Annotated in this window: 95 protein-coding genes and 12 pseudogenes (2 of these 107 only partly in view); 55 read left to right on the plus strand and 52 right to left on the minus strand. The window is 69.5% G+C overall.

Annotated elements, in window-relative coordinates:
* A protein-coding gene (locus tag OG293_RS05660) for a phage holin family protein (protein ID WP_405997660.1) crosses the window boundary here: on the minus strand, window positions 1-1,882 show its 5' portion. The gene continues 203 nt to the left of window position 1, outside the view; only the first 1,882 of its 2,085 coding nucleotides appear in the window; it begins with the start codon at window positions 1,880-1,882; its stop codon lies beyond the left edge, outside the window.
* Window positions 1,883-2,106: 224 nt separating this feature from the next.
* Window positions 2,107-2,511, minus strand: a complete 405-nt coding sequence (locus OG293_RS05665; RefSeq protein ID WP_405997661.1) for a hypothetical protein — start codon at window positions 2,509-2,511, stop codon at window positions 2,107-2,109.
* A 279-nt stretch (window positions 2,512-2,790) separates the two neighbouring features.
* Between OG293_RS05665 and OG293_RS05670 the strand changes: the two genes are divergently transcribed.
* A complete protein-coding gene (locus tag OG293_RS05670) occupies window positions 2,791-3,555 on the plus strand; it encodes an MBL fold metallo-hydrolase (RefSeq protein WP_405997662.1) in 765 nt (254 codons plus the stop codon).
* Complete coding sequence (locus OG293_RS05675) at window positions 3,552-4,232, plus strand: DedA family protein (protein ID WP_405997663.1); 681 nt, start codon at window positions 3,552-3,554, stop codon at window positions 4,230-4,232. The genes OG293_RS05670 and OG293_RS05675 overlap by 4 nt, the downstream gene beginning before the upstream one ends.
* Here the strand turns inward: OG293_RS05675 and OG293_RS05680 are convergent.
* Window positions 4,212-5,324 carry an MBL fold metallo-hydrolase gene (locus tag OG293_RS05680; protein ID WP_405997664.1) on the minus strand — a complete coding sequence of 371 codons (1,113 nt, stop codon included), beginning with the start codon at window positions 5,322-5,324 and terminating at the stop codon, window positions 4,212-4,214. The two genes, OG293_RS05675 and OG293_RS05680, sit on opposite strands and share 21 nt — an antisense overlap.
* A 12-nt stretch (window positions 5,325-5,336) precedes the next feature.
* Complete coding sequence (locus tag OG293_RS05685) at window positions 5,337-6,554, minus strand: aminotransferase class I/II-fold pyridoxal phosphate-dependent enzyme (RefSeq protein ID WP_405997665.1); 1,218 nt, start codon at window positions 6,552-6,554, stop codon at window positions 5,337-5,339.
* Window positions 6,555-6,700: 146 nt separating this feature from the next.
* Here OG293_RS05685 and OG293_RS05690 point away from each other — a divergent pair, with 146 nt between their 5' ends.
* The 4 genes from OG293_RS05690 (at window position 6,701) to OG293_RS05705 (ending at window position 10,410) form a co-directional block, all read left to right on the plus strand.
* On the plus strand, window positions 6,701-8,227 hold the full coding sequence (locus OG293_RS05690; protein WP_405997666.1) for a bifunctional phosphatase PAP2/diacylglycerol kinase family protein: 1,527 nt from the start codon (window positions 6,701-6,703) through the stop codon (window positions 8,225-8,227).
* Window positions 8,228-8,325: 98 nt separating this feature from the next.
* On the plus strand, window positions 8,326-8,829 hold the full coding sequence (locus tag OG293_RS05695) for a GNAT family N-acetyltransferase (RefSeq protein ID WP_405997667.1): 504 nt from the start codon (window positions 8,326-8,328) through the stop codon (window positions 8,827-8,829).
* Between the two features lie 293 nt (window positions 8,830-9,122).
* Window positions 9,123-9,932, plus strand: a complete 810-nt coding sequence (locus tag OG293_RS05700) for a class I SAM-dependent methyltransferase (RefSeq protein ID WP_405997668.1) — start codon at window positions 9,123-9,125, stop codon at window positions 9,930-9,932.
* A 124-nt stretch (window positions 9,933-10,056) separates the two neighbouring features.
* On the plus strand, window positions 10,057-10,410 hold the full coding sequence (locus tag OG293_RS05705; protein WP_405997669.1) for a VOC family protein: 354 nt from the start codon (window positions 10,057-10,059) through the stop codon (window positions 10,408-10,410).
* An 11-nt stretch (window positions 10,411-10,421) separates the two neighbouring features.
* Here the strand turns inward: OG293_RS05705 and OG293_RS05710 are convergent, their stop codons facing one another.
* Both OG293_RS05710 and OG293_RS05715 read right to left on the minus strand, forming a co-directional pair.
* Window positions 10,422-12,392, minus strand: coding sequence for a DUF5107 domain-containing protein (locus OG293_RS05710; RefSeq protein WP_405997670.1), 1,971 nt, complete (start codon window positions 12,390-12,392; stop codon window positions 10,422-10,424).
* A gap of 170 nt (window positions 12,393-12,562) precedes the next feature.
* Window positions 12,563-13,132, minus strand: a pseudogene (locus tag OG293_RS05715) (GNAT family N-acetyltransferase).
* A 328-nt stretch (window positions 13,133-13,460) separates the two neighbouring features.
* On the opposite strand from OG293_RS05715, the gene OG293_RS05720 reads away from it, so the two are divergent.
* Window positions 13,461-14,216, plus strand: a complete 756-nt coding sequence (locus OG293_RS05720) for a GntR family transcriptional regulator (protein WP_405997671.1) — start codon at window positions 13,461-13,463, stop codon at window positions 14,214-14,216.
* A gap of 150 nt (window positions 14,217-14,366) precedes the next feature.
* The gene (locus tag OG293_RS05725) at window positions 14,367-15,440 is read left to right on the plus strand and encodes an adenosine deaminase (protein ID WP_405997672.1); all 1,074 of its coding nucleotides are present in this window, start codon (window positions 14,367-14,369) and stop codon (window positions 15,438-15,440) included.
* A gap of 377 nt (window positions 15,441-15,817) precedes the next feature.
* Here the strand turns inward: OG293_RS05725 and OG293_RS05730 are convergent, their stop codons facing one another.
* The 8 genes and pseudogenes from OG293_RS05730 to OG293_RS05765 all read right to left on the minus strand — a co-directional run bounded on the left by OG293_RS05730 (window position 15,818) and on the right by OG293_RS05765 (window position 25,426).
* Window positions 15,818-16,750, minus strand: a complete 933-nt coding sequence (locus OG293_RS05730) for an LD-carboxypeptidase (protein WP_405997673.1) — start codon at window positions 16,748-16,750, stop codon at window positions 15,818-15,820.
* Entirely contained in the window at window positions 16,747-18,786 is a 2,040-nt protein-coding gene (locus tag OG293_RS05735; RefSeq protein WP_405997674.1) for a S9 family peptidase, read from the minus strand. Before OG293_RS05735 ends, OG293_RS05730 begins: the two co-directional genes overlap by 4 nt.
* A gap of 12 nt (window positions 18,787-18,798) precedes the next feature.
* A complete protein-coding gene (locus OG293_RS05740) occupies window positions 18,799-20,133 on the minus strand; it encodes a M20/M25/M40 family metallo-hydrolase (protein ID WP_405997675.1) in 1,335 nt (444 codons plus the stop codon).
* Window positions 20,126-20,959, minus strand: a complete 834-nt coding sequence (locus tag OG293_RS05745; protein ID WP_405997676.1) for a M55 family metallopeptidase — start codon at window positions 20,957-20,959, stop codon at window positions 20,126-20,128. Before OG293_RS05745 ends, OG293_RS05740 begins: the two co-directional genes overlap by 8 nt.
* 173 nt (window positions 20,960-21,132) lie before the next feature.
* A complete protein-coding gene (locus OG293_RS05750) occupies window positions 21,133-21,858 on the minus strand; it encodes a class I SAM-dependent methyltransferase (protein WP_405997677.1) in 726 nt (241 codons plus the stop codon).
* Window positions 21,859-22,066: 208 nt separating this feature from the next.
* Window positions 22,067-22,318 (minus strand): annotated as a pseudogene (locus tag OG293_RS05755) (ATP-binding protein); the annotation flags it as partial.
* A 16-nt stretch (window positions 22,319-22,334) separates the two neighbouring features.
* Entirely contained in the window at window positions 22,335-24,728 is a 2,394-nt protein-coding gene (locus OG293_RS05760; protein ID WP_405997678.1) for an MFS transporter, read from the minus strand.
* A gap of 254 nt (window positions 24,729-24,982) precedes the next feature.
* Window positions 24,983-25,426, minus strand: coding sequence for an SRPBCC family protein (locus OG293_RS05765; protein WP_405997679.1), 444 nt, complete (start codon window positions 25,424-25,426; stop codon window positions 24,983-24,985).
* A gap of 530 nt (window positions 25,427-25,956) precedes the next feature.
* Here OG293_RS05765 and OG293_RS05770 point away from each other — a divergent pair.
* From OG293_RS05770 to OG293_RS05800, 7 genes and pseudogenes are all read left to right on the plus strand, one after another.
* Window positions 25,957-26,820: a hypothetical protein gene (locus tag OG293_RS05770; protein WP_405997680.1), complete on the plus strand. Its 864-nt coding sequence runs from the start codon at window positions 25,957-25,959 to the stop codon at window positions 26,818-26,820.
* The gene (locus tag OG293_RS05775; protein WP_405997681.1) at window positions 26,813-27,889 is read left to right on the plus strand and encodes a polyprenyl synthetase family protein; all 1,077 of its coding nucleotides are present in this window, start codon (window positions 26,813-26,815) and stop codon (window positions 27,887-27,889) included. Before OG293_RS05770 ends, OG293_RS05775 begins: the two co-directional genes overlap by 8 nt.
* Window positions 27,886-29,355: a hypothetical protein gene (locus OG293_RS05780; protein WP_405997682.1), complete on the plus strand. Its 1,470-nt coding sequence runs from the start codon at window positions 27,886-27,888 to the stop codon at window positions 29,353-29,355. The genes OG293_RS05775 and OG293_RS05780 overlap by 4 nt, the downstream gene beginning before the upstream one ends.
* Window positions 29,342-33,124 (plus strand): hypothetical protein, encoded by a 3,783-nt coding sequence (locus OG293_RS05785; protein WP_405997683.1) that lies wholly within the window; start codon window positions 29,342-29,344, stop codon window positions 33,122-33,124. Before OG293_RS05780 ends, OG293_RS05785 begins: the two co-directional genes overlap by 14 nt.
* Window positions 33,121-34,410, plus strand: a complete 1,290-nt coding sequence (locus tag OG293_RS05790; RefSeq protein WP_405997684.1) for a hypothetical protein — start codon at window positions 33,121-33,123, stop codon at window positions 34,408-34,410. Before OG293_RS05785 ends, OG293_RS05790 begins: the two co-directional genes overlap by 4 nt.
* 4 nt (window positions 34,411-34,414) lie before the next feature.
* On the plus strand, window positions 34,415-35,590 hold the full coding sequence (locus OG293_RS05795) for a ComEC/Rec2 family competence protein (RefSeq protein WP_405997685.1): 1,176 nt from the start codon (window positions 34,415-34,417) through the stop codon (window positions 35,588-35,590).
* Window positions 35,591-35,835: 245 nt separating this feature from the next.
* Window positions 35,836-36,060 (plus strand): annotated as a pseudogene (locus OG293_RS05800) (radical SAM protein); the annotation flags it as partial.
* Between the two features lie 426 nt (window positions 36,061-36,486).
* Here the strand turns inward: OG293_RS05800 and OG293_RS05805 are convergent.
* The 4 genes and pseudogenes from OG293_RS05805 to OG293_RS05820 form a co-directional block, all read right to left on the minus strand.
* A complete protein-coding gene (locus tag OG293_RS05805; RefSeq protein WP_403685917.1) occupies window positions 36,487-36,648 on the minus strand; it encodes a hypothetical protein in 162 nt (53 codons plus the stop codon).
* Between the two features lie 87 nt (window positions 36,649-36,735).
* Window positions 36,736-37,116: an SUMF1/EgtB/PvdO family nonheme iron enzyme gene (locus OG293_RS05810; RefSeq protein WP_405997686.1), complete on the minus strand. Its 381-nt coding sequence runs from the start codon at window positions 37,114-37,116 to the stop codon at window positions 36,736-36,738.
* Window positions 37,117-37,807: 691 nt separating this feature from the next.
* On the minus strand, window positions 37,808-39,172 hold the full coding sequence (locus tag OG293_RS05815; protein ID WP_405997687.1) for a DUF1996 domain-containing protein: 1,365 nt from the start codon (window positions 39,170-39,172) through the stop codon (window positions 37,808-37,810).
* A gap of 362 nt (window positions 39,173-39,534) precedes the next feature.
* A pseudogene (locus OG293_RS05820) lies at window positions 39,535-40,170 on the minus strand (transposase); the annotation flags it as partial.
* 37 nt (window positions 40,171-40,207) lie between these two features.
* On the opposite strand from OG293_RS05820, the gene OG293_RS05825 reads away from it, so the two are divergent.
* From OG293_RS05825 to OG293_RS05835, 3 genes and pseudogenes are all read left to right on the plus strand, one after another.
* A complete protein-coding gene (locus OG293_RS05825; RefSeq protein ID WP_405997688.1) occupies window positions 40,208-41,143 on the plus strand; it encodes a transposase in 936 nt (311 codons plus the stop codon).
* Between the two features lie 228 nt (window positions 41,144-41,371).
* A pseudogene (locus OG293_RS05830) lies at window positions 41,372-42,600 on the plus strand (IS110 family transposase).
* 632 nt (window positions 42,601-43,232) lie between these two features.
* Window positions 43,233-44,624: an alpha-L-fucosidase gene (locus OG293_RS05835; protein WP_405997689.1), complete on the plus strand. Its 1,392-nt coding sequence runs from the start codon at window positions 43,233-43,235 to the stop codon at window positions 44,622-44,624.
* 321 nt (window positions 44,625-44,945) lie between these two features.
* Here the strand turns inward: OG293_RS05835 and OG293_RS05840 are convergent, their stop codons facing one another.
* Window positions 44,946-45,569 carry a GntR family transcriptional regulator gene (locus tag OG293_RS05840; RefSeq protein WP_406003511.1) on the minus strand — a complete coding sequence of 208 codons (624 nt, stop codon included), beginning with the start codon at window positions 45,567-45,569 and terminating at the stop codon, window positions 44,946-44,948.
* A gap of 353 nt (window positions 45,570-45,922) precedes the next feature.
* On the opposite strand from OG293_RS05840, the gene OG293_RS05845 reads away from it, so the two are divergent.
* From OG293_RS05845 to OG293_RS05875, 7 genes and pseudogenes are all read left to right on the plus strand, one after another.
* Window positions 45,923-47,011, plus strand: a complete 1,089-nt coding sequence (locus tag OG293_RS05845; protein WP_405997690.1) for a sugar ABC transporter substrate-binding protein — start codon at window positions 45,923-45,925, stop codon at window positions 47,009-47,011.
* A 41-nt stretch (window positions 47,012-47,052) separates the two neighbouring features.
* Window positions 47,053-48,141 carry a mandelate racemase/muconate lactonizing enzyme family protein gene (locus OG293_RS05850; protein WP_405997691.1) on the plus strand — a complete coding sequence of 363 codons (1,089 nt, stop codon included), beginning with the start codon at window positions 47,053-47,055 and terminating at the stop codon, window positions 48,139-48,141.
* On the plus strand, window positions 48,138-49,214 hold the full coding sequence (locus OG293_RS05855; protein ID WP_405997692.1) for an ABC transporter permease: 1,077 nt from the start codon (window positions 48,138-48,140) through the stop codon (window positions 49,212-49,214). Before OG293_RS05850 ends, OG293_RS05855 begins: the two co-directional genes overlap by 4 nt.
* Entirely contained in the window at window positions 49,211-50,284 is a 1,074-nt protein-coding gene (locus OG293_RS05860; protein ID WP_405997693.1) for an ABC transporter permease, read from the plus strand. The genes OG293_RS05855 and OG293_RS05860 overlap by 4 nt, the downstream gene beginning before the upstream one ends.
* Window positions 50,281-51,825, plus strand: coding sequence for a sugar ABC transporter ATP-binding protein (locus OG293_RS05865; RefSeq protein ID WP_405997694.1), 1,545 nt, complete (start codon window positions 50,281-50,283; stop codon window positions 51,823-51,825). The genes OG293_RS05860 and OG293_RS05865 overlap by 4 nt, the downstream gene beginning before the upstream one ends.
* Window positions 51,822-52,145 carry an L-rhamnose mutarotase gene (locus tag OG293_RS05870; protein WP_405997695.1) on the plus strand — a complete coding sequence of 108 codons (324 nt, stop codon included), beginning with the start codon at window positions 51,822-51,824 and terminating at the stop codon, window positions 52,143-52,145. Before OG293_RS05865 ends, OG293_RS05870 begins: the two co-directional genes overlap by 4 nt.
* 103 nt (window positions 52,146-52,248) lie before the next feature.
* Window positions 52,249-52,560: pseudogene (locus OG293_RS05875) on the plus strand (2-hydroxyhepta-2,4-diene-1,7-dioate isomerase); the annotation flags it as partial.
* Between the two features lie 99 nt (window positions 52,561-52,659).
* Here OG293_RS05875 and OG293_RS05880 read toward each other — a convergent pair.
* The 7 genes and pseudogenes from OG293_RS05880 to OG293_RS05910 all read right to left on the minus strand — a co-directional run.
* Window positions 52,660-53,286: pseudogene (locus tag OG293_RS05880) on the minus strand (transposase); the annotation flags it as partial.
* A gap of 69 nt (window positions 53,287-53,355) precedes the next feature.
* A complete protein-coding gene (locus OG293_RS05885; protein ID WP_405997696.1) occupies window positions 53,356-54,075 on the minus strand; it encodes an IS6 family transposase in 720 nt (239 codons plus the stop codon).
* A gap of 338 nt (window positions 54,076-54,413) precedes the next feature.
* The gene (locus OG293_RS05890; protein WP_405997697.1) at window positions 54,414-55,115 is read right to left on the minus strand and encodes a 4-carboxy-4-hydroxy-2-oxoadipate aldolase/oxaloacetate decarboxylase; all 702 of its coding nucleotides are present in this window, start codon (window positions 55,113-55,115) and stop codon (window positions 54,414-54,416) included.
* Between the two features lie 125 nt (window positions 55,116-55,240).
* The gene (locus OG293_RS05895; protein WP_405997698.1) at window positions 55,241-55,903 is read right to left on the minus strand and encodes an RraA family protein; all 663 of its coding nucleotides are present in this window, start codon (window positions 55,901-55,903) and stop codon (window positions 55,241-55,243) included.
* Window positions 55,903-56,928, minus strand: coding sequence for an amidohydrolase family protein (locus OG293_RS05900; protein ID WP_405997699.1), 1,026 nt, complete (start codon window positions 56,926-56,928; stop codon window positions 55,903-55,905). The genes OG293_RS05895 and OG293_RS05900 overlap by 1 nt, the downstream gene beginning before the upstream one ends.
* A 315-nt stretch (window positions 56,929-57,243) precedes the next feature.
* Window positions 57,244-57,930 (minus strand): RraA family protein, encoded by a 687-nt coding sequence (locus OG293_RS05905; RefSeq protein WP_405997700.1) that lies wholly within the window; start codon window positions 57,928-57,930, stop codon window positions 57,244-57,246.
* A 49-nt stretch (window positions 57,931-57,979) separates the two neighbouring features.
* Complete coding sequence (locus OG293_RS05910) at window positions 57,980-58,507, minus strand: MarR family winged helix-turn-helix transcriptional regulator (protein WP_405997701.1); 528 nt, start codon at window positions 58,505-58,507, stop codon at window positions 57,980-57,982.
* A gap of 437 nt (window positions 58,508-58,944) precedes the next feature.
* Here OG293_RS05910 and OG293_RS05915 point away from each other — a divergent pair, with 437 nt between their 5' ends.
* The 6 genes from OG293_RS05915 to OG293_RS05940 all read left to right on the plus strand — a co-directional run bounded on the left by OG293_RS05915 (window position 58,945) and on the right by OG293_RS05940 (window position 66,006).
* Window positions 58,945-60,021, plus strand: coding sequence for a hypothetical protein (locus OG293_RS05915; protein WP_405997702.1), 1,077 nt, complete (start codon window positions 58,945-58,947; stop codon window positions 60,019-60,021).
* Window positions 60,022-60,035: 14 nt separating this feature from the next.
* Complete coding sequence (gene hisC, locus OG293_RS05920; protein WP_405997703.1) at window positions 60,036-61,310, plus strand: histidinol-phosphate transaminase; 1,275 nt, start codon at window positions 60,036-60,038, stop codon at window positions 61,308-61,310.
* Window positions 61,311-61,402: 92 nt separating this feature from the next.
* Window positions 61,403-62,311: a transporter substrate-binding domain-containing protein gene (locus tag OG293_RS05925; RefSeq protein WP_405997704.1), complete on the plus strand. Its 909-nt coding sequence runs from the start codon at window positions 61,403-61,405 to the stop codon at window positions 62,309-62,311.
* A 103-nt stretch (window positions 62,312-62,414) separates the two neighbouring features.
* Window positions 62,415-63,365: an amino acid ABC transporter permease gene (locus OG293_RS05930; protein WP_405997705.1), complete on the plus strand. Its 951-nt coding sequence runs from the start codon at window positions 62,415-62,417 to the stop codon at window positions 63,363-63,365.
* A gap of 52 nt (window positions 63,366-63,417) precedes the next feature.
* Window positions 63,418-64,170, plus strand: coding sequence for an amino acid ABC transporter ATP-binding protein (locus OG293_RS05935; RefSeq protein WP_406003512.1), 753 nt, complete (start codon window positions 63,418-63,420; stop codon window positions 64,168-64,170).
* Between the two features lie 159 nt (window positions 64,171-64,329).
* Window positions 64,330-66,006, plus strand: coding sequence for a thiamine pyrophosphate-dependent enzyme (locus OG293_RS05940; protein ID WP_406003513.1), 1,677 nt, complete (start codon window positions 64,330-64,332; stop codon window positions 66,004-66,006).
* Between the two features lie 175 nt (window positions 66,007-66,181).
* Here OG293_RS05940 and OG293_RS05945 read toward each other — a convergent pair.
* Both OG293_RS05945 and OG293_RS05950 read right to left on the minus strand, forming a co-directional pair.
* Window positions 66,182-66,535, minus strand: a pseudogene (locus OG293_RS05945) (ATP-binding protein); the annotation flags it as partial.
* A 7-nt stretch (window positions 66,536-66,542) separates the two neighbouring features.
* A complete protein-coding gene (locus OG293_RS05950) occupies window positions 66,543-67,253 on the minus strand; it encodes a PAS domain S-box protein (protein ID WP_405997706.1) in 711 nt (236 codons plus the stop codon).
* A 546-nt stretch (window positions 67,254-67,799) separates the two neighbouring features.
* Between OG293_RS05950 and OG293_RS05955 the strand changes: the two genes are divergently transcribed.
* Entirely contained in the window at window positions 67,800-69,230 is a 1,431-nt protein-coding gene (locus OG293_RS05955) for an NAD-dependent succinate-semialdehyde dehydrogenase (protein WP_405997707.1), read from the plus strand.
* A gap of 70 nt (window positions 69,231-69,300) precedes the next feature.
* Window positions 69,301-69,480, plus strand: coding sequence for a hypothetical protein (locus OG293_RS05960; RefSeq protein ID WP_405997708.1), 180 nt, complete (start codon window positions 69,301-69,303; stop codon window positions 69,478-69,480).
* A gap of 273 nt (window positions 69,481-69,753) precedes the next feature.
* Here OG293_RS05960 and OG293_RS05965 read toward each other — a convergent pair whose 3' ends face one another.
* Window positions 69,754-70,029: a winged helix-turn-helix domain-containing protein gene (locus OG293_RS05965; protein WP_405997709.1), complete on the minus strand. Its 276-nt coding sequence runs from the start codon at window positions 70,027-70,029 to the stop codon at window positions 69,754-69,756.
* A 461-nt stretch (window positions 70,030-70,490) separates the two neighbouring features.
* Here OG293_RS05965 and OG293_RS05970 point away from each other — a divergent pair.
* A pseudogene (locus OG293_RS05970) lies at window positions 70,491-70,661 on the plus strand (IS30 family transposase); the annotation flags it as partial.
* Between the two features lie 33 nt (window positions 70,662-70,694).
* Here OG293_RS05970 and dacB read toward each other — a convergent pair.
* The gene (gene dacB, locus OG293_RS05975; protein WP_406003514.1) at window positions 70,695-72,053 is read right to left on the minus strand and encodes a D-alanyl-D-alanine carboxypeptidase/D-alanyl-D-alanine-endopeptidase; all 1,359 of its coding nucleotides are present in this window, start codon (window positions 72,051-72,053) and stop codon (window positions 70,695-70,697) included.
* 1,144 nt (window positions 72,054-73,197) lie between these two features.
* The gene (locus tag OG293_RS05980) at window positions 73,198-73,533 is read right to left on the minus strand and encodes a hypothetical protein (protein ID WP_405997710.1); all 336 of its coding nucleotides are present in this window, start codon (window positions 73,531-73,533) and stop codon (window positions 73,198-73,200) included.
* Window positions 73,534-73,652: 119 nt separating this feature from the next.
* Here OG293_RS05980 and OG293_RS05985 point away from each other — a divergent pair, with 119 nt between their 5' ends.
* From OG293_RS05985 to OG293_RS05995, 3 genes are all read left to right on the plus strand, one after another.
* Window positions 73,653-74,612 carry a radical SAM protein gene (locus tag OG293_RS05985; protein ID WP_405997711.1) on the plus strand — a complete coding sequence of 320 codons (960 nt, stop codon included), beginning with the start codon at window positions 73,653-73,655 and terminating at the stop codon, window positions 74,610-74,612.
* A 76-nt stretch (window positions 74,613-74,688) separates the two neighbouring features.
* The gene (locus OG293_RS05990) at window positions 74,689-75,096 is read left to right on the plus strand and encodes a RidA family protein (RefSeq protein WP_405997712.1); all 408 of its coding nucleotides are present in this window, start codon (window positions 74,689-74,691) and stop codon (window positions 75,094-75,096) included.
* A gap of 5 nt (window positions 75,097-75,101) precedes the next feature.
* Window positions 75,102-75,653: a GNAT family N-acetyltransferase gene (locus OG293_RS05995; RefSeq protein WP_405997713.1), complete on the plus strand. Its 552-nt coding sequence runs from the start codon at window positions 75,102-75,104 to the stop codon at window positions 75,651-75,653.
* Between the two features lie 112 nt (window positions 75,654-75,765).
* Here the strand turns inward: OG293_RS05995 and OG293_RS06000 are convergent, their stop codons facing one another.
* On the minus strand, window positions 75,766-76,350 hold the full coding sequence (locus OG293_RS06000) for an adenylosuccinate lyase (RefSeq protein ID WP_405997714.1): 585 nt from the start codon (window positions 76,348-76,350) through the stop codon (window positions 75,766-75,768).
* A gap of 348 nt (window positions 76,351-76,698) precedes the next feature.
* On the opposite strand from OG293_RS06000, the gene OG293_RS06005 reads away from it, so the two are divergent.
* The 11 genes and pseudogenes from OG293_RS06005 to OG293_RS06055 all read left to right on the plus strand — a co-directional run.
* Complete coding sequence (locus OG293_RS06005) at window positions 76,699-78,483, plus strand: 3-hydroxyacyl-CoA dehydrogenase family protein (RefSeq protein WP_405997715.1); 1,785 nt, start codon at window positions 76,699-76,701, stop codon at window positions 78,481-78,483.
* Between the two features lie 103 nt (window positions 78,484-78,586).
* Complete coding sequence (locus OG293_RS06010) at window positions 78,587-79,426, plus strand: TetR family transcriptional regulator (protein WP_406003515.1); 840 nt, start codon at window positions 78,587-78,589, stop codon at window positions 79,424-79,426.
* A gap of 771 nt (window positions 79,427-80,197) precedes the next feature.
* Window positions 80,198-81,535: a crotonyl-CoA carboxylase/reductase gene (gene ccrA, locus OG293_RS06015; RefSeq protein WP_405997716.1), complete on the plus strand. Its 1,338-nt coding sequence runs from the start codon at window positions 80,198-80,200 to the stop codon at window positions 81,533-81,535.
* A gap of 14 nt (window positions 81,536-81,549) precedes the next feature.
* Window positions 81,550-83,595: a protein meaA gene (locus OG293_RS06020; RefSeq protein WP_405997717.1), complete on the plus strand. Its 2,046-nt coding sequence runs from the start codon at window positions 81,550-81,552 to the stop codon at window positions 83,593-83,595.
* Window positions 83,592-84,557 carry an HpcH/HpaI aldolase/citrate lyase family protein gene (locus OG293_RS06025; protein ID WP_405997718.1) on the plus strand — a complete coding sequence of 322 codons (966 nt, stop codon included), beginning with the start codon at window positions 83,592-83,594 and terminating at the stop codon, window positions 84,555-84,557. The genes OG293_RS06020 and OG293_RS06025 overlap by 4 nt, the downstream gene beginning before the upstream one ends.
* Window positions 84,558-84,559: 2 nt before the next feature.
* Window positions 84,560-85,072 (plus strand): MaoC family dehydratase, encoded by a 513-nt coding sequence (locus OG293_RS06030; protein WP_405997719.1) that lies wholly within the window; start codon window positions 84,560-84,562, stop codon window positions 85,070-85,072.
* Window positions 85,073-85,074: 2 nt separating this feature from the next.
* Window positions 85,075-86,280 carry an acyl-CoA dehydrogenase family protein gene (locus OG293_RS06035; RefSeq protein ID WP_405997720.1) on the plus strand — a complete coding sequence of 402 codons (1,206 nt, stop codon included), beginning with the start codon at window positions 85,075-85,077 and terminating at the stop codon, window positions 86,278-86,280.
* Between the two features lie 170 nt (window positions 86,281-86,450).
* The gene (locus OG293_RS06040) at window positions 86,451-87,107 is read left to right on the plus strand and encodes a phosphatidylserine decarboxylase (protein WP_405997721.1); all 657 of its coding nucleotides are present in this window, start codon (window positions 86,451-86,453) and stop codon (window positions 87,105-87,107) included.
* Window positions 87,100-87,963 (plus strand): CDP-diacylglycerol--serine O-phosphatidyltransferase, encoded by an 864-nt coding sequence (gene pssA / locus OG293_RS06045; RefSeq protein WP_406003516.1) that lies wholly within the window; start codon window positions 87,100-87,102, stop codon window positions 87,961-87,963. Before OG293_RS06040 ends, pssA begins: the two co-directional genes overlap by 8 nt.
* A gap of 134 nt (window positions 87,964-88,097) precedes the next feature.
* A pseudogene (locus tag OG293_RS06050) lies at window positions 88,098-88,307 on the plus strand (IS5/IS1182 family transposase); the annotation flags it as partial.
* 8 nt (window positions 88,308-88,315) lie between these two features.
* A pseudogene (locus OG293_RS06055) lies at window positions 88,316-88,435 on the plus strand (helix-turn-helix domain-containing protein); the annotation flags it as partial.
* A 120-nt stretch (window positions 88,436-88,555) separates the two neighbouring features.
* Here the strand turns inward: OG293_RS06055 and OG293_RS06060 are convergent.
* Complete coding sequence (locus OG293_RS06060) at window positions 88,556-89,689, minus strand: glycerate kinase (RefSeq protein WP_405997722.1); 1,134 nt, start codon at window positions 89,687-89,689, stop codon at window positions 88,556-88,558.
* Between the two features lie 174 nt (window positions 89,690-89,863).
* Here OG293_RS06060 and OG293_RS06065 point away from each other — a divergent pair, with 174 nt between their 5' ends.
* The 4 genes from OG293_RS06065 to OG293_RS06080 all read left to right on the plus strand — a co-directional run bounded on the left by OG293_RS06065 (window position 89,864) and on the right by OG293_RS06080 (window position 92,575).
* Window positions 89,864-90,934: an ADP-ribosylglycohydrolase family protein gene (locus OG293_RS06065; protein ID WP_405997723.1), complete on the plus strand. Its 1,071-nt coding sequence runs from the start codon at window positions 89,864-89,866 to the stop codon at window positions 90,932-90,934.
* A 46-nt stretch (window positions 90,935-90,980) separates the two neighbouring features.
* Window positions 90,981-91,256, plus strand: coding sequence for a hypothetical protein (locus tag OG293_RS06070; protein ID WP_405997724.1), 276 nt, complete (start codon window positions 90,981-90,983; stop codon window positions 91,254-91,256).
* Window positions 91,257-91,281: 25 nt separating this feature from the next.
* Window positions 91,282-91,773, plus strand: a complete 492-nt coding sequence (locus OG293_RS06075; RefSeq protein WP_405997725.1) for an NUDIX domain-containing protein — start codon at window positions 91,282-91,284, stop codon at window positions 91,771-91,773.
* A gap of 82 nt (window positions 91,774-91,855) precedes the next feature.
* Window positions 91,856-92,575, plus strand: a complete 720-nt coding sequence (locus OG293_RS06080; protein WP_405997726.1) for an SIR2 family NAD-dependent protein deacylase — start codon at window positions 91,856-91,858, stop codon at window positions 92,573-92,575.
* 35 nt (window positions 92,576-92,610) lie between these two features.
* On the opposite strand, the gene OG293_RS06085 is transcribed toward OG293_RS06080, so the two are convergent.
* The 4 genes from OG293_RS06085 to OG293_RS06100 form a co-directional block, all read right to left on the minus strand.
* Complete coding sequence (locus OG293_RS06085; RefSeq protein ID WP_405997727.1) at window positions 92,611-93,105, minus strand: methylated-DNA--[protein]-cysteine S-methyltransferase; 495 nt, start codon at window positions 93,103-93,105, stop codon at window positions 92,611-92,613.
* An 11-nt stretch (window positions 93,106-93,116) separates the two neighbouring features.
* Window positions 93,117-94,592: a DNA-3-methyladenine glycosylase 2 family protein gene (locus OG293_RS06090; protein WP_405997728.1), complete on the minus strand. Its 1,476-nt coding sequence runs from the start codon at window positions 94,590-94,592 to the stop codon at window positions 93,117-93,119.
* 49 nt (window positions 94,593-94,641) lie between these two features.
* Entirely contained in the window at window positions 94,642-95,163 is a 522-nt protein-coding gene (locus OG293_RS06095) for an O-acetyl-ADP-ribose deacetylase (protein WP_405997729.1), read from the minus strand.
* 173 nt (window positions 95,164-95,336) lie between these two features.
* Window positions 95,337-96,761 (minus strand): phytoene desaturase family protein, encoded by a 1,425-nt coding sequence (locus OG293_RS06100; protein ID WP_405997730.1) that lies wholly within the window; start codon window positions 96,759-96,761, stop codon window positions 95,337-95,339.
* Window positions 96,762-96,847: 86 nt separating this feature from the next.
* Between OG293_RS06100 and OG293_RS06105 the strand changes: the two genes are divergently transcribed.
* Entirely contained in the window at window positions 96,848-97,642 is a 795-nt protein-coding gene (locus OG293_RS06105; protein ID WP_405997731.1) for a nucleotidyltransferase domain-containing protein, read from the plus strand.
* 20 nt (window positions 97,643-97,662) lie between these two features.
* Here the strand turns inward: OG293_RS06105 and OG293_RS06110 are convergent, their stop codons facing one another.
* The 6 genes and pseudogenes from OG293_RS06110 to OG293_RS06135 form a co-directional block, all read right to left on the minus strand.
* On the minus strand, window positions 97,663-98,487 hold the full coding sequence (locus OG293_RS06110) for an inositol monophosphatase family protein (RefSeq protein WP_405997732.1): 825 nt from the start codon (window positions 98,485-98,487) through the stop codon (window positions 97,663-97,665).
* Between the two features lie 41 nt (window positions 98,488-98,528).
* Window positions 98,529-98,713: pseudogene (locus tag OG293_RS06115) on the minus strand (gamma-glutamyltransferase family protein); the annotation flags it as partial.
* 257 nt (window positions 98,714-98,970) lie between these two features.
* Window positions 98,971-99,738 (minus strand): hypothetical protein, encoded by a 768-nt coding sequence (locus OG293_RS06120; RefSeq protein WP_405997733.1) that lies wholly within the window; start codon window positions 99,736-99,738, stop codon window positions 98,971-98,973.
* Window positions 99,735-100,676, minus strand: coding sequence for an AAA family ATPase (locus OG293_RS06125; RefSeq protein WP_405997734.1), 942 nt, complete (start codon window positions 100,674-100,676; stop codon window positions 99,735-99,737). The genes OG293_RS06120 and OG293_RS06125 overlap by 4 nt, the downstream gene beginning before the upstream one ends.
* Window positions 100,673-100,888 (minus strand): hypothetical protein, encoded by a 216-nt coding sequence (locus OG293_RS06130; protein ID WP_405997735.1) that lies wholly within the window; start codon window positions 100,886-100,888, stop codon window positions 100,673-100,675. The genes OG293_RS06125 and OG293_RS06130 overlap by 4 nt, the downstream gene beginning before the upstream one ends.
* Before the next feature lie 26 nt (window positions 100,889-100,914).
* Window positions 100,915-101,400 (minus strand): hypothetical protein, encoded by a 486-nt coding sequence (locus tag OG293_RS06135; protein ID WP_405997736.1) that lies wholly within the window; start codon window positions 101,398-101,400, stop codon window positions 100,915-100,917.
* A 1,033-nt stretch (window positions 101,401-102,433) separates the two neighbouring features.
* Here OG293_RS06135 and OG293_RS06140 point away from each other — a divergent pair.
* On the plus strand, window positions 102,434-103,750 hold the full coding sequence (locus OG293_RS06140; protein WP_405997737.1) for an FAD-dependent oxidoreductase: 1,317 nt from the start codon (window positions 102,434-102,436) through the stop codon (window positions 103,748-103,750).
* 42 nt (window positions 103,751-103,792) lie between these two features.
* Here the strand turns inward: OG293_RS06140 and OG293_RS06145 are convergent, their stop codons facing one another.
* Window positions 103,793-104,389 carry a TetR/AcrR family transcriptional regulator gene (locus OG293_RS06145; protein WP_405997738.1) on the minus strand — a complete coding sequence of 199 codons (597 nt, stop codon included), beginning with the start codon at window positions 104,387-104,389 and terminating at the stop codon, window positions 103,793-103,795.
* A gap of 5 nt (window positions 104,390-104,394) precedes the next feature.
* Complete coding sequence (locus OG293_RS06150) at window positions 104,395-105,825, minus strand: amidase (RefSeq protein ID WP_405997739.1); 1,431 nt, start codon at window positions 105,823-105,825, stop codon at window positions 104,395-104,397.
* Between the two features lie 55 nt (window positions 105,826-105,880).
* Here OG293_RS06150 and OG293_RS06155 point away from each other — a divergent pair, with 55 nt between their 5' ends.
* A complete protein-coding gene (locus tag OG293_RS06155) occupies window positions 105,881-106,672 on the plus strand; it encodes an SDR family NAD(P)-dependent oxidoreductase (RefSeq protein ID WP_405997740.1) in 792 nt (263 codons plus the stop codon).
* A gap of 54 nt (window positions 106,673-106,726) precedes the next feature.
* Here the strand turns inward: OG293_RS06155 and OG293_RS06160 are convergent, their stop codons facing one another.
* From OG293_RS06160 to OG293_RS06190, 7 genes are all read right to left on the minus strand, one after another.
* On the minus strand, window positions 106,727-108,250 hold the full coding sequence (locus OG293_RS06160) for an NCS1 family nucleobase:cation symporter-1 (RefSeq protein WP_405997741.1): 1,524 nt from the start codon (window positions 108,248-108,250) through the stop codon (window positions 106,727-106,729).
* A 13-nt stretch (window positions 108,251-108,263) separates the two neighbouring features.
* Entirely contained in the window at window positions 108,264-109,265 is a 1,002-nt protein-coding gene (locus OG293_RS06165) for a TIGR03842 family LLM class F420-dependent oxidoreductase (protein ID WP_405997742.1), read from the minus strand.
* Between the two features lie 11 nt (window positions 109,266-109,276).
* Entirely contained in the window at window positions 109,277-110,683 is a 1,407-nt protein-coding gene (gene hydA / locus OG293_RS06170) for a dihydropyrimidinase (RefSeq protein WP_405997743.1), read from the minus strand.
* Window positions 110,684-110,715: 32 nt separating this feature from the next.
* On the minus strand, window positions 110,716-111,996 hold the full coding sequence (locus OG293_RS06175) for an aspartate aminotransferase family protein (protein WP_405997744.1): 1,281 nt from the start codon (window positions 111,994-111,996) through the stop codon (window positions 110,716-110,718).
* On the minus strand, window positions 111,993-112,835 hold the full coding sequence (locus OG293_RS06180) for a nitrilase-related carbon-nitrogen hydrolase (protein WP_405997745.1): 843 nt from the start codon (window positions 112,833-112,835) through the stop codon (window positions 111,993-111,995). Before OG293_RS06180 ends, OG293_RS06175 begins: the two co-directional genes overlap by 4 nt.
* Before the next feature lie 166 nt (window positions 112,836-113,001).
* The gene (locus OG293_RS06185; RefSeq protein ID WP_405997746.1) at window positions 113,002-114,777 is read right to left on the minus strand and encodes a hypothetical protein; all 1,776 of its coding nucleotides are present in this window, start codon (window positions 114,775-114,777) and stop codon (window positions 113,002-113,004) included.
* Between the two features lie 159 nt (window positions 114,778-114,936).
* A protein-coding gene (locus OG293_RS06190; protein ID WP_405997747.1) for a PPOX class F420-dependent oxidoreductase crosses the window boundary here: on the minus strand, window positions 114,937-115,050 show its final stretch. The gene runs 267 nt beyond the window's last position; only the last 114 of its 381 coding nucleotides appear in the window; the start codon falls outside the window, past its right edge — the gene reads right to left on this strand; the stop codon is at window positions 114,937-114,939.

A 115,050-nucleotide genomic window follows, 5' to 3' on the forward strand; every position in this document is an offset into this window, starting at 1 on the left:
GGGAGCCGATCTGTTCCTCGAACGCGTGCACCGTGCCCGCCTTCGGGTCGTACATCGAGTTGACCATGATGTCGGCGACGTGCGGGAACCCGTCGGTGCGCCGCACCGCCTCGGCCGCGCCCGGCCCGAACGCCGACAGCGGGCCGTGGTCGGACAGCTGGGCGATGGGCACTTCGGCGCCGTCGGGGCCGAGCACCAGGGAGCCGTGCTCCTCGCTGCGGACCAGCAGAAAGCCGATGCCCGGGTGGCTCGCGAGGGTGTGGAGCAGCCCCGGGTGGCGCCGTTCGATCTGTTCGCGGCTGAGGCGGTCCGCACTGTCGGGGAAGGAGATCAGCGCGAGGTTGCCGGAGGCGAGTACGACCGGGTCGGAGCCCGGCTCGGGGCGCTCGTCCTCGCCGTCGGTCCGCTGCCGGTGCAGGGCGCCGCGCAGGGCGTCGCCCGCCGCGTCCCGGGCCTCGGCCCCGCTCCTGGAGCGCCCGGCCCGGCGTGAGACCGGCAGCCCGCAGCCGGCCCGTACGAGGTCCTTCAGGGTGAGGCCATAAGCACTCTCGAAGGTCTCCCCGGGGCTCTGGCCGTGGTCGGAGAGCAGCACGATCCGGTAGGTGCGGGGCGCGTGGTCGGCGACCTTGGCGATCAGTGCGAGGGAACGGTCGAGGCGTCGCAGCACGAGCCGGGCGTCCCTGCTGTGCGGCCCGGAGTGATGCGCCACTTCGTCGAAGGCGACCAGGTCGGCGTAGACCGCGGTGCGCCCGGCCAGCATGTCCCCGATGACCGCGGCGACCACCACGTCCTTCTCGACGACGGTGGCGAAGGCCCGGATGAAGGGGTACAGCCCGCCGCGGCCGGTGCGCGGCGAGTCGCCGCGCAGCCGGGACCGCGTCGACTGGCCGATCTCACGGGCGACTTCGGCGACGAAGGACAGCGCGGTACGCACCGCGTTGGCGGGGTCGGAGAAGTACGCGAAGTAGCCGGCCCTGGAGCGGTTGGCCCGGCCGCGCCGGGCTGCCATGGACAGGACGAGTGCGAGCTGGTCGGCGCCGCCGCTGAAGAGATTGCCGCGGCTGGCTCCGTCGACGGTGAGCAGTCCGCCGTCGCCGGTGCGCGCGATGGCGCGTCGCTGGAGTTCGACGGCGCTCGCGGGCCGGTTGCTGACCATGACCCGGCCGGTGTCCTTCTCGTACCAGCGAAAGGCGGGGACGTCGTGGTTGGAGCCGTGCAGGATGCCGAGCTGACTGGCGCCCGTCTGGCTGGACCAGTCGGTGCGCCACGGGGTGAGCCGGTGGGTCGCTCCGACCCAGCCGGCGACGGTCGGCATCACTCCGTCGTCGGCGGCGCGCCTGAGCACGTCGTGCCCGACGCCGTCGAGCTGCAGAAAGACCGTGCCGGGCGTGCCGCTGCCGGCGCCGTCCTCGCCGCTGCGCCGTCTGCGGCGGTCGGCGAGCCGGGAGAGTCTTCGGCGGTAGGCGTTGTCGTCCCGTACGGCAAGGGCGGTGGAGGTAGCCGAGGCGACGGCGGACATCACGGCGGCGACGACGACCGCGGTCTCCGGGTCGGCCGCGCCGCGCCCGTCGGGGATCAGCCAGAGCGCGATCAGCAGCAGCGAGCCGTTGAGGAAGAACACCAACAGGCCGAGTATCAGGGCCGGTACGAGCAGCAGGGCGCGCACGACGACGGGCCAGACCAGCGCGGTGAGCAGACCGAAGGCGCCGGCGCCCAAGGCGGCGGTGACGGCTGTCCTGGTGACGGAGTCCCCGTCGTCGGACTGGAGCTGGAAGTCGGGCAGCAGCCCGGCGAGCGCCAGCATGGTCAGCGTGGACACGGCCCACACCACGATCACGCGCACAAGGGCTCTGCCGGCCGTACGCCATCGCCCTTCGACCACGCCGCTGTCACCTCACCCTTCGACCACGCCGCTGTCACCTCACCCTTGGACCAGGTCTCCAGCCTTGCACAAGGGCGGGCTTGATCCGTCGGAGCGGCCGAGGGGGGCCGGGCCCGCGTCGCCTTCAGGGGCGGGCATCGGGTCGGCGGGCGCGGGCACGCCAGTGATGGCGGCCGGTACGGGCGCCTCGGGGCGGCCGGTCCGGAGGCGGCGCGCGGACGTCGTCAGCAGCCGTCGTAGCCCGCTGTGGGCATGGAGAGCCTGCGGTGGACATTGGCCTTCATCGCCGCGTCGTACACGGGCTCGTCCAGGTTCGCCGTCTCCAGCCGTACGCCTCTGCGCCCGCACTCCGCTCGGAATCCGGCGACGTGGGTGAGGGCCCCGGCGAGCACGCGCTCGTTGGGGGCGACGAAGAGGTCCACCAGCCCCGCGTCGACATCGGTCCACAGGGCGGTGTGGTCGGGGCGCAGGCGGTAGAAGAGCAGCTGCCGGGTGACGACATGGCCCTGGTCGGCGGCCCAGCGGGCGCACATCGCGTGCTGGCTGCGGGTGTCCACGAGAAAGGGGTCGCGGTCGAGTTCTTCGAGCGGGGTCAGGCTGGCGATGGCCGCCACTCGTAAGCCGTCCACGGAAGGTCCTCCTGCACTCGCCTGTCGTCGGCCGCCGACCCTACTCCGGCGTCCGGGGCCTGTCGTTTGGATCGTGCCCCGCTCGGTCCGGACGATGAGCTCCGCGGAGTGTCCGCGTGGCAGCGGCGTACGCCCCAAGGGCGTCACGGACCGGGCGAGACCTTACGGACACGACCTCACAGAGCGATACGCCGAGGGCCTCTCGGTTGGATCAGCCTGATCCAACCGAAAGAACCTAGGCTCGTACGCGTACGCCGACGAGGTAACGAGGAGGCGCGTGTGGAGGTCACCTGGTGGGGTCACGCCACCTGCACGGTCGAGGACTCCGGCGTCCGGGTGCTGACCGATCCGCTGTTCACGCGCCGGCTCGCGCATCTGCGCCGGCGGCGGGGTGAGCTGCCACCCGCGCGGGCCGCGGTGGCAGAGGCGGTCCTCGTCTCCCATCTGCACTCCGACCATCTGCATCTGCCCTCGCTGGCGCGCCTCGCGCCCGGGACCCGGCTGGTCGTGCCCAGGGCCGCGACGCGGTCCGTGCCGGGGCTGGCACGGCTGGGGCTGCCGGTCACCGAAGTGGCTCCCGGCGACGAGGTGCGGGTCGGTGAGCTGGTGGTGCGGGCCGTGCCCGCGATGCACGACGGGCGGAGGCTGCCGCTCGGGCCGCACCGGTCACCCGCGCTCGGATATGTGATCAGCGGCGAGGCGCGTACGTACTTCGCCGGGGACACGGGGCTCTTCGACGCGATGGCCGACGAGGTCGGACCGGTCGATGTCGCCCTGCTGCCGGTGGGCGGCTGGGGGCCGTACCTGGGCCGCTCGCATCTGGACGCGGGCCGGGCGGCGCAGGCGCTGGCCTCACTCGCGCCGCGCGCGGCCGTGCCGGTGCACTACGGCACGTACTGGCCGATCGGGATGGACCCGATCCGGCCGCACGAGTTCTACGCCCCGGGCGAGGAGTTCGTACGGAAGGCGGCCCGCCTGGCTCCCCAGGTGGCGGTGCACCGGCTGGGCCACGGCGAGCGGATCAGACCGGAGGCGGCCCGGTGATATCCCGGCAGTGGCAGTCGCTCGGGCAGCTGTCGGAGGTGGTGAGGCGGCTGCCGCCGGAGTCGACGCAGCAGGCGGTCGGCTATCCCTCGCTCTTTCTCCTGGTGGCGCTGGGCTCCCTGGTGCCCGTGGTGCCGACGGGGGCCGTGGTGAGCTCGGCGGCGGTGGTGGCCTTCCATCAGACCACTCCACTGTCCCTGCTGTACGTCTTCCTGGTGGCGTCGTTCGCCGCGTTCCTCGGGGATGTGACGCTGTACTGGCTGGGGCAGCGCGGGGTGCGTTCCAGGAACGGCTCGCGGTGGCTCGAAGCGCTGCGCGATCGTGCCGCGCCCGACCGGCTGGAGCAGGCTCAGCGCAGACTGGACGCGCACGGGGTGACGGTGCTGGTGCTCTCCCGGCTGGTGCCGGCCGGGCGGATCCCGGTCATGCTGGCCTGTCTGCTGGCCCGGATGCCGCTGCGGAGGTTCGTGCGGGGGGACGTCCCGGCGTGCCTGGCCTGGGCGGCGACGTATCAGCTGATCGGGATTCTGGGCGGCTCGCTGTTCCCCGAGCCGTGGCAGGGCGTGGTCGCGGCGGTGGCGCTGACAGCGGTGATCAGCTCGGCTCCGGCGCTGTGGCGCAGGGTCCGGCGCGGGTCCCGCTCCGGGCCTGCCGACTCATCCGGTCAGCAGGCGTGAGCCGCCCACCGGCAGATCCCACAGCTGGCGGCGGGGCCTGCCCGTGCGCTCCCAGGCCGCCCGGACGCGGGTGAGCGGCTCAAGGACCGGCTCGGCGGAGAGCACAAAGGTCGCCCAGTGCATCGGGGCCATGTTCCGGGCCCCGAGATCCTCGAAGGCGCGCACCGCCTCGTCCGGGTCGGTGTGCACATCGCTGAGCCACCAGCGCGGTTCGTACGCACCGATCGGCAGCAGGGCCAGGTCGAGACTGGGGTGGCGGCGGCCGATCTCCTCGAACCAGTGGCCATAGCCGGTGTCGCCCGCGAAGTACACGGACTGCCGGTGCTGGTCGGTCAGCACCCAGCCGCCCCAGAGCGAGCGGCAGGTGTCGGTGAGGGTGCGCTTGGACCAGTGGTGGGCCGGGACGAAGTCGAAACGGACGCCGTGCAGCTCCGCTCCCTCCCACCAGTCGAGTTCGGTCACCCCGGTGAACCGGCGGCGCCGGAACCAGCGGCCGAGCCCGGCCGGGACGAACACCGGCGTGTGGCGCGGCAGCCGCCTCAGGGTGGGGGCGTCGAGATGGTCGAAGTGGTTGTGGCTGATGACCACCGCGTCGATGGGCGGCAGATCCTCCCATCGGACGCCGACGGGGGTGATCCGGGCCGGGGTGCCGAAGATCCGGCGGGACCAGACGGGATCGGTGAGGACGGTGAGTCCGCCGATGGCGAGGACCCAACTGGCGTGTCCCGCCCAAGTGACGGCGACCGTCGCGGTGCCGACCACGGGGAGCGGGCCGGGCGCGAAGGGCAGCTGGGGAATGTCGCGCAGCCCGTCGGCACCGGGGCGTACGGCGCCTTCCCTGGCCAGCCGGGCCATGGCGCGTACGCCGGGCAGGGGCGCGGTCAGCCGGTCGGCGAAGGATCCCGGCCAGGTGCGGACCTCACCGAGAGGCCGGGGGCGGGAGACGGGGCGCACGCCGCCTGTCGTGGCTGCGGTCCCCGTGCGGTCCGAATGTCCCGCCGTACGGTCCGGGAGCCCCGCACGGTCCGAATGTCCCGCCGTAGAGTCCGCCGCCTGTCCCGAGTGCTCCGCCCGCTCCGTCTGTTCCGTCATCCGGGGCTCCGTTCAACGCAGTTCGTCGAAGGCCGTTCCAAGAATGCTCAACGCCTCGGCCACATGCGGCAATTCCAGGGGTGCCGGTGAGGTGAGGGATTCCTGCCGCTGCTCGGGAGTCGCTCCCAGCAGCGGGCCGGTGGCCAGCCGCACCCGCAGCGCGCCCAGCTCGTCGCCGAACCGGTGGCCGCCCGGAACAGGTGCCCCGAGCCGGTCGGTCAGATACTCCTCCAGTTCCATGGAGTCGGTCACACCCCGCTCGGCCAGCCGGGAGCGCAGCGGGCCGAGGTCGGCGTACAGGTGTCGGCCCGCCTGCGGCGGCCGGGCCAGGGCGCCGGAGACGAGCACCGCCCGGTGCGCCGCGGCGGCCACACGCGCGTGCAGGGCGGCCGCCCGCTCGGCCCGTTCGGTGACGGACGCCGGTTCATCGAGCGCGTGGGCGGCGGCGGCCGCGATCGGCTCCGCGACAACCGCGCCGAGCGCGGTGAGGATGTCGAGGGTTCTGGCCCGCCGCGTCGCGCTCCGGTCGCCGCCGGGGAAACGGGCGACGGCGACCGGCCAGGAGGCGGGGGTGAGCGCGCCCGACAGATCGCTGATGACCGTGACGTCGTCGGGGTACATCTCGGCGGGGCTCAGCAGCACGGTCTCGTGCGGCCGGTGGAGCGTGTCCCGCCACGTCTCGTCGCTGATGATGTGCAGGCCCTCGCCCACCGCGGCCTCGCACGCCTCGAGCACGGACTCGGGCGGGGCGACGGTGGCTGTGGGGTCGTCGGCCACGGACAGAATCAGCAGACGGGGCATGCCGCCCTCGGCGCGCACTCTGCGTACGGTCTCCAGCAGGGCGTACGGGTCGGGTACGCCACCGCACTCCGCCGGCGTCGGCACATGGTAGGCGGGCCGGCCCAGCAGCCGGGCCTGCGGAGTCCACCAGGCGGGGCAGGGCCGGGGCATCAGCACATCCCCTCGGTACGCCCCGATCAGCCCGAACAGCAGGGGCTGCGGGCCGGACGCTGCGACCACCTCGTCGGGCCGGGAGTGCAGTCCGCGCCGCCACCAGTAGCCGCAGACGGCCTCGCGCAGCCTCGGACCGCCGCCGGGAGGCTCCCCCGCGGCCCGGTCCGAGGCGGAGCCGAGTACATCGGCGAGCTCGGGGAGCACGGGCAGTCCGGGCTCGGGTGCGGGCGGACCGTAGCGGACCGGGCCGCGTCCCTCCGGAGCCGTCCGCCGCATGCCGCCACCTCCGTCCTTCGCGTCCCATGCCCTTTATACGGAGGTTTGCGGGTGTCCGCCGGGCGGGAGCCGCGGCCTGGGCGCTGACGTGGCCGAATGGGTTCCCCCCCTGCGTGGCAGGGCCGACGACGGGGTACCCGCGATCCATGTCCGACGTAGACGCACAAGGGATTCCTCAGCTCCGCGCCACAGTCTCGGAGCTGCTCGGTCAGTGGGACCGGCAGGCTTTTCACTCGGTGGCCGCCCGGCGGTGGCCGGGTGCGGAGCCCGTGCTGCCACGGCTGAGCCGCAGCGCCAACCACGGGCTGCTCTGGCTCGGCGCGGCCGCCGGGATCGCGGCGCTGGGGCACGGCGCCCGCTCGCGACGTGCCGCCGTACGGGGAGTGGCGTCCCTGGCGCTCGCCTCCGCGGCGATCAACACCGTGGGCAAGCACGCGGTGCGCAGGACACGGCCGCTGCTGGACGCGGTGCCGGTGATACGGCAGCTGAAGCGACAGCCGTTCACCACGAGCTTCCCCTCCGGGCACGCCGCTTCGGCTGCGGCCTTCGCGACCGGCGTCGCGCTGGAGTCGAGGGGCTGGGGAGCGGTGGTCGTGCCGCTGGCCGCTTCGGTCGCCTTCTCTCGTGTCTACACGGGCGTCCACTATCCGAGCGATGTTCTGGTGGGCGCGGCACTGGGCGTGGGCGCCGCGCTCGCGGTGCGCGGCATGGTGCCGACCCGCTCACAGCTGCCGCCGCCCGGCCGGCCGCATGTGGACGCGCCCGCGCTGCCCGAGGGCGAGGGCCTGGTCGTCGTGGTCAACCGGCAGGCGGGCTCTGCCGATTCGGCGGCGCTGCTGCGGGCGTCGCTACCGCTCGCCGAGGTCGTGGAATGCGCACCCGATGAGCTGTCGGCCGAGCTGGAGAAGGCGGCGGGGCGGGGCCGGGCGCTGGGTGTGCTGGGCGGCGACGGCACCGTCAACCGGGCCGCCACGGTCGCCGTTGCCCACGCTGTGCCGCTCGCGGTCTTCCCCGGTGGCACGCTCAACCACTTCGCGTACGACCTGGGCATAGAGGAGGTCGAGGACACCTGCCGTGCGGTGCGGGGCGGCGAGGCGGTACGCGTCGATCTGGGGCGCTTCACCCCCGGCCCACGCGGCGGCAAGAGGGACGGCGATCCGTCGGACGAGGCCCCGGCGTACTTCCTCAACACCTTCAGCCTGGGCGTCTACCCGGAGCTGGTGCGCATCCGAGAGCACTGGTCGCCGCGCATCGGCGGCTGGCCGGCCGGGGTGCTCGCGGCGGCGCGGGTGCTGCGCGGCGAGCACCCGCTGGAGGCCGAGGTGCAGGGCCGCCGCCGCCCGATGTGGCTGCTGTTCGCGGGGAACGGCATGTATCAGGCGATGGGCCCGACCCCGGGACACCGCCCGGATCTGGCGGACGGCCTGCTCGATGTGCGGATCGTGCACGGTGGCCGCTGGCCGGGGCTGCGGCTGCTGGCCGCGGCGCTCGCCGGCCCCCTGAGCCGCTCGCCGGTGCACGCGGCGCAGAAGCTGCGGAAGCTGCGGATCTCCGGCCTGACTCCGGGCACGCATCTGGCGTACGACGGCGAAGTGGCGCCCGCGCCACGGGAGTTGGTGGTGGACAAGGAGATCGAGGCGCTCACCGTCTACCGCCCGCAGGCCCTGCTCTGAGGTCGGGGCGACACGGATGCGCGCCGGGCGCGTGCCGTACCCGGGCGTGCGCGGAAATCTGATCGACGGGCTCGGGCGGCGTCCCGCACGATGGGCGCATGCAGATCCGCCGCGCGCAGACCCGTGACGCGCCGGGGATCGCCGCGGTGCACGGACGTTCCCGGCACGCGGCGTTCTCCGGTCTCGTACCGCAGGACCAGCTCGTCGCGCTCGATCCGGCTCGGGAGGCGCTGGCCTGGACGGGCCGGCTGACCGAGCCCCGCAGGCCCGCCGCGGGGGCGCTGGTCGCCGAGTCCGACGAGGGGATCGTCGCCTTCGCCGGTTACGGGCCGGGGCGCACGGCGGGCAGCGCGGAGATCGGCATGTTCTACGCGCTGCCCGAGGTCTGGGGCACCGGTGTCGGGAGAGCCCTGCTGGCCGCGGTCGTCCAGGAACTGACGCGCGCGGGCTGCACCAGGGTGACCCTGTGGGTGCTGGAGGACAACGACCGGGCCCGCCGGTTCTACGAGGCGGCCGGCTGGCGTCAGGACGGCGCCGTGGAGGTCGATACGACCGGCGGCCGTCCGCTGCTCAAGCTGCGCTATCAGCGGCCGATCCGGTGACTGCCGGAAGCACGGTGCACTCCCCGCGCCTCGGCAGGCGCGGCCGTTCGACGAGGCAGCCAGCCGCGAATGCGTCGGGGCCGGCGAGCAGCAGGAGGCCGCCGGTCTCCGGGATCGCTGTGGGTCCGCCGAGGTACCGACTCGAAACGGCGTGCGAGCGGCCACCGCCGTGCGCCGGAACGCTGTTCCCGCGACACCCCTCGCGCGCCGGGCCACATGGCAAGACACGAGTCTTGAAATACGGTACGGCGGCGTAACGTTGCGGTATCTGCTTCCGGAGAAGGGGACCGGCCATGTCGAAGGAGACCGCCGTCTACACCCACGGGCACCACGAGTCCGTGCTGCGCTCGCACCGCTGGCGGACCGCCGCGAACTCGGCGGCATATCTCATCGGTGAACTCCGTCCGGGCATGGCCGTGTTGGACGTGGGCTGCGGTCCGGGCACCATCACCGCCGATCTGGCCGAGCTGGTCGCACCGGGGCAGGTGACGGCGGTCGACGCGGCCGAGGACGTACTGCACCAGGCGCGCGGGACGGCCACCGACCGCGGCCTGGACAACATCCGCTTCGCGGTCGCCGATGTCCACGCGCTGGACTTCCCCGACGACTGCTTCGACGTCGTCCACGCGCACCAGGTGCTCCAGCACGTCGGCGATCCCGTACGGGCGCTGCGCGAGATGCGACGGGTCTGCCGCCCCGGCGGAGTCGTCGCGGCGCGCGACAGCGACTACGGCGCGTTCACCTGGTTCCCCGAGCTCCCCGTGCTCGACACCTGGCTGGGGCTGTACCGGCGCGTGGCCCGCGCGAACGGCGGCGAGCCGGACGCCGGACGCCGACTGCTGTCCTGGGCCCGGGCGGCGGGTTTCACCGACATCACCGCCTCCGCCGCCGCGTGGTGTTTCGCCACACCCGGCGAGCGCGCCTGGTGGAGCGGCCTGTGGGCGGACCGTACGACGGCGTCGGTGTACGCGAAGCTCGCCGTCGACGGCGGCCATACGACGCCCGAGGAGCTGGCGGCGACGGCGGAGGGCTGGCGCGAGTGGGGCGAGAAGGACGACGCCTGGTTCATGGTTCCGCACGGCGAGGTCATCTGCCGGGCGTGAATCGGCTGCGAGGCCGAGGGACAGCAGGGGCGGCGGTGGAGCCGGGGGGTGAACCCGCCGCTCCGTCCGTTCGCGATCGGGCAAGCGGATGCCGTCCCCGGACCTCGCGAACTACGCTCGCCGTATGGAGATCCTCGGAACCACGCTGCGTATCTGCGTCGACGATCTGGAGGCCGCGGCAGCCTTCTACGAAAGACTCACCGGAGCCGCACCGCTGCGCTTCGAGCGCAGCGGTGTCTCGGTCGCGGCGGTCGGCTGCTTCCTGCTGATGAGCGGGCCGGAGTCGGAGCTGGAAGTGCTGCGCAAGGTCACGGCGACGATCGCCGTCAAGGACGTGGAGGCGGCGGGCAGGACGCTCTGCGAGGTCGGCGCGAAGATCCTCGTGGGCCCCGTGCCGACCCCGGTGGGCCGCAATCTGATCGCTGTCCACCCGGACGGGTCGGTCTTCGAGTACGTGGACCGCAAGCCGGTCGCCTGACCTCGCCGGAGTCAGCTCCGTGGACGCATCCGGTAGTCGTACGCCTCGGGCAGCGGCTCGTCGCTGATCCGGGACCACACCTCGTCGAGGATTTCTGCGCCCTCGCGCAGATCGGCCACCTCGAACCCCTCGTCGAACACCGCGCGCGCCTCGTCCGTGCGGCCCTCGGCGACGAGGAGTTGGGCGTCGATCAGGCGGAAGCGGCCACGCTGCCGCACCTCCGGGCGCAGCCGGTCCAGGACCGCGCGGGCCTCGGCGGTGCGGCCGACGGCGAGCAGGGCCCCGATCGCCTCGCGGCCGAGGGCTGCCATGGCCGACGTCCAGCTCTCTCCGTCGTCGCGCCGCTCCTGGCACAGGTCGTCGAATGCCTCGGCGTAGTGTTCGGCGGCGCGGGCCGCGTTGCCGCCCTCCTGGTCCGCGACGGCGAGGCAGCGCAGCAACGGCCAGCGGGACGGGGCGAGTCGCAGGCCGCGCTCCCAGCTGCGGACGGCCTGGGCGAGATCGCCCGCATGCCACTGGGCGACGCCGAGATGGTACTCGGCCAGCGGGTCGGCGGGCGCGGTCTCCAGCATGTCCCGCCAGTGCGGTGCGACGAGCGAGGGGCCCGGCGGGACCACCTTGCGCGGCTCGGGGAAGACACCGGTCTTCAGCAACTGACGCCAGGGCTCCTGCTCTTCGCCGATCGCCGACTGGTCGAAGGGCGTTCCGGGCAGCTTGTGTCCGGCCCGCAGCACCTCCAGCGCGCCCCAGCCCGATCCGGTCGAGATCCGCTCGCCCGGTTCGGTGTCGGCGCAGGGCAGCCAGGCCGCGTAGGCGGCGTCCACGGCCTGGCGGGGCAGGGCGTCGGCGAGCCGGGCCTCGGCCTCGGCGCGGGCAGCTCCCCAGTCGTCGCCGTGCACCGCCGCAGGGTCGGCGGCCAGGGGCCCGTACGACTCCAGCCAGCTGAACTCCCCGCCGCCGTCGAGGCGTACATGCTCCAGCTGGGTGCGTGCGAGCCCGGCCTGGATCTCCGCGTAGCCTCCCGTGCCGGGCTCGGTGAGCCACTGCTGCCAGCGTCGGCCGCCGGGCCCCGAGCCCCAGAGGAAGAGCTTGCGCCCGCTCAGCACATCGGTCGACGTCTGGACGAGTCCCCGGCCGCCGGCGTCGAGCGAGGCGATCCACTTGCGGGCCTCGGCCGGCACTTCGTAGAAGTAGTCGGCGGGGTACTCGCTGCGCAGCGGGTACGTGCGGTCCGCGCCCCGGTGGTGTGGCACGGTCACTCGCCGCAGGCTGCGCTCGTAACCGAAGTGCCAGGCCTCGTCGGCGGGTGCGAGCACGCGCGTGCCGTCGTGTTCGTCGACGGCGATGTTGGACCACCAGTAGACGGCTGCGGCCCGCTCGTGCGGATTGCGTATCCGCACCCCGACATGGAGGAAGTCGGAGTCGTCGGGCAGCCACAGGTCGACCTGGAAGGGCAGGTCGCGCAGGCGCTCCCACTCCCAGAGCCTGACCATCTCGCCGCCGTCGGGGCCGGGGACGACAGCGGCGTGCAGGGGTGCGCAGGACAGGGTGGTGTGGCCGGTGGCGCCGATGTTCCACTCGATGCCGCCGGAGTACCAGGCGCCGTTGAGCGCGAAGTCGGCCGGCTGGAACACCGGGTTGCGGTAGAGCAGTTCACGCCCGGTCGGCTTGTGATGGAGCGAGTGGATCCGGCCGCCGAGGCCCGGCAGCACCGTGGCCCGCAGCCGTTCGTTCTCGATCACGATCGCGTCCAGGTCGGTCTCCGTGCGCTCCCGGCCGTACCCGTCCAGCACCCGCACGGGCAACAGCGTGCGCAGGGGTTCGTAGCCGATCTGCCGTGCCATCTCGCGCGGCATGTGCTGCTTGGCGCGCTCGTCGACCGAGTGCATCTCGTCCAGCGGACGCAGTGCGGGCAGCGGATTGGGCGGCCCGACAGGGGCTGCGGGCAGGGTCAGTACGGTTCGCCGCACGGTGGTGGCCAAGGCAACCTCGCATCCTCTGCGCGGGCTGCCGACGGCTCCTGGTGGCCGACACCCCGCTGACCATGGAACACGGTGTGCTCTGCACTGACCAGGGGCGCCGTGGGTCAGTCTTCGGCAAAGGCGGCGACGATCTGTCGTCGTCTCGGACGCGGCGGACGGTGAGGGACCGCTCAGCCTGCGCTCTCCGTGCGGGCGAGCATCTCGGTGGTGATCGCCCAGCGCTCGTGGTCGCGCCATGCCCCGTCGATGAAGAGGAAGTCGGGCGAGAAGCCTTCGAGGCGGAAGCCCGCGCCGCTCACGAGCCCGATCGACGCCGTGTTGACCGGCTAGATGTTCGCCTCCAGCCGGTGCAGGTCCATGGCGCCGAAGGCGTGCCGCACCAGCAGGCCGAGGCCCTCGCCCATGAGTCCGCGGCCGACGGCGTGCGCGAACGCGCCGTAGCCGATCGCCCCGGAGCGGAAGCCGCCCTCGACGATGTTGTTGATGTTGATGAAGCCCGCGATGGCGCCCGTCTCCCGCTCGCAGACGAGGAATCCCGCCCTGCCCGGGTCTTCGATGAGCTTGCGCGCATAGACGGCGTACGTGGTGGCGGTGACGGGCGGGAAGAGCCAGGGCCGGTGGTGCCCGGTACTCAGGCGTGCGTGCCGGGTGAACTCCTCGCTGTCGTCGTACGCATAGGGACGCAGACCGACGCGGGGGCCCACGGCGAGGTAGATCGTGGCGGTAGAGGAGGCGGGCATCGCGCCAGGCTAACCGGGCCGGACGGTGTTACGCGTGAGGTGCCGGCATGTCAGTGGTGGGTGAGCACCGACTGAGGCTCGTCCTCGACGGTGACCGCCCCGGGAGGCGCGCTGCGACGGCGGCCGTACCGAGGCAACACCCCCAGACCACGCTACCTTGTCTGACAAGTAGACTTCAGAGGGATGGGATCCAAGAGCGAAGCACAACGACTCCTTCCCGCCGCGCATTGCGCATGAACGGAAATTCGCAGTTCATCGGATACGTGGCGGCCATTGCCCCGCTCAAAGACCTCACATAACTTGCTGACAAGTGAGCCGAGGAGGGTCAGTGGCAGTCAGCGGACAGCAGCGAAGGCCGGTCGTCGTCCTGTACGAGCGGATCGCGGACGCCATCCACGAGGGCACCTATCCGCCCGGTTCGACCCTGCCCTCGGAACCACGCTTGGCGGCCGAGCTCGGGGTCAGCAGGCCCGCGCTCCGCGAAGCGCTGCTGCTGCTCCAGGAGGACGGGCTGCTCACGGTGCGCCGGGGAGTCGGCCGTACCGTCAACGACCGCCCGCCCAGACGGGGTTACGAACACATTCAGCCGCTGGAAGAGCTGTTGTCGGCCGGCTCCCCGCTCCGGGTCCGGCCGCTGCTGCGCGCCGTGGAGGAGCCCACCGACTTCACCACCCAGCATCTGCTCGCACCGGCCAGGGCGGAGCTGCGGTTCTGGGAGTCCCTGCTGGTCGGCGAAGGCACGGCGGCCGCCCTCAGCCAGGAGTGGGCGGCGGCCGAGGAGGTCCTGGACCGGACGCATCCGGCCTTCGTCGAGGCACTGCGGGCACACCCCGCCCCCGCTCAGGCGGCGACGTCCATGCTCGCGGTGCTGTCGACGGCCTCCCGAGGGGTGGGGCTGACCGCGCACAGCGGGGTGACGGCGACCCTGCTCGGGCAGCGCCGCGGCGAGCAGCTGGGACGGCCGGCCGACACCCCTGCCGTGCTGGTCACCCAGGTGGTACGGGTCGGCCAGACCCCGATCCTCGCGGCCAAGCACATGCTGCCCACGGGGGCGCCCGCGATGCCCGTGCTCCAGTCGAACTGAGCACGGCGAGGCAGCCGGTCCAGGAGCCGGCGAGGCAGCCGGTCGGGAGCCGGTCCGGGAGCCGGTCCGGGAGGGCCCGCAGGAGGCTGCCGCAAGGATGTCCCGAGGACGGGGACAGCCCCCGACTCGGATGGCGTACACTCCCTGCGCATGCACTTGTCTGACATCTTGCGCGCACCGAAGGCCGTCCTCCACGACCACCTCGACGGCGGCCTGCGCCCCGCCACGATCATCGAGCTGGCCCGGCACTGCGGCTACCACGAGCTGCCCACCGAGGATCCGGCAGCGCTGGCGGTCTGGTTCCGCGACGCGGCCGACTCCGGCTCTCTGGAGCGGTACCTGGAGACCTTCGCCCACACCTGCGCGGTGATGCAGACCCGTGAGGCGCTGGAGCGCATCGCGGCGGAGTGCGCCGAGGACCTGGCCGCGGACGGTGTCGTGTACGCGGAGGTGCGGTACGCCCCCGAGCAGCACCTGGAGCGCGGCCTTACCCTCGACGAGGTGGTCGACGCGGTCAACGCGGGCTTCCGCGAGGGCGAGCGCCGCAGCGGCGGGCGCATCACCGTCCGCGCGCTGCTCACCGGTATGCGCCACACGGACCGCTCCCTGGAGATAGCCGAGCTGACGGTCGCCCACCGTGAGCGCGGAGTCGCGGGCTTCGACATCGCGGGCGGCGAGATCGGCAACCCGCCCGCCCGCCATCTGCCTGCCTTCCAGCATCTGAAGCGGCACAACTGCCACTTCACGATCCACGCGGGCGAGGCAGTCGGCGCCGAGTCCATCCACGAGGCGGTCCAGATCTGCGGCGCCGAGCGGATCGGTCATGGAGTCCGCATCACCGACGACATCGCCGTGCACGACGACGGCTCGGCCGACCTGGGCCACCTGGCCGCGTATGTGCGCGACAACCGGATCGCCCTGGAGGTCTGCCCGACGTCCAACCTCCAGACGGGCGCCGCGAAGGACTACGCGACCCACCCCATCGACCTGCTGCGCCGCCTCGGCTTCCGCGTCACGCTCAACACCGACAACCGTCTGGTCTCCGGCACCACGATGAGCCAGGAGTTCCAGCACATGGCGGACGCCTTCGGCTACGGCCCGGAGGTCTTCGAGCAGTTCACGGTCGCGGCGATCGAGTCGGCGTTCCTGCCGCTGCCGGAGCGCCGCCGCCTGATCGACGAAGTGGTGCGGCCGGGGTACGCGGCGCTGTCGGCGTCCCGCTAGACCGGACCGGGCCGGACCGGACCAGGCGCCGGACCAGGCCGGGGAACCTGCGTTCGGAGAAGCGGTCCGGACAGGCTCCGCAGGAGCCGTCCGGGCAAGGATGTCGTGCGGGGTCTTCCGGGCGAGTAAGGAACGCCGGTCGCCCAGGAGCGGGGTCACCCGGAAACGGGGTCACCCAGGAGCGTCCACGCGGGCGCGGTCACCCGGGCGGGCCACCCGAGAGTAGGCACGGTCACCCGTGCGGGCCACCCGAGAGCAGGCGCGGTCACCCGTGCGGGCCACCCGAGAGCAGGCGCGGTCACCCGTGCGGGTCACGCGAGAGCAGGCGCGGTCACCCGTGCGGGTCACGCGAGAGCAGGCGCGGTCACCCGTGCGGGTCACGCGAGCGCGGGCTCGTCCAGCGTCAGCGTCCTCGCGTCCGCGTCCAGCACGGCACCCACCCCCAGCGGCATCGTCAGCGCCGTCTCGCTGTGCCCGAAGCCCAGCTCCTCCACGACCGGTACGCCCAGCCCGCCCAGCCGGTCGTGGAGCACGCCCCGCACCTCTTCGTACGGACCGCACTCCGCCCAGGAGCCGAGCGCGATGCCCTTCACGCCCTCCAGCCAGCCGGAGCGCAGCAGTTGGGTGAGAATCCTGTCGAGGCGGTAGCCTTCCTCTCCGACGTCCTCGATCAGCAGCAGACCGCCACCGGCCGAGGGACGGGCGTGTGGGGTCCCGAGATCAGCGGCGAGCAGGCTGACGCAGCCGCCGAGTGTGATGCCGCGGGCCCTGCCGGGGACCATGGTGCGGGCCGTGTCCAGGCCCAGGGTCCGTACCGACTCGGGCTCGAAGAGCGTCGCCCGCAGGGAGTCCTGGGTGCGGGCGTCCTTGAGGAACGTCTGCGATGCGGCCATCGGGCCGTGCAGGGTCGACAGACCGGCCCGCACGGCGAATGCCTCGTGCAGCGCCGTCACATCGCTGTACCCGACGAAGATCTTGGGTCCTGCCGCACGGATGGCGCTCCAGTCGAGCAGATCGACCATGCGCTGGGCGCCGTATCCGCCTCGGGCGCAGACGACCGCCGAGACGGACGGATCGCACCAGGCCTCGGTCAGGTCCCGGGCTCGCGCCCTGTCCTCACCCGCGAGATATCCGAACTCCGGGTGCCTGTCGCGGACATGGGGCAGAACGAGAGGGTCGAGGTCCCAGCCGCGCAGGATGTCCAGACCCGCTTCGAGCCGCTCCTCGGGGACGGGTCCGCTGGGCGCGACGACGGCGGCCTTGGCCCCCGGCCTCAGTCGTGCGGGCCGGGTCAGGGGCGTGAGAGTCACTTCTTGAGCTCCAGCAGGGGGATGTCGGGGCGGGTGATGCCGAAGGTCTGGGCGTAGAGGGAGAGTTCGGATTCGAGTGCCCGGACCATGGTCTCGACCCTGCGGAAGCCGTGGCCCTCGCCTTCGAAGGCGAAGTACGCGTGCGGGATGCCCCGGCCCGCCATCTGGGCCAGGAACCGCTCGCACTGACCGGGCGGACAGATGACGTCGTCCAGCCCTTGGAGCAGCAGGAACGGCACGCCGATACGGTCGATGTGCCGCAGCGGGGAGCGCTCGCGATAGCGGCCCGGGACCTCGGCGAACGGGCCGATGAGTGACTCCGGATACCGCGACTCGAAGTCATGGGTCTCGCTGGACGCCCAGCTCTCCGGATCGAGGACGGGATACATGATGGTGCCGCAGGCGTAGACATCGGTGGTGGTGAGCGACGCGGCCGTGGTCCAGCCGCCCGCGCTGCCGCCGCGGACGGCGATCCGCGCCGGGTCCGCGGTGCCCTCGGCGGCCAGGGACTCGGCGACGGCCGCGCAGTCCTCGACGTCGACGACGCCCCACTGCTCACGCAGCCGGTCGCGGTACTGCCTGCCGTACCCGGTGGAGCCGCCGTAGTTGACCTCGGCGACTCCGATGCCGCGCGATGTGAAGTAGGCGATCTCCAGATCGAGCACGAGCGCGGCATGGCCGGTGGGTCCGCCGTGCGCCCACACCACGAAGGGGGGCAGTTCGTCGTCGGGCGCGATCCGGTCCGGGCTGTGGGGCGGGTAGATATGGGCGTGGATCTCGCGGTTGTCCGGGCCGGTGAACGTGCGGATCTGCGGCTCCGGGTAGTAGACGGGATCGACCGGGTCGTCATGGGCCGAGCCGATCACCCGGGTCCGCCCGGTGGCGGTGTCGAGTTCGACGACCTCGTACGCGCTCCGGGGGCTGGCGGCGACCCCGATCACCCGGTCGCCGTGGACGGCGAGCGTGGAGGCCCATTCGGTCCAGGGCCCCGCGGCATCGACCACTTCGCCCGTCTCGGGGTCGAGAATCCCCAGCGCAGTGGCGCCCTTGCCGTGGATGACGGCGATCAGCCCGCTCTGAAGGGGGTGGAACCACTTCAGCCCGATCTTCCACAGAGGTCCGCCGAACTCCTCCCCGCGGCCGGGACACAGTCCGGAGCTCGCCACGATGCCCGGTCCGGCACCAAGTCCGGCGCCCTCTCCCGCACCGGGCGCGAGTACCGCCGGCCGGATGCGCTGCAGTTCCCACCAGTGGCCCACGTCGGAGACGAAGAGCAGCGAGCCGTCCGGAGCCCAGTCGACCTGGCAGACCGACTCGTCCGTGTCTCCGACGACGGGCCGCACCTCCTCGAACGGGCCTTCGTCCGCGACCTCGCCGAGCATCACGACCGTGCCGTCCCAGGGCATCTGCGGATGGTTCCAGGCGATCCAGGCCACCTGCCGGCCGTCCGGCGAGAGCCGTGGCCCGGTGACGAATCGATGCCGGTCGTCGCTGAGCTCCCGTACGGCACCGCGGTCCTCGGCGGCGGAGCCGTCCAGCGGCACGGCGGCGATCACCCGACGTACGGCCGTGGGTGCTTCGCCGGTGAACTCCTCCAGCACGCACCAGACTTCGCCCCGGTCCGTCCGTAGCTGGGGATCGACCCAGCGCAGCCCGCCGCCCACCGCCGACACCGGGGTGAGCGGACGCGGCTCGGCATCGGGCGCGTCCGGCTCGTACAGATACAGCCGCTGGTCGGGGAAGTGCACGAACACGACGAGAGCTCCGCCCCCATCGCGCGGGTCACCGGCCCAGGGGTGACCTCCGTACTCGATGACCCTGCTGCGGACGTCCCACGGGGCGGTGAGCACCGACTCCTCGGTGCCGTCGGCCCTTCGGCGGATCAGGGCGCGTCTGCCGCCCTCGGAGGGACGTGGACTCGTCCACCACACCTCGTCGCCGATCATGCCGAGAAACTCCGGGCGCCCGTCGTGCGTGGCGGCGAGCGCCGCGTCGATCGGCGACGGCCAGGTTCCGTAGGCTCCCGTGGGTACCATTGCCGAATCCCCCTATGCGGACCGCAGATAGTGGTCGAGAACCTTGACGCCGAAATGCAGTGCCTCGACCGGAACGCGCTCGTCGACGCCGTGGAAGAGAGCGGCGTAGTCGAAGCCGACGGGGAGCTTCAGCGGCGAGAAGCCGTAGCCGGTGATGCCCAGGCGGGAGAACTGCTTGGCGTCGGTGCCGCCCGGCATGCAGTACGGCACGACATGCCCTTCCGGGTCGAAGAGTTCCACGGAGGCGCGCATCTTGGCGTACGCCGGGGAGTCGACGGGGGCCTGCAGGGGCACCTCCCGGTGGTGGAACTCCCACGCGACGTCGGGGCCGGTCAGCCGGTCGAGGGTCTCCTGGAACTCGTCCTCGGCTCCGGGCAGCATCCGCCCGTCGATGAACGCGGTGGCGTGCCCCGGGATCACATTGATCTTGTAACCGGCGTCCAGCATCGTCGGGTTGGCGCTGTTGCGCACGGTCGGCTCGACGAGGGCCGCGGACGGACCGAGCTTGGCCATCAGGGTGTCCACGTCGAAGTCGTCCGCGTTCACATCGGTGTCGATGCCGTGCAGCCGGGCGAGCTCGGCCAGTGCCGCCCGCACGGTGGGGGTGAGCCGCACCGGCCACCGATGGTCGCCGATCCGCGCGACGGCCGCGGCGAGACGGCTCACCGCATTGGCGTGGTTCACCTTGGAGCCGTGCCCGGCCGTGCCGTGGGCGGTCAGCTTGAGCCACGCGGTGCCTCGCTCTCCGGCGGCGATCGGGTAGAGCGTCATCCCGGGGCCCGCGTGGAAGGTGAAGGCCCCCGACTCGCTGATCCCCTCCGTGCATCCCTCGAAGAGACCGGGGTGGTGGTCGGCGAGAAAGCCCGAGCCGTCGACGGCGCTGGCCTCCTCGTCGGCGGTGTACGCGATGACGATGTCGCGCCGGGGCCTGATGCCGGCCCTGGCCCACGCACGGACGACGGCGAGGACCATCGCGTCCATGTTCTTCATGTCGACGGCGCCGCGCCCCCACACCACACCGTCGCGGACCTCGCCGGAGAAGGGGTGCACGGTCCAGTCGTCGGGCTCGGCGGGCACCACGTCCAGGTGGCCGTGGACGAGCAGGGCGTCGGCGGAGGGGTCGGTGCCCTCGATCCGGGCGACGACATTGGTGCGCCCCGGGGTTCGCTCCAGCAGGGTCGGCTCCAGGCCGGCATCGGCCAGCCGCTCCGCGGCGTACTCCGCGGCGGGGCGCTCACGGCAGTCGCCGCCGCCCCTGTTGGTGGTGTCGATCCGGATCATCTCGGAGGTGAAGGTCACCACCTCATCGAGCGCCTGTCCGTCGATGTGCGTTGTCACGTCAGCCATACTGCTCCTCCACCGCCGCCGAGACGATCGTCGTGACCGCTTTGAAGGTGCGAATGCCCTCATACATCGTCCCGCTGGTGTAGGCGACACGCCGCTCGCCGCTGCCCGCCACTCCGGGAACCACGGTGGCCGCCGCCGCGAGATGGTCCGCATCGAACTCCAGTTCCACGGAGAACGGGCCGTCCCGCATCGGCTCGTGCCGCCGGGCGAGGGCCGTGGCCTCCTTCGCCGCGGCGCGAATGTCGGACGCGGTGCGGCCCGGGGTGCGGCACACCGCGGCGTACCGCGAGACGTGGTCCTTCACAGCGACCTTGCGGGCGTCGGGCGCATAGCCGTCGGCGTCCACACAGGTCAGATCGTCCCCGGTGACCAGCACCACCGGGACGCCGTACTCGGCGACCACACGGGCATTGAGGAGACCCTCGCTCGCCCGCGCGCCGTTGAGCCAGACACCCGTGACGGAGTTGGCGAGGTAGGTGTGCGCGAGCACACCCTCCGTGCCCGCGCCGGTGTGATAGCCGACGAAGGCGATACCGTCCACGTCACCGTGCTGGACGCCCTCCACCATCGACAGCGACTTGTGCTTGCCGGTGAGCATCTGAACCCGTTCGTCGAGCCGCTCCAGCAACAGATTGCGCATGGTCCAGTGCGCCTCGTTGATGAGTACCTCGTCGGCGCCTCCGTCGAAGAATCCGAGCGCGGCCGCGTTCACGTCGGAGGTGAACATGGCCCGGCAGCGCTCCCATTGGGGGGTGCCTGGCAGCACGTCGGCAGGCCAGGTCACTCCGGTGGCGCCTTCCATGTCGGCGCTGATGAGGATCTTCATGCCTCGAAACCGTACGCGTCGGCCGACCACCCGGCCAGCCCTGTGGATAACTGCCCGCGGGCCAGACCACTGGTCCGTCGCGCGGCGGAACCACTACGCCCGCGCGAGACGCCCGAGCCGACGGCGGCGGCCCAGGAGGAGCATGCCGGCCGCCGTCCCCACCGCCGCTGTCGCTATCCGTTCCGGCCGACGACCAGCCATTTCGAGGGCAGCTCGATGCGGGAACCGTCCGACGCGTACTCCGTTGTCGTCAGCGGCAGTTCACCGCTCGCGATCACATCGAGTCCGGCCGTCGTGAAGAACTCCGCCACATCCGCGTCCGCCACCGCTGCCGGCACGATGCCGTGCCGGAAGACCGGCTGAAGCTTGGGCAGGGGTCCCGAAGGCGCCTGGGCCAGCCGTGCCAGTTTCTGTCCGGCCGCCTCGGCGAGTTCCAGCACGAAACCACGCCCGCGCTCACCCACCAGGGTGGCGATCGTGTCGGCCAGCGACTGCCGGTCCTCGGCGTCGCACTGGTGCAGCACACCACGCATATAGACATTGGCGTCGCCCAGCTCGGCGTGCAGCTGCGCCACCTGGTCCGTGTCCACCGCGTCGATCACCCGGAAGCGCGTGTCGCCGGGCTTGTCCCGCTCACGCGCGAGCTCGATCGCGGCGGCCGACAGATCGAACCCGAGCACCTTCGGGAAACGGTCGGCGAGGAAGAGCGTCTGCGTGCCATTGCCGCAGCCCAGGTCCACCAGGGTCAGCCCGGGGTGGTCCACATGCGGTTCGTACAGCGCGAGATGGAGTCCTGCGGTGAGCGCCGGCTCCGCGTCCCAGAACACCGATCCGGGTTCGCCTGAGGCCTCGCTCCAGAAGCCTTCCCAGGCGTTCTTGTACCGACTCGTCACGCTCATGACCAGCTCCCCAGGGTGTGACACAACGTCATGATCGGTCTATCGCTCCTGGGTTGCGGCGACAAGTTCCGCGGACATACCTTCACGCGGCGTTCGAGCGGGACGCCGGGCTCACACGAACCCCCGACCGGGCAACGTAACCCGACCCACGACAGCCCGGCCACTCAGCCCGGCCACGCGAGCCCCCCACGGTCGCCCGGCCACCCGGTCAGGGCAGCGCCAGCTCGAACCGGACCGTCTTGCCCCCGGCCGTACGGCTGGCGCCCCACTCCCGCGCCAGACTGCTCACCACCCGCACTCCGCGTCCGCGCTCGTCGCCGGGGCACGAGTCGAGCAGGGTCGGCAGCGTGTGGTCCTCGTCCGCCACCTCGCACAGCAACGCCCCGGCCCGGACCAGCCGAAACTCGGCACTGCGGCCGTCGGCATGCCGCACCGCGTTGGTGACGACCTCGCCGACCAGCGAAACTGACGATCGGTCAGTCTTCGTGTCCCAGTTGAAGGTCGCGTTCGCTCCGTCCGCCGCCCGCGACCCGCAGGACCGTCGCCACCGGTGGATAGCCCGCGGCGATCACCGTGTACTCGCCCGAGGACAGGTCGACGAAGCGGAAGGTGCCGTCCGGACCGGTGGTGAGCGTGTCGACCACGTTCCCGGCGACGTCCAGCAGCGTGACGCGCGCCTCCTCGACGGGTCGGCCACCCCCGGCCCGTACGGTGCCCTTCAGCACGGCGCCGCCCGCCAGCTCGATGTCCTGCCGGGTCTCGCGGGACGCCTGCACGCTGACGGGGAGCGCGGCGGGGCGGAAAGCGGGCGCGCTCGCGGCCAGGGTGTACTCCCCGGCCACCAGCTCCGTGATCACATAGCCGCCCTCCCGGCCGCTGCGGGTGGTGGCGACGACATCGCCGCGTACGTCGGTGAGGGTGACCGCGGCGTCCCGCACCGGGGTACCGTCCGCCGTGACGACGGCACCGGCGAGCCGGCCGGCGCCGCCGAGGACCACATCGAGCTCCACGGGGCGTTCGCCGACGGTGACCGTGACCGCCTGCGGCTGGTGTCCGCCGGCCGCCGCGATCATGACGTACGAGCCGGAGCCCGGGACGCTGAGTGCGTACCGCCCGTCCTCGCCGCTCGCGCCGCGTCCGATCTGGCGCCCGTGGACGTCGATGAGCGTCAGGGCGGCCCGCGGGACCGTGCTGCCGTCGTGATGCTGGACGGTGCCGCAGACGGCGACGCCGCTCATGGTGACCCGCGAGGCCCAGGCGGGTGCGCTGCGGGCCTGGGGCACGGACACGGTCTCGGTGGCGGAGGCATTCTGGGACACCAGCGGTTTCTCCTTGAGGAAGAAGGCGATGAGGAGGCCGACCACGAGCACCGGCACGAGGTAGAGGAAGATCCGCGGCATCGCGTCGGCGTACGCCCGGATGTAGCCGTCGCGCAGGGCGGGCGGCAGGGCGTGCACCAGTTGCGGGGTGATGGACTCCGGAGCCGGGAGGTCCGCGCCCGCCGGGACGCGGTCGGTGAGGGCGGCCGTGAGGCGGCCGGCGAACAGGGTGCCGAAGACGACGGCGCCGATGCTGCCGCCGATCTGCCGGAAGTAGTTGTTGGCGCCGGTGGCGGTGCCGAGGTCGGCGGATGGCACCGAGTTCTGCACGGCGAGGATCAGCACCGGCATGACCAGTCCGATGCCGACGCCGAGCACCGCCTGCCAGACGCTGAGATCCAGCCGCGGTGTGTCGCGCTCCAGTCCGGAAAGCAGCCACATCCCGACGGCCGAGAGCGCGCATCCGAGGACCGGATAGATCTTGTAGCGGCCCGTGCGGGTGATGAGCCGGCCCGAGACGATCGAGGCGACGACGATGCCGCCCATCATCGGGAGCATCAGAAGGCCGGACTCGGTGGCGCCGGCTCCGTCGACCATCTGCAGGAAGGCCGGCAGACAGGCGGCAACGCCGAAGAGCGCGACACCGGCGACCGCGCCGACGAGGCACGTGACGGTGAAGACCGAGTCACGGAACAGCCGCAGGGGGATGATCGGTTCGGCGGCGTAGTTCTCGACGACGATGAGGAGCAGGGTCGTTCCGGCGGCCCCGGCCGCCAGTCCCAGGACGACGCGCGAGTCCCAGGCGTACTCCGTACCGCCCCAACTGGTCAGCAGCACCAGGAAGGTCGAGGCCGCGGCGAGGAGGAGTGCGCCGAGGATGTCGAGGCGGCCCCGGGCGGCGGGCTTGGGGAGCTTCAGCGCCAGGCTGATCACGATCAGGCTGAGCAGGCCGAAGGGGACGTTGAGGTAGAAGCACCAGCGCCAGGAGGCGTGGTCGGTGAAGAGACCGCCGACCAGCGGTCCCGCGACGGAGGCGAGCCCGTAGACCGCGCCGATGAGCCCCATGAAGCGGCCTCGCTCCCGGGCCGGGACGATATCGGCGATGACCGCCTGCACGCCGATCATGAGGCCGCCCGCGCCGACGCCCTGGAGGGCGCGGAAGACGATGAATTCGTCCATGCCGCGCGACCAGCCGGCCAGCGCCGAGCCGACGACGAAGACGACGATCGCGAACTGGAAGACGCTCTTGCGGCCGAAGAGATCGCCGAGTTTGCCGTAGAGGGGCATGCACACGGTGGCGGTGAGGAGATGGGCGGTGATCGCCCAGGGCATCCTGTCCAGGCCCTGGAGCTCGCCGACGATCTTCGGGAGGGCGGTGGCGACGATCATCTGCTCCAGCGCGGCAAGGAGCAGCGCGAGCATCAGGCCGCCGAAGACGAGCCGTACACGGCGCGGGCTGAGCGCGGCGCCCTCGGCCTGCCCGCCGGAGACAGCCGGCGGGACCACGGCCGTCATCGCATGCTCGTCCTTCACCAGAGTGATCCCGCCCACGTCACTTCTCCCCATCGTCGCGCCTGCGCGGCGTAATTCATCGCATTGGGCGCCAAGGGGGAGCAAGCGGGACGTTACTGGGGCCGGAGGTGAATCAGGAGGCGCAACTGCCCCTGAAGGGGCGCGCGTCGGGCGCTCATCAGGGGCTTTCCCGCGAGCCGTGGCGCGCGGGGCGCATCACGGCGCCGCGGGGAAAACCACCCGAAACGGTGAGAGTTGCGGCAGGACGAGAGGTCGCGGGACCCCGGTCCGGGCTACTTCTCGACCTCGCCGGCGAGCTTGGCGAGCACGGCGTCGTAGATACGTCCAAGTCCCTTGGGGGCGAAGGTCCTCTCGAAGAAGCCGCCGATGCCGCCCGCGCCGTTCCAGACGGTGGTAACGACGGCCTTGGACCTGCCTTCGCCGGCCGGGGTGACCGTCCAGGTGGTGACCATCGAGGAGTTGCGGTCCTTCTCGACCAACCTGCCGTCAGTCGGCTCGGTCACCTCGAGGAGGCAGTCACGGATGCGCTTGCTGGTCGCCTGGAGTTTCCAGTGGACGAGGGTGCCCTCCCCGTCGCCGCCCTCCCGGACCTCGTACTCACTGAAGTGCTCGGGCAGGAGCTTCGCGCGGGTGTTCTCGTAGTCGGCCAGTGCGTCGAACACCTTCTCCGCGTCCGCCGCGATGATCCGTTCTGTCGTGGCCTCGACCTGCGCCATTCCTGTTCCTCCAGCAGTCGGTTCTTCGGGGTCGGCGCTAGCCAACCATCTCGCGTGCGACCGCCCAAATCCGAGCGGCGTCGCGCGTGAGGCGACATCACGCCGACAAGGTCAGTAGTGGCCCACACATGGTCGTGGAGCGCGCCGCGACTGACGGCCCAGGCGAGGCCCGCGTCAGCGGAAGCGCCGCGCAACCCCGGCAGAATCGGGCCCCGCTTCCGCAGCCCCTCGAGTTCGAGGAGAAGACTGCACCGACCAGGCGACGGTCGAACGAGCGAACCTGGCCCCCTGACACCCCAGCACCCCGGTACGCCGGGAGAGCCTCACGCCGGCGCGGCCGGCAAGTCCGAGTCGGGCGCCTCGGACGCACCCACGCCGCCTCGGAAATGACCGGTCAAGCCCTCCGCCATGCCGACAGAGCAGCTCCGCAAACAGCATGATTCCGCCCAAACAGTGATAGACGTGTTGATCATGAGTGATCACCGTTTCCACCGTCGCCCCTGCATGTGGCCCGCTCTGGGAGGACACCGATGAAGCACGCCGCGCAGGGCGAGCCCGTGACGGTCTCAGAGCCACCGGGCCCTATCACCAGAGCGATCATCTCGGCCCTGTGGAAGCGGACGTTCGACTCGGATCCGGCGAACTCGATGTACCTTCCGCGGATCATCCGCAACGGCTACCCGGAGTGGGGGCTTCCGTCCTACGACCCTGCGGCGCCCGGGGGGACGAGCGCGCCGATCGACATCCCGAACGTTCCCGACGGCGTGGGCGACTCGGCGTGCGCGCGCTACGACCTGCCGTACCCGCCGATCTGTACGACCCCGCCGGCTCTGCAACTGATGAACATCTCGTTCACCAATCTCAGCGTCATGCAGGACGTGAGCCTGAGCTTCTCCGACACGGAGCCGGTCTTCACGGCCGTGGTCAGCGTCGGCACCGTCACCCAGCCGTTCACCCTGGACACCGACGACCCCTCCAAGCCGAACTACCTCTTCCAGATCGGCTGCTGCGAGCCCGTCGCGCCCGACTCGCGCGACTGCGGCGAGCAGCGCTGGACCACCGACGCCAGCGGGAGGTTCGTCGCCCGGGCACACGACGCGATCCTCACCCTCATCGTCCAGTTGAACACGAGCGAGCCCGGGCCCATGACGATCAATGTGCTCGGCGTGGGCCTCACGGTCGACCCCAAGGCGGTCACCATCGACTTCGACGTGGAAGGTGAGCCGCGCTGGGTACAGCAACTCGCCCAGATCGCGGTGAACGAGGGCGTTGGCAACGGCGGTCTGGTGGACGGCATGCGGACGTTCCTCAACCAGCCCGACGTGATCGAGAACATCGAGACGTTCGCCAACGAGGCACTCAAGAACATCCTGGCCGAGATGCCGTATGCCTGAGTCAGTGGTGACGCACCCCTACGACCGGGCGCGCTCGCTGGTGGCGGCGGAGGTCGCGGCCCTCGACGCACGGCTTGAGGACCTCCTTGAGGGACAGCGCACCTACCTGTCCGACGCCGAGCTTGCGTTCCACCGCGGCGGCAAGCGCCTGCGCCCGTTGCTGCTCCTGCTCAGCGCGCACGTCGCCGCACGTACGCCGGTCGACGTGCTGCCCGAGAAGGCCGTGGCGGCAGCGGCGTCGCTCGAGCTCGCGCACGTCGGATCGCTCATCCACGACGACATCGTCGACCGCGCGCCCACTCGCCGCGGCATGCCCACGGTGAGCGCCTCCCGCGGTTACGAACTGGCGCTGGTCATGGGCGACCTGCAGTGGGTGCAGGCCACCCGGACCATGTCGGCCCACGTGGAGACTCGCGAGGACATCGCCCTCATGCGCGACTTCCTCGCCTCGGGTGAGGAGATGTGCCGCGGCCAGCTCGACGAGATGCTGGCGACGCGGCCGGGCGACCGCTCCGAGCTCGTGCGCCGCTACTTCCGGACCGTCGACCGGAAGACCGGGCGGCTCGTCGCCTTCGCGTGCGAAAGCGGCGCCCGCCTGGTCGGCGGCCTGCCTTCGGCGGTGGGCGGCCTGCGACGCTTCGGCGGGTGGCTCGGCCGCGCCTTCCAGGTCGTCGACGACGTGCTGGACGTCGTACGGCCCGAGTCGGCCGCCGGCAAGGAACCGCTCACGGATCTGCGCCAGGGCCGGCTCTCCCTGCCGCTGCTCTACACCCTCGACGACCTGCCGGACGACCACCCGCTCCACGGGATCACCGACGGACGGCAGTTGTCCGAGGACGAGCTGGAGGAGGGCATGCGGGTCGTGCGCCACGGGAACGGCTGGGTCCGCGCCCTCGGGGACGCGCGCGCGATCGTCGTCACCGCCCGGACCGAGCTCTCGCTGCTGCCCGAGGGCCCGCACCGCGACGCGCTCGACGCGCTCGCCGCCCACCTCGTCGACCAGCCGTTCCTGGACTCCTACGGCACCGCCACCGCCTGCTCACCCGAGAAGGGACCACCACGGCCATGACGCTCCTCCCCGGCGCGGGCGACAACACCGACTGCGATCTCGTCGCCCGCCTGTGGCAACTGCTGAGCTCGGACGAGCCGGACAACAAGTGGTACCTCGGCTCGATCATCAAGAACGGGCTGCATGTCCCCGCCCTGGGGATCGACATCCCCCCGTTCCCCGACGTCGCGATCGGTGACATCCCCGAGCAGACCATGTTCGACTGGGCGGCCGAACACCTCGGCATCGCGATGTCCGACACGGTGCTCAGCGGACTGGACACGTTCAGCGGCGGCAACGTGGTGTGCCAGCCGGTGAGCGGCACCGAGACGGACGTCACCCTGACGCTCCAGTTCGCGCGGATCGCTTTCTACGGCGGCTACGACGTCGGCGCGTCGGGTCTCACGGGGTGCGCCCTGGCATACGCGGCGGCGCAGCTCGGCTACCCACCGTCCAGGGCCGGCGACAGTGCCGACCCGCGGCTCGGACTCGCGACGTGGTACCGCGACGACCCGCAGGGCCTGGGGCGAACGGAGAACGGCAAGATCCTCGTCGGAACCTACTACCTGCACGAGGACACGATCGACACGGTGACCACCGCGCCGGCGTCCGAGGTCCCGGCGGCCGGACAGTACCGGCAGGTGCTCTCCCAGCAGAAGCAGAGCGCCGAAGCGGTGACCGCCTCCACCGCCTACTACCAGCAGCAGGAGTCCGGTGAGGATCCGCCCGGACGGCCGCCGGTGATCGGCGACCGCCCGCAGTACGACGGCGGGTTCAAGACGTACACGTACCTCAACATGGCCGTGCAGCAGATGCGCGAGCAGGCGGGCCTGCCACTGGAGCCTGGCAACGAGTTCGCCGACCTGCAGAACGCGATGATGCAGTTCAACGACCAGGTCCTGGCGTACCAAAGGGACAACCCGGGCGAGCACGACACGCGAAGAATCATGGACTACGTGGCCGCGGCCGGTCCGTTGCCGGACGACAGGCGCGCCGATCTCGGACTGCCCGGCATCCCGGTGCACGCGCCCGGCAGCGAGGAGGTCGTCGGCCACGTGCAGCCGTGGCCGATCGACCGCGACCGCGCGCTGCGAGCCCACGCCGCGCGTGCACCGCGCGTGCGGGCCGCCGACGACTGGTTCCACGTCCGTGGAGAATTCACGGACCGCGCCCAGGAGCTCTCGCTGGAGGTGGCCGCCGCGTTCACCGCGACCTCTGACAACAAGCTGGTCGCCCAAGCGAAGTCGATCACGATCAAGATCGGGGCGCTGCAGATCATCCTCGGCAACAAGGGCGGGTTCAACAGCCAGCCGGGCCTGTACGACAAGGTCACCGACTGGATCGCGAACACCCCGAGCTTCCAGGACCTGCTCATCAGCAAGCTGAACGCCGGCCTGAACAGCAGAGCTGTGCTCGGCCACCTCAGCGACGCACTGAACGCCGGTCTGAAGGACCTCGGGCTGCAGGAGCGACATGCCGCCACATGACCTGCAGGAACTGCTCACCGCCGTCCAGGAGTGCGTCACGGGCGGCGGCGAGGGCCGCCGGTTCGCCATGGCACCCGGCTACCTCGGCTCCCCCGCGGTCGCCTCGCTCATCGCCGATTCGTTCCCCCTGACCGACGGCGACTGGGTGCTGCAAGCCCCCAGCGATCCGCGGATCGACGGCTCCGCCGTCGTCCTCATGGGCACCATGGACCTGCTGCTCGGCTTCGCGCCGGCGCGGCTGCGGGTCTCCTTCGACCTCGCCGACGCGGGGCTGCCGAGTCTGCTCGCCGAGTTGGCACCGCTCGACCAGCCGCGCCCCCTCCCGGCGTGGAACCTCGGCAACGCCTTCCCGGTGTGGAGCGAGCAGCGGTCGGTCCTCACACAGCTCGTGTTCGACGCACCGGCCTTCTGGTACAGCTCGATCGAGCGGGCTGCCACGGACGACAGGGCGGCGGTCGCCGTCGGCCTGACGTTCTCCACCGCCGCGCTGAAACTCGAGGGCGTACTCGGCGCGCTCACGCACCTGACCGGTCTGCAGCTGCTCGATCTGGACGGCGCGATCACCGGTCCGGCAACCGCGCCGCTCATGCAGCTCCAGGCTGCTCCGGTCACGCCCATCCCGATCCAGGGCCTCGACCTGCCGCTCGTGTTCACCGCCGTGTCGGCACCGCCGTCCGGGAACGGCAAGATCCAGGTCCCGCCGCCGCCGGTCGAGAGCTACCTGCAGTTCGTCTCCGAGGTGCAGATCGGCAGCGCCCCGTCGATCCCCGTGTCGCTGCGCTTCGCGGGCGTCGGCCCCATGCTGACGTTCAGCGCCGACCTGCGGCAGATCAGCCAGTACGCAATGAGCGACCTGCAGCAGTTCGTCCGGGGCGCGCCGATCAGCACGATGCTCGACGACGTCTTCGAGATCGGCAGCTACGTCGGTCTGCGCGACCTCAGCGTCCATGTCGGCCTCGACCCGACGTCGCTCGCGGCGATCGGGCTCGGTGTCGGCACCACCAAGCCGCTGAGCATCGTGCCGCACTGGGTCGACATCCCGGACGTCCACGTCGACTTCATGGTCGACAGCCCGGCCGACTCTCCGACGGTCACCGCACTGCTGAGCGGCACGTTCGACTTCCTCAGCGGCATCCCGGTGACGATCACCACCGCGTACCCGGAGATGGTCTTCACCGGGAGCCTCCAGCCGGATCAGCCGATTCCATTCGCCCACATCGTCAAAGCATTCGTCCCGAGCGTCACGTCGTTTCCCGTGCTCCACCTGGACCAGCTCTATGTGGCCGCCGACTTCGGGCAGCAGCGGTACGCGTTCCAGCTCGCGATCCTGAGCGGCTGGAAGATCCCCATCGGAATCGCGCGGTTCGAGCTTGAGCAGGCCTCGCTCGCCCTGGGGTACGACGGCGCCGCGGCAGCGGGCGGCTTCAGCGGTGAGATCGCGGCGAACGCCGTGCTCTTCGGACAGGACGACACGGAGATCGCGCGGTTCTTCGCCGACTGGAAACTGCCCGACGCCGACTTCGTGCTGCAGGGCGCCTTCCCCGAGATCGACCTCACGCGGCTGGCGACGGTGCTCACCGGCGGCGGGGTCCCGAACGCCGAGGGGGTTCCGGAGATCGTCCTGCGCGATTCGCTCGTGCGGCTTCGGATGGAGGCGGCGGCCGGCCGACGGCAGCGGCTGACCGGCACCGCGAGCTATCGCTTCGACCTCGCCACGACGGTCGACGTCGAGAACATCGGTCAGGCCGCGCTGGCCTTCGAAGTCCGCCGCGGCACGGACGGACAGACCGGCTTCGCCGCAGGCATGGTGCTCCAGCCCGGGTGGAAGCCCGACCAGCTCTGGAGCGGACTGCGCAGCGTCATGGAGGTACTCGAGGTCCAGGACGCGGGCCTGGTCCTGTCCTCGATCACCGACCAGCAGTTCACCCTGCCGGGCTTCGACCACCTGCCCTACGTGCCCTCGGTGATCCAGCCGGGCGTGACGTTCTTCAGCGCCGTCGAGCTCAAGGGCGACATCTTCTCGATGCTGCGCCCCCTCTTCGACCACGACCTCGAACTGGACCTGTACGCGCGCATCGACCCCTCGAAGATCGTCGACTCGGAGATCAAGGCCTCCCTACCGGGCGACGCGGGCAGGAACGCGGTCAGCTTCACCGGCCTCGAGGTCGAGATGAAGCCCGGGGCAGGCCACTTCTCGATCACCGCCGGCGCTCGGTTCGTGATGTTCGGGGAGTCGCTGACGCTGCGCGGCATCGGCGTCATCAACCTCGGGCCCCCACCGAGCGGGACGTTCGCCATCAGCGTCACCGACTGGGAGCACCCGTTCGGCATCACCGGTCTGACGATCCGCACGTTCGGGCTCAGCGTCACGCTCGACGCGGAGGGCCTGGGCGTCGGCGTACTCGGGGACTTCATCATCGGCGACGACCCCGCGACGCAGTTCGAGTTCTCGGTCGGCGGCGACGTGAGGGACTTCGAGGTGCCGGACGCGTTCGTGTGCGCCCTGGAGTCGGTGTCGCACCGGGCGCTCAAGGTGACCGACCTCATCAAGCAGTACACCTCGATCGACCTGTCGGAGGTACCGCTCCTCGACGGCCTGGCGTTCACCAAGCTCGACTTCTACATCGTCGCCAACCCGACCGGGTGGACCGGACCGGGCGGCTACTATCCGGCCGGGATCGGCATCTACGCGGACCTGACGCTCTACGACTGGCAGCTCACGCTCAGCCTTGAGGTGGACGAGAAGCACGGAATCCTCGCCGACGGCGCTCTGAGCAAGCCGATCGAAATCGCCGACCTCCTGAAAATCTCCGACGCAGACGGGGTGAAGGGGCCCCGGATGCAGATCGACACCAGTGCGCTGACCGGCATCCCCGTACGCAGCCGCATCGACGAGATCATGTTCCGGCGCGCCCGTCCGCTGCCCGACGGCGTGGCGTACGCGGTCATGCCGGTCAACCCGTACGCCGTTCTCACCATCGGGGCGTCCGACAAGGCGTACTTCACGGCGTCGGGCGCGGTGCAAGTGCTCGGCCTGCGGGAGTCGTTCTCCGGATCGGTCACCTCGGACGGCTTCGAGGTCAACTTCAACTCTCAGCTGGCGAACCTGTACCGCGCGCAGTTCACGGCGTCGTTCTCGAAGGGGTCGGGGTTCAAGGGGCACACACAAGGCTCGTTCGACTTCTCACTCGACTTCCCGGACGGCGTGCGGATCGACGGCTGGCCGGTGCTGCCGCCGATCGTCGTCAAGGGGCCGAACGCGTCGCTGGCGATCGACCTCGTACTCACGACGACCGAGGCGAGCGTCGCACTCGACCTCGACCTCCACTGGAGCTCGTTCCACTTCCACCCGACGTTCTCGCTCGACGCCACCCAGGTCAAGGACATGCTCACCGACCTGTGGGGCCACATCGTCACCTGGATCAGGAACAACCCGAAGGTGTTCTTCGCCGACCTGCTGGCCGATGTCGCCAAGTACGTCCAGGCACTGGCCGACGGCCTCATCTGGGCCGGCCAGAGCGCGATCGAGATCGCCCAGGCGCTCTACCACGTATTCCGGATCGCGAACGTGGTGGACATGGCCGGCTACCTCGTCGACACCGGCCGGCTCGGCTTCACGGACATGGTCGACGCCCTCGTGGAGGTGCTTGGGGTGGGCTACGACGAGGCGGTGAACGCCCTTCGGGCCGTCGGCAGGTCCTGTGCCCTGGCCAGCAACGAATCAGTGATCTACAGCGGCGCCGCGCGCCCGGAAGGAGGCGCACGATGACGACGTTCGACGTTGCGGTGGGGCTCGATGAGGCGGCCATGTCGCAGGCCATGGCGGCCGTCTACCACGAGCTGTATCCCGACGTGTTCACCGGGTCACAACGCGTCGAGAGGGCAGGCCTTGAGTTCGACGTCTCGTGGGATGTGACGGCGCCGCCGACCGTGGCACTCGGCCCGCCGCCCGAAGGACGCCGCCTCGTCGCCCAGCACCTCGTCGCGCACCTGGAGCCACCACCGGGCCTCACCGTCGAGCAGCTCATCGACGCCTACGTCACGACACTCGAGCACACGACGTTCCGGGTCGTCGCCAACGACATGACCATGTCCATCCAGGGCGGCGGCGAGCACGCCACCGTCCCGGTGAAGGTCACCCTGTACGTGCAAGTCGACTCGTTCGGCCCGCATCTGACGCTGCGTCCGCTGAAGGCGACCGGGACGACCGGCAACCCCACCGACGACTGGTTCCTCAACAACATCATTCTGCCCGAGGCGGTCAAGGTCGCCCGGGAGTTCCTGCCGGGAATCGACCTGCCGCCATTCACCTTCGCCGGCGTCGGTCTCACCCCACCGGCCGTCGACGTGACAACCGGGCACGTCGTCGTCCTCGCCGCACTGGCGGGCAAACCGGTGCCCACGCCGCCGTTTCCCGAGAACTGGCCGCAGAGCCCGTTCTTCGCGATCATGAGCGACGAGGCCAAGCTGGCGATCGGTCGTGCGGGCGTACGGTCCATGGTCGGCAGGACGTTCGGCGACAGCGGGCGGGTCAACATCGGGATCGGCACCGCCCAGTACGCGGCAACGGCACGGATCGCAGCGATCGACATCCGCCTCGCCGACCAGGGCGCGCCGCAGTTCGCGTTCAACGCGGCGATCAGCGGCAACGTACGGGCCGGCATCACGATCGGGTGCACCACCTTCGGCGTGAACTACACGCTGGTGGCGGCACCGCCGCCGACCGGCAGGATCGGCCTCGAACTGAGCGGCACCCGGGTGAGCGCGAGAACCCAGCACGTCAACACGTTCCTGCTGATCCTCAGCCCCAGTGGCAATCCGTTGGAGTGGTTGCTCTCGGCGCTCACCGCGCCGCTGTTGCAGGCAGTCACGGCGGCGTTCTCCCCGCTCATCACCAAGGCGTTCGAGGGGCTCTCCTTCCCGGTGACGACCCTGCCGAGCGTATCCATCGACACCAGCGGCGTGCGCCTCGTCGTCACGCCGACCGACGTGCACTTCGCGACGTTCGCCGGCCTGACGTCGATCGAGGGCACGGCCCGGATCACCGGAGGCTGACCACATGCCACCCAGCAAGGTCATTCGCACCAGCGGGACAAACCTCGGCCCTGGCGCCAAGCTCACCGTCGACTTCATCGACACCGGCCAGGGCAACGCCGTCCTCGTCACCTACCCGAACGGCAACTTCATGCTCGTCGACTGTGGCTCACAGACGACAAGTACCAAAGGCTGGCCGTTCACGCACGTGCAGAGCTACATCACGAGTGTCACAGGTGGCAGCGCCATCTCCTGCGTGGTCCTCAGCCACGGCGATGACGACCACACCGCTTTCGTCCCGTACATCTCGGAGGCGGCGAGGCCGACCTACGTGCACTACGGCGGCCCGATCAGTGACTACAGCGAGGACGTCAAGGCCTGGATCAAGAAACAGGAGAAGCAGAAGGACCAGTTCGTCTACAGGTACAAGCAGGACTACTGCATGCCGCAGCCGGACGCCGACTTCGCGTCCGAGACGACGTCGGGTGAGGCCTGGGCCATGGTGTTGTCCGCCGGCTACGGCAAGTCGCCGAACAGCAAGAGCATCGTGCTGTTGATCCGCTTCGGCCGGCACGCGGTGGTCCTCCCGGGCGACGCGGACACCACCACCGAGGCATTCATCCTGAGCAAGGTCCCCAAGAAGCTCCTCGCCGGCTGCACCGTCCTCATGCCCGGCCACCACGGCGCCGCAGAGTCGACGGGACGCCCCTGGGCCAAAGCGCTGGACCCCGACATCGACGTGATCTCGGCGAGCGGCACGAATATGGCCTACGCCCACCCCAACTGCGCAAAGATCGAACTGCTGGAGAAGTACTGCCTCGCGGGCGCCGAGCGTCACGACGTGACCTGCTCGGCCGGCAAGGGCTCCCCCTACAAAGTCTGTGCCACCGTCGAGTCGGTGCTGACCACCGCCACCAACGGCGACGTGCGCTTCATCTCCGACGGCACGAACTGGCGGCTCCTGGCCAGTTCGACGTCGGCCGACGAGCTCGCGCAAGAGCAGCCCCACCCGCTGCTGCGCTCGATGGTCGCCCATGCTCCCTGGAACCGGCGCCCGGCCGTCCAGTATCCGGCGGTGCGGCTCGGCCCGGACCCGGGCCTTGGACCACTCGCCGAACCGGCGGTGAGCCGTCGGACCCGGGAACCCGAACGACGAAGGCAACTGCTGACGGGTGCACCGGGTGGGTGGCCACGAGAATAAGCGCAGCCAACACCGCCGGTCCCCGCAGCATCGCCGGCCGCCCGGCGCCCCGGCCGGGGCCGGGGCCGGGGCCGGGGCCGGGGCCGGGGCCGGGGCCGATCACGGTCCGCCGCCAAGGGGGCGCTGGCCAACTATCGAACGACATGGCCAAACCATCGGTCGGCGTCACATCCGGAGAAGAGGGGTTGCGGTGATCAAGGGAACAAGTGTTCTATTCTATGGTCAGTGCCACCGAGGAGGCGTCCATGCGCTGGGACAATCTGGTCGAGAACCCCCGGGCGGCCGGGGACACCGCGCTTTTCGCCACGTCGGCGGTGACCACCCGCACCTTCGACACACCCGAATTCCGAGGCATCACCTTCCATGAGATCCGCGCCCGCTCGATCCTGAACCGGGTTCCGGGTGCCTCGCGGATGCCGTTCGAATGGACCGTCAATCCCTACGGGGGCTGCACGCACGCGTGCGTGTACTTCACTGCATGACCCTATTGAGCCCGGGAGGGCCGATGCTCAGCACTCCGAACGCGGACAAGGCCTGGAAAGGCATGACGAGGTCATTCCCGACCCCGGAGGCGCCAGGCCAGTATGCCGCCCCGAGCAAGGCGGAGAGGACGGCTTACGCCGTGCTGCTGCATGGACCGGCTGCGCGCTCAGGCGGCGCCGACGCGAGTCAGTGGCTGCTGCTGCGCGACCGCACAGCGAAGCGCCTGTAACCGACGCACCAGCAGCAGCCACACTTCAGGAACGCGTCAGTCGCCCAAGACGCCGTCGAGGTAGTCCTGCACCGGCCCGTACAGGCCGCGCGGAACCAGCCTGCGGACAATCGCCCTGCGAGGCCCAGACGACCCCTGTGACTTCCCTGACGCTCACCGGGGCGTTTTCGTGTGTGCGCTCAGGTCAGCGCAGGCCGTCTGTGTCGTCGTGCTCTTCGCCGACTGGGAGTGGCCGACGGTCGTCCCCCGGGTCCTCGCTGTAGATGACCGCGGAGACCGCGCTGTCGTAGGCATCGTTGAGGCCGTTGCCGCTTGTGCCGAGCATGTTCTCCCAGTCGATTCCCATGCCTACGAGCATAGACCGTACTGCTCGAGGATCTCGGCGATGTGGGCGTTGAGCTCGTCGGCCCGAGCGAAGAACCCCGCTTCCTCTTCAGGGCTGATGCGCCGCGCCGGTCGTCGAGCCGGCCATGCTCCTCCACCCAGGCTCCAGCACGGGGCAGGTGTCGCCCACCGCATAGTCGCAGTTGTAGGCGCGGGCGCCGGCGGGGGCCTCCATCGCCTCGGCCCGGGTGGGCAGACGCGAGCCGAGCCAGGCCGCCACGGTCGCCGACCCGACCCACGTGACCCAGAAGGCCGGGTGCGCCTCGTACCCCGGACTGACCTTCCACTGCCGCGTACGCGGGTCGCAGTGCAACCGCCCGCCCCGCTCGTTCGGCATCGGACAGATCAGCAGGTTCGTCCCCAGGCGCGTGTTCGGTAGCCCGGCCGCCTGGAGCATCGTCAGCAGCTCCGCCATCTCTGCGTTGGTCACCAGTTGGTCCCGCCACAGCGCGCCACCCGCCATCGCGCGGTAGGCCGGCGGCGGAACGGGGGCTTGCGGCAAACCTTAAAAGCCCAGGTCAGAGCCATCCCGCGGATGCCGCCGAAAACGCTCCGCCCTCTTTCTCGGAACGCTCAGCGCATCATTGCAGCTCAGAGCTTTGCCGACGGCGAGGTCGGATTCCCCTGACGCGGCCTGGCCACCCGCTACGAGAAGACCGCCACCATCTTCAAAGCCGGCCTCCACATCGCGGGCATCTTCATCTGGTCAGCGAGATGATCCGGGGGAATCGACTTCGGGCCTTTCCGCAGAATCGGCGCGCCGGGCGCTTTAGACGCAGGGGCCGGGCGGCCGAGGGCTCGAGGTGGAGCTGCTCGATCGCCTCGATCACGAACCAGGTGGGGGTGGTCCTCGGGCAGCCAGTCGCGCAGGTCAGGGGGCTGCAGGTCATCCAGGAATCAGAGGTATCGGTAGCATCTGCTTCCCTGACGACACATCAGCCTGCGTCATCAGCGGCGGATGATCGCCAGCTTTCACCTGAGGAACGATGCCGAGGTCACTACCGCGAAGATCGCTGTTGTACCACTCGGCGGGACACCATCTCCACTCATCCGAAGGCGGAGTTGACGCCCGCGCGTCACGACCGTCGGCGGTCGTGACGCGCGGGGTACCCGCAGGTTGATCAGCGGCAGCGGCGACCGGTGTTGATGCAGGCGACGGCCTTCCTCATCAGCGGGAGGGGCATGGCGTTGATGAAGTCACCGTGGTCGGTGATCGGTTTGTGGAACGACTCGGGGAAGCTGTCGACCGCGAAGCGGGTGCTGCCGGCGAGACCGTTGTAGGTGATGCGCTGCACGAGTTGCGGGATCGCTCGGAAGCCTTTGGGGCAGTTGCCCCGGGCGTCGGCAAAGGCGACATGGGACCGGTGGTTGGCGCTGTCGGTGTTCGCACCGTCCCAGCAGCTCTGGAACTTCGAGACCCGTACGACCTTGCTGCCTTGCGGGCAGATCGGGTACTTGTCCTTCAGCTCGACACGGGATTCGAAGCCGGTGCAGGTCCAGCGGGCGTTGGCATTGGCTCCGCCATTGGCGTTGGCCTTTGCGTCACCGGTGATGATGCGCAGGAACCGGGGCATGGCCGTGACCTTGGTGCGGGGGCTTCCGACGAACTGGAGGCTGACGGACGCCGGTGTGAGAATCTTGCCGACATTGCCCTCGGCTCCACCGCCGGGTTGGTCGGCGTCGGACTGCTGGACGCCGTCGAGGTCCCGCAGGACGGGCCAGTAGTACGTCGACCGGTCTCCGTTGGTGCAGGTGGTCCGGCTTGCGGCCAGGGACTCGTTGGTCGTGAATGCGTTGACCCCGAGCGCGCCCACGTAGTCATGGGTGTGATGAGCGCCGTTGTCGACGCCCGGAGCGACGATGACGTTGTCCGAGTTGAACAGCCCCTTCCTGTTCACTCCGCACCGTGACACGAAGCTGCCCGTCGAGGCTTTACGCCCCTTGCCGACCCGCTGCACGTTGGGCGCGACGCTCGTGATGTCGACGAAGTCCTCCGCCGACGGTCCGTCGTCGCCCCCTTGATCATCGCCGTCCGCGTTCCCGCCCGCCTTGACGCTGCTGCTCCCGTGGCCACCTGTCGTGCAGACGGCCAGGCTCTGCAGACCCTCGGGACGATCGGCGCCCGCCCGCTCGATGGCGACCTCGATTCGCTCCAGGGCAGCCGCGCGCTCCGTTCCCAGTGGATGCAGGACGATGCGGACGACCTCCTCCTCTCCGCCCTTTGTCCTGGACATCCTCGCGTTGGCCCGTTCGGTCTGCTGCTTCATCAGGGCGAGTTCCCGGTCCACTTCGCCGCGTGCCTGACCGGGTATCCGCGGCAGCCTTTCGGCAACTGCCGGGCAGGCAACGTTTTCCGACTGCCCGGTGGCACTGCCGGCGTTGGCGATGGCGTTCACCCCCACCAGACCTCCGCCGCCCAGCAGCAGCCCGGCCACCGCCAACAGGGCATTGCGCCGACTGCGTTTCACTTTGTGTCGCTGATCCATGATGGTCCTCACCTCTCGGGCGGTGCAGGCAGCGCCGCCTGCGTTCTCGGCCATCCCCAGAGCGCCCCGAGCTGTTTCCGTGACGGGCCCCCGACCGCGGCTCACACTGGCAGAGCAGACGCCCCATCAACACCGCCGACCATCCGACGTCACAGAACCGTAAGAACACGCCGCAGGCACGCACGGCTCAAGCCGGGGGCGGGCGTCACCCATGCTTCGCCGCGACGTCCCGCCCCCCACCGGCCGCTCGCAGGCGAAGGACGCCACGGCAGTGGCGCGGACGACTGGAACGGCGAGCACGTCTGAGCGATGGCGACTTCGGGGGCGCGAGAGTTGGGCGACGTCGTTTCGCTATCCGCTGGTCAGCGAGCGGGGTGCCGTGTCGGTCGACGATGAGGTGGTGTTTGCCGCTGGGCCGGGCCCGGTCGACCGGCGAAGGTCCGGAGTGAGCTCCCCTTTGAGCGCCCTGACGTGAAAACCGTTGATCGCAGGGTCATCCAGTTCCAGCAGGCCTTCTCTCTACGCAGTTCCGCCAGAAGAACCTCGTGCAGGCGGGGCCACACACCGGCCTCGGTCCAGTCCCGCAGACATGCCCGATCGTGCCCGCCAGAAGTTCCTCTGCGGGCCGGGCACAGCTGTGCCATAGCGCGCAGCTGCCGCCCGACCGGCCGCCGCCAAGGCGTACGCGACCAAGCGCCGTGTCGCGATGAGCGCGGTGAGGGGCAGAGGAGCTGGTACGGGCAGCCGACGACGGTCTTGATCGTCAGGTTCAGGTAGGTCTTCGCCCAGGTCACGAGCTGTCCGGCATAGGCGGAGTCGGCCCAGACGATGGTGATTTCGGGGTGCATCAGCCGCAGCCGGAACAGCACTTCCTTGGCCGCATTGCGGTCGGTCAAGTCGGCCGGGGTGCCCATGACGAACAGCGGCAGGCCCTTGGTGTCCACGACCAGGTGCCGCATGCGGCCGTTGATTTTCTTGCCGTTATCCGGGTGCCGGGATAGCGGCAAGAAGGTGCCGGGCCGTAATCGGCACATCGTGACCGACACGCTCGGCCTGCTCCTGGTCGCCTGCGTCACCGCCGCGAACATCGGCGACCGGGACGCCGCGGCGGGCCGGCTGAGGCGGCTGCGCCGCCTGCACCGCGACATCACCCTCGTCTGGGCCGAGGGCGGCTACACCGGCGGCCTCGTCGGCTGGTGCCGGGACAGGCTCGCTCTGACCCTGGAGATCGTCAAACGCACAGACGACATGGAGGGGTTCGTGGTGCTGCCGAGACGCTGGGTGGCAGAGCGCACGTTCGCGTGGTTGATGAACTCCCGCCGGCTGGCCCGGGATTACGAGACCCTGCCCGCCACCAGCGAGGCGATGATCCGGTGGTCGATGGTCACGCGGATGAGCCGGCGTCTGGCACGGCCACGGCCGCCGGCCCGCACTGAATGCCCCCGACGCCTCCAGGAGGAGCCACCCGCGCTCGGCCAGGCGCCGGGCTTTCGACCGCAACCCATCGACCTTCGCCGGCGTCGCCCCAATGCCCAGCTACACCGCGATCTCCTTGACACGAAGGGGCCCGTGACCCGTGGATCCCTGCTGTTCCAGCACGCCCAGAATCCGCTGATAGTCCGGCGCCAGAACCGTCACCGGCAGCCCTTCCCGCCAGGGCGGCACCGTCGAGCCCGGCACCGGCGCGAGCGACGGCGCCGCTTCCTCCTCCGCCTCGGTCGTGTTCACGGCAGTGGACTCGGCCGAGGAGACTGCCAGGGCCTCGACCAGTTCCTCCCGCGCGATCACCCGCCGGTCCAACTCGATCTCCGCGGAGCCCTCCACCGCACACGGGCAGCCGCCTCCCGCTCCTCCGGCATTCCCAGCACCGACGCCACCGCGCACCCCTCGACCATCAAGCGGACACAAGCCGTCGGCATGCCTCCCTCAACCCGAGCGAGACCATGCCTAATGGGGCTCATCGGTCCGTGAGGGAGACTACGGTCCGTAGTCGCCAGCAGGTGAGCACTCTCCATGCCGGAGCGATTCGAGCTCTGTGGTCAGACCGTGCCCCTGCTGGTCGGCCGGGAGGCCATGACTGCTGATGGGATGGCGTGCCCGCCGGGCGGTTGGGCGTGAGCACTGGATCCATTAGGGCGCGAGCCGTGCCTTCCACTGGCTGCATGCAAGTACCGTGCGAAGGCGAGGAGTTGAGTGCAGTTGCCGTTCATCGGCGATGACTGGGCCGAGGACCACACGACGTCGAGCTGCAGGACGAGACAGGCCGCAAACTGGCCTCCGCCCGGCTGCCCGAGGGCGTCGAGGGCATCGCGAAGCTGCACGCCCTCATCGCCCGGCACGGTGGCGAGGACCTGGAGCCCGGACAGGTGACGGTCGGGATCGAGACCGACCGTGGCCCGTGGGTACAGGCGCTGGTCGCGGCTGGCTACCGCGTCTACGCCGTCAACCCCCGGCAGGCGGCCCGGTTCAAGGAGCGGTACGGCACCTCCGGGGCCAAGAGCGACAATGGCGACGCGCACGCGCTCGCCGACATGGTCCGCATCGACGGCGCCCAGCTACGGCCTGTCGCAGGCGACAGCGACCAGGCCTAGGCCGTCCGCGTGGTCGCCCGCGCCCACCAGACCCTCATCTGGGAGCGCACCCGCACCTTCCAGCGGCTGCGCAACACGCTGCGCGAATACTTCCCCAGCGCGCTGACCACCTACGCCTCCTTGGAGCTGACCAGCACCGACGCCCTGGAACTCCTGGTTAAGGCGCCCACTCCGGAACAGGCGGCAAAGCTGACGAAGTCTCAGATCACCGCGGTCCTTGCCCGACACCGCCGCCACCGGCGGGACCAGCGGGCCGCCGCGATCCAGGCCGCGTTGCGCGAGCCCCAGCTCGGCGTCGCCGCCCCGGCCGCCGCCGCCTACGGCGCGACCGCGACCGCGCACGCCAGGCTGCTGATCGCCCTGAACGAGCAGATAGCCGTCCTCGAAGAGCAGGTGAGCGCGCATTTTCACGCGCACCCGGACGCTGAGATCTACCTGTCGATGCCCGGCGTCGGCGAGATCACCGGCGCCCGGGTGCTGGCCGAGTTCGGGGACGACCCCACCCGTTACACCTCCGCCAAGGCCCGCAAGAACTACGCCGGCACCAGCCCCATCACCCGCGCCTCCGGCAGGACGCACGCCGTCCAGGCCCGCTACGCACGCAACAACCGGCTCGCCGATGCCCTGCAACGTCAGGCGTTCTCCGCCCTGAACGCCTCACCCGGCGCTCGCCGCTACTACGAGAAGCAGCGAGCCCGCGACGCGGGCTACAACCCCGCCCTCCGACAGGTCGGCAACCGCCTCGTCGGCATCCTCCACGGATGCCTCAAGACCCGCACCCTCTACGACGAGGCCACCGCGTGGTCACACCACGCAGCCCTCCCGGTCACCACTTGACACCACAGCCCATGGGATGTCTGACCAGCAGAAATCAAGGGACCACGTTCGGTTGAGATACGGCTTCTGAAGGTTTCGGACTCGTTGAGGACGACTCCTGACCTGGGAATCGTGAGGCGCATTGCACGGACGCGGACCATGGGTGTGACGGAGCACGAACCCGCCTGCCTCGTGCGGGTGGGATGACTGCGAGACTCGCCGCCGCATGGGCAGGCAGCGGCACATCACCCTGGCGTTGCTCGCGCACGCCTACTCGCCGCCGCCACTCCAACAAGGCCGGCATGTCAACGCCTTGCGCTGGTCACCATGCCCCTCCGCCGTACAAGCCGTCGCCCGCCACCGCCACGACCTCGCCAGACTCGTGCACCGCTCGAGTTCGGCGGTCCCGACGAGGGACAGTCTGGCGAGCAGCCGGAACTCCCGTTGCCCAGTCAGACGTGCACGCGCAACTGCCGGAGATCCAATAGAGTTTGACCGAACTCGCGCATCACCACATCCGTGATACGCGCGCCAGATCCCATTAGTAACGTAATTTCCCACCCTGAGAGCCACACCATCCCTGCAGGGGCCTTGACCGCGCACCTCAACTTCCAAATCATATAGGAATCTTCCCCAACGCGAAGGGTGCACTGATGCACTCACGAGCACGTATTGCCGGGGCCATTGCCGCTCTCGGCCTACTGGCTATCGCCTGCCCCTTTCCAGCCGCCCAGGCAGCACCACCGCCGGGCAGTGAGGTGCGCAACCTTGCCTTCGGCGCGCCGGCCACGCAGAGCAGCACCGAGTACGGCAGTGAAGCGGCACGAGCAGTGGACGGCAACCGCAACGGCAACTACAGCGGCAACTCCGTCACGCACACCGCCTCCGAGGTCCAGCCCTACTGGCAGACCGACCTCGGACAGTCCAAGAAGATCAACAAGATCACGGTTTACAACCGCACGGACTGCTGCACGAATCGGCTGTCGAACTTCTGGGTCCTGGCGTCCGACTCCCCCATCACCGCCCGCAGCCTGTCCGACGCAAAGAACCAGTCCGGCGTCACTGCGACGAGGATCGGCACGTTGAACGGCGCTTCCGTCGATGTCCCGCAGACCCGCAACGCCCGTTACCTCCGCATCCAGCTCGAAGGCACCGACTATCTCTCCCTGGCCGAGGTCCAGGTCTTCGGCGACGAAGTCATCTCCCCGTCACCCGCGGCACAACAGTGGGTGAAGAACAGCAATTTCGGCATGTTCCTGCACTACAACATGTCGACGTACACCAACAGCCAATGGGCGGACCCCAACGCTCCCGAGTCGGGCTTCAACCCCACCGCTATGGACGCCAAACAGTGGGCCACGTCCATCAAGAACGCCGGCATGAAGTTCGGCGTGCTGACCGCGAAGCACCACGACGGCTTCGCTCTGTGGGACAGCGCCTACTCCACTCACGACATCGCCGCCTGCCCGTACAAGAACGGCAAGGGCGACATCATCCGTGAGTACGTGAACGCCATGCGCGCGAAGAACCTCAAGGTAGGGCTGTACTTCTCCATCTGGGACCGCCACAACGGCGACAGCCGCGAACTGGTCGAGAACCAGCTCCGCGAACTGCTGACCAAGTACGGCCCGATCGACTACCTGTGGTTCGACGGCTGGGGATGGCAGGTCCCGTACTCCAAGGTGCCGTACCAGCCTGTGCGGGACATGATTCACGAGATCTCCCCCCGCACCGTGGTCGCCAACAACGATCACCGCGGCACGCTGCAGACCTCGGACGTCATCGTTTACGAGGTCCCGGTGCAGGGCATGCCTCCCGCCACCAACGCCCGTCCCACCGACGCGAGCGACACCATGGACACCAACCGCACGTGGTTCAACACCACGTCCACGGGCGCCCCGCGAACCGCCGACGACATCGTGGACAAGGTGGCGAAGGCCAACGCCGGCAACGCCCTGTTCCTGTTGAACGTCGGCCCCGATCGCGCGGGGCGTATCCCGCAGAACTACGTCGAACGGCTGCAGGAGATCGGCTCGGCTCTCTGAACGCTCGTGCGTAGCCCCCTCGGCGTCGGCGGCCCCACCCGCCGACGCCGAGTCGGTGCCGTCACGGCTTCGCCCCCGTTCGGCGACCGCGTGCCGCCCGCCCCGCTGCCGGTTCACACATCTGTGCGGATGCTATGGTCCGACCACAGCACCGGTGCGGCGAGATCGAGCAGCAGACCGCCGACGGAGGCACAACGCAGCAGTGCCGGCGCATCAGCGGGTGAGACTTCGTTGAGGGCCCGCCGGCACCACGTGTGCTTGGGTTCGGGGCCGGCACATGTCCAGCTGAGGATTCCGGTAGGCGCCGGGGAAACCCAGTAATCAGTCCTCGTCAGCTCCGGCAACGCTCGCGAATCTGTCGAGCTGTCGCTGCAGACTGAGGCGCAGATGCTCCTCCATGGCCTCCGCCGCGCGCTGAGGGTCGCGTCTGAGCACCGCACGCAGGATCCGGTGATGCTCCTGGACCGTCGCCGGGCTGCCACCTGCGATGGCGCTCAGACGGAAGAGATGCAGGTGCGAGTGGAGCCGCTCCACCGCTGCGGCCAGCAGCGTGCGACCCGACGCGACCGCGAGCACATCATGGAACTCCTGGTCCAGTGCCGCGAAACGGCCGTAGTCGGCGTAAGTGTCGCCCTTCTCGGGAAGTGCCTGCATCTCGTCGGCCAGTGCCTCCAGCCGGTCGAGCCCGGCCTCCTCGATGCGCTCGGTGGCCAGGGCCACAGCTCGCGGCTCGAGCAACAGCCGCATCTCGAAGAGTTCCTCAACCCCGGCCCGGGTCAGCAGTTCGGTCGCGCGGTAGCCGGAGAGCGATCGCTTGACGACGAGGCCGTCGGCCTCAAGGCGGGCGAGGGCCTCGCGCACCGGTGTCGCCGACACTCCGAGCGTGCGCGAGAGGGCTTCGATGCCAAGACGCGCGCCGGGCTGGATGACATGGTCCATCACCATTGCTTTGACAGCCTCGTAGACGCTGTCGGCCAGTACCTCCCGCTTCGGCAGCGGCAGGGAGCTTCGAGACGTATCGGGGAGCTCGTCCCCGCCCGCCGACACGGAGTTGCGCGACATCAACCGTTCACCCTCCTTTTAAATCCTATGCGATCTTAGCATTTGAACCCTTACGGCGGAGCCCGGCCGCATCTGCCACCCACCCGAACCGGCTCCCACAGGGCCCCCTCCTCGCCGTCCATGCAGGCGCGGAGTGCTCTCGCCGAACTTGATGCCGCTGCGAGTCTTGACGGGGCCGGCATTCATCGCGGACCATCGCGGCTACCAAAATTCTATCTGATTCTGCTGAGGCCCTCATGACTCTTCGTAGATCCCTGCTGTCAGCCACTGCCGCTGTCGTCATCCTCGGTGCCGCCTCGGCAGCCTGCACCGTCAAGAATTCGGACGCCCCCGCAGCCCCCGGCGCGGCTTCCGCCAAGCCTGGCGGCGGGACGTCTGAACTCGCCGACGGCTCCGGAGTCAAGCTCGCGCTGGTGCCCGGCGGCGCCCACCCGTACTTCCAGCCCTGGAAGCAGGCTGGTGCGAACGCGAAGAAGACTCTCGGTCTCGGTGACGTCACCTTCGACGAGACTGCCGAGTGGGACCAGCAGAAGCAGAACAACCTTCTGTCCGCGCTCGCCGCCCGCGGGTACAAAGCCTTCGGCGTGTTCGGTGTATCGCCGACCGACATCAACACCACGTTCGCCGATCTCAAGTCCCAGGGCTTCGCCGTCGCCTCGCTCGCCTCCTGCCCGGCCGGCGACAAGAACGAGGCTGACTTCTGTCTGTCGACGGACGTCAAGCTCGCCGCGTACAAGGCTGCGAAGGCCGCCATCGACTCGATGGGCGGCAAGGGGGCACTCGTCCACCTGACCGGTAACAACGTCGACGCCAACACCCAGTTGCGGATCAACGGTGTCGAGCAGGCGGTGAAGGAGACCGGCGGCAAGGTCACCCTGCTGCAGACCATCACCGACATCGACAAGGACATCCAGACCGCGCAGAAGGCGGTATCCGACCTGATGGCAGCCAAGGGCGCCAAGATCCAGGGAATCGTCTCCACCGCCTACAACCCGGCGGTCGCCGCCGCCGAGGCCGTACGCGAGTCCGGCTCGAAGGCGAAGGTCGTGGCCATCGACGACGACGCCAAGATACTCAGCTCCATCAAGGACGGCTCTGTGAGCGCCACGGTGGTGCAGAACCCGGTCGGCCAGGCCGAGATCGGGGCATGGGCTCTGGCTCTGCTCCAGACCAAGCAGTGCTCGATGAAGACGCCCGGCCAGATCGTCGACTCGGGGTCCTTCGTGGTCACGAAGGAGAACGTCAGCTCCTACGACGCCGCGCGACAGGCCAGGTCGGCAGAGCTGAAGAAGCAGTTCGCCGACAGCTACCTCTCCTGCGGCTGAACACCGCCTCGGATCAGATCTATAGAAGGCCGGCACACCAGATGAGCATCATCACCAGCGCCACGGCCCTGCTGGCCGACATCGCGGTGGAGACGGACCGCACGGACGCGGTGCAGTCGTTCGTCAAACAGGAGACCGTCCTCGTCCGGCTGGTCACGGACGACGGCATCGAGGGCACGGGTTACGCGTACACGATCGGCACCGGAGGCAGCTCCGTACTGGCGCTACTCCGCGATCACCTTCTGCCTCTTCTGCCGGGCAAGGACGCGCGCAACGTCGAGGGACTGTGGCAGGAACTGTTCGGCGTGACCCGGGCGACGACCACCGGAGCCATCACCTCGCTCGCACTCGCAGCGATCGACACGGCGCTGTGGGACCTGCGCTGCAGGCGCACGGACGAGCCGTTGTGGCGGCTGGCGGGGGGCCACCGCCAGGAGGTCCCGGTGTACGACACTGAGGGCGGCTGGCTCCATCTGGCCACCGAGGACCTGGTCAAGTCGGCCCTTGCCGCCAAGGAAGCCCAGTGGTCCGGCGTCAAGATCAAGGTCGGCAAGCCGTACGTCGCCGAGGACGCGGAACGCCTCCGCGCGGTGCGGGAGGCGGTCGGTCCGGCCCTGCACATCATGACGGACGCCAACCAGTCCCAGTCGCTGTCCTCCGCCGTGCAGCTGGCCGCGGCCCTCGAACCCTACGATCCGTACTGGCTCGAGGAGCCCTTGCCCGCGGACGACATCAGCGGCCACGCACGACTCGCCCGCTCGACCAGAATCCCGATCGCCGTCGGCGAGTCGATGTACTCGCCGATGCAGTTCCGCAGCTACCTGGAGACCGGCGCCGCTTCCGTGGTTCAGGTCGACGTGGCCCGTATCGGCGGCATCACTCCATGGCTGAAGGTTGCCCATCTCGCGGAGACCTTCAATGTGAAGGTCTGTCCGCACTTCCTGATGGAGTTGCACGTCAGCCTCGTCGCCGCCGTCAGCAACGGCGCGTACGTCGAATACATCCCCCAGCTGCGCGCCGTCACCCGCACCGAACTCACCCTGCGGGACGGCCGGGCAGTGGCCCCCGACGAGCCGGGCATCGGCATCGACTGGGACATGGACGCCATCGACGACCGGAGGGTGTCATGACGACCGCCGCCACACCGCCCGACAGCACGGCGGACGCAGCGGCCGGAGCGACCCGTCCCGCGCACCGGCTCCCGCTCTGGGTCAACCAGCGCCTGGGCCTGCTGGTCCTCGTTGTCGCTCTCTGTGCCCTCTTCGGCGTCCTGCGGCCGGCCTTCTTCGACGAGCGCCTGGTGCTCTTCCCGCTGCTCCGTGACATCTCGACGCTGACCGTGGTGGCCTTGGCGCAGATGGTCGTGCTGTCCATCGGGCACATGAACCTCGCCGTCGGCCGCATGGCCGCCTTCGGCGCCTTCTTCGCCGGCTTCGGGTACGACCGGCTCGGGCTGCCGCTCCCGCTGGGGCTTCTGCTCTGCCTGGTGGCCGGCTGCGTCATCGGAGCCCTGACCGGCTGGATCATCGCCCGCACAGGAGTGAGTTCCTTTGTTGTGACGTTGGCGATGGACTTCGCGTTGCTCGGCCTCGTCTCTCTCCTCTACTCGGCCCTCACCGAGAACGCCGCCTTCACCACCCGCCCCGCAGGGCTCGCCGAGATGCGCTCCTACTCGCTGGCCGACATCTGCGTGGGCCCGGTATGCGGCTCCCCAGCCGTTCCACAGCTGGCGCAGTTCACCGTGCTCGTCCTGGCCGGCCTCGGCTTCCTCTACGCCCGCACCCGCATGGGGCGTGAACTGCTGCTCACCGGTGCGAACCCGGCCGCCGCCGAACTCTCCGGCATCCCCACCGGACGCCGGATCGTCCTGGCCCACGCCCTCTCAGGACTCCTCGCCGCACTCGCCGGTTTCATGGCCGCTGTCGGCACGGGCACGTTCCGCGCCTCCATCGGCGAGGACTTCATGCTCCCCTCGTTCCTCGGTGCGGTCCTCGGCGGGACCCTGCTCACCGGTGGCGTCGTCTCCGTGATCGGCGCTCTCCTCGGCACCTCCCTGGTCGGCGTCATCCGCAAGGGCCTCGACCTGCTCGGGGTCGGCCTCGAAAGCCTCAATATCTACCTCGGCTGCGTCCTTCTGCTGGCTCTGTCCGCGGACCGGGTACGCACCGTCGTGTCCTATCGCAAGGTGGTGCGCTCCACATGACGATGCTCAGAGACCGAGGAGCCGCGGCCCTGCCGGCGCTGCACCGCTTCTCCCGCTCCACGACGATGACCCTGCTCTGCGTTGTCCTCGCGGGCTACGTGGCACTGGGGATCACCTCGTCCGGATCCTTCTTCGAAGGCCCTTCCGTACGCACCTTCCTGCAGTACCTCGCCACGCCCATACTCATCGGGCTGGCCCAGATGGTGGCCCTGTGCGTCGGGCAGCTCAACCTCGCCGTCGGCGCGCTGGGCGGTTTCAGCGCCTGCCTGATGGGGGTCCTCATGGCAGACAGCGGCGTGCCCGCCGACATCGCCGTCCTGACCGGCGTGCTGGTGGCAACCGCGGTCGGACTGGTCACCGGCCTGTTCATCGTCGCCACCCGTATCAACGGCTTCATCGTCACCCTGGGCATCATGACCATTCTGCTGGGGGCTCAGTACCGGCTCGCCGGAACACGCACCATCGACGGCTATTCGGCCACGCTGCGCGACCTCGGCAGGGCAGCACCGCTGAACGTGCCGCTCGTCTTCGTGACCGCACTCGCGGCAGCGGGACTGCTCGCCGCCTTCATGTACCGCACCGTGGCCGGGCGGCGGCTGCTGGCCTCCGGCGGCAACCCGCTGGCAGCCCGGCTCTCCGGTATCTCTACCGGCCGCCAGATCGTACTCGCCCACACACTGTCGGGACTCCTAGTCGGCATTGCCGCCCTGACCGCCACGGCCTCACTGCCCGGAGTCAACCGCAGCGTCGGCGGCGACTGGCTTCTGCCCAGTTTCGCCGCCCCCATCATCGGCGGAGTGGCACTGACCGGCGGGTCCGTCGCCGTGTTCGGGACCGTGCTCGCCGCCTTCGTCATGCGTCTCATCGACAGCGCACGCGCCCAGCTCTCCCTCGATCCGAGCTGGGTCAACTTCCTCATCGGCGTGGTTGTCCTGGGCACCGTCGTCGGCGGCCGCATCCACACCGGGCGCTTGGAGAAGAAGGGCAAGGCACCCGGCCGCCCTCCCACCGAGCCGGTCAGCGACGAACAGCCGGCCGCCAACGTGCCGAGCGCAGGAGGTGCCCGATGAGCGAAGTCCTGCTGGAGTGCGACGGCATCGTCAAGCTCTTCCCCGGCGTACGCGCTCTCGACGGCGTGGCCCTGCGCCTCACCGCCGGATCGGTCCACGCACTGCTGGGCGAGAACGGCGCGGGCAAGTCCACCCTCATCAAGGTCCTCACCGGTGTTCACGCCCCCGACGGTGGCCGGCTCACCTGGTGCGGCAAGGAGATCCAGCTGCGTTCCCCGCTGGAGGCCACCCGGACCGGCATCGGCGTCGTCCACCAGGAACGCAATCTCATCCCGGGCTTCTCCGTGGCGGAGAACATCACCCTGCAGAACCCGCCCTCGCGGCGCGGCCTGGTCGACCGGGAAGCAATGACCGCCCCGGCCCAGCGCTGCCTGGCAGAACTCGGGCTCGACATCGACCCGCACCGTCCGGTCCAGGAACTGTCGGTGGCGCAGCAGCAGTTGGTGGAGATCGCGAAGGCGCTCTACACCGAGAGCCGGGTCCTGCTCCTGGACGAGCCGACGGCATCCCTCTCCCCCCAGGAGGCAGAGCGTCTCTTCGACGTCGTCCGGCGGCTCGCCGAACGCGGCACGTGCGTGGTGTTCGTCAGCCACAAGCTGGAGGAGGTCTTCGCCATCTGTGACACCGTCACCGTCTTGCGGGACGGCCGGTCAGTGCTGGAGTCCGCACCGTTGGCGGCACACACCCAGGATGACGTGGTAACCCTGATGGTCGGTCGCGCCCACTCGGTGACCGAGATGAGCCAACGCACCGTGGACGTCTCGGCACCTGCGGCACTCTCGCTGGTGGGACTCTCCACAGCCGCCGGCCACCGGGACATCTCACTGGACGTACGCCCCGGGGAGATCCTCGGCCTCTACGGCCTGGTTGGCGCGGGCCGCAGCGAACTGGTCAAGGCCGTCCTCGGGCTCGACCGCGTCACCGGCGGCGAGATCCGCGTGCATGGGAAGACGGCCAGGATCAGCTCCCCGCGCCAGGCCCTCCATGAGTACGGCATCGGCTATCTCACGGAGAACCGCAAGGAGGAAGGCGTCTTCCTGGAGCAGCCCATCCTCCGCAACATCACCGTGACGGTGTGGAAGAAGCTCGCCCGTGCACTGGGATTCGTCTCCGCCCGGCAGGAGCGGGATGTCGCCGAGGATCTGGTGAAGCGCCTGGGTATCCGTATCTCCGGCCTCCAGCAGAACGCCGGCGAGCTGTCAGGCGGCAACCAGCAGAAGGTGAGTCTGGCCAAGTGGCTCGCCGCCGACACGCGGCTGCTCATCGTCGACGAGCCCACCGTCGGCGTGGACGTCCGCACCAAGCACGCCTTCCACGAACTCATCTGGGAGCTGGCCCGCGGCGGCCTGCCGATCCTGCTGATCAGCAGCGACCTGGCCGAGATGATCACTCTGGCGGACCGCGTCCTCGTCATGGCGGGCCACCGCGTCCGCGGTGAGGTCGGCAACGACCACGACTACGAGCGGATGAGCGGCCGGATCATCCGCATCATCCATGAACGGACAGTGCCAGCCGTGTCCACTGGAGTCGATACTGCATGAGGCGCGTGGCACAGGTCATCCACGTCCGTCCCGAGAAGCTGGACGAGTACCGGGAACTGCACCGGCACGTGCCCGAACCGGTACTGGACCGGCTGCAGCGTTCCCACATCACCAACTACTCGATCCATCTGCTCGGCGACCGGCTGTTCAGTTACTTCGAATACCACGGCGACGACCTCGAAGCGGACCGCGCGCTGATGGCCGCCGATCCGGCCACTCAGGCCTGGTGGAACCTCACGGCCCCCTGCCAGGAGCCAGTTGACGAAGCAGCGCCGGGCGAGTGGTGGGCCGACATGGAGCAGGTCTTCCTCATGGAGTGATCCCCCAGGACGGCCCCACCGCTTGGGCTCCCCGAGTTTCCCCCTCTCCTCCCCCTGAATCAGTCCCGCGGTACGCCCGTACCGCGGCCGCAAGGAGAACCAGATGAAACTGCTGCGCCTCGGCGCCCCGGGCGCCGAGCGTCCAGCCGTTCTCGCCGATGACGGACGCGTTCACGATCTGACCGGCCTGACGCACGACATCGACGGCCCGTTCCTGGCCGACGGCGGTATAGACCGGGTTCGGACGGCCCTCGGTGCGGGCACGCTGCCGATCCTGGATACCGCAGGCATGCGCATCGGAGCGCCCGTGGCCCGGCCCGGCAAGGTGGTGTGCATCGGCCTCAACTACCGTGACCATGCCGAGGAAACGGGAGCAGCCGTGCCCGAACGCCCGGTGGTGTTCATGAAGGACCCGGCAGGGTCTGTACGGTCAACGGCCCTGTCTCACTTTCGGTGGTGAGGGAGTGTCTAATCAACGGCCCTGTCTCACATTCGGTGGTGACGGAGCGTGCCGCTATCCGAGGAGGACGCGGTGGCGAAGAAGGGTGAAGCCTGCTCGTCCGTGCATCTGGCGCGCGATCCGCTTGGTCTTGGTGTTGACGCCCTCGGTGGGGCCGTTGCTGTACGGAAGTGTGAGGGCGGCGTTTACGGCGTCGCGGTCTCGTTCTAGACCTCGGGCGAAGGCATACAGGTGGGGCAGGTCGGCGCCGCGGACCTGGACGATCCAACGTGAGAGCGCATCGGCATTGTCGGCGTGAGGTGCAAGGAGCGGGGCGAATTCCCTGATAGGGGCCGCCAGTTGGATCATCTCGGGGCAGGCGGCGGTGAGCTTGGCCAGGAGCTCGTGTTGCTCGGCTTTGAGGTTGTCGGGCCTGGTCAGCAGCATCCGGGCGAGCCGGCGCGGGGAGATATGGCTGCGGTCGGCGTCCGCGCGGCCTTGGTTGATGTACTTGTGCAGGAGGTTCAGGCAGCCCGTGAAGCCCAGGGCTTTGATCTCTTCGAAGAGGTGCAGGACGGGGACGCCAGGGTCCTCGGCCCGGCGTTTTCGCAGGTGCTTGCGGTAGGGGTCGACCAGGCTGGCACGGTACTTGGGGACGCGGAGCATCCGCTCGGGCCGGTCCGCACGGGCGTAGCGTTTGACGGGGCGCTGTCACGTTGACGGGTGCGTGATCGTCTGACGGTGTGGCGGGGCCGGGTTTCGGACTCGGGGTCAGGCCGGGGTGGGTCGGACGGCCACGCCGGTGATGTGGTCCCAGAGCGTGAAGCGGAGGGTCATTTCGAAGCGGTGCCGAGTGGCGGTCAGAAGATGGCGGCGGGGTCGGAAATGGGGCGAGATGCCGCTGAAGGCGGACAGGAACCGCTGCGCTCCGCCAGCGGAGCGGAAGCCCTTCATGGCCTGTTCGCGCTGTCTCGTCGGTTGGTGGCTGTTCTCCGCGCGGTTGTTCAGACCCTTGTGCGAGCGGTGTTCCACCGAGGGCATGACCTCGCGGTGGGCGGCGGCGTAGGAACGGAGCTTGTCGGTGACGATCACTCTTGGCACCGCGCCGGTCGTCTTCATCAGCCTACGGAAGAAGCGCCTTGCGGCGGCCTTGTCCCGGCGGCCTTGGACGAGGATGTCGAGCACGTTGCCGTCCTGGTCGACTGCTCGCCACAGGTACTGCCGCTCGCCGTTGATCTTGATGAAGACTTCGTCCATGTGCCACCTGTCGCCGGGTCGGGGCCGACGGCGGCGCAGTGCGTCGGCGTAGGCCTGGCCGAACTTCAGGCACCAGCGGCGCACGGTCTCGTACGAGACCATCACCCCGCGCTGGAGCATCAGCTCCTCGACCTCACGGAAGCTGAGCGGGAACCGGAAGTACAGCCACACGCAGTGCGAGATCACCTCGACCGGGTAGCGGTGGCCCTTGTACGACGGCGATACAGCCCCCACGGCAGGCCCTCCGAGCCACGACCAACCCGAAGATCATCTCATCCACCGGTCAACGTGACAGCACCGGCGGCGAAGTTCGAGGCGCTGTTTCCCCTTGATGTTGGATACCTGGAGACTGGGACGTGAGGTTCCAGAGGAAGTAGTGCCGGGTGGGAACCGACACAGTGGTGGAGGAGACCCTCAGCAGCGGAGTCCGGGTCAGCGACCAGGACGTCACGGTGAGCATGGCCACGCCGGGGCGCGAACGCAACCCCTGCACCTACCTGGCGTTCCTCGGGCTCGCCATAGCCCTGTGCTGCCATGAACGCGTCGTCCACCTCACCACATGGGACACGGTCTTATCCAGGTATCGGCGGGGCCTGCGAGTATTCGACTCCCAGCTCGTCGATAAGCTCGCGCAGTCCATAAAGGTCCAGGCCCAGGGCTCCGCTCGCGAAGGCGCGCTTGATGTCGACCTCTTTTCGCAGGCGTATTTCGCACTGATCGATCACATGCTGAGCCTGCGCGCGTGGAACACAGGCAACGCCATCGTCGTCGGCGACGATCACATCGCCGGGCCGGATCATCACCGACCCGATGACGATGGGAGTGTTGACCGAGCCCGGCGTCGCCTTGACGGTACCTTGCGCCGAAACAGCGCTCGACCAGGCCGGGAACCCCAGTTCCTTCAGTTCGGCGACATCCCGGATACCGGTGTCGGTCACCAACGCCCGTACCCCGCGTTGTGTGAGGGATGTCGCGAAGACATCACCGAAGTACCCATCGGTGCACGGTGAGGTCGGTGACACCACGAGGATGTCTCCTGCGGTGGTCTGCTCGACGGCCGCGTGGGCCATGAGGTTGTCACCGGGAGCGACCGAGACGGTCACAGCGTTGCCTGCCACCCTGGCCCCGGCCCATATCGGCCGAAGCCTCGGGCCGAGGTATCCGGAACGGCCCATGGCCTCGTGCACGGTCGCCGTTCCGAACGACGCCAGCCTGTCCACAAGGTCCATCGGCGTTCGCGCTGTCCCGACGAAGATCACGTTTCGTGACGGCATGTTTCTCCTCTTTACACGGTGGTGGCGCCTGCTCTAATGCGCGTCGGTGGGTGACCAGGCCGACCGCACCCGGTCCGGTTCAGCGGGGTGAAGAGCTAGCGGGTGAACGCCCGCACCGCCACGTCTCAGCTCCCCGACGCCAGCCGTTGCAGAGTGTGGTAACCGAACGTGGCCCGTGCGTCCCGCAGCGACCCGCTCTTGAGAGCGGCGGCGAGAATATCGGCCTCGCGCTGCGCAATCCGATGTGCCAGTGCGAGGACCTCGTCGATGCGCCCCTGGGGTACGACGACCACACCGTCGTCGTCTCCGATGACCAGGTCTCCCTGTCTGACCTGGACATCACCGAGGTTCACTGTCCCGCCGATCTCGGCAACCTCCACACGGTCCTTGCCGGTGCGCATGAACCGACCACTGCTGAAGATGGGGTAGCCGGTCGTCAGCGCCCGGTGAGTGTCACGACAGACGCCGTTGACAGCTGTGCCGGCTATCCCCCGCTGGATCGAGACGGCGGTGAGAATATCCCCCCATACGGTGCAATCGGTGCGCCCAGCGTTGTCCAGGACCACCACCGCTCCGGCCGGAATGTCGTCGATGTAGTCGCCGACGGTCCCGGGCGGGTATCCGGCACTGACGTATCTCACGGTGTACGCCGGGCCGAACATGCGCTGCCCGTTGGCGAGCGGACTGATGCCGTGGGCGCTGCCGGGCAGGCCGAGCCGGTCGAGTGCGTCCGAGATCGTCGAAGTACCTTCCACCGCGGGCGTGGCGGATGCCTTGTCAGCGGCCATCACGGGTGGACCTTCGCCAGTGGCGGGCAGACCCGGGCCGGATTGTGATGCACGATCTGCCGACGGTCGTGATCGCTGAGCCAGTCGAAGTCGCGGAGGACGGGCAGCAGGTCATCGGAGGTACGGCCGGTTTCCGGTCGCACCGCGCCGCCGGAGCCGGGCGCCTCCACACCGAAGCACATTTGGCTGACGCCGCGTTGTTTGATGGCCGCCTCGAGGAAATGCAGGTCGTAGCCGCATGTGTCGTAGAACAGGTTGTTCGATAGGTCTCGCTGAGGGAGGTGGAAGTCGGTGGCGATAAAGCGGTTGAGGGCCCCGCCGCAGTGACACACGATGATCTTCAGTTCGGGGAACAGGTCGAACACGGGCCCGTGGCCGAGGAACTGAGTCGAGAGGTACTGCTCGGTGACGAAGCCGAGCTGATAGTTGTGTGGCACGACGCCGTACCGGGGGTCCGCGGAATTGCTGCCGTGCACGATGATCGGCAGGCCAAGCTCCTCGCACTTCTCGTACAACGGGTACCAGTACGGCTCGTGCATCCCCGGCGTGGTGCGGCGACCGTCCGGGTCGGGAGTGACATACGCAGCGACGAACCCGTATTCGCCAACACAGCGCTGCAGCTCCTCCAGACAGTGCTTGGTGTCGGGCGCGTCGGCGACCTGCGGCAGCTGGGCAGCACCGAGGAACCGGTCAGGGAAGAAGCTGCACTGCTGAGCAATCATGTCGTTGACATACCGAGCCCACGCCGGAATCAGATGCGGCTGCATCCAACCCAGAACCATGTAAGGCCGTGGTCCCAGAATCTGGACGTCGATCCCCCGCTCGTCAATGTAGGCCACGTGCTCGGCGGCGGCCTCACGGAACTGCTCCGTGCTGACCATGGACTTGCGAGGCAGGCCACGCCCCCCGGACAGCGGGCTTGCCAACGCGCTATTGGTCGCGAGCATGCTCAACAACAGCTCATTGGCTTGGGTTGGAACGGTCACGTGCGCGTGGACATCAAGCACTTTCAGATCGTCATACATGGCGTGACGCTCTCCGCTCTTCGGGCTGACAGATCAACCGACGAAATACATCGTTGCATCTGCTTTGATGATTTGTCAACGAACTTACGACCGCCGTCAGCCGCATCTCCCTCGCGGCGTGCCGGGAAGCTCACGGCGTCCGGCGCGGGGGTACCCTCCCAGCGGCAGCTGGGGGCGCATCGCACGGCGGAGGATCGTCCTCGAACTGGGCGCACTCGGGCGACTCCGCCAGAACACCACGGTCCCTGCCCGTGGCCATGGCTCATCACCCGGTCGGCAGACGACCCAGCACCCCTGGAGACTTCGGGCTGGCGCTCACTGGGGACGAAGCATGTGTTCATACGAGGCACCGAGAACAGCGGCGACCGGCTCTCCACCACGCAGCCGATCCTGCATGACCTTCTCGCGCCGGGCGATCTTCTCCGCCGATTCGATGACCCGCTCCGCGTGGCCGGCCGGCACGACAACGACGCCGCTGCCGTCGGCGACCACAATGTCGCCGGACTCAACGGTCACTCCGCCCAACTGGACGGGCTCGCCGCAGGCTTGTTCGTGTACCCGACCGCGGGCCGTGCGCGTCGCGGCGGCTCGCGCGAAGGCGGGAAAGCCGAGCAGGCGGGCCTCGTCGACGTCTCGGCATGCCCCATCCATCACCACCCCTGCGACGCCGCGAATCGATGCGGCCATCGACAGCAAGCCGCCCCAAGCACCCATCGAGCTGCGGCCGCCGTTGTCGACAACGATGACGCTGCCACGCTGGGACCGTTCGACAGCCTGGGCGCCCAGGTGCACCGGCGGCGCGTCCGCAGGGGCCTCTCCCGGGGCCAACTTGGTCGTCACCGCACGACCGGCGGCCTTCGCCCCCTGCCACATGGGCGTCAGGCCTTCCGCAACGCCGGCCAGGCCGAGACTGTCCATGGCATCCGAAATACAGCAGACGTCCAAGTCTGTGATGCGAAGGACCAATGGGTCCCCGAATTGACCGGTGTCGGTATGGCTCATCCACGTCTCCTTTGGTGCGTCCCCGCATGGCGAATTGCTGGATCCGCGGTCATCGGTCCGTGCGTGCCTCACGGATCACCCGGCGCCGCTCGGCGGCCGTGGGCTCCGCAGACTTCGCGTTCACTTCGGACAGCGAGGTGATAAGGACCTCGATGGCTGAGGTCATCGCCTGATACTGCGCGGGGGTCAGCTCTGCCTTGAGGGCGCGCTCCTGTTCCTGGCGCAGCGGGCGAATCTCCTCGAACAATCGTTCCCCAGTGGTGGTGGCATACAGCAACGGAGCACGGCGATCCTGGTCCGTCGTCGTGCGCGAGACCAAGCCCTGCTTCTCCAACTGGGCGACAGCGCGACTGACCTGGGCCTTGTCGACGAAGGTGCTGGCCGCGATCGCCCGCACGGTGGCACCCGGGTGCAGGACGATTTGGCCGAACACCTTGTATTCCGCGACACCCAGGCCGAACTGGTCGCCGATTTGGGTCGCCAGGCGGCGGTCGAGGAGCTTGGCCAGGATGCTGATGCGGAACGACATCAACGACTCGAACAACTCCACATCGCCTTCTTCTGCGGCTTTACCCATGAGTCCTCCTCGAAGGACGCGGAGTCGCGGCGTCCACGCGTTGAGCGACGCACACGCCCTGCCACGGTGCATCGACAGAACCCTATAAGGGCGTGTCACGCGACCGCCCCGAGACCGCGGCGGGCTCCCCCATGCCCCCCCAAGGCCTCGCCAACGCCGGTGCGGGTCTGTGTCGGTGCGGCTGCGGCGATGGCGCCGTCCCGTCAGGTCCGGATACCCGAATGAGACAGGTGAGCCCCCAGGAAGATCGGCTTCAGGAGGCCCGGCCGCCGGCCGCGCCGAGTTGATCAACGGTTCACCACTCCCGCATGCCTCACGGTCGGTTCCTGCTCACAGAAAGCATACCGCATGTCGTTGACAATGCAACGTTGATACTGACACCATCGTGCCTGATATCGCCGCCCAGCAACGGCGTACATGCACGGGAGGAGCCTGCTATGGCGCAGATTGTTCTCGGGATCGGGACGTCCCACTCTCCGGTCCTGTCGATCCCCGGCGAGCTGTGGGAGTCCTACGCGGAGAACGACCGCAACATCAGGGAACTGGTCTTCCCTCCGGAGGGGATCGCTCTGGATTACGACAGGGCGGTCGCAGCGCACGTTCCCGCCGCCATCAAGGAACGTCGAGGCAACGAAGACAGCTACAAGGAGCAGTTCAAGCGGTGCAACGCCGCACTCGATACGCTTCGCGACAGCCTCCGTGCGGCCCGCCCCGACATAACGATCATCATCAGCGACGACCAGGACGAGTGGTTCTTCGACAGCAATATGCCGGCGCTCTCGGTCTACTGGGGAGAGACCGCACCGCTCGTGCCCCGGCCCATCCGGCCTGACGCGCCGCCGGTCGTGCCCCCGTGGGCCCGCGGCTACGGAGACATTCCGCTCGACGTCCCCGTGCCGGCGGCATTCGGCCGACACCTCATCGAGTTCCTCATGGACAACGAGTTCGATATCTCTCATATGACCTACGCCGAAGACAGCTACAGCGGAAAGGTTGCCCGTCGGTTTCCGACGCCCGATGGCGAACTGGACTTCGTGCTGGAAACCGAACCGCATGCGCAAGGGCTTCCGCACGGGTTCTCGTTCATTGTGAAGAGGTTGTTCGAGAACAAGCCCGGTCCGATTCTTCCGGTGTTCCAGAACACCTGCTATCCGCCCAATCACGTGCGTCCCTGGCGTTCCTACGACTTGGGCCGCAAGATTGCTGAGGCGGTCCAGGCATGGGACGAAGACATACGTGTGGCGTTGATCGCGTCGGGTGGGTTGAGTCATTTCGTCGTTGATGAGGACCTGGACCGCACGGTCATCGAGGCGCTGCGCACGAAGGACGAGCAGACCTTGCGCAATCTTCCTCGCCATCGTCTGCTCTCGGGAACGTCCGAGACACTGAATTGGGTCGCGGTCGGTGGTGCCCTGGCCGCGAGCCGACTGCAGGCCGAACTCATCGACTACGTCCCCGTCTACCGGAGCGAAGCGGGCACCGGTGGCGGTTGGACCTTCATGCTCTGGCGTTGAAAAGGCGCGCGATCGTGTCAGACGACAGCCGACAGGACATCCCGGCGGACCGCGACGGCCACGCCCCGGGATTCAACAGGTGCGCCGACCCCGCCGCGTCGCTGCCGGGCACCGCGACGTCCATGACCGCCGACGGCTTCGCCACCGAGGCATCCCCACTTCCTGTACTGGCTGAACGCGCGAGCGCCTTGCTCGCCACGCTGCCGCGATACACCCCGGGCATGCGCCCCGTCACGGACTGGGACGGTGCGGGACCGGTGGTTCGCCTGGCCAGCAACGAGATGGCCTTCGAACCGCTGCCTGGCGTCCTCGAAGCGCTCCAGTCGCCCGAGGCGATCATCCGGTACCCCGACAACACCGCGACTGCCGTCCGCGAGCGCATCGCACAGCATCTCGGAGTGGACAAGCCGTGGGTGACGGTCGGCAACGGTTCGGTCGGCATCGTCCGGCAGATGGTCGACCTCGTCGTCGGCGACGGCGACGAGATCCTCATGGGGGCACCATCGTTCGATGCCTACGCGAGCGTGGCCCACATCGCGGGAGCGAGGACGGTCCGGGTGCCATTGTCCGTCGCCAGTCTCGATCTCGGCGCGATGCTCCGCAAAGTCGGCGACCGCACTCGTATCGTGTTCGTCTGCACTCCGAACAATCCCACCGGCGGTGTCGTCACGCACAAGGCGTTGACCCAGTTCCTCAAGGCATTGCCGGACCATGTCCTGGCCGTCATCGACGAGGCGTATTTCGAGTTCGTTGACGACCCTGAGGCAGCTGACGGCGTCCGCTTCGCACGCGAGTACGAGAATGTCATCTGCCTGCGAACGTTCTCGAAGGCATACGGGCTGGCGGGGCTTCGCCTTGGTTACTGCGTTGCCCATCCGTCGTTGATCGAGGCGCTGCTCGCGGTGCAACCGGCCTTCGCGGTCAACGCAGTCGCGCAGCGAGCCGCCGCTGTTTCACTTGACCAGAACGAACACATGGCCGACCGGGTCACAGCCGTCAGGGCCGAACGCGCACGCCTGCGCGAGCAACTCGTCGATCTCGGAATACCAGTTCCGCCTTCGCAGGGGAACTTCCTCTGGCTGCCTGTGGGCACCCTCGTCGCCACCCTGGTCTCCGAGCTGGCGACCGCCGGCATTCTGGTCCGCGCCTACGGAGACGTAGGCGTTCGCGTCACCATCGGGACTCCCGAAGAGAACGACCTCTTCTTGGCCGTGCTGACCCGCCTCATTGACCGGCGCCGTGCCCACGGCGCACCCGAAATCACACTCGAAACAGAACACCGAGCGTGATCGAGATGTCTTGTCGCCCCTTCAAGAGCGGCTGAGGAAGCCCAACCAGCGAAAGGCACAACATGATTGCGAAGAGCCGTACCAAGTCGGCCGTGAACAGACCTGTGGCTCTGGCCGTGGCCGGGCTCGTCGTCGTCTCCGCCGCTGCTTGCGGCAGCAGCGACGAGGACTCCACCACCGCCGGAGGAGCGACCGGCACCACAGCCGTCGACAAGTCCGCCCCGCTGTATTCGATGCTTCCGGCGAGCATCCGGAAGGCGGGGAGGATCATCGTCGCCGCTCCGCTCAGCGCTCCCCCCTTTGTCTACCTGGACGGTGACTCCCTCAAGGGGCTGGCTCCTTCTCTTTCGACTCAGCTCGAGTCACTGTTCGGCGTGAAGTTCAAGTGGGTCGACACACCGTTCCCAGCGCTGATGCCCGGCATGAAGGCCAACAAGTTCGACATGTTGTGGGGAGTCCTCACCGACACCAAGGAGCGCGAGAAGTCTCTGAACTTCATCGATTACCAGCGCGACGGCGCGGTATTCCAGGTGAAGGCCGGCAACCCCCAGAAGATTTCGGGCATGAGCAGTCTGTGCGGTAAGGCCGTTTCCTCTCTCAGCGGCTCTCAGCAGACCGACCTGCTCAAGTCCGAGGCGGCAAAGTGTACTGAGTCGGGGAAGAAGCCGATGGACATCAGGCTCTACGGCAGTTCCTCCGACGCGCAGCTGGCTCTGAGCAGCGGGAGGGTGCAGGTCTACTTCAACTCCCAAGGCGCCGCGATGCACGCCGCGAATACCGCCAAGAATAAGTTCGCCGTCGCCGGACCGGTGTATCAGAAGCAGTTGCTCGGGGCGGCGTTCTCCAAGGACGACGAGGGCACCAAGCTGAGCAAGGCATTTCAGGCCGGCGTCCTAAAGCTGATGGAGAGCGGGCGATACAAGAAGGTCTTCGAGGACGCACGCCTCGAAGAGCTTGCCATCTCCAGAGATCAGGTCAAGCTCAACGGCGGCCTGTCATGACCCGTGCGACGCATTCGGCTGCGCCGCCGGCCGGATGCGTCGCACCACCCGTCAGAAGCGGTGTCCCGCAGGGAATCCTTACTGGAAGGCTGCAGGTGACGCGATGCTGCGACCGAAACACCACGCCCTGACGGCCAACACGCCGTCCTCACGCAAGAAGGTATCTGCCGACATGAGCCAGCCGGGCACTGAGGCTCAGCGCTCCCCTGAACGGGCCGGGAACGAGGCTGTGCCCGGCCCGCGAGCCCGGCCGGTACGGCACTTCGGCCAATGGATCGTCGCGGCAGTCGTGGCCTATTATTTCGCGGGGTTGCTGTATTCGCTCTACGAGAACAAGAACATCGACCACTCGGTCATCGGTGACTACTTGGTCCAATCCGCGATCATGGACAGCCTGTTCACCACCCTCAAGATCAGCATCGTCTCCGCTCTTCTGGGGTGTGTACTCGGCGTGGTCATCGCCGTGTGCAGACTGTCGGGCAACCGCATTCTGGCGTACGTGAGCTGGCTCTATATATGGTTCTTCCGCGGCTCGCCCTTGCTCGTCCAGCTGTTGATCTGGGGCAACTTCGCCCTTCTCTTCAAACACGTCGGCCTGGGTCTGCCGTTCACGGATGTCACGTTCTTCAGCTTCGACACAAACACCGTCATCACACCGTTCGTGGCGGCGGTGCTCGGTCTCGGCCTCAACGAGGGCGCTTATATGGCCGAGGTCGTGCGTGGAGGAATTCTCGCGGTCGGCCCCGGCCAGGTCGAGGCAGCCAAAGCTCTCGGGATGGGCAGTCTGCAGACGACGAGGCGCATCGTCCTTCCACAGGCCCTTCGGGTTATCATCCCCCCGACCGGGAACCAGTTCATCAACCTGATCAAGGCGAGCTCCCTGGTGTCGGTCATCGCGGGCGGCGATCTACTGACCAGCGCCCAGACCATCTCCTCCCTGAATCTCAAGACGATCGAACTACTTACCGTAGCGACATTCTGGTACCTCGTGATCGTCACAGCCGCAAGCATCGGACAGTACTTCCTCGAACGGAGAGTGGGCCGTGGCCGTTGAGAGCTCCACACTGAGTGAGTCACAGACGGCGCCGATGTCGAACGCGGAACCTTTGGTGGTGGCGCGGGACGTCCACAAGAGCTTCGGGCACGTCGAAGTCCTGAAGGGCATCAGTCTTTCTGTCGATCCCGGCGAGGTCCTCTGCCTGCTCGGCCCGTCCGGCTCCGGCAAAAGCACGTTCCTCCGCTGCATCAACCACCTGGAAAAGATCGACCGGGGCCAGGTGCACGTCGACGGCCAGATGGTCGGCTATCGCCAGCGCGGTGGACACCTCCACGAGCTCAAGGAACGCGACATATGTCGCCAGCGTGCGGATATCGGCATGGTCTTCCAGAGCTTCAACCTCTTCTCCCATATGACCGTGCTGGAGAACATCATCGAGGCGCCGATCCGGGTGAAAGGGGAGACGAAGAAGCAGGCGGTGGAGCACGCACACGCACTGCTGGATGACGTCGGTCTTGGTTACCGCGCTCACGCCTACCCAAGTCGTCTCTCCGGCGGGCAGCAGCAACGCGCGGCGATTGCGCGCGCTCTGGCCATGCGCCCGAAACTGATGCTGTTCGACGAACCCACCTCCGCGCTCGACCCGGAACTCGTCGGAGACGTGCTGGGTGTCATGCGACGCTTGGCGCAGTCGGGAATGACGATGATCATCGTGACCCACGAGATCGGCTTCGCCCGCGAGGTCGCCGACACGGTGGTGTTCATGGACGCCGGTGTGGTCGTCGAGTCCGGTGAACCGAAGCAAGTGATCAACTCCCCCAGCCACGCTCGGACCCAGAGCTTCCTGTCGAAGGTCCTCTGAGCCCATGTCTCCCACCGGACAAGCTTCCTCGCCAGGGTGTGAGCGGTACGCGCTGGGGCGGCCGGCCGTCGCGTCGCGCCCACCTCGCGGCGCCCAGTGCGGCACGCACGGTGCGGCACAGCGGGCAGTCACCACTGATGGAGTCGGCGGATGGTGAACATGACTGGCGGGGAGGCGCTCGCGGCGCAGCTGATCGTCGAAGGTGTGCACGATGTGTTCGGCGTTCCGGGCGTGCAGTTGGACTACGCCCTCGACGGGCTGGCGCGGCACCCGGACAAGATCCGCTTCTTCAACACCAGACACGAGCAGGGCGCCGCCTACATGGCTGACGGCTACGCCCGCGCCACCGGTGACGTCGGAGTGTGCATGGTCGTTCCCGGCCCCGGCGTTCTCAACGCCGGAGCCGGGCTGGCCACGGCGTTTGCCTGCTCCTCGCGTGTCCTGTGCATAGCCGGCCAGCTACCGTCCTGGGCCATCGAACGTCACCTTGGGCTGTTGCACGAGGTGCCTGGGCAAAGCCAGATCTTGGCATCGGTGACGAAATGGTCGACCATGGCTCGCACGCCCGAACAGATCCCGGCCGCTGTTCGGGCGGCGTTCCGCGAACTTCGCTCCGGGCGCCCGAGGCCCGTCGCCGTCGAAATTCCTCCCGACGTCCTCCAAGCCACATGCGATGTCGAGTTGATCGAACCGGACCCGGACGAGGCGGGACGCACCCCCGCGGATACGGAACAGTTGGGCCTGGTCGCCGAGGCGCTCCGCGGTGCCGCTCGCCCCGTCATCTATGCCGGCGGCGGCGTGGTGAGCGCCGTCGCCTCCGCGGAACTGCGACAACTCGCCGAGCGCCTTGACTCGCCCGTCGTCTTGAGCCGTGGCGGGCGAGGAGCGCTGTCCGACAGACACAGACTCGCCTTGTCGAGCGTCGCCGGCCGACGAGTGATTCCGCATGCCGACGTCGTGCTCGTCGTCGGCAGCCGCTTTACCACCACCATGGGCGCCGTTGTACCCACCTTGCCTACCACCACCCTGCTCGGCATGAACGTCGACGTGAACGACCTCGGGCCTCCCCGCCCCTACGCACACACAGTCGTGTGCGACGCTCAGCTCGGTCTGTCTGCCCTCGCCGACCTCATCGGCCCGAGACGGCGCGACCCGGCAGGCGCTGACGAGCTGAACGCGGCCCGCCTCTGGGCCCAGGCCCAATGCGAGGCTGTCGTACCGCAAAACGCCTGGCTCCGGAGTCTGCGAGCCGCCATCCCTGATGACGGGCTGTTGGTCAACGAGCTGACTCAGGTGGGCTACCTCGCCAACGTCGCCTATCCCGTGTTCACCGAGCGCGCCTACATTGCGCCCGGATACCAAGGAACCCTGGGGTACGGGTTCCCGACAGCACTCGGTGCCAAGGCGGCTCACCCCCATCGACCGGTCGTCTCGATCACTGGTGACGGCGGATTCGGATGGTGCATGTCCGAGCTGTCCACGGCCAGAAAATACGGCCTGGGCGTCGTCACCGTCATCTTCAACGACGCGGCCTTCGGAAACGTTCGCCGAACCCAACACGATACATTCGCCAACAGATACATCGGATCCGACCTTGTCAATCCCGACTTCGTCGCTCTCGGCCACGCATTCGGTGTCCACGCCACGCGCGTGAGCACCCCCGCCGCGCTCCAAGCGGAGCTCAGCAACGCGATCGCTGTCGACCAGCCGGCACTCATCGAGGTCACTGTGGGCGAAATGCCCAGCGCATGGCACCTCATCATGGAAGTCGGTGAGATCCCCCCCTCCCGGACGGTCTGTGGTGAAACACCCGGTGTTCCGGATTGTCCTTCCTAGGTGGACAGGATTCCACCTCCGTACCAGCACGAACGGACCGATAGCCGAGTCCGAGGACCCGGCACCGAGCCCGACCGCGCCGCCGTTGAGGGAGCCCACTGATCAGACCGAACCTCGCTTGACCCCGGTTCGGCCGGACCAGCAGCAGCGGGTTCCGAACGGCGCAGGAAAGCCATTACGCATGGTCCGGCGTCGCGTGTGTCAGGGCCTGTTCGGCCCAGATGGTCTTGCCCCGCGCGGTGTACCGGGTTCCCCATGCCTGCGTGAGCTGAGCGACGAGAAACAGCCCACGACCGCCCTCATCGGTAGTCCGGGCCCGCCGCAGGTGTGGAGAGGTACTGCTGCCGTCGGACACTTCGCAGATCAGCGCCCGGTCCTTGATGAGACGCAACCGTACGGGCGGTGCCCCATAACGGATGGCGTTCGTGACGAGTTCGCTGACCACCAGTTCGGTGGTGAACTGGAACTCCACCAGCTCCCACGCGGCCAACTGCCCGGCGACTGCCGCGCGAACCTCATTGACGAGCGCCAGCCGCTCACGTGCCCGAACCCGGTCGGTGACATCCAGGACCACCTTCCCCACCGCGAACGTCTCGCCCGCCGCGTTCCGCAACGGAAACGCGCACGGGGTCCGACGGGGTGGTTCCACGGACCTCATCCGTGCGCGGTCGCCCGAACTCCAGCACCTGGCGCTGCCGCTGTTCGACGGCCCGGCGATCGAGCCCGGGAAGCGACTCATTCGTGGTCCGGCCCAGGCGCTGGTCGTCCGCCAGGCCCGACATCCGCCGCAGCTCCGCGTTCTGCACGACGCAGCGCTGCTCGGAGTCGTAGACGCCGACGGCAATGGGGGCATCCTGCAGCAGCGAGTCGATGAGCGCGTGGCGGTAGTCCTCCCCCGGCTCTCCGTCCGGTTCAGCCCACAGGAGCCACTGCATCCCGCTCTCGGGGATCAGAGGGGTTGCCGACACCACCATCGGCAGCAGACCGCCGTCACGATGACGCAGGACCACCCGCCGCGCTTGGCAACCCGCGGCAAGCTGCTTCAGCACCGTGGAGTCCGGCGCGGGCGAGGCGAGCAGGCAAGCCGCCGGAGTTCGCAGTACCTCGTGTGCCGCGTACCCCAGCAGATGCTCAGCGCGAGGGCTCCAGGCCACCAGCAATCCTCCCGTATCCACCACTGCCGTGGCCACGGTTTTCGGACCGCGCGCTACGGCCGCCGGGTCCGGGGAGACATGCTTCTCGCACATGGAACCGCCGCTCCGGTAGGTCAGCCGGTGCCCGTCCACTCAGGGACCGGCCGTTCCCGCTTCTCCGGTCCCCCGTCACGAAAGGGTGACTGAGCAGGTCAGGCGTCTGCCGACCGGTGAGAGGCGAGGCGGATCCGAGGCCCGGCCGGCCCAAGCCGGACGCGCCATGGTCCGCCCAACGGCACACGCGGGTAAGCCGCACCGCTTCGCGAGCGGCACGACGGCGGCGGTCGGCGACGACTGCGCCGAGGTCGGCTCGTCGCATACCGACGCGCACAGCTTCCCTCCGAGCTCCGCACCGCGGGGTGCGCGGTATGGGAAAGCGCCCAGGCCGCCTCGACGATCCCTTACCGACATCAGCACGCCCATTTCGTTGACATTTCATCGTTGTGAGTGTCATACTCTAGGCGATCTTGCGGCGGTCGGCAGTAGAACGAAGGGATGACCTCGCTTCCGTGCCCGCGGCTAACATTCGTCAGCCCGCGGCAGACATGAAGCGGCGCAGCCGCGAACACGCCCAGCGGACCCACAGGGAAGTAGGCTCAGGTGGACTATCAGGACCTATGGCTGTACATCGCCGGCCGTCGCGTCTACGCGGGCGAGCGCGAGACCCTCGAGGTACTCAATCCTGCCACCGGCTCTGTCCTGGCTGGGGTGCCCATCGCCACCAGTGATGACCTCGATGAGGCACTGCAGGCGGCATCCGACGCGTTTCCATCATGGCGACGGACCCCGGTCGACGCCCGCGCGACGGTCTTGAAGCGTGCGGCAGATCTGTTGCGGGGGCGCGCGAGCGACATCGGCCGGTTGATAACGCTGGAGCAGGGCAAGCCGCTGGCCGAGTCGATGGACGAAGTCCAGCAGTCGGCGACCATTCTCGAATGGTTCGCAGAGGAGGCTCGGCGCGCCTACGGACGTGTTGTACCTTCCCGCGTGGCCGGTCGGCGAGATCTGGTGCTGCGTCAACCTGTCGGACCAGTAGCGGCTTTCACACCGTGGAACTTTCCCATGACCATCGCCGCCCGCAAGGTCGGGGCGATACTAGCGGTCGGCTGTACTTGTGTTCTCAAGCCGGCGGAAGAGACACCTGCCGCCGCGCTGGCGCTGACGCAGGCGCTGATCGATGCCGGACTGCCCGATGGCGCCCTGTCCGTCGTGTTCGGCGTCCCGGATCACATTTCCGCGCACCTTGTCAGGTCCGAGGTCATCCGTAAGGCGACATTCACGGGATCCACGTCAGTGGGTCGGCAGATCGCTTCTCTCGCCGCCGAGGGAGTGAAGCCGGTAACCATGGAGCTGGGCGGGCACGCTCCGGTCCTGGTCTTCGAAGACGCCGATCTCGACAAGCTGATCGCTTCGGGGGTGGCCGCCAAGTATCGCAACGCCGGCCAGACATGTATCAATCCGACCCGCTTCTACGTACAGGAAGGCGTGTACGACAAGGTCGTCCGCCGTTTCGCCGAAGGCGCAGCGACGGTGAAGGTCGGCGACGGCCTGGACAGGACTGTCCAGATGGGGCCCCTCGCCAACGCTCGGCGCGCCGCGGCCATCACATCCCTCGTAGAGGACGCGGTCGGCCGCGGGGCGAAAGTGCGGGCCGGCGGCCAATCCATCGCGGGCACGGGCAACTTCTGGGAGCCGACGGTCCTACAGGATGTCGACCCGATGTCACGGGCGATGCTCGAAGAGCCGTTCGGCCCACTGGCGCTCTTCAGCCCCTTCGACACAGTCGAGAATGCGATAGAGGCGGCCAACCGACTCCCCTTCGGATTGGGCGCCTATGCCTTCACGACCGCCTTGGACACGGCCCACAGATTGGCCGAAGATGTCGAAACAGGCATGCTCGCGATCAATCATTTCAAGCTCGCGGGGCCGGAGACGCCCTTCGGCGGCGTGAAACTGAGTGGTTACGGATCTGAGGGCGGTACCGAAGGGTTGGCCGAGTTTCTGCAGTTCAAGCTGGTCAGCGAGGGCTGACAAGCGTCGTAGCGGAACCGGGCGGGCGGGGCGCCGTGCCCCCGCGCACACCAAGCCGGAGGAAATGGCCATGGACAGCGTGCCGGCCATGCCGGAGCCGCGCGCCGGCGACCGCTTCACCCTGCGTCCGTGGACGCTGAACGCCGGTGACCTCGCCCTGGTCCAGGAATCCGCGAGCAGCGTGTGGGCCTGGGAACGGAGAAATGCACGCCAGGTCTGCTTGGGATGCACGCTGCGGCGCGGGCGGTAGACCAGAACGGCGCAGCACACGCCGGATCATGGCAGCAGCCACTCGATGACCAAGCCGACTCCCGCACGATCAGGTCGCGGTAGTCCTGCCAGGTGAAACCCCTGGGCTCGCCCTTGCGTCCTCGATGGACGCGGAAACTGTAGACCAGCCGTGAACGCTCCCCGTTCTTGAAGCACGTCATTCCGGCCATGAAGACACGTCCGGAACCCCGGCCCCGCACCCGGACCACTGGCGTCCGGCCGACCCGGCCCCAGGTCCTGGCCCGTGGCGGCCTCAGCGACAGACTGGCCTCGTCCTCGCAGACGATCCAGGCCCCGCGGACCGCCGCCGTGCTTTTACCCGCGGCCACACCTCCTTCTTCCACAACTCGACCGCCTCGTCGTCCCGCTCGACCGCCCTACGGGCCGGCTGCTGCCACGACCAGCCATGGCGCTTCAGCAGCCGCCATGTCCCCTCCACCGTGCAACCGACGTGGAACAACCGCCCGATCAACGTCTTCACGCGCCAGCGTCCACCGCTGGTCCGCCCACCCGTGAGCGAGCGGACCACGCTCCAACTCCCGCTCAAGACATGCCATTTGCGCCTCGCTCAGCCTTGGGCGCCCAGGCGAACCCTTCAGCGGACACCGCCTTGACCATGCTCCCGCCACTCACGGCGCCAGAGCGTGTCCAGCGCCGCCTTCGGCTACCTGAGCTTCTACACATGGCAGCAGGTCGGCCGATGGTTGCGCCGCAAACACCGCCGGTCCGGCTGGAAGGGCCTGCGCCGCCGCTATTACAAGGGCGGTGTGTGGTGGCCGGCCTCGGAGGAACGATCACTGTTCAATCCGGCGAAGGCAGGCACGACGCGCTACCGATACCGGGGACAACGATCCCAACTCCCTGGCCAGCCACGGGATGAGGACCCGCGGAAGCCCATGACAGGGCGGCCAGCTCTTCGGACAAGTCGCTTCCCGGACCCGCCAGAAGCGAGCCTACGCCACCACCCCAGGCGGCTTGACAAACACAGAGGCACCCAAGGGCACCGACCTGTCGGTCCACACCCGCGGGCACCTCGACGCCGTGGCCGCCGAACTCAACGGCCGACCAGGCAAAGCGCTCGGCTGGGAAACCTCAGCCGAGCGCCTGCATACACTCCTCACGACCGCCGGACACCGATCAAGTGTTGCAACGACCCCTTGAATTCGGTTCCGCACCCGGGGCGCATGTGCGCGTTTATGTCCAGCAGCCGTTCACGGTTGCGGCGAGGCCGTCCATCGCGTCCTTGATGGCGTTGCCGTTGGCCGTGGAGCCGTTCTCCACGAAGGAGAAGACCTTCCACCGGCCGTCCTTGCCCTGGGTCAGGCCGCTCAGTGCGGTGGCGCCGGTGAGGGTGCCGGTCTTGGCGTGGACCTTGCCGACCGCACAACTCGAGTTCGCGTCGTCGAAGCGGCCCCACTCCGGGCCGAGAGTGCTGCCTGCCTCACCGGCGACCGGGAGGCCGTCGCGGATCGAGCGGAGACGGTGTTCGTAGCGCTTCTCCGTCAGCAGGTCGAGGATCTCCGCAAGCGTCCGGGCCGGGATGCGGTTGGCACGGGAGAGGCCGCTCCCGTCATACATCTCGAAGTTCTCCAGCGACACTCCGTAGCGCCGGCTCAGCACGTCGCGTACAACCGCCGTGCCGCCCTCGAAGGTGGCGGGCTGCCCGGCGCGCAGCGCGGTCATCCGCAGCAGGGTCTCGGCGGCGTTGTTGTCGCTAACCTTGATCATGTGGTGGACGATGTCCGACAGCTTGGCAGACTTGTGGCGGGCCACCGGTACGTCCGTGACCTCCTCCGTCCGGCGGGTGACGTCGCCGTCCACGGTGATGCCATGGGTGGCGAGTTGCTTGGCGAAGACCTGCCCTGCGTCGATGGAGGTGTCGGTGACGGCGTGTCCGTCGACGACGAGGGCGCGGACCGGGGCGACGGAGTCGAGGTAGTAGCCGTCGTTCCAACCTGGGGCCAGGGTCGGTTCGGGGAAGAGGCTGTCGTCCACGGCGACCTTCACACTGGTCCGGCCCGCGGCCTTCAGCCCGGCTACCGCGTCCTTCGTCATTTCGGCGAGGTCGGCGCTGGTCAGGGTCCTGTCGCCGCCGCCGACGAGAGTGAGGGTGCCATCGCCGTATACGGCCTTCGTCTGGAACCGGTGGTTCGGGCCGAGCACGGTCAGGGCGGCGGTCGCGGTGGCGAGCTTGGTGTTGGACGCCGGCATGAGCGCGGTGGCGCCGTTGTGGTCCCAAACGGTGCCGTCCGACTTCGCGTCCAGCACCACACCGCTGACGTTGCCGCCCAGTCGCTCGTCGACGACGCGGGTGTTGAGGTTCGCGGCGATCGCCTGGTCGGCGGAGTTGAGGCTCTCGTTCGTGTCCGGGGTTGCTTCGGGAGTCGTCGCTGTGGTCTTCTCGTCGGCGGCGAAGGCCGAGGGGGCGGCAAGGACCGCCGACGTGACGGGTACGGCCATGGCAAGGACCAGGGCACGGCGGGCGCCCGGGCCGAACTGCTTCGGCTTACGGTGCCGGTGGCGGGCGCCCGGGGTGAAGGTGGGCGGGGGCATGACTTCGGTTCTGTCGTTCAAGGGGTGCCTCCGTGGGGTACGCCGGCGGGAGAAAAGGCCGACGTGGTGGCGAGTGGGAATGGCCCTATGACGAGAAACGTCCGGACACCGCACAAGTCAACGCATCAATCCCACGGCCCACAAAGGTGACTCACAAGTAAGAGACACAGCTCACAAGTTCCCGCACATCGGTCAGCGCGCCTCAAAGAGCACGAACGGCCTGCTGCGGCACTGCATTCGACTTGGCCCGTAGGGCGATCGAACGCAACGGCGATCGAACGCGACGACGATGCAGTGGAGTTGTGGAAGACGGAGGTGTGGTCAGTTCAGCCAGCTGCGCGATGACAGTGCTGGGGTTGCGCGCACAACGACCGCAGGACGTCTCGTCATGAGGAGCGGGGCGCCCGGCCACGTATGCGGAGAATGCCCTGACGATTTCCTGACGTCCGCTCGTTATGGTCGGCGCCATGCAACGCACATGCAGCGTTCCGCCCCTCGTCTGTGGCATCTCCCTATGAGGTCTGTCCGGGCCAGCTTCTCGGGACCACACTCAGGTCCGAGGATCTGGACCGTGCCTGCGCCGCACCGACCCAGTGGCCCCGTGCCGCGGCGTCCAGGCCCTGCCCAGCGACCACACCCCCACCCACACCTCCACGTTCGTCACCCGGGCCGCAGCCGTGCGCCTGACCCGCACCTGCGACGCCTCAACGGAAGGCAGTGCAGCGCGCCCGACTTCACGCACGCCGACGGCAAGGACACCTGCGGCCGCTACGACTTCCAGGTGCACGGCGCGGGCCACAACTACTGCGACACCCAGTGCTCAGACCCGATCCTGACCCGTGCGCGCCACTCTCCGCCGGGCGTGACGCGATCGATGTGCGAGCACGGCCGGTGCCGTGGGCGCCTCACCCGGCTACGAGCCGACCAACTCACCAACCAAGAACATCCGTTGAGCAGACCACACAGGGCACGCTCGCGCTCGCGCGAGCGTGCCCTGTCCAGCAGTAGCCGAGCGCGGCGTGCAGTCGTGCTGTCTCGTCGGCCTCCGCCTCGATCGCCTCGGTGGTGCGGTACTGGTCGCTAGTTGCAGGTAGAGGGCGGCGGTGTCGGCGGCGAAGGCGAGCCAGCGTGCGGCACGCCGCCGCTAGGCGGGGGTGGTGGCCGCCGTCAGGCGGCGCCGGTCGGATTCGAGCTGCATGCGATACCAGAACGCGGTAGCCGTCGTCGTGGCCAGGTTCGCGCGCACGAACCGTTCGGCGTCCGCCGCCCGCTCGCGGCAAGAGGCGCAGAACTCGCAGGGGTTCGGCATCTCGCCGCCGGTCTCGGCCGCTGCCGATGCGGCGGCGTGCCACAGGGTGTGGCCGATCGGGTCGGCCTGCTGCCACACCGTGTTGAGCCGGGGCACGTCGTCCCATCGGCCGTCGCGCAGCGCGTCAGCCAGGTTCCGGGCGGCCGTGATGCTCGTGGGCAGGGTGGTCATAGGGTTGTCCTCGTCTCTCTGTCTCGATGGGAGATGGCGGGCCGGTTGCCTTCTGGGGAGTTGGGACCGGCCCCGGGTTGTGCATGTCCCGGGGCCGCATGGCGTGTCAGGTGGGGAGCTTGACCAAGGCCGCAACGGTCACACAGGAGCGAGCGGCTTCCGCCGTAAGGGTGCGCGTTGAAGACGCACCCTTTGCGCGGGCTGCTCCGCCCGCGGGGTCAGCCCATCCCCTGGAGCGGCTCGATCCGTACCGATCGCGGATCGAACGGCGCCCTGCCAAGACGGCGCGGAGCCTCGACACCGGGCTCGGCTTCGACTCCCAGATCGTCGTGAAGATCAACGCCCCGGAGCTGCTCCGCCGGCAGCTCGCTTCCCGGCAGTGGCAGGGCGCGCATGTGGCGATGGGAACAAATGTCGACTGCTACCAGCGGGCGGAGGGCCGCTACCAGCTGATGCCGGGCATCATCGCGGCGCTGCGTGACCACGCCAATCCGTTCTCGATCCTCACGAAGGGCACGCTGATCCTGCGCGACCTTCCGCTGCTGCGGCAGGGGGCCGAAGTGACGGAGGTCGGGATCTCCGTCTCGGTCGGCTTCGTCGACCGCGAGCTGTGGCGCACCGTCGAGCCGGGCACACCGTCGCCGGAGCGGAGGCTGGACGTGGTGCGCACCCTCACCGGCAACGGCATCGGCTGCGGGGTGCTGATGGCGCCGGTCATTCCCTTCCTCGGCGACCACCCGGACCAGTTGCGCGCGACGGTACGGGCGATCGCCGCGTCCGGGGCGACCTCGGTGACGCCGCTCGTGCTCCATCTGCGGCCGGGAGCGCGCGAGTGGTTCATGGCCTGGGTGGGGCAGCACCATCCGCATCTGGTGCAGCGGTACGAGCGGCTGTACGCGGAGGGGGCGTACGCGCCGAAGTGGTATCAGCGCCGGATCACCCGCCGTGTCCATGAACTGGCAGCGGAGTTCGGGATAGGCCCGTCGGGGCCGGGCATGCCGCGCCGCGTCCCCGCCCGGCAGGAGGCGCCGGAGCCGGTTCCGGTGGTGCCCGAGCCCACACAGCTCTCCCTGCTGTGACCCGGGCGGGGCGACCGTCCGGTGACCCGGCGCCTCGTCCGCGCGGATTGTCAGTGGCGTGCGCGAGGATGAGCGCATGACTACGCGACTCACCCATGTCGAGGCCCCCGCGGGCGTCGCCCCCAGCCCGCAGTACAGCCATGTCGTCTGGGGCAACGGGCGGTTCGTGGCGATATCCGGGCAGTGCGCGTTCGACGTGGACGGCACGATCGTGGGCGAGGGCGATCCCGCAGCTCAGGCGCGGCAGGTGTTCGAGAACCTCCGCCGCTGCCTGGCGGCTGCGGACGCCACCTTCGACGATGTGGTCAAGCTGACCTACTTCGTCACCGATATGGCGCATATGGCCGGGGTGCGGGAGGCCCGGGACGAGGTGTTCGGCGCGGGCCTGCTCCCGGCGAGCTCGGCGGTCCAGGTGGCCGCGCTGATCCGGCCCGAACTGCTCGTGGAGATCGAGGCGTTCGCACTCGTCGGCGAAGAGGGCTGACCGGCATGGGCGTCGTGGCGCATGTGCGTGGGATGACGATGGAGGACTGCGAGGCCGTCGCGACCGTGCGGGTGCGGGGCTGGCGGCACGCCTACGCGGGGCTGATACCCCAGTCGTATCTGGACGCGATGAGTGTGGGAGAGGACGCGGCACGGCGACGCGCCCATCTCGCCGAGGGCGAGGAGCGGATCACCCATGTGGTCGCCGTACAGGACGGCGAGGTCGTCGGGTGGGGTTGCTGCGGGCCCTGCCGCGACGACGACGCGGCCCCCGGAGTGTGCGAGCTGTACGCGATCTATGTGCTGCCCGAGCGGATCGCCACAGGGGTGGGGCGGGCGTTGCTGGACGAGCTGACCGAGCGGGCGGTGGCGGACGGCTTCGAGCGGATGCGGCTGTGGGTCCTGAAGGAGAACGGCCGGGCCCGCCGCTTCTATGCCAGGGCGGGCTTCGCTCCGGACGGCGCGGAGGAGCCCTTCGAGGTGGACGGGGTCGCGGTCCCCGAGGTCCGGTACGCACGCGCGCTGACGAGCGCGGGGTGTGGTACGCACGCGGGCTGAACGACCGGTTCGCGTCCGCGGCGCAGGACTTCGCGGCCTGTCCACCAGCAGTCCGCCGACGGCTTCGGAGCGTCTGCCCCCAGCCCGTCGACACACTGCGGACCGGCCGCCCTCAGCCCGGGGACGGGCTCGGTGCCAGCCGGGCCAGTGATGCCTCCGCCGCCGCCGACAGGCGGGGGTGCGTGCGGGCCGACCTCAGGATGTCGCCCGCCCTTCCGTCGCCGAGCGCGCCCAGCCCCTCCACGCAGGCCAGGGCCACCCTCCAGTGCGGATCACCGGGAGTGAGCCTGCGCCTGAGGACGGTGATCAGGGCCGGCACGGACTCGGGTGCGCGCAGCCGCGTGAGCAGGCGTACGGGCACCAGGGCATAGGCGACCCGCAGCTCGTTCGTGGCGAGCGCGGCCGCGGCGCGCGGGGTGCGGGGGTCCGACAGCCTGGACAGCGCATGAGCCGCCGCGACGCAGCGTGCGGGGTCGCGGTGGTTGAGGAGCAGGACCAGCGCCTCGAAGGCCCGCCGGTCCCCCGCGCAGCCGAGCCGGAACGCCGCGATCTCCCGCGCCCAGAGCGGCCGTTCCGCTTCGATGAGTACCCCCGCCAGCTCCTCCCGGTCCTCCGTGGCCAGTAACCGTTCATAGGCAATCGAGCCGCCCGACTCGCCCCGCAGCCGCTGGGCCAGCGACAGTAGCTCCTCGTCCATGGCGGCCAGGGTAGGGGCAGAGACCGTGCCGCGGCGATACAGATCACACCGGCTCAGGTCTGGCGCGCTCGTTACCCGCAAGTTAATCTCAAGTGAGCGGGAAACCCCCGCCGACTCAGGTGGCCTGGTGACGCAGCCGCCTGGGAGACCCCGGTGCCGCAAGGCTTCGGGGGAGTTTGTCGGTTCGGTATTTCGCATGACGTACGACGTGGCTCCGGGACAGAGTCCGTCGGCTCTGCACCACGACACGCACTTCCGGTGCGCCGAATTTCCGTGCGCCCTGCGCCCCTTGGCGTCCTCGCCGCCGCGCGCCCCTCATCAGTCGTCACTCATCACTGGAGTCCCCCGATGGACACCCCTCTCACCACCATTGCCGTTGTCGGCCTCGGCACCATGGGTACCGGCATCGCCGAGGTCCTCGCCGGCGCCGGCCGCGAAGTCATCGGCATCGACATCAGCGACGCCGCCGCCCGCCGGTCCGTCGCCGCGATCGAGGCCTCCACGGCCCGTGGCGTCGAGCGCGAGCGGATCAGCGAGGAGGAGCGCCGCGACATCCTGGCCCGCTTCCGCACCTTCTCCGACCTTCAGGCCGCCGCCGACGCCGACCTCGTCATCGAGGTCGTGTCCGAGTCGTACGAGGCCAAGCAGCAGGTCTTCCGCGCGCTGGACTCCATCGTCCGTCCCGGCACCATCCTGGCCACCGGCACCAACGCACTTTCGGTGACCCGGCTGGCCGCGGACTCCGAGCACCCCGAGCGCGTGCTCGGTCTGCACTTCTTCAACCCCGCCCCGGCGATGAAGCTCGTCGAGGTCGTCGCCTCGGTGCTGACCGCCCCGCAGGCCGTGGAGGCCGTGACCGCACTCGCCCGCGAGCTCGGCAAGGAGCCCGTCAAGGTCGGCGACCGGCCCGGTTTCGTCGCGGACGGACTGCTGTTCGGCTACCTCAACCAGGCAGCCGCGATGTACGAGGCCCGGTACGCCTCCCGCGAGGACATCGACGCCGCCATGAAGCTCGGCTGCGGACTGCCCATGGGCCCGCTGGCGCTGCTCGACCTGATCGGCATCGACACCGCACGGACCGTCCTGGACGCGATGTACACGGAGTCCGGTGACCGCCTGCACGCGCCGGCCCCCATCCTCAAGCAGCTCAGCGAGGCGGGCCTGACCGGCCGCAAGTCGGGTCGCGGCTTCTACACCTATGCCGGCCCCGGCACCTCCGTCCTGGTCGCGGACGCCCTCACCCCGCAGTCTGCCGACGAGAGGGCGGGCGCGACCCGCGAGATCCGCTCGGTCGGCGTGGCCGGTTCCGGCACGATGGCGAGCGGAATCGCGGAGGTCTTCGCCAAGGCCGGCTACGACGTGGTGCTCGCCGCGCGCAGCCTGGAGAAGGCGGAGACCGCCAAGTCCCGTATCGCCAAGTCGCTTTCGCGCTCCGTCGACAAGGGCCGGATGACGGCCGAGGTCCGCGAGGCGACCCTGGGCCGTGTCTCGGCCGCCGGTTCGCTCGACTCCTTCACCGAGGTCGACCTGGCCGTGGAGGCGGTGGCCGAGGACCTGGAGATCAAGCAGCAGCTCTTCGCCACTCTCGACAAGGTCTGCAAGGAGGGCGCGGTGCTCGCCACCACCACCTCCTCGCTGCCCGTCGTCGCCTGCGCCCGCGCCACCTCGCGCCCGCAGGACGTCATCGGGATGCACTTCTTCAACCCGGCCCCGGCGATGAAGCTGGTCGAGGTGGTCCGTACGGTCCTGACCTCCGACGAGGTCCACGCCACGGTCCGTGAGGTGACCACGAAGATCAAGAAGCACCCGGTGGACTGCGGCGACCGGGCCGGGTTCATCGTCAACGCCCTGCTCTTCCCGTACCTCAACAACGCGATCAAGATGGTCGAGGAGCACTACGCCACGCTGGACGACATCGACGCCGCCATGAAGCTGGGCGGCGGCTACCCGATGGGGCCCTTCGAACTGCTCGACGTGGTCGGGCTCGATGTCTCGCTCGCCATCGAGAAGGTTCTGCACCGTGAGTTCCGCGACCCGGGCCTGGCACCGGCGCCGCTGCTGGAGCACCTGGTGGCCGCGGGCTGCCTCGGCCGCAAGACGGGCCGTGGTTTCCGCGAATATGCCCGGCGCTGACGGGGACGCGGGCTGGGGCGGGCTGCTCGACCCTTCGGGCGGCCCGCCCGCCGCCTCCGGCGGGGCTGCGGCAGCCCACCCACGGGCGCGCTCGGCTGTACGAATGCAGTACGTTCAGCTCATGCCCCAGCCCGCCAAGCCCAGCCGTGCCAAAGCCGCGTCCGACGCTCCGGAAAGTGCCGCAGGCAGTCGCGCCGCCGCGCAGCGGCTCAAAATGCGGCGCGAGCTGGCGGCGGCTGCCATGGAGCTCTTCGCCACCAAGGGGTACGAGGCCACGACCGTCGACGAGATCGCGGCGGCGGCCGGGGTCGCGCGACGGACCTTCTTCCGGCATTTCCGCTCCAAGGAAGAAGCGATCTTCCCGGACCACGACGACACGCTGGTGCGCGCCGAGGCCGTGCTGAACGCGGCTCCGGCCCACGAGCATCCGCTGGACACGGTGTGCCGGGGCATCAAGGAGGTCATGCGGATGTACGCGGCCTCGCCCGCCGTCTCCGTGGAGCGCTATCGCCTGACCCGTGAGGTGCCCACGCTGCGGGAGCGGGAGATCGCCTCGGTGGCCCGGTACGAGCGGCTGTTCACCCGCTATCTGCTGGGCCATTTCGATGAGCGCGACCACCACGACGGCAACGACGACCCGCTGCTGGCGGAGGTGGCCGCGTCCGCGGTCGTCACCGCGCACAACCACGTCCTGCGCCGCTGGCTGCGGGCGGGGGGCCAGGGCGATGTGGAGACCCAGCTGGACCACGCCTTCGCGATCGTCCGCGACACCTTCGGCTCGGGCATCGGCGCCGGGCGTACCGCGCAGAGCGAGCGGCCGGGGCCCGCGGCCGTGGCGACGCGGGCAGGCGGCGACGTGCTTGTGACCGTGTCACGCACGGACGCGCCCCTGGAAGAGGTGCTGCGAACCATCGAACAGGCCCTGGGGAACCACAAGGGCTGAGCTGCTGCGGTAGCCGCTCACACGCACCGCGGCCCAAGGAGCGCATGGCCCGGGCGCCCGGCGCTGCACCTGGTCCGGCACAGGCGCGACCGGCGCCGGACTCCGGTGCGCTCGGCCCGAGGCCTCGTCCGGGGGGCAGGCGGGTCGGGTGCGGGGCGTAGCCCTGCTCCGGGCGGCGGGCTGAGCGGCCCCGTAGCGGGCCGCCGCTGCCGCGCTGAGGCCCGGACCGGTACTCGACGGGTAAGGCGGCGGCTCTCGGCCACCGGCTGCGCGTGCCCGCCGCCGATGGCCGAGAACGCGGACATCGCGCGTTCCCGTGTGCGAACGAGCGGTCCCGCTACACCGCGTCGCCGCCCGGAACATCCTGTCGCCACTCGGACCCCTGAGGCAGTGCGGTGGGGCTACGGACCGGCGCTCCGCGGGAGTGCCGATCGCCGGTGCCGAGGGACCCCGGCGGCGCCCGTTGTGTTGCTCATACGTGCCGGGCAGATGACAGCTGAGAGAAACTGTTGGCACGCAGTGTCTTGCGAGCTGGCACGCCGTGCCATACGTTGGAGGGGTCCGGGCGGCCGGCGTGCAGAGACCTTTCGTACGCCGGCTGTCCCAGCAAACCATCGGTTTGTTCGCCCGGACGCCTGCGTCACAGGCAACCTCACGCGCACACCCGCGCTGCCAAGCACCACCCGCCGAACCGACGGCACACCTCCACAGCAGCAGCACACCGACGTTCCCCTCAGCGTTCCCTCAGACGCGCTTCGCCGGAGGCACCCCGTGAAGGAAATCCTGGACGCGATCCAGTCGACGGACAGCACGTCCGCCGACTTCGCCGCACTGCCCCTGCCCGACTCGTACCGCGCGGTCACCGTGCACAAGGACGAGGTCGAGATGTTCGCCGGGCTTGAGACCCGCGAGAAGGACCCGCGCAAGTCCCTCCATATCGAGGACGTGCCGGTGCCCGAACTCGGCCCGGGCGAAGCCCTGGTCGCGGTCATGGCCAGCTCGGTGAACTACAACTCCGTCTGGACCTCCATCTTCGAGCCGATGCCCACCTTCGGCTTCCTGGAGCGGTACGGAAAACTCAGCGAGCTCACCAAGCGCCACGACCTGCCGTACCACATCATCGGCTCCGACCTGGCGGGCGTCGTGCTGCGCACCGGCCCCGGCGTGAACGCGTGGAAGCCGGGCGACGAGGTCGTCGCCCACTGCCTCTCGGTCGAGCTGGAGTCCTCGGACGGCCACAACGACACGATGCTCGACCCCGAGCAGCGCATCTGGGGCTTCGAGACCAACTTCGGCGGGCTCGCCGAGATCGCCCTGGTCAAGTCGAACCAGCTGATGCCGAAACCGGACCACCTGTCCTGGGAGGAGGCCGCGGCTCCGGGCCTGGTCAACTCCACCGCGTACCGTCAGCTCGTCTCGCGCAACGGCGCGGGCATGAAGCAGGGCGACAACGTCCTGATCTGGGGCGCGAGCGGCGGACTCGGCTCGTACGCCACCCAGTTCGCGCTGGCCGGCGGCGCCAACCCGATCTGTGTCGTCTCCAGCGACCGGAAGGCGGACATCTGCCGTGCGATGGGCGCCGAGGCGATCATCGACCGCAACGCCGAGGGCTACAAGTTCTGGAAGGACGAGCACACCCAGGACCCGCGCGAGTGGAAGCGCTTCGGCAAGCGCATCCGTGAACTCACCGGCGGCGAGGACGTGGACATCGTCTTCGAGCATCCGGGCCGCGAGACCTTCGGCGCCAGCGTCTACGTCACCCGCAAGGGCGGCACGATCGTCACCTGCGCCTCGACGTCCGGCTACAACCACGAGTACGACAACCGCTACCTGTGGATGTCGCTCAAGCGGATCGTGGGCTCGCACTTCGCCAACTACCGCGAGGCATGGGAAGCCAACCGGCTGGTCGCCAAGGGCAAGATCCACCCCACGCTCTCGAAGGTCTACTCGCTCGACGAGACCGGGCAGGCCGCGTACGACGTGCACCGCAACCGGCACCAGGGCAAGGTCGGCGTGCTCACCCTCGCCCCGAGCGAGGGGCTGGGCGTCCGCGACGAGGAGCTGCGCGCCAAGCACATCGACGCCATCAACCGCTTCCGCAACGTCTGACTGAGGTCCCACAGATGACAGAGCGTCACAAGGACCGGCCCTGGCTCATGCGGACCTACGCCGGTCACTCGACCGCCGAGGCGTCCAACGAGCTCTACCGGCACAACCTCGCCAAGGGCCAGACCGGCCTGTCGGTCGCCTTCGATCTGCCGACGCAGACGGGCTACGACCCGGACCACATCCTCGCCCGCGGCGAGGTGGGCCGGGTCGGGGTCCCCGTCTCGCACCTCGGTGACATGCGGCGGCTGTTCCAGGACATCCCCCTGGAGCAGATGAACACCTCGATGACGATCAACGCCACCGCCATGTGGCTGCTGGCGCTCTACCAGGTCGTCGCCGAGGAGCAGGGCGTCGACATCACCAAACTCCAGGGGACGACCCAGAACGACATCGTCAAGGAGTACCTGTCGCGCGGGACGCACGTCTTCCCGCCCGGTCCTTCGCTCCGGCTGACCACCGACATGATCACGTACACGGTGGCCAACATCCCCAAGTGGAACCCGATCAACATCTGCAGCTACCACCTCCAGGAGGCCGGCGCCACGCCGGTCCAGGAGATCTCGTACGCGATGTCCACGGCGATCGCCGTACTGGACGCGGTCCGCGACTCCGGCCAGGTGCCCGCCGAGAAGTTCGGCGATGTGGTCGCGCGTATCTCCTTCTTCGTGAACGCGGGCGTCCGCTTCATCGAGGAGATGTGCAAGATGCGCGCCTTCGGCCGCATCTGGGACCAGGTCACGCGCGAGCGGTACGGCATCGAGAACGACAAGCAGCGCCGTTTCCGCTATGGCGTCCAGGTCAACTCCCTGGGACTCACCGAGGCGCAGCCGGAGAACAACGTCCAGCGCATCGTCCTGGAGATGCTGGCCGTGACCCTCTCGAAGGACGCACGCGCGCGTGCCGTGCAGCTCCCCGCCTGGAACGAGGCACTGGGCCTGCCCCGGCCCTGGGACCAGCAGTGGTCGCTGCGCATCCAGCAGGTGCTGGCCCACGAGAGCGACCTGCTGGAGTACGAGGACATCTTCGCGGGCTCGCACGTCATCGAGGCCAAGGTGGACACCCTGGTCCACGAGTGCCTCGCCGAGATAGCGCGGATCCAGGAGATGGGCGGCGCGATGGCGGCCGTCGAGTCCGGATATCTCAAGTCGCAGCTGGTCTCCTCGCACGCCGAGCGGCGCGCCAGGATCGAGTCGGGCGACGAGAAGATCGTCGGCGTGAACGTCTTCGAGACCACCGAGCCCAATCCGCTCACCGCGGACCTGGACGAGGCGATCATGACGGTCGACCCGGCGAACGAGGCCCGGGTCGTGGCCGGCCTCCACGCGTGGCGCGACGACCGCGACGAGGCCCGGGCGACCGAGGCGCTCGCCGCGCTGAAGAAGGCCGCGGCAGGGTCCGAGAACCTGATGGCCGCCACGGTCGAATGCGCCCGTGCGGGTGTCACCACCGGCGAGTGGTCCTGGGCACTGCGGGATGTGTTCGGTGAGTTCCGCGCGCCGACCGGGGTCTCCAGCGCACCGGTCGCGGTGACCGCCGAGGCGGGCACTCCGCTGGCCATCGTGCGGGAGAAGGTGACCCGTACGGCCGATGAGCTCGGCTCCGGAAGGCTGCGGCTGCTGGTCGGCAAGCCCGGTCTGGACGGGCACTCCAACGGCGCCGAGCAGATCGCCGTACGGGCCCGCGACGCGGGCTTCGAGGTGGTCTACCAGGGCATCCGGCTCACGCCGGAGCAGATCGTCAACGCGGCCCTCGCCGAGGACGTGCACTGTGTGGGCCTGTCGATCCTGTCCGGCTCGCACGCCGAGCTGGTCCCGGACGTGCTGGCACGGCTGCGCGAGGCCGGAGCGGCCGTTTCCCCCGGGCCCGGCGGCCCGGGAGACCACCCCATTCCGGTGATCGTCGGCGGGATCATCCCGACACGCGACGCCGCCGAACTGATGGCGGCGGGTGTTGCCGCCGTTTTCACCCCGAAGGACTTCGGCATCACCGAGATCATCGGCCGTATCGTCGACGAGATCCGGAAAGCGAACAAGCTCGACCCTCTGGAGGTCCCCGCATGACATCCCCCGTGAACCGCCTGCGTCCGCGGCGCTCCTGCCTGGCCGTGCCCGGCAGCAACCCGCGGTTCCTGGAGAAGGCCCAGGGCCTCCCGGCCGACCAGGTCTTCCTGGACCTGGAGGACGCCTGCGCGCCGCTCGCCAAGCCGGAGGCCCGGCACACCATCGTCAAGTTCCTGAACGAGGGCGACTGGACCGGCAAGACGAGGGTCGTGCGGGTCAACGACTGGACCACCGAGTGGACCTACCGTGACGTCGTCACGGTCGTCGAGGGCGCGGGCCAGAACCTCGACTGCATCATGCTGCCGAAGGTCCAGGACGCCCAGCAGGTCGTCGCCCTGGACCTGCTGCTGACGCAGATCGAGAAGACGATGGGCTTCGAGGTCGGCAAGATCGGTATCGAGGCGCAGATCGAGAACGCCAAGGGTCTGGTGAACGTCGACGAGATCGCCGCCGCCTCGCCGCGCGTGGAGACCATCATCTTCGGCCCGGCCGACTTCATGGCCTCCATCAACATGAAGTCGCTGGTCGTGGGCGAGCAGCCGCCCGGCTATCCGGCGGACGCGTACCACTACATCCTGATGCGCATTCTGATGGCCGCCCGGATGCACAACCTCCAGGCGATCGACGGCCCGTACCTCCAGATCCGTAACCCGGAGGGCTACCAGGAGGTCGCGCGCCGCGCCGCCGCCCTCGGCTTCGACGGCAAGTGGGTGCTCCACCCGGACCAGGTCGCCGCAGCCAACGAGATCTTCTCGCCCTCCCAGGAGGACTTCGACCACGCCGAGCTGATCCTGGACGCGTACGACTACTACACGTCCGAGGCGGGCGGCAAGAAGGGCTCGGCGATGCTCGGCGACGAGATGATCGACGAGGCCAGCCGCAAGATGGCCCTGGTCATCTCGGGCAAGGGCCGGGCCGCCGGCATGCGGCGCACCTCGAAGTTCGAAGTTCCGGAGGCCTAGTCATGCAGTTCGGACGCACCTACGAAGAGTTCGAGGTCGGCGCGGTCTACAAGCACTGGCCCGGAAAGACGGTCACGGAGTACGACGACCACCTCTTCTGTCTGCTCACCATGAATCACCACCCCCTCCACATGGACACCAACTATGCGGAGAAGACGACCGATTTCGGCAAGAACGTCGTCGTGGGCAACTACATCTACTCACTTCTGCTCGGCATGTCGGTGCCGGACGTTTCCGGCAAGGCCATCGCCAACCTGGAGATCGAGTCGCTGAAGCATGTGGCTCCCACCTTCCACGGCGACACCCTCTACGGCGAGACGACCGTCCTCGACAAGACCCCGTCCCGTTCGAAGAACGACCGCGGAATCGTCTATGTCGAGACGAAGGGCTACAAGCAGGACGGCACGCTCGTCTGCGTGTTCCGGCGCAAGGTGATGGTCCCGACCGAGACGTACATCAAGGAACGCGGCGGCGAGCAGCCCGGCCGCCCCGAACTGAAGGCGCAGGAGAAGTAGCCATGAGCCGACTCGCCCAGACGCACGGGCTGACCGACGTCCAGCAGGAAATCCTGGCCACGGTCCGGGACTTCGTCGACAAGGAGATCATCCCGGTCGCGACCGAGCTGGAGCACCGCGACGAGTACCCGACGCAGATCGTCGAAGGCCTCAAGGAACTCGGCCTGTTCGGGCTGATGATTCCGGAGGAGTACGGCGGCCTGGGCGAATCGCTGCTCACCTACGCGCTGTGCGTGGAGGAGATAGCGCGTGGCTGGATGTCCGTTTCGGGCATCATCAACACGCACTTCATCGTGGCGTACATGCTCAAGCAGCACGGCACGCAGGAGCAGAAGGACACCTTCCTGCCTCGGATGGCACTGGGCGAGGTCCGTGGCGCGTTCTCGATGTCCGAGCCGGCTCTCGGCTCGGATGTGTCGGCGATCACGTCCAAGGGCGTCAAGGACGGCGACGAGTACGTCCTGACCGGCCAGAAGATGTGGCTGACGAACGGCGGAACGTCCAACCTGGTCGCCGTTCTGTGCCGGAGTGACGAAGGACACCCGCAGGGCACGGCCCCCCACAAGTCGATGACGACCTTCCTCGTCGAGAAGGAGCCCGGCTTCGGGGAGGTCCGCCCCGGCCTCACCATTCCCGGGAAGATCGACAAGATGGGTTACAAGGGCGTCGACACGACCGAACTCATCATGGACGGACTGCGCATTCCGGCCGATCGGGTACTCGGCGGCACCACTGGCCGAGGGTTTTACCAAATGATGGACGGCGTGGAAGTCGGCCGCGTCAACGTCGCCGCGCGTGGCTGCGGCGTCGCGCACCGTGCCTTTGAGCTGGGGGTCTCCTACGCCCAGCAGCGTCACACGTTCGGCAAGGCGATCGCTCAGCACCAGGCGATTCAGTTCAAGCTGGCCGAGATGGCTACCAAGGTCGAGGCCGCGCATGCGATGATGGTGAACGCGGCACGCAAAAAGGACTCCGGGGAACGAAACGACCTGGAGGCAGGGATGGCGAAGTACCTCGCCTCCGAGTACTGCAAGGAAGTCGTCGAGGACGCCTTCCGCATCCATGGCGGTTACGGCTTCTCCAAGGAGTACGAGATCGAGCGCCTCTACCGTGAGGCTCCGATGCTGCTGATCGGCGAAGGTACCGCTGAGATCCAGAAAATGATCATTGGTCGCCGGCTGCTTGAGGAGTACCGATTCCAGGGTTGATTGTCGCGCTTGGGTCGGTTCGGCCGCGAAGAGGATCACACCCCGTCATCTTCTTCCGGCCGTGGACTCGGCTTCCGGCTTTCCCAGTTGCGGCCCGCAACCGATAGCATCGACCGAAAGCCGCCGTCCCCCTGTTGCCTGCGCGGCATCATCCGCTACGAAGGTCATCCATGCCCCACAGCCAAACCTCTGCACCACGCGACGGCTTCCTCAAGGGACGCCTTGCTCGCGGAGCATCGCCGTGGCTTCTGCCGACCGTCGCCACCGCCGCCCTCAGCCTGGCCCGCTCGCGCCGTTCGCGGCGCGCGGCGGCCATCGCCGTGCCCACCACCGCGCTGGCGGCGGGCATGCTGTGGTTCTTCCGCGACCCCGAGCGAGAGATCGCCGAGGGCCGGGTCATCTCGCCCGCCGACGGTGTGGTGCAGAGCATCATGCCGTGGAAGGGCGGGCGCACCCGCGTCGCGATCTTCATGAGCCCGCTGAACGTTCACGTCAACCGCGCTCCCCTCGCGGGCACCGTGACGTCCGTCGAGCATGTGCCCGGCGGCTTCGTGCCGGCGTTCAACAAGGAGAGCGAGAACAACGAGCGCGTTGTCTGGCACTTCGACACCGAGCTCGGCGACATCGAGATGGTGCAGATCGCGGGTGCCGTCGCCCGTCGCATCGTTCCGTACATCCCCCAGGGGACGAAGGTCGAGCAGGGCGAGCGCATTGGTCTGATCCGATTCGGGTCGCGCGTTGACATCTACCTTCCGGAAGGTGTCGACGTCGCCGTCGAGGTCGGTCAGACCACGACCGCGGGGGTGACTCGAATTGACCGTGATTGATCCCGACACACAGGCCGGCTGGGTCGCCGAGGCCGAGGAGGAGTCCGCCGACGACACAGAGGAGATGCCTCTCTCTCTGCGGCTGTCGATAGCGGACACACTCACGCTCGGTAACGCCACGTGTGGCTTCATGGCGGTGTACTTCACGACCACCGGCATCCTGATCCCCCACCTGACGGGCAGCAACGAGAGCGGCATGGCGCGCAACAGCGCGGCCACCGCCGTGATCCTGATGCTGCTCGCGGCGATCTTCGACCTCTGCGACGGGCTCGTGGCGCGCAAGCTCCGCAGCTCGCCGATGGGTGCCGAGCTGGACAACCTCTCCGACCTCATCAGCTTCGGGCTCGCCCCCGCCTATTTCGTGCTCGTGTACGGAATGGTCGCGGACGACGCCCAGCAGAAGGTCTCGGCGGTGGCCGCGATCGTGGTGCTGCTGGCCGTTGTGCTGCGACTGGCGAGATTCTCGTGCGTGACCATGAAGGACGGCATGTTCCAGGGCATGCCGAGCCCCTTCGGAGCGCTCACGGTCGTCTCGATCGTGCTGCTTGAGCTGCCGTTCATCCCGACGCTGCTGGCGATCATCGGCACGGCGTGGCTCATGGTGAGCCGGGTCGAGTACCCGAAACCGCGAGGCGTTCTCGCGGTGGCGATGCTCGGCTGGATCGTCTCCGCGATGGGGATGCTGGCCGCGTGGGCGTTCGACGCCCCGGGCGGTCAGGTGCTCCTCCAGACCGGCTGCGCGCTGCAGATCGTGATGGCGGCGACGATCCCGCTGTTCGCGACGGCACGCCGGGTGAACACGTTCCGCGGCAACCGCCGCGAGAACCGTGAGTCGAGAGCTGCTCAACTCCCCTAGAGCAGCGAACACGCAAGGTGAGGGCCCGGATGCGATCCGGATGCCGTTGGTTAGTTCGGGCCCTGGCGTGACGTCGGCCTTCAAGACCTGGTTGTGGTCTTGGAGGCCGACGTTGTCGTATGGGGAGGGTGTCGATGTCGAGGCGGCCGAGGGAACCGGGTGAGATCCCGGTGGAGACGGTGCGGGTGGCGCGGGCGGCGTTGCCGAAGGGGAGCCTGGCGATCCGGATGGGATGAGCTGGGGGTGCTGTTCAGTGAGGGGCAGTTCGCGGACTTGTTCCCGGCGCGGGGGAGCCTGCCTGGTCGCCGGGGCGTCTGGCGATGGTGCTGGTGCTGGTGCTGGTGCTGCAGTTCGCCGGAACACGGTATTCAACCGCCTGCGCCGCCTGGAACAACTGACAGCGCGGTCACTGTCGCACCCTCGGGACCTGATCGAGATGACGCTGGCACGGGATGCCTTTCGGCTGGGGTGAGGGAGGGCCCCACCCCGGCCCCGGAGGCGGGACTATGCGGACACGTCGAGCCCGGCAGTGCACCGATTGGCTCAGGAAGTCCCGCCAGCTCAGGAAGTCCCGCCAGCTCAGGGAGTACCGCTAGCTCAGGAAGTCCCGCGCGATCCCCTCGGCCGCACGCTCCAGCAGCGGCCCCGCCTGCGCCATGCACTTCGCCGGGTCCGGTTCCAGCGCCGTGAGCGCGTACGCCCGGCGGATGCCCGCCCGGCCCAGAGCCCCGGGGCGCAGGGACAGCCGGCCGCAGACCGCCACGACCTCGATGTTCCGGGCGCGGGCCGCCGCCGCGACTCCCGCCGGGGCCTTGCCGTGCAGGGTCTGCTCGTCGAGGGAGCCCTCGCCGGTGATCACAAGGGTCGCCCGTGCGAGGGCGGGCGCGAAGCCCAGGACGTCGAGCATGACCTCGATGCCGGGGCGGAAGCTCGCGCCGAGGGCGATCAGCGCGCCGTAACCGATGCCGCCTGCCGCGCCCGCGCCGGGCCAGGCCGCCTGGTCGGGGCCGAGGACGGAGGCATAGTGCGACAGCGCCGTGTCGAGGGTGGCGACGTCCTCGGGGGTCGCGCCTTTCTGCGGGCCGTACACCGCGGGCGCGCCTTCTGGTCCCGTCAGCGGGTTGTCGACATCGCTCGCCAGGACGAGCTCGACGTCCTTGAAGCGCGGGTCCAGAGCCGAGAGGTCTGCCGTGGCGAGGTCGAGCAGACCGCCGCCGCCCGGCCCGACCGGCTCGCCGTCCGCGTCCAGGAAGCGGGCGCCGAGTGCCGCCAGCATGCCCGCGCCGCCGTCCGTCGTCGCGCTGCCGCCGACACCGAAGACGATCGTGCGCACCCCCGCGTCGAGCGCGGCGCGCAGGAGCTCGCCGGAGCCGTACGTCGTGGAGGTAAGGGGCGCGAAGACGCCCTCGGGGAGGCGCTGAAGGCCGGAGGCCTCCGCCATTTCCACGACCGCGGTGCCGTCCCTGAGGGCGTACGCGGCCGTAAGGCGCTCGCCGAGCGGCCCGGTGACCTGGACCTCGCGGCGTTCGAACCCGGCCGCGACCGCCGCCGCGACCGTGCCGTCGCCGCCGTCGGCGACAGGCAGGGCTTCGACCACCAGATCGGGTGCGACCCGCTTGAGGCCTGCCGTGACCCGCTCCGCGACCTCCACGGCCGTCAGCGAGCCCTTGAACTTGTCAGCCGCGACGAGCACGTGCGCGGGCTGATTAACTGCTCCGTCCGTCACCTTGCTATCCCTTGCTATCGAACAGGCAGTCGCGCCGCCCCGACCCTATCCGAGTTCGCCGTCGGCGGTCCGCACCGCGGGGCGGCCTCCTGGCAGCGCCGAAATCCCGTACGCCGACCGATCGGTCCCGCCGACCACCGTGCGGTTCGGCCGGCCATTCGGTAAACCGGACGTATGGGTGTGAAGGGCATGGACCTCGGCGACCGGATCCTCGGCGGATGGCTGGGCAGAGTCGCAGGAAACATGCTCGGTAAACCGGTGGAACGCGGCGACTACTGGACACGTGAGCGCATCGACGACTATCTGCGCCGGACCGATGCCCTGCCGTTGACGGACTATCTCCCCGGCCCTCCGCCGGACGCCGACGGCTTCGAGCTGCGGCCGGAGTGGCGCCAGTGCGTCCGGGGCCGTATCCACGGGAGTTGCCGGGACGACGACGTCGACTACACAGTCGTCGGCCTCCATCTCCTGGAGTCCTATGGCTTCGGCTTCACGACCGAACAGGTGGGGGCCGAGTGGCTGCTGAGGCTGCCGTTCCTGCAGACGTTCACCGCGGAGCGCGCCGCGTACCGCAATCTCGTGAACGGCCTCAGGCCGCCGCTCACCGCCACCCACGAAAATCCGTACCAGGAGTGGATCGGCGCCCTGATCCGTGCCGACATCTTCGGCTGGACCTGCCCCGGCGCCCCGCGGCGCGCCGCCGCACTCGCCCGCCGTGACGCCGTCCTCTCACACACGGGCAACGGCGTGTACGGCGCCATGTGGGCGGCCGCCCTGATCGCCGCGGCATTCACGGTGCGCGATCCGCGGGCGGCGATCGAGGCCGCGCTGGAGGTGATTCCGCCGAGCTGCCGCCTCGCCCGCGCCGTGCGCCACACCGCCGCGCTGCACGAGGCCGGCGCATCCTGGTCCGACACGCTCACCGAACTGGAGCGGGAGACGGGCCGACTCGGCTGGATCCACACCGTGCCCAATGCGGCCGTGATCACGGCGGGTCTGCTGTACGGCGCCGGCGACTTCACCGCCACCATCGCTCTCACCGTCCGCGGCGGACTCGACACCGACTCCAACGGGGCGACGGCGGGCTCGGTGGCGGGCGTGCTGTGCGGGGCCGCGGCCGTTCCGGCGCAGTGGACGGCTCCCCTGGAGGACCGGGTGCGCAGTGCGGTGTTCGGTTTCGACGGTGTACGGATCAGCGAACTGGCCGAGCGGACAGCGCGATTGGCGGCGCTTTCGGCAGGTTGACGCAAAACCGCTGCCACCGGGTGTCCCTGATCGGCGCAAGGGCCAGATGCCCGAGTACATGGAGCTTGCGCTGTCGGACAGCTCGCAGGTGCGCCGGGAGCTGCCCGAGGCCCCGGACACCCTCGACGTGCGCGAGCAGACGGCGTTCACCTGGGTCTCCTGGGCCGGCACCCGGACACCCTGCGCTGTCAGCACAGCGTCGCGTTCACCCTCAGTGCCCTCGGCCGGAATCAGGAACGCGATGCCGACCAGGCCCGCGGGCGCATGGACAACCCCTGCTTCGGCAAACCCCCGCTTCGGCAAACGCCCGCCGAAGGCGTGATCCGCGCGCCACTACGCTTCGACGAGTGACGACTTCTGACTACGCCGCCTATATCGCCTCGCTCCCCCGCATCCTCGCGGGCGCCGCCGTGCTCTGCCGTGACGGCGAGGGGCGTGTGCTGCTCGTCGAGCCCAACTACCGCAAGGGATGGGCGCTGCCGGGCGGGACCGTCGAGTCGGATCTGGGCGAGACTCCCCGGCAGGCGGCGCGGCGGGAGACGCTGGAGGAGATCGGCCTCGACATCGAGCTGGGCACACTGCTGGCGGTCGACTGGGTGGCGGGCGAGGGGCGTCCCCCGATCGCCGCTTATGTGTACGACGGCGGGGTGCTGAGCGAGGCGCAGTTCGCGGCGATCCGGCTCCAGGAGGAGGAGCTGGACTCCTGGCAGCTGGTGTCCCGGGACCGGATCCCCGAGTACCTTCTGGGGTCGCTCGGTCACCGTGTGCTGGAAGCGCTCGACGTACTGGAGCGGGGCACCGGGACCGTGGAGCTGGAGAACGGCATGCCGCCCGCCTGAGCCCCGGCAGACATGCCGGACGTGCCGCGGCGCCCGCCCAAATCCGTTCGCCGACGCGGTTCCCGCTGCGTACGCTCGCCGCATGACTCTCGTCGCGATCCTCAGCGGCGCCGGTATCTCGACGGACTCCGGCATCCCCGACTACCGCGGACCGAACGGCCTGTGGCGGCGCGATCCGGAGGCCGAGAAGCTCGTCACGTACGACTGCTACATGGCCGATCCGGAGATCCGCCGCCGCTCCTGGCAGATGCGGCGCTCCAGCCCGACCTGGCGCGCCGAGCCGAATGCCGCGCACCGTGCGGTGGCCGAGCTGGAGCAGCGGCCCGGATTCGCCGTCCGCGTGATCACCCAGAATGTCGACGGACTGCACCAGCAGGCCGGCATGCCCGGGCGCAAGGTGCTCGAACTGCACGGCACGTCACGGTCCGTCGTCTGCACCGTGTGCCATGCGCGTTCCTCCATGGAGGACGCGCTCGCTCGGGTCGAGGCCGGTGAGGAGGACCCGCCGTGCCTGGCATGCGGCGGGATCCTGAAGTCGGCGACCGTGATGTTCGGCCAGCGGCTCGATCCGGTGGTGCTGGGCGAGGCGATGGCGATCGCGAAGGCCAGTGAGGTGTTCATCGCGGTCGGCACCAGTCTTCAGGTGCAGCCCGCGGCCTCGCTCGCGGGTGTCGCGGCCGAGCACGGGGCCCGGCTGGTGATCGTGAACGCCGAGCCGACGCCGTACGACGAGCAGGCCGACGAGCTGGTGCGCGAGCCGATCGGGACAAGCCTTCCGGCGCTGCTGGAGCGGCTGGCCTGAGAAAGCGGCCGGACCCCTGACGTCAGAACAGCGGGTCAGAACAGCGCGTCGTCACCTGCCCCGGCCTCGAACGCGAGCAGCCGCTGCTTGCGGTCGAGTCCGCCGCCGTATCCGGTGAGACCGCCCGTCGAACCGATCACCCGGTGGCAGGGGACGATGATCCCGATGGGGTTCCTGCCATTGGCCAGGCCCACCGCGCGGGAGGCGCCCGGGTTGCCGAGGGCTTCGGCGAGTTCGCCGTACGTGCGTGTCTCGCCGTACGGGATCTCCCGTAGCAGCTTCCACACGCCCTGCTGGAAGGCCGTGCCCTCCAGGCGCATCGGCATGTCGAAGTCCTTCAGCTCGCCGGAGAAGTACGCACGGAGCTGACGGATCGTCTCGCCGAAGGGCTCGGGGTCCACGTCGCCGAAGGTCTCCTCGGCCGGCCGGTGCCGCTGCTGGACCATGTAGAGGCCGCTGAGCACTCCGTCGGTGGCCGCGAGGGTCAGCGGGCCGTATGGGCTCTCGACGACCGTGTGCTGCCTGGTCATGGGGAACTTCCTTACGCGGGGAGGTGGTTGATGGGGTGCGCTTCGGTCGCCCACAGATACTGCACGGCATAGGCGCGCCAGGGCCGCCAGGCCGCCGCCCGCGCGGTGAGTGCGGCCGGGGTGGAGGGCAGGCCCAGTCCGGCCGCCGCGCGCCGCATCCCGAGGTCGCCGGGCAGGAACGCGTCCGGGTCGCCGAGTGCGCGCATCGCGATCACCTCGACGGTCCACGGGCCGAAGCCGGGGAGCGCGGTGAGCTGGGCACGAGCCCGGTCCCAGTCGCTGTCGAGGCCGAGCCGCAGCGAACCGTCGGCGAGCGCCCCGACGAGGGTCGTGAGCGTGGTGCGGCGGCTGCCGGGCAGCGCAAGGGTCTCAGGGTCCAGGGCGGCGAGGGCCTCGGAGGACGGGAAGAGGTGGGTGAGGCCGCCGTCGGGGTCGTCGACAGCTTGGCCGTGGGCGGTGACCAGGCGGGCGGCGTGGGTGCGGGCCGCGGCCGTCGAGACCTGCTGGCCCAGCACCGCCCGGACCGCGAACTCCGCGGCGTCGACCGTCCGTGGCACGCGTCGGCCGGGCGCCTTGTCGACGAGCGGGGCGAGCAGTTCGTCCGTGCGCAACTGGTCGTCGACGGCGACCGGATCGGCGTCGAGGTCGAGCATCCAGCGGCAGCGGCTGATCGCGATCGTGAGGTCGCGCGGGTCGGTGAGGGAGAGCCGGCAGGCGATGTGGTCGGGCCGCGGGGTGAGGGCCACGATGCCGTGGCCGTGCGGAAGGCTCAGGGTGCGGCGGTACGCCCCGTCCCGCCACTCCTCGACGCCGGGCACGCCGGTGGCGGCGAGATGGCCGAAGAGATTGCTCGGGTCGAGCGGCGCGCGGTACGGCAGACGCAGGGCGATCACTCCCGGCGTCTGCGGGGGTCTGGCGCGGCTGCGGGCGGCGCGGGTACGCAGTTCGCTCGGCGCGAGCGCGAAGACGTCGCGAACAGTGTCGTTGAAGGTGCGGATGGAGGAGAAGCCGGCGGCGAACGCGACCTCGGCCATCGGCAGTCCGGTGGTCTCGATCAGCACGCGCGCGGTCTGGGCGCGCTGGGCGCGGGCCAGGGCAAGGGGACCGGCGCCGAGTTCGGCGAGGAGCTGGCGCTCGATCTGGCGGGTGGAGTAGCCGAGGCGGGCGGCGAGGCCGGGGACGCCCTCGCGGTCGACGACGCCGTCGCTGATCAGACGCATGGCGCGGGCGACGGCGTCGGCGCGGGCGTTCCACTGGGGGGAGCCGGGGCTGGTGTCGGGGCGGCAGCGCTTGCAGGCCCGGAATCCGGCCTGTTGGCAGGCGGCGGCGCTCGGGTAGAAGGTCATGTTCTCGACCTTCGGCGGCACCACCGGGCAGCTGGGGCGGCAGTAGATCCGCGTGGTCAGCACGGCCGTGAAGAACCAGCCGTCGAAGCGGGCGTCCTTCGACTGGACGGCGCGTACGCAGCGCTCGGTGTCGGTGTGCATGGCTCAAGCATCCGGCACGACCAGAGCTCGGGCTAGCGAGAAAACGACATCATCCTTGAGCTGCCAGGGCGCTCTCGAATTCGCTGTACGCCTGTTCGTCGAAGAGCACGAACCGTACCTCCCCGACGGGTGCGGCAGCGGTCTCACGGACCGTACGGATCGCGATGCGGGCACCGTCGTCCATCGGCCAGCCGTAGATACCGGTCGAGATGGCCGGGAAGGCGACCGTCCTGGCACCCAACTCCTGAGCAACGCGCAGCGATTCGCGATAGCACGAGGCCAGCAGCTCGGAGCGGTCCTCCTGCCGGGACCAGACGGGTCCAACCGTATGGATCACATGGTCGGCGTCCAGCCGACCCGCGGTGGTCGCGACCGCCTGCCCGGTCCGGAGCCCCGTGCCGTACCGCGAGGCGCGCAGGGCCCGGCACTCCGCGAGGATCTCGGGACCGCCGCGGCGGTGGATCGCGCCGTCGACGCCGCCCCCGCCGAGCAGCGAGGAGTTGGCCGCGTTCACGATGGCGTCGGCCTGCTGCCGGGTGATGTCGCCGCGCACCAGCTTGATCTCGGTCATGATCCCAGCCTACGGCTGTCCCCCCATCCCCACCGGGCGCCCGACGTCGGCTGCGGCACCTCGCCGTGTTGTCGGGCTCATCCGAATACGCCTGGTATGAGGATGGCCCGCCGCCTTGCGACGCACCGCATCTGACGCCGTGCGCCGACCCGCCGGGGATGACGGGACAGCCCTTACGCAGTACGCCCCCTGCGCAGACTGCGCCAGACCGCCTTGGCCGCGTGGTGACCCGACATCCCGTGGACGCCCGGGCCCGGCGGGGTCGCCGCCGAGCAGATGAAGACGGCGGGATGGGCGGTGGCGTACGGGACGCGGGCGAGCCTGGGGCGGATCAGCGTCTGGAGTCCGGCGAAGGCTCCGCAGGCGATGTCGCCGCCGACGTAGTTGGCGTTGCGCCGGGCGAGTTGGGGCGGACCGGCGACGGCGCGGGCGAGGACCAGGTCACGGAAGCCGGGCGCGAAGCGTTCCAGCTGTCGCTCGATGACCTCGGTCGCGTCACCGTCCCAGCCTGCCGGCACATGACCGTACGCCCACAGGACGTGCTTCCCGGCCGGGGCGCGGGAGGGGTCGAGGACGCTGGGCTGGGCGGTGATCAGGAAGGGGACCTCGGGGTCGCGGCCCGTGACGGCGGCGCGGAGGGCCGCGTCGATCTCCCCGGCAGTCGGACCGATGTGCACGGTCCCGGCGACGCGGGCCTCCTTGGCGGTCCAGGGCACCGGGCCCGACAGGGCATAGTCGATCTTGAACGCGGACGGACCGTAGCGGTAGTGCTGATACGCCTGACCGAGCCCGGCGATCCTGGCGAGCGCGGTCGGAGACGTGTCGAAGATGTACGCGCGGGCCGGGGGCAGTTCGTCCAGCCGCCTGACCTCGGCGCCGGTGTGGATCGCGCCGCCCTGTTCGAGCAGATAGGAGGCGAGGGCGTCGGAGATCGCCTGCGAACCGCCGCGCGGGATCGGCCAGCCGACCTCGTGGGCGGCGAGGGCGAAGCACAGGGCGACACCGGCGGTGGCGACCGAGCTGGTGGGGGCGATGGCATGGGCGGCGAGCCCGGCGAGGAGTCCGCGTGCCCGTTCGCCCTCGAAGCGGCGCGAGATCCAGGCGGCGGGCTGGAGCGCGGTCAGCCCGAACCGGCCCAGGCGGTACGGATCGCGGGGCAGCCCGTCCCACGGAGTGCGCAGGAAGTCCGCGGCGAGGGTGTCCCAGTGGCCGAGGAAGGGCGCGACGAGACGGCGGTAGGCCCCGGCGTCGATGGCACCGAGGGACATGGCGCTCTCGCCGACCGAGCGGCTCAGGACGGCGGCCGTGCCGTCCGGAAAGGGGTGGGCGAGGGGAAGCTCGGGGTGCAGCCACTCCAGGCCGTGCCGGGCGAGCGGCATGGCGGCGAAGGCGGGCGAGCCGACACCGAGGGGGTGAACGGCGGAGCAGGGGTCGTGGCGGAAGCCGGGGAGGGTGAGCTCCTCGGTTCTCGCTCCCCCGCCGACGGTGTCCATCGCTTCGAACACCGCCACCGAGAAGCCGCGGCGGGCCAGTTCGACGGCTGCGGTCAGCCCGTTGGGTCCCGCCCCCACGACGACGGCATCGAGCATCGACGGCACCTTCGGACTCCTTTGTCAGCCGATGGCCAAGGTCTCCAGGATATTGCGGGGCGCCCCCGACTGGGGCGGGGGTAGGCTCCGCCGCGATGAATTCCACGATCGAAGCGATGTCTTTGCAGCTCACGGCCGTGCGCGGGGTCCGTTCGGTGGCGCTGGGCGGCAGCCGTGCGCGGGGCGCGCACCGCGCGGACTCCGACTGGGACCTGGGCGTCTACTACCGGGGCCCGCTGGATGTCGAGGCACTGGCGGCCCTGGCCGCGGAGGTGACCGGCGCCCCGGTGGACGTCGCCGGGCCCGGCGGCTGGGGGCCGTGGGTCGATGGCGGTGCATGGCTGTCCGTCGACGGCGAACCGGTGGACTGGATCCTGCGGGACCTCGACCGGGTCGAAGCGGTCTGGGCGGACTGTCGGGCGGGACGCTACGAGACCGGGACACAGCCCGGCCATCCGCTGGGTTTCTGGTCGCCTGCCTATGCGGGCGAGGTGGCCCTGTGCCGTGTACTGGCCGACGCGGACGGCGCGTTGACGGCGCTGCGCGCACAGACCCACGAGTATCCCGAGCGCTTGCGGCGCGCGCTGATCGACGCGTCGTGGGAGGCGGACCTCTCGGTCGCGGCGGCACGGAAGTCGGTGGGCTCCGGGGACGTGCTGCATGTGTCGCTGTGTCTGGCCAGGGCGTTCGGCGTGCTGGTGCAGTCGCTGCACGCGTACGAGCGGGCGTGGTGCCTGAACGAGAAGGGCGCGCTGCGGACCGCGTCGTCGTCCTCCGCGGCGCCCGCGGACTTCGCGGCCGAGGTCGCGGCCACGCTGCGCGCGCTGGACGCGGACGCGGTGGAGAGGGCGGGAGCCCTGGTCGCCGAGGTTCGGGCGCGGATCGGCTGACGGCGCGGCCGTGCCCCGCGCTACGCGCCGCGCAGCAGATCCCGCACCCGTGCGGCGGTCTCCGCGTCCCGCGCCGCCGTGAACGGCAGCGCATTGCCGCCCGCCACACGGAACGGCTCTCCCGCCACCGTCGTGTGCGCCCCGCCGGCCTCCGTCACCAGGAGCAGGCCGGCCGCATGATCCCATGCGTTCTCCCAGGAGAAGGCCACCGCGTCCAGGTCGCCCCGCGCGACGTCCAGATATTCCAGGCCCGCCGATCCGCAGGGACGCCCGTGGACACCCTCGACGTCGAGGCCGAGGAGCGCCCGCTTCTGGTCCGGTGTCGTGTAGTCGGGGTGGGACATGGCGACCTTGAGGACCGCGCCCGGAGCGGGTGAGCCCGACCGTATCGCCGTGCCGTTGAGCCACGCGCCGCCGCCCCTGATCGCGAACGCCATCTCCTCGATCACCGGCGCATACGTCCAGGAGGCCAGCACCTCACCCCGCAGAGCGAGCGCGACGAGCGTGCAGAAACCGGCCTCGCCGCGGACGAACTGCCGTGTGCCGTCCACGGGGTCGACGATCCAGACGGGCGCGTCGCCGTGCAGTGCGTCGCAGACCGCGGGGTCGGCGTGGACCGCCTCCTCGCCCACCACTACGGAACCGGGCAGCAGAGCCGTCAGGGACGCCGTGAGGTGCTCCTCGGCGAGGCGGTCCGCGCTGGTCACGAGGTCGTGCGGGCCGCTCTTCTCGACGATCTCGTGCGCGGCGAGCTGCCGGAAGCGCGGCACGATCTCGGCGGCGGCCGCCTTGCGGACCGCCTCCTCGACTGTGGACAGGTCACCGTTCAAGAATTCATCGATCATGCGTCCAGCTAAGCACGGCCCGCTGACATCGTGCTGTCCGCTCAGCGCCCCACCGCGTAACCCTGCATTCCTCTTGGGTTCGCCGCCGCGGTCAACGCCCCGGTGCGCGGGTCCCTGGCGACCGCGCAGAGTCCGCCCTCCGACCAGGGGGCACCGACGGTGACGCCTGGCCACGCAGATGCAGCCCGGCGATCGCCTCCGGGGGCGTACGGGATTCGACGCTCACGTTGCGTCGTCCCCGAGCGCGCCGGAGGCGACCGCGGGTGGCGTGGGCGCTGAGGACGGGTGCACGGCCGCCGGGGCTGCCCAGCCGCAGTGCCCAGGAGGCCCACTCGCCCATGAGGACGCGCCAGCGGCGTTGTACGCCTCCGAGTTGTACGGCTTCGCTTTGTACGGCTCCGCGTTCTACGGCTGCGACAGCAGCTCGGTGACCGGCACTTCGGCCGCGTCGCCGTACCAGCGTTCTGGTGACCTGATGACCCGTCAGGAATGCGTGGTCGGCTCGCCCTCCGGAGCCCTCGCTCCCGAATCCCCACCCGGGACAAGCGGCGAACCGTCGGTGCGGGGCTGCCCGGCCGGTCCGGGGACATCCGCGGACCGAGGCGCAGCCGGTGACGGGGCGTCCGCGGGCGGGGAGGCCGAGGGCAGGGAATCCGAGGGCAGGGAAGCCGCGTCGGCGCCCGGGGCGCCGGCCGGTGTCGGTGCGTTCGTCGATGTCGGCGCATCGGCCGGCACGCGCTCCGCCACCGGCTCGGGACAAGGCACGCCGTCCCCCGGCGGTACCTCCTGCGGCCCAGGCGTGGCGTCTCGTGCGGGCGCCTGGCCGACCGGCGGTGCATGCCGCACCTCCACCCGGAGCATGTCGCCTCCCGCGGACTCCGCCGCGAGGCGCATGCGCGGTTCCACCTCGCAGTCGGCGTGCACGACCACCAGGGCTCCGGGAGGCCGCTCGTGGCCCGGGTGGAGCTTCACGATCGGGACGTCGAGCCGGTCGTCGGCCCGGGTGTCGTAGGAGACCGACACGAAGACCTCGACTTCGGCCACATGGAGGGAGACAGCAGAGTCCGGGAACCCCCGTCGCGCGGTCAGGATCCGCAGCAGCGGCTGAGCCGGGCCAAGAACGGAGTGGACGTGCTCGGCGCCCGGATGGCCGAGGTCCTCCAGGCACCGTTCCACGAAACCGGTCAGTTCCCGGCACACCTGATCGGTGGAACGCTGGGCCCCCTGGACGAGGATACGTTCGAATCTCACAGTCGTTTTCCGCCGTTCTGGTATGCCTCTACATAGTTGCCGCCGCTGCGCAGCAGGTCCTCCTCGACGCCGAGGATCCGGTCCAGCGCCGCGTCAAGCAGGTCCAGGCCGATCGACGGGGAGGCGTCCGCGAGTGCCGCGGCGAGGACCACGACGTGCCGCAGCCCCCGGCCCGACAAGCCGTCCGTCCGTCTCACCAGCGCGCCCCAGGCACTGTCCTGGCTGTTTCGGGCGGCCGTGAGCGCGCCATCGACCTCGTAGGCGACGGCGAGTGCTTCGAGTGCGTCCCGCAGGATGCGGGACCGGGCCCCGGCATCCGGCAGCGGAACCTTCAGGGCGAAATCCACCCGTTCGCGCACCGCCCGGTCGAGCGAACGCGGCGTGTTCGTGGTCAGCACGAACAGCACCCCGCGGCACTCCTCCACGCATCGGTCGAGGGACTCCATGAAGGCGTTCACCTGGAACAGCGCATCCACCGGATTCGACTCCAGGCTGATGGCCGACCGGTCGGTCCCCAGGGTCTCGACCTCGTCGAGGAGCACGAATACCGGACGGTCGGACTGGGCGGCCTCCCTGATACGGGCGAAGGCCTCCAGGACGCGCTGCTGACCGCCGCCGCGGACGCCGCTGAACAGGGCGTGGGTGTTGACGTGGATGAAGATCATGGGCCCCGCGGGGGCGTCGTCCGCGTATGCCGCCGGCAGGCCGCGGGCCAGGCTTGTCTTCCCGCACCCCGGCGGCCCGTACAGCAACACGCTGCGACGCAGTCCGAGCGCCTGGGCGGGCACCTTCGCCATACGGGTGAGGGTTCGGGTGTAGGACAGCAGCAGCGTCCTGACCTCGTCGGGCACGATCACGGTGTCCCAGGAGGCGCGCAGCCTCTCGGCCTCGTCCGGCAACCAGGACACGGTGAGCAGTTCGGTGTCGGCTCCGCTCATGCGATCTCCCCGAGATCCGTGCCGTTGGCAGGGGTACTGAGCGCGTTCAGCAGTCCGTCGGCCACCTTCTCCGCCAGGTGGGGTGCGTCGGCGAGGTCGGCGTGCGCGGCACGCAGGCCCTTTTCCACCCGTGCGCACAGCTCTGCCAGGTCGTCGGTCTCCCCGACGCTCAGTTCGTGCGGCCGGCCGTCCAGCAGATAGTTCACCTGCATCGTGGGTCTCCTCCTCGTTCGCTCTGTCAGGACCACACGAACATGCGGGTCTGAATGGCCGCCGTGTCGATCACGTCACCCACATCGCGCCGGGCGAGGTGTTCCACGTTGCCCAGCATGGTGGTGTGCCAGCCCTGCACGTCCGGAGCCCCGTCGGCGAGCGACACCACCACGCGGTAGCTGCAGCCGGGGTAACTGCCCAGGGAACCGGTGACCGCCTTCACCCGGTCGATGTCGGTGCGGAACTTCTCATCGATCTCGGCGACGTACACGATGTTCAGGTCCGTGCGGCACCGGACCGTGTTGGACGCCACATCGAAGATCTCCAGGTAGGCGGCCTCCAGCTTGCGCATGGCGAGCCAGGTCCGCAGGCCCTTCTCGACAACGGGCTGGATCTCGGCGAGTTCCGTGACATCCAGTCCGACATCAGACACGGCCTCGTAGAAAATGCGTACGATTTCATTCGCGGTGTAGACGGTCGCCCGGGTGGCGACGTTGACATTGGTCCGCACGTGAACGCCGGAAACCGACACGGAATTTCCCCCAGTTGTGCGCGACGGCAGCGAAGGCGGCTTCGCGGGATCCGCGCGGCCCCATCCCTCGGCTCTGTTCCGAGGGCGGTGCACTTCCACCGATCACCCAGTAAATACCCCGGAGGCCGTGACGTCGGATGGTGTGCGCCGGACACCGCAGAACTGGTCAGCCCCGCCCGCTCTCGCTACACACTCTGGCGTAGGGCATACGGGGTCGAATCACACACGCCTCAGAAAGCGGCGCGCGAATCCATCGCCTCCCCGAAAAGTGCGCCTCCTGTGCGCCATGCGCCCCCAGGTGAAGGGCAGCCCCACCAGTCCGGGGCCGGAGGCCTACCGGAGCCGTCACGAGGGTCCGGCCGATCGATCCGGACGATGCCGATCACGTGCGGGATCCGACGCCATCGATCACACGGGATCCGATGAATTCATGACGACAGGAACGGGCCCAGGAACTGAACCGTGGCGACGGCGCGCAGCGCTGGTGCGTCTCGCCATCGCGTACGCGGCGTCGGCCCACTCCCCGGAAAGGCGGACACCCTCACCGCGCCCCATCGCTCATCCGGGAAGAACTGCCGGGGCAGGGCAGATTCAACGGCCCGCTTGCTTTCCTGCGGGATAGGAAACGGCGCCGTAAGCCGGCCTTCCTCCCCACAACTCAAGACCGAAGGGGACCGGCCTTTGTCCACGGAATCCATTTCCCGGACAACGGAATCCATATGCTTCCCGGCCGTCGGCCCGCCGCGGCAATTCGGCACACACCGGCACTCGGGACGCGATGCCGACAAACGCGTACTCCCGGATGCGAGCGGACCTCACCGGCCAAGGACCGGCGTCGGACTCGGAGGTCGCCCGCGAACGCGTCGGCCGCGGGAGACACCGCGGCCGGAACCGGACCCGTCGCGGGCCGGGACGCTTGACGCGCAACTCGCCCCGGGACAAGGGTCGGCGACGGTCGCCCTCCGGGCTGCGCCGTGACGGAAGCCGAGACGGAAGATCGAGGAGTGCACGGATGCACGTGATGATCATTGGCGCCGGCATCGGTGGTCTGAGCCTCGCCCAGGGCCTGAAGCAGGCCGGTGTCGACGTCACCGTCCACGAGCGCGACCGCACCCGCACCGAACGCCTCCAGGGGTACCGGATCCATGTGGCCCCGTACGGCTGTCGGGCCCTGAACGCCTGTCTGCCCGCCGATGTCTACGACCTGTTCGTGTCGACCAGTGGCCAGGCCAACAGCACGCTCGCCTTCTACACCGAGAAGCTGGACGAACTGATCACCCTGGACACGACCGAGATCGGGATGGACACCGACCACCGGACGGACACCTTCCGGTCGGTCAGCCGGATCACCTTCCGTGAGGTGCTGCTCGCCGGCCTCGGAGACATCGTCCACTTCGGCAGGGCCTTCACCCACTACACCCACGAGCGCGACGGACGGGTGACGGCGCACTTCTCCGACGGTACGAGGGCCACCGGCGACGTCCTCGTCGGCGCGGACGGGACCAACTCCGCGGTGCGCACGCAGTATCTGCCCCAGGCCGCCCACGCCGACACCGGCGCGGTCGCCGTCTCCGGCAAGGTGCCGCTCGGCGGCGATGCGGCCCGGCTGCTGCCCCGCCCGTTCAGCACCGGCGGAGCCATGGTCCTCGCACCGGGCGGCTACTTCGGTTTTCTCGCCGTGCACGAGTTCCGCCGCGACGAGCGGGGCGGGGCGCTGAGCCTTTCCCCCGACTTCGGCATCGACCCGCAGCTCCTCCTCGACAACACGACCGACTACGTCATGTGGAACGTGCTCGCGAAGCGGGAGAAGTTCGGGGACCGCAAGGCACTGGCGGCGATGAGCGCCGAGGAGATCCGGACGCTGGTGCTGCGGTCGGTCGGCACGTGGCACCCGCATCTGCTGCGGCTGATCGAGGAGTCCGACACCGGCACGGTCTCGGTGCACGCGCTGCACACCTCGCGGCGGCCGAAGCCGTGGGCGCCCGGCAATGTGACCGTGCTCGGAGACGCGATCCACGCCATGCCGCCGACCGCCGGCGCCGGTGCGAACGCCGCCGTTGTCGACGCCGAACTGCTCTGCCGCCGACTGGTCGCCGTCGCTGAAGGCCAGGAGCTCGCGGCGGCGGTCGGCGCGTACGAGAAGGACATGCTGGACCATGCGTTCACCAAGGTCGCGGCGGCCAACCGCAACCTCGAACAGGGCGTGGCGGACAACCGGTTGGCACTGGCCGGCTTCAAGGCGTTTCTGCGGCTGGCGGGCCGCGTCGGCCCGATCCGGCGGAAGATGACGGCCGCCATGGCCGGACAGCAAAGCCCGCGCTCCGCCTGACCTTTGGATCGGGCGACCCCGGCGCGAACCGGAAGGAAGGCCCTAACGACCGGCCTCGTGGCCGACCGCGCCCCGGGCGAGCAGCAGCAGCGCGTCGACGAGATCGTCGGCCGGGCCTCCCGTTGCCATCCGTCGCAGCTGGAGGCCCATCACCAGGGCGACGGTGGTCGCCGCGAGGCGTTCCGCGTCGGGCACGCCGAGCCCGGCGAGGATCTGCGTCGCGAGCCGGTCGTACGCGGTGAAGGCCTCGGCGGCGGCCTCCCGCAGCCGCTCGTCGCGCCCGGCCTGCACGTACAGCTCGAAGGGCGCGATGTGCTCACTGTCGAAGGCTGTGCCGCCCGCCACCTGACCCGCCAGGGCGGCGGCGCCGTCGATGTCGACGCCGTCGCTCTGGCACTGGTCGGCGAGCGCGGTGAAGCGGCGGGTCTCCTCGCGCACGAAGTGCAGCAGGCTCTCGCGCAGCAGGTCGTGCTGGGTGGCGAAGTGGTAGGTGACCGAGCCGAGCGAGACCGCGGCCTCCTTGGCGATCCGCCGGTTGGTGACCGCGGCGACGCCGTCCTTGCCGATGATGTGCAGGACTGCGGTGATGATGCGCTGCCGGGTCGGGGCGGAGCCGGCGGAACTGGCGGGGCTGGACATGACGGTCATTGTTCCATCGGCACGCTCCCCCGGATCAGCGGGGCGGGCGGGCGCTTCTCGTACCAGCGCTGGTCGGCCTCCAGTTGGGCGGCGAGCGAGATCAGCCGCTCCTCGCTGCCCGCGGGGCCGAGGAGCTGGGCGCCGACGGGCAGTCCGTCGGAGGTGAGTCCGGCCGGGACGTTGACGCCGGGCCAGCCGAGGACGTTCCAGGGCCAGGCGTACGGGCACGCGGCGGCCATGGCCGAGTCCGTGCGCCAGGCACTCATCCCGTCGAAGGTGCCGATACGCGGGGGCGGTGCGGCGGTGGTGGGCGTGAGGACGACGTCGTACGAGTCGAAGATGGCACCGATCCTGCGGTGTTGGCGGACCTCGCGGGCGCGGGCGGCCTGTACGACGCGACCGCCGAGTGTGCGGCCGTGCCGCATGGCGGCACGGGTGCGCGGGTCGAGGAGTGCGGGGTCGGGGTGCAGGGCGGCGACCTCCGCGATGCCCGCGGTGGCGCGGGGCACGAAGGCGAGGCCGATGAGTCCGTAGCGTGGCCGGGCCTCCTCGACGCGGTGGCCGAGCCGGGCGAGCGCCTCGGCGAGTGCGGTGACGGCACGGCGCACCTCGGGGTGGGGCATGGTGCGGGTGAGGGTGAGCGGGGGCCGCCAGGCGAGAGCGATCCGCAGCGTGCCGGGGTCCCGGCGGGCGGCGGCTGAGGCGTCGACATCGGCGGGCCGGCGCAGATCCTCGGGGTGCGGGCCCTGCACGACGTCGAGCAGCAGGGCTGCGTCGGCGACGGTCCGGGCGAGCGGGCCGTTGACGGCGAGGCCCTGGAAGGCGTCGGCGTACGGGTGGAGGGAGACGCGCCCGCGCTGGGGTTTGATGCCGACGAGATGGGACCAGGCGGACGGGATGCGTACCGAGCCCGCTCCGTCGGAGCCGAGGGCGGCGGGGACGAGTCCGGCGGCGACGGCGGCAGCCGAACCACCGGACGAGCCGCCCGGCGTGTGGTCGAGGGACCAGGGGTTGCGGGTCGCTCCGAAGGCGGGGCCCTCGGTGAAGGGCCACTGGCCCAGTTCGCAGGAGTTGGTCTTGCCGACGATGACGGCTCCGGCCGCGCGCAGCCGTCGTACCGCCTCTCCGTCCCGGTCGGCCGGGGCGAGCTCGCCGGAGCAGCCGAAGAGGGTGGGCAGTCCGGCGACATCGGTGTCGTCCTTGACGGCGATCGGCACGCCGAGGAGGGGAAGGCGCTCCCCCGCGGCCAGCCGCCGGTCGGCGTCCCGGGCTTCGTCGACCGCCCGTTCGCCGCGTGTCCAGCGGAACGCGTTGATGGTGGGCTGGGTGGCCTCGATGCGCCGAAGCGCGTCGGTCACCAGCTCCTCGGAGGAGGTCTGACCGTCCATCAGCACCCTGATGTGCTCTGCCAGTCCGCCGAATTCATCTGTGGACACGACCGTCCCGCCTCTCTATTGTTCGTTCGAACGAACAGTACTGGAGGGTAACCAGATGCGCATCAGCGGAGCAACCGTTCTGCTCACCGGAGTCACCGGCGGCATCGGTGGCGCGCTCGCCGCCGAACTGTTCGCCAGGGGCGCCCAGTTGATTCTGACCGGCCGTCGGCGCGAGGCACTGGATCCGCTCGCCGAGCGCTATGGGGCACGCACCGTGCTCGCCGACCTCGGGGACGCCGACGACGTACGAAGGCTCGCCGACGAAGCCGCCGGCACGGACATCCTGATCGCCAATGCCGCCCTGCCCTCCAGCGGCGATCTGCTCGACTACACCCCCGAACAGATGGACCGCGCACTGGCGGTGAACCTCCGCGCGCCCATGATGCTGGCTCGGCTGCTCTCCCCCGCGATGGTCGAGGCCCGCCGCGGCCATATCGCCTTCGTCGGCTCGCTCTGCGGCCTGGCGGCGACCAAGTCCTCGTCGCTCTACACCGCGACCAAGTTCGGCCTGCGCGGATTCGCGCTGGCCTTCCGTCAGGATCTGCACGGCACGGGCGTCGGCGTCTCGATCGTCCAGCCGGGCTTCGTGCGGGACCTGGGGATGTTCGCCGCCACCGGCGCGAAGACGCCGGCCGGCGTGCGGACGGTCACCCCCCGTCAGGTCGTGAACGCCACGGTCCGGGCCGTGGAGCGCGATGCCGCCGAGATCAATGTCGCTCCCCCGGAGCTGAAGCTGCTGACCGCGATCGCGGCGCAGTTCCCGGGCTTCGCGGAACGCGTCCAGCGGCGGGCGGGTGCCGTGCCGACGATGCGCGAGATCGTCGAGTCCCAGAAGTCCCGCCGCTGAGCCCGTGGCTCGTCGTGGGCGTGGGCGCCGCAGAGAGTGTGCGGCGCCCACGGGTCAGGCTGCCGCGAGTCTGGCTCGCTCCGGCAGCATCAGCACCAGATAGAGCAGCAGCGAGGCGGCGAGCCCCACCGCCCAGCCGTAGTCGGCGAGCGGTTTCAGGAAGGGGATGAGGCCGTCCTCGGGGAAGGGTCCCTTGCCCTCGGCCGAGTGTGAGCCGCCGATCGCGAGCACCCCTCCGACGAGGAACGCGGCCACGGCGCGCGGATTCCAGCCGGCGTTGTACCAGTAACGGCTGCCGGGCGTGTAGAGACCGGCCAGGTCGAGGACGGTTCCTCGGACGATCCAGTAGTCCGCGATGAGGATGCCCGCGACCGTGCCGAGCAGCCCGCCGACCAGTCCGAGCCAGGTGAAGATGTACAGCTCGGGCGTCTCGGTGAGCCTCCACGGCATGATCAGCACACCGACCACGCCGGTGATCATCGCTCCCCTGCGGAAGTTGATCAGCTTGGGTGCGAGGTTGGCCAGGTCGTACGCCGGTGAGACGACGTTCGCCGCGATGTTCACGGAGATCGTCGCGATGAGCACGGTCACCAGGGCGTAGAGCAGTCCGAAGACATTGTCGGTCTTGGCCGCGAGCTGGACGGGGTCCCAGACGGCTGTTCCGTACACCGCCTGGGAACCGGAGGTGACGAAGACGGACAACAGGGCGAACAGTGTCATCGTCGTCGGCAGGCCGAGCGACTGCCCCCAGATCTGCGCCCGTTGGCCGGCGCCGAAGCGGGTGAAGTCAGGGATGTTGAGGGACAGCGTGGACCAGAAGGCGATCATTCCCATCAGGGAGGGGAAGAAGACCGGCCAGAAGTCCGAGCCCCAGCCCAGCTTGGAGGGCTGGTCGAGCAGCGGGCCGAGGCCTCCCGCCTTCATGGCGATCCACACCAGCAGCACCAGCGCGCCGACGATGACGAAGGGCGCCGCCCAGTTCTCGAACCGCCGCAGCGCTTCCATCCCCCGGTAGATGATGGCCAGTTCAAGGGCCCAGAAGAGGATGAAGCAGACCCAGAGCGTCCAGGGCTGCCCGCCGACCTCGGACGCCTCGGCCCAACCGCCGAAGATCTTGCCGAGCAGGACGAAGATGCCCTGGCCGCCGATCCAGGTCTGGATCCCGAACCAGGCGCAGGCCACCCCGGCCCGGATCAGGGCCGGCAGGTTCGCGCCGCGCAGCCCGAAGGACGCCCGCGCGAGGACAGGGAAGGGAATGCCGTACTTGGGTCCCGCGTGCCCGGTCAGCAGCATGGGGAACAGCACGATCAGATTCGCGAGGCCGATGGTGAAAACGGCCTGCTTCCAGTCCATGCCGAGCGCCACCAGGCCGGAGGCGAGCAGCCAGGACGGGATGTTGTGGGCCATGCCGACCCACAGGGCGGCGAAGTTGTAGGTCGTCCAGCGGCGCTGCGCGACGGGTACGGGCAGCAGATCGTCGTTGACGAAGCGCTTGTCGGAGGGCGCGGCGCCGGGCGCGAGCTCCACGCGGCCCTCTGGGTCGTGTATCCGGTCGGGTGACCCGGCGGTTACCGGCATTCCGTTGGCTCCTTCAGCCGTTGAGTGCAGGGATGATCTCGGAGCCGTAGACGTCGATGGTCTCTTCCTTCGCGTCGTGCATGTTGTAGACGGCGAACTGGTCGACTCCCAGGTCGCGCAGCGCCTCGAGCTTCTCGATGTGCGCCTCCGCCGGGCCGAGCAGACAGAAGCGGTCGACGATCTCGTCGGGGACGAAGTCGGTGGACGGGTTCCCCGCCCGGCCGTGATGGCTGTAGTCGTAGCCCTCGCGCGCCTTGATGTACGAGGTGAGGGCCTCGGGCACCAGGTCGGAGTGCTCGCCGTAGCGGGCCACCAGGTCGGCGACATGGTTGCCGACCATCCCGCCGAACCAGCGGCACTGGTCGCGGGCGTGGGCGAGGTCGTCTCCGACGTACGCGGGCGCGGCGACGCAGATGGTGATGGAGTCGGGGTCCCGCCCGGCGTCGGACGCGGCGGTACGCACGGCCGTGACCATCGACTCGGTCAGATAGAGGTCGGCGAGCTGGAGGATGAAGCCGTCCGCCTTCTGGCCCGCGAGGGCGAGCGCCTTGGGGCCGTACGCCGCCATCCACACGGGCAGCCTGCCGTTCCGCACCCAGGGCAGCCGCAGTGGCTGCCCGTCGACATCGGCCTCACGGCCCTCGGCGAGGTCGCGGATGACCCCGATGGCCTCGCTCACCCGGGCCAGGGTGTTGGGCTTGCGGCCCGCGACGCGCATCGCCGAGTCGCCGCGCCCGATGCCGCACACGGTCCGGTTGCCGTACATGTCGTTGAGCGTGGCGAAGGTGGAGGCGGTGACCTCCCACGTCCTGGTACCCGGGTTGGTCACCATAGGACCGACGGTGAGGTTCTCGGTGTGTTCGAGGATCTGGCTGTAGATGACGAAGGGCTCCTGCCAGAGCACGGCCGAATCGAAGGTCCATCCGTAGCGAAAGCCGTTGCGTTCCGCGCGCCGCATCAGTCCGACGACGGCCGAGGCCGGCGGGTCAGTCTGCAGCACAAGTCCGAAATCCATGCGTGGAGCTCCTAGTTGAGGTACTGACAGGTGCCTCGCGGGGTGTACTGGCCGTGTCCTGCACGGCCGGTGAACTCCCGCTGGTCGATGACGACTTCACCGCGCGAGAGGACGGTCTCCACGCGGCCCGTGATCCGCCTGCCCTCGTAGGCGGAGTAGTCGACGTTCATGTGGTGGGTCTCTACGGAGAGGGTCTGCTCGCCGTGGGGGTCGTAGATGACGATATCGGCGTCGGCGCCCGGGGCGATGGTGCCCTTCTTCGGGTAGAGGCCGAACATGCGGGCCGGAGTGGCGCAGGCGATCTCGATCCAGCGGCGGCGGGTGATGTGCCCGTCCAGCACGGCCTGGTGAAGGAGGTCCATGCGGTGCTCGACGCCCGGCAGCCCGTTGGGGATCTTGGAGAAGTCGCCGCGGCCGAGCTCCTTCTGGCCGACGAAGCAGAACGGGCAGTGGTCGGTGGAGACGACCTGGAGGTCGTTGGTCCGCAGTCCGCGCCAGAGCGCGGCCTGATGCTCCTTGGGCCGCAGCGGAGTCGAGCAGACGTACTTCGCGCCTTCGAAGTCCGGCTCGGCGAGGTTGTCGGTGGAGAGGAAAAGATACTGCGGGCAGGTCTCGCCGAAGACGTTGAGGCCCTTGTCGCGGGCGGCGGCGAGCTCGGCGACGGCTTCGTCGGCGGACACATGGACGACGTAGAGGGGTGCGCCGGCGACCCGGGCGAGCTGGATCGCGCGATGGGTGGCCTCGGCCTCCAGCAGGACCTTGCGCACCTCGCCGTGGTAGCGGGGGTCGGTGCGGCCTTCCGCGAGCGCCTGTTCGACCAGGACGTCGATGGCGATGCCGTTCTCGGCGTGCATCATGATCAGTCCGCCGTTGGTGGCGGAGCGCTGCATGGCGCGCAGGATCTGGCCGTCGTCGCTGTAGAAGACGCCCGGGTAGGCCATGAAGAGCTTGAAGGAGGTGACGCCCTCCTCGACGAGCAGATCCATCTCCTTCAGGGACGACTCGTTGACGTCCGAGAGGATCATGTGGAAACCGTAGTCGATGGCGCACTTGCCGTCGGCCTTGGCGTACCAGGCGTCGAGTCCCTCGCGCAGGGCATGGCCGACCGACTGAACGGCGAAGTCGACGATGGTGGTGGTGCCGCCCCAGGCGGCGGCCCGGGTGCCGGTCTCGAAGGTGTCGGAGGCGAAGGTCCCGCCGAACGGCAGCTCCATGTGCGTGTGCGCGTCGACACCGCCCGGGATGACGTACTTGTTCGCGGCGTCGATGGTGCGGTCGGCGGTCCAGCCCTCGGCGACGGCGGAGCCGTGCGCGGCGAGAGCGACGATCCGGCCATCGTCGATGAGCACATCGGCGTGGATCTCGTCCGCGGCGGTGACGACCAGGCCGCCACGGATCAGGGTGCGGGTATTGCTCATGGTGGTGCGCTCCCTCTCGTACGGATGGTCGACTACACGGTGCGCAGGGCCTGTTCGAGGACGGCCGCGCCCTCCTCCGCCTCGGCGACGGTGAGCGAGAGGGGCGGGGCGATGCGCAGGACGCTGGTGTTGTGGCCGCCGCCCTTGCCGATCAACAGCCCGCCCATGCGGGCGGCCTCCTGGACGGCCGAGGCCGCCTCGGGGTCTGCCTCGTCCGTGCCGGGCCGCACCAGCTCGATGCCGATCATCAGGCCCCTGCCGCGTACCTCGCGCACGGCGGGAACGCCCGCGCCGATGGCCCTCAGCCGCTCGATCAGCAGTCCGCCGACACGGCGGGCGTTGCCCTGGAGGTCGTGCTCCAGCAGATACGAGAGGTTGGCGAGGCCGGCCGCCATGGTGACGGGGGAGCCGCCGAAGGTCGAAATGGAGTTGGCGTCCAGAGAGTTCATGATCTCGGCGGAGGCTACGACACCGCCGACGGACATGCCGTTGGCGATGCCCTTGGCGAAGGTGAGGATGTCCGGCGGGCCGCTGTCGGCGTGCGCCTGCCAGCCCCAGAAGTGCTCACCGGTGCGGCCCCAGCCGGTCTGGACCTCGTCGGAGATCCACAGGATGCCGCGCTGGGCGAGGACTTCGCGGAACGCGGCGTACAGGCCGTCGGGCGGCGAGGTGAAGCCGCCGACGCCCTGGATGGGCTCGGCGATCAGAGCGGCCACGTCGCGCGTGTGACCGAGCAGGTCCTCCAGGTCGGCGACGCACGCCTCGATGAACTGCGCGTCGGACAGGTGGGCGTAGGGGCCCCGGGTGCGGACGCCGCCGTGCACGTACAGCGTCTGCAGCGGGGAGAGGCCCGTCGGCGACCAGCTCCGGTTCCCGGTGATGGAGACAGTTGAGAAGGACCGGCCGTGGTAGCTGTTGCGCATCGCCAGGATCTGGTTGGACCGGCGGTGGCCGGTCGCCAGCAGCAGGGCGGTGTCGTTGGCCTCGGTGCCGGATGTGGTGAAGAAGACCCGGGCGTCGGGGATGCCGGAGAGGGTGGCGACCCGCTCGGCGAGCTCGACCATCGGGCGGTTGAGATAGAGCGTGGAGGAGTGGACGATCCGCTCGGCCTGCTCGCTCACCGCCTTGGTGACCTCGGGCAGGGCATGGGCGGTCATGGTGGTGAGGATGCCGCCGAAGAAGTCGAGGTAGCGGTTGCCGTCCGCGTCCCAGACATGGCGGCCCTCGCCGTGGGTGATCTCGATCGGCTGCTTGTAGTACAGGGCAACCCAGTCGGGGATGACGGCCCGGTGCCGGTCGTACAGGCTCGTCACGGCCGCACCAGCCCCTCGTAGGCGTCGGGGCGGCGGTCGCGGTAGAACGCCCACTGCTGCCGTACGACGTCGATCAGGTCGAAGTCGAGGTCCCTGACGAGCAGTTCCTCCTCCTTGTCGCTGGCGACCTCGCCGACGAACTGGCCGCGTGGGTCGACGAAGTAACTGGTGCCGTAGAAGTCGTTGTCGCCGTACTCCTCCTGGCCGACCCGGTTGATGGCCGCCACGTAGTACTCGTTCGCGACGGCCGACGCGGGCTGCTCCAACTGCCAGAGGTAGGACGAGAGGCCGCGCGAGGTGGCCGACGGGTTGTAGACCAGCTGAGCACCGTTCAGGCCAAGTTGGCGCCATCCCTCGGGGAAGTGCCGGTCGTAGCAGATGTATACGCCGACCTTGCCCACGGCGGTCTCGAAGACGGGCCAGCCCAGGTTCCCCGGCTTGAAGTAGTACTTCTCCCAGAAGCCCTTGACCTGCGGAATATGGTGCTTGCGGTATTTGCCGAGGTAGGAGCCGTCAGCGTCGATCACCGCGGCGGTGTTGTAGTAGAAACCGGAGCCCTCGATCTCGAAGACCGGGACCACGATCACCATGCCGGTCTCGCGGGCGAGTTCCTGCATGCGGCGGACCGTGGGACCGTCCGGAACGGGCTCGGCCCAGCGGTAGTGCTCGGGCTCCTGGACCTGGCAGAAATAGGGAGCGTTGAAGACTTCCTGGAAACCAATGACCTTGGCGCCCTGTCGGGCCGCCTCACGGGCGTGTTCCTCGTGCTTGGCAATCATGGATTCGGTGTCGCCGGTCCAGGTCGCCTGGACGAGAGCGGCGCGTACGACGTTGGCCATGAGCTGCTCCTTGGACGCGGGTTCAGCGAGCTCTACGCACGTAGATTAGTGCGTAGGAGGAGAACGTAAGCCCCGTCACAGACTGGGGCAAGACCATCGTCGTTAACCAGCGGAGTCGATCATGTTTCACACCCGTGCGGTCCACACCGCACGGTTCGGCCCAGGATCAGCCGCCGAGATGGCCTGCCACGCGCAGCGCGTGGACGAGATCCCGCTCGTGGGACACGGAGATCATGCGGACGACATCGAGCAACAGCGGTACCAGACGGCGCGGGTCGCGGTCGGCGATCCTGACGGCGTCCGCGGCGGAGTGGAGCTGGACGAACGCGGTCAGTAAAGCCCGCGCCTCCTGGTCGCGGCCCTCGTCCTCCAGGACCAGTACGGCGAAGGCGATGTCGTCGGCCGGCCGGGTGACGCCTTGGCGCAGCAACTGGCGGCTGTCGTCCGTGCGGCCGGCCGCAGCGAGCGCCCCGGCTGCGGCCGCGAGCCTCAAGGTGGGCTGCGAGGCCGTCTCCCACAGCAGAGTGGCCCAGTCCGCCCCCAGCCCGGCACGGTCCAGTTCGGCGGCCATGACGGGCAGCCAGGGAGCGGGCCGGGCGGCGGCCTCGCAGAGCACGGCGTGTGCCTCGCCGCTGCGGCCCTCGGCCCGTAGCCTGCCGAGCGCCGCGACGGTCTCGCGGGCTGCCCGGCGTGCTCCCTCCGGCGCGTCGGGCGGAACGGGCGCGTGCTGCTCCGGGGCCGCGCCGCCGCCGTAGCGTGCTCCGCGGGGCACGTCACCGGCCACCGGCAGCACGGGCACGGCGGTGGCCTCGCCCCCGTCCTCCTCGATGCCGGCGAACCGGGCTCCCCGGGACCGGCGCTTCCTGCGGCCGGGGCGCTCGGCGGCTACGGCCTCCGAGTGGGCGGCCGGCGGCCCGGCGGTGGCCCCGCTGCCCGTCGTCGGGGGCGGGATCGGGGTCTGGGTCTGGGTCTGGGTCTGGGTCTGGGTCTGGGTCGCCGAAGGGGACAGACGGACGGCTGCCTCGCCCGGATCGGGGTGGAACCAGTCCTCGGGCGGGGCGGACGCGCCCGGCTGCGGCCACGCATCCGGGCCGTCGAAGGCGCCGGGCCGCGCCGCGTACGCAGAGTCCTGCGCCACGGCGGGCCGCGCACCGGGCGTCGAGTCCTGCGCCACGCCGAGCCGCGCACCGGGCGTCGGGCCGGTCGGAGCACCGGGCTCGCCGCCGTACGCGGAGGGCCCCGGTCCCCCCGGCCGGGCATCGTGCGCCGGGCCCCCCGGCCGCGCGGCCCGTGTCGCGTCGTCCGCCGCGTACGGCCCGCCCGTCCGTCCTCGCAAACCGTCCCAGCCGTCGCCATCGGCCGCGTGGGTTCCGTGTGCCGTGCGCGTGGCCGGAGCCTGCGCGTACAGCCCCGCCCCGCGCGCCCAGTCCTCCACGCCCCTGGCGTGCTCCGTACGCACGTCCGCGCCGGACGCCGCAGCGCGGGCCCGCACGGCGATCAGCGCGGCGAGCCGGGCCCGCAGTTCGGCCACCCTGGCCGTGGCCCGCGCGTGGTCGTCGCGGGTCCACTCCAGCTCGTGCTCCAGCCGTTCCGCCGTCGCGCCGCCTTCGGGCTCCTCCGCAAGGCGGCGCAGCAGCTCCTGGGCACGTCCCCTCGCGTACACCTCTTCGCGGAGCATCAGCTCCAGCCGTTCCTCCAGCGCCTCGCGGCCCCCCGGCCGGCGGTCGTGCGCCGCGGCCGAGGCCGCGTGGAGCTGTCGCGCGCGGACGGACTCCGGCTCGGCGACATGGGACCCGCGCACCGCCGCTATGTCGTGGAGCAGCGACTCCACCACGTCCCAGGGCGGGATCTCCGTCCCCTCCAGACAGGCCCGCATACCGTCGGGATCACGCTGCCAGAAGACGCCGTACCAGCCGCCGCCCTGGTCGAGGAGTGCACTCAACCCCTTCAGGTATCGCGCGAACACCCCAGTTTCCACCGGAAGTTGATGCACCGTCATCGCCGCCCCTGCCCCACAGCCGACTGAATCCTTCCAGTCCGGAACCCTTCAGTCCCTGGGCATTCGACCGCAGGCGTGTTACGACAGTGTCACGCACAGTTTTCAGATAGTCACCGCGATGCCGGTGTGCGGACGCTTTCCGCGCCGTACGATCGTGGCCGGCCAGTCGACCAGCCAGAACTGCCAGGTGTACTTCCGTGCCAGGAGCCGGCGGAT

This window comes from Streptomyces sp. NBC_00829, from assembly GCF_045161795.1.
Taxonomy (GTDB): Bacteria; Actinomycetota; Actinomycetes; order Streptomycetales; family Streptomycetaceae; genus Streptomyces.

What these genes read in the sequence shown, in the direction of transcription:
- OG293_RS05680 (WP_405997664.1), bottom strand. Translation starts at nt 5,324, where the DNA reads ATGACGGAACAGACGGAGCGGGCGGAGCACTCGGGACAGGCGGCGGAC.
- OG293_RS05685 (WP_405997665.1), bottom strand. Translation starts at nt 6,554, where the DNA reads ATGCGGCGGACGGCTCCGGAGGGACGCGGCCCGGTCCGCTACGGTCCG.
- OG293_RS05690 (WP_405997666.1), top strand. Translation starts at nt 6,701, where the DNA reads ATGTCCGACGTAGACGCACAAGGGATTCCTCAGCTCCGCGCCACAGTC.
- OG293_RS05695 (WP_405997667.1), top strand. Translation starts at nt 8,326, where the DNA reads ATGCAGATCCGCCGCGCGCAGACCCGTGACGCGCCGGGGATCGCCGCG.
- OG293_RS05700 (WP_405997668.1), top strand. Translation starts at nt 9,123, where the DNA reads ATGTCGAAGGAGACCGCCGTCTACACCCACGGGCACCACGAGTCCGTG.
- OG293_RS05705 (WP_405997669.1), top strand. Translation starts at nt 10,057, where the DNA reads ATGGAGATCCTCGGAACCACGCTGCGTATCTGCGTCGACGATCTGGAG.
- OG293_RS05725 (WP_405997672.1), top strand. Translation starts at nt 14,367, where the DNA reads ATGCACTTGTCTGACATCTTGCGCGCACCGAAGGCCGTCCTCCACGAC.
- OG293_RS05735 (WP_405997674.1), bottom strand. Translation starts at nt 18,786, where the DNA reads ATGGTACCCACGGGAGCCTACGGAACCTGGCCGTCGCCGATCGACGCG.
- OG293_RS05740 (WP_405997675.1), bottom strand. Translation starts at nt 20,133, where the DNA reads ATGGCTGACGTGACAACGCACATCGACGGACAGGCGCTCGATGAGGTG.
- OG293_RS05745 (WP_405997676.1), bottom strand. Translation starts at nt 20,959, where the DNA reads ATGAAGATCCTCATCAGCGCCGACATGGAAGGCGCCACCGGAGTGACC.
- OG293_RS05750 (WP_405997677.1), bottom strand. Translation starts at nt 21,858, where the DNA reads ATGAGCGTGACGAGTCGGTACAAGAACGCCTGGGAAGGCTTCTGGAGC.
- OG293_RS05765 (WP_405997679.1), bottom strand. Translation starts at nt 25,426, where the DNA reads ATGGCGCAGGTCGAGGCCACGACAGAACGGATCATCGCGGCGGACGCG.
- OG293_RS05770 (WP_405997680.1), top strand. Translation starts at nt 25,957, where the DNA reads ATGAAGCACGCCGCGCAGGGCGAGCCCGTGACGGTCTCAGAGCCACCG.
- OG293_RS05775 (WP_405997681.1), top strand. Translation starts at nt 26,813, where the DNA reads ATGCCTGAGTCAGTGGTGACGCACCCCTACGACCGGGCGCGCTCGCTG.
- OG293_RS05780 (WP_405997682.1), top strand. Translation starts at nt 27,886, where the DNA reads ATGACGCTCCTCCCCGGCGCGGGCGACAACACCGACTGCGATCTCGTC.
- OG293_RS05785 (WP_405997683.1), top strand. Translation starts at nt 29,342, where the DNA reads ATGCCGCCACATGACCTGCAGGAACTGCTCACCGCCGTCCAGGAGTGC.
- OG293_RS05790 (WP_405997684.1), top strand. Translation starts at nt 33,121, where the DNA reads ATGACGACGTTCGACGTTGCGGTGGGGCTCGATGAGGCGGCCATGTCG.
- OG293_RS05795 (WP_405997685.1), top strand. Translation starts at nt 34,415, where the DNA reads ATGCCACCCAGCAAGGTCATTCGCACCAGCGGGACAAACCTCGGCCCT.
- OG293_RS05805 (WP_403685917.1), bottom strand. Translation starts at nt 36,648, where the DNA reads ATGGGAATCGACTGGGAGAACATGCTCGGCACAAGCGGCAACGGCCTC.
- OG293_RS05815 (WP_405997687.1), bottom strand. Translation starts at nt 39,172, where the DNA reads ATGGATCAGCGACACAAAGTGAAACGCAGTCGGCGCAATGCCCTGTTG.
- OG293_RS05835 (WP_405997689.1), top strand. Translation starts at nt 43,233, where the DNA reads ATGCACTCACGAGCACGTATTGCCGGGGCCATTGCCGCTCTCGGCCTA.
- OG293_RS05840 (WP_406003511.1), bottom strand. Translation starts at nt 45,569, where the DNA reads ATGGTGATGGACCATGTCATCCAGCCCGGCGCGCGTCTTGGCATCGAA.
- OG293_RS05845 (WP_405997690.1), top strand. Translation starts at nt 45,923, where the DNA reads ATGACTCTTCGTAGATCCCTGCTGTCAGCCACTGCCGCTGTCGTCATC.
- OG293_RS05850 (WP_405997691.1), top strand. Translation starts at nt 47,053, where the DNA reads ATGAGCATCATCACCAGCGCCACGGCCCTGCTGGCCGACATCGCGGTG.
- OG293_RS05855 (WP_405997692.1), top strand. Translation starts at nt 48,138, where the DNA reads ATGACGACCGCCGCCACACCGCCCGACAGCACGGCGGACGCAGCGGCC.
- OG293_RS05860 (WP_405997693.1), top strand. Translation starts at nt 49,211, where the DNA reads ATGACGATGCTCAGAGACCGAGGAGCCGCGGCCCTGCCGGCGCTGCAC.
- OG293_RS05865 (WP_405997694.1), top strand. Translation starts at nt 50,281, where the DNA reads ATGAGCGAAGTCCTGCTGGAGTGCGACGGCATCGTCAAGCTCTTCCCC.
- OG293_RS05870 (WP_405997695.1), top strand. Translation starts at nt 51,822, where the DNA reads ATGAGGCGCGTGGCACAGGTCATCCACGTCCGTCCCGAGAAGCTGGAC.
- OG293_RS05890 (WP_405997697.1), bottom strand. Translation starts at nt 55,115, where the DNA reads ATGCCGTCACGAAACGTGATCTTCGTCGGGACAGCGCGAACGCCGATG.
- OG293_RS05895 (WP_405997698.1), bottom strand. Translation starts at nt 55,903, where the DNA reads ATGGCCGCTGACAAGGCATCCGCCACGCCCGCGGTGGAAGGTACTTCG.
- OG293_RS05900 (WP_405997699.1), bottom strand. Translation starts at nt 56,928, where the DNA reads ATGTATGACGATCTGAAAGTGCTTGATGTCCACGCGCACGTGACCGTT.
- OG293_RS05905 (WP_405997700.1), bottom strand. Translation starts at nt 57,930, where the DNA reads ATGAGCCATACCGACACCGGTCAATTCGGGGACCCATTGGTCCTTCGC.
- OG293_RS05910 (WP_405997701.1), bottom strand. Translation starts at nt 58,507, where the DNA reads ATGGGTAAAGCCGCAGAAGAAGGCGATGTGGAGTTGTTCGAGTCGTTG.
- OG293_RS05915 (WP_405997702.1), top strand. Translation starts at nt 58,945, where the DNA reads ATGGCGCAGATTGTTCTCGGGATCGGGACGTCCCACTCTCCGGTCCTG.
- OG293_RS05930 (WP_405997705.1), top strand. Translation starts at nt 62,415, where the DNA reads ATGCTGCGACCGAAACACCACGCCCTGACGGCCAACACGCCGTCCTCA.
- OG293_RS05940 (WP_406003513.1), top strand. Translation starts at nt 64,330, where the DNA reads ATGACTGGCGGGGAGGCGCTCGCGGCGCAGCTGATCGTCGAAGGTGTG.
- OG293_RS05950 (WP_405997706.1), bottom strand. Translation starts at nt 67,253, where the DNA reads ATGTGCGAGAAGCATGTCTCCCCGGACCCGGCGGCCGTAGCGCGCGGT.
- OG293_RS05960 (WP_405997708.1), top strand. Translation starts at nt 69,301, where the DNA reads ATGGACAGCGTGCCGGCCATGCCGGAGCCGCGCGCCGGCGACCGCTTC.
- dacB (WP_406003514.1), bottom strand. Translation starts at nt 72,053, where the DNA reads ATGCCCCCGCCCACCTTCACCCCGGGCGCCCGCCACCGGCACCGTAAG.
- OG293_RS05980 (WP_405997710.1), bottom strand. Translation starts at nt 73,533, where the DNA reads ATGACCACCCTGCCCACGAGCATCACGGCCGCCCGGAACCTGGCTGAC.
- OG293_RS05990 (WP_405997712.1), top strand. Translation starts at nt 74,689, where the DNA reads ATGACTACGCGACTCACCCATGTCGAGGCCCCCGCGGGCGTCGCCCCC.
- OG293_RS05995 (WP_405997713.1), top strand. Translation starts at nt 75,102, where the DNA reads ATGGGCGTCGTGGCGCATGTGCGTGGGATGACGATGGAGGACTGCGAG.
- OG293_RS06000 (WP_405997714.1), bottom strand. Translation starts at nt 76,350, where the DNA reads ATGGACGAGGAGCTACTGTCGCTGGCCCAGCGGCTGCGGGGCGAGTCG.
- OG293_RS06005 (WP_405997715.1), top strand. Translation starts at nt 76,699, where the DNA reads ATGGACACCCCTCTCACCACCATTGCCGTTGTCGGCCTCGGCACCATG.
- OG293_RS06010 (WP_406003515.1), top strand. Translation starts at nt 78,587, where the DNA reads ATGCAGTACGTTCAGCTCATGCCCCAGCCCGCCAAGCCCAGCCGTGCC.
- OG293_RS06020 (WP_405997717.1), top strand. Translation starts at nt 81,550, where the DNA reads ATGACAGAGCGTCACAAGGACCGGCCCTGGCTCATGCGGACCTACGCC.
- OG293_RS06025 (WP_405997718.1), top strand. Translation starts at nt 83,592, where the DNA reads ATGACATCCCCCGTGAACCGCCTGCGTCCGCGGCGCTCCTGCCTGGCC.
- OG293_RS06030 (WP_405997719.1), top strand. Translation starts at nt 84,560, where the DNA reads ATGCAGTTCGGACGCACCTACGAAGAGTTCGAGGTCGGCGCGGTCTAC.
- OG293_RS06035 (WP_405997720.1), top strand. Translation starts at nt 85,075, where the DNA reads ATGAGCCGACTCGCCCAGACGCACGGGCTGACCGACGTCCAGCAGGAA.
- OG293_RS06040 (WP_405997721.1), top strand. Translation starts at nt 86,451, where the DNA reads ATGCCCCACAGCCAAACCTCTGCACCACGCGACGGCTTCCTCAAGGGA.
- OG293_RS06065 (WP_405997723.1), top strand. Translation starts at nt 89,864, where the DNA reads ATGGGTGTGAAGGGCATGGACCTCGGCGACCGGATCCTCGGCGGATGG.
- OG293_RS06070 (WP_405997724.1), top strand. Translation starts at nt 90,981, where the DNA reads ATGCCCGAGTACATGGAGCTTGCGCTGTCGGACAGCTCGCAGGTGCGC.
- OG293_RS06080 (WP_405997726.1), top strand. Translation starts at nt 91,856, where the DNA reads ATGACTCTCGTCGCGATCCTCAGCGGCGCCGGTATCTCGACGGACTCC.
- OG293_RS06085 (WP_405997727.1), bottom strand. Translation starts at nt 93,105, where the DNA reads ATGACCAGGCAGCACACGGTCGTCGAGAGCCCATACGGCCCGCTGACC.
- OG293_RS06090 (WP_405997728.1), bottom strand. Translation starts at nt 94,592, where the DNA reads ATGCACACCGACACCGAGCGCTGCGTACGCGCCGTCCAGTCGAAGGAC.
- OG293_RS06095 (WP_405997729.1), bottom strand. Translation starts at nt 95,163, where the DNA reads ATGACCGAGATCAAGCTGGTGCGCGGCGACATCACCCGGCAGCAGGCC.
- OG293_RS06105 (WP_405997731.1), top strand. Translation starts at nt 96,848, where the DNA reads ATGAATTCCACGATCGAAGCGATGTCTTTGCAGCTCACGGCCGTGCGC.
- OG293_RS06110 (WP_405997732.1), bottom strand. Translation starts at nt 98,487, where the DNA reads ATGATCGATGAATTCTTGAACGGTGACCTGTCCACAGTCGAGGAGGCG.
- OG293_RS06125 (WP_405997734.1), bottom strand. Translation starts at nt 100,676, where the DNA reads ATGAGCGGAGCCGACACCGAACTGCTCACCGTGTCCTGGTTGCCGGAC.
- OG293_RS06130 (WP_405997735.1), bottom strand. Translation starts at nt 100,888, where the DNA reads ATGCAGGTGAACTATCTGCTGGACGGCCGGCCGCACGAACTGAGCGTC.
- OG293_RS06140 (WP_405997737.1), top strand. Translation starts at nt 102,434, where the DNA reads ATGCACGTGATGATCATTGGCGCCGGCATCGGTGGTCTGAGCCTCGCC.
- OG293_RS06145 (WP_405997738.1), bottom strand. Translation starts at nt 104,389, where the DNA reads ATGTCCAGCCCCGCCAGTTCCGCCGGCTCCGCCCCGACCCGGCAGCGC.
- OG293_RS06155 (WP_405997740.1), top strand. Translation starts at nt 105,881, where the DNA reads ATGCGCATCAGCGGAGCAACCGTTCTGCTCACCGGAGTCACCGGCGGC.
- OG293_RS06160 (WP_405997741.1), bottom strand. Translation starts at nt 108,250, where the DNA reads ATGCCGGTAACCGCCGGGTCACCCGACCGGATACACGACCCAGAGGGC.
- OG293_RS06165 (WP_405997742.1), bottom strand. Translation starts at nt 109,265, where the DNA reads ATGGATTTCGGACTTGTGCTGCAGACTGACCCGCCGGCCTCGGCCGTC.
- hydA (WP_405997743.1), bottom strand. Translation starts at nt 110,683, where the DNA reads ATGAGCAATACCCGCACCCTGATCCGTGGCGGCCTGGTCGTCACCGCC.
- OG293_RS06180 (WP_405997745.1), bottom strand. Translation starts at nt 112,835, where the DNA reads ATGGCCAACGTCGTACGCGCCGCTCTCGTCCAGGCGACCTGGACCGGC.